This is a genomic window from Paraburkholderia strydomiana (assembly GCF_046030495.1).
GTDB classification, from domain to species: Bacteria; Pseudomonadota; Gammaproteobacteria; order Burkholderiales; family Burkholderiaceae; genus Paraburkholderia; species Paraburkholderia strydomiana_A.
This window is the reverse complement of record NZ_JAQQCJ010000001.1, coordinates 456404-571746: the sequence shown is the minus strand read 5'-3', so window position 1 is coordinate 571746 and position 115343 is coordinate 456404. Positions and strand designations below refer to the sequence as shown.

Annotated in this window: 99 protein-coding genes, 1 tRNA gene and 3 riboswitches (2 of these 103 running past the window's edge); of the genes, 29 read left to right on the top strand and 71 right to left on the bottom strand. The window is 62.4% G+C overall.

Annotated features, from left to right (window positions below; genetic code table 11):
- The 8 genes from PQQ53_RS02590 to flhD all read right to left on the bottom strand — a co-directional run.
- On the bottom strand, positions 1-515 hold the start of the coding sequence (locus tag PQQ53_RS02590; RefSeq protein WP_408323224.1) for a methyl-accepting chemotaxis protein. 1375 nt of this gene lie to the left of the window's left edge; 515 of the gene's 1890 nt are visible here — the first part of the coding sequence; it begins with the start codon at positions 513-515; its stop codon lies beyond the left edge, outside the window.
- Positions 516-577: 62 nt separating this feature from the next.
- The gene (locus PQQ53_RS02585; RefSeq protein ID WP_168662452.1) at positions 578-1114 is read right to left on the bottom strand and encodes a chemotaxis protein CheW; all 537 of its coding nucleotides are present in this window, start codon (positions 1112-1114) and stop codon (positions 578-580) included.
- Positions 1115-1201: 87 nt separating this feature from the next.
- The gene (gene cheA, locus PQQ53_RS02580; RefSeq protein WP_408140154.1) at positions 1202-3559 is read right to left on the bottom strand and encodes a chemotaxis protein CheA; all 2358 of its coding nucleotides are present in this window, start codon (positions 3557-3559) and stop codon (positions 1202-1204) included.
- Positions 3560-3646: 87 nt separating this feature from the next.
- Positions 3647-4024, bottom strand: a complete 378-nt coding sequence (locus tag PQQ53_RS02575; protein ID WP_408140151.1) for a response regulator — start codon at positions 4022-4024, stop codon at positions 3647-3649.
- Positions 4025-4109: 85 nt separating this feature from the next.
- Positions 4110-5117: a flagellar motor protein MotB gene (gene motB, locus PQQ53_RS02570; protein ID WP_408140149.1), complete on the bottom strand. Its 1008-nt coding sequence runs from the start codon at positions 5115-5117 to the stop codon at positions 4110-4112.
- 21 nt (positions 5118-5138) lie between these two features.
- Positions 5139-5999, bottom strand: coding sequence for a flagellar motor stator protein MotA (gene motA / locus PQQ53_RS02565; RefSeq protein WP_408140147.1), 861 nt, complete (start codon positions 5997-5999; stop codon positions 5139-5141).
- Positions 6000-6231: 232 nt separating this feature from the next.
- Entirely contained in the window at positions 6232-6792 is a 561-nt protein-coding gene (gene flhC, locus PQQ53_RS02560; RefSeq protein ID WP_408140144.1) for a flagellar transcriptional regulator FlhC, read from the bottom strand.
- A 51-nt stretch (positions 6793-6843) separates the two neighbouring features.
- Positions 6844-7164 (bottom strand): flagellar transcriptional regulator FlhD, encoded by a 321-nt coding sequence (flhD, locus tag PQQ53_RS02555; protein WP_013589958.1) that lies wholly within the window; start codon positions 7162-7164, stop codon positions 6844-6846.
- 731 nt (positions 7165-7895) lie between these two features.
- On the opposite strand from flhD, the gene PQQ53_RS02550 reads away from it, so the two are divergent.
- Positions 7896-8960 (top strand): glycosyltransferase family 4 protein, encoded by a 1065-nt coding sequence (locus PQQ53_RS02550; RefSeq protein ID WP_408323223.1) that lies wholly within the window; start codon positions 7896-7898, stop codon positions 8958-8960.
- 325 nt (positions 8961-9285) lie between these two features.
- On the opposite strand, the gene PQQ53_RS02545 is transcribed toward PQQ53_RS02550, so the two are convergent.
- The gene (locus PQQ53_RS02545; RefSeq protein ID WP_042327140.1) at positions 9286-9588 is read right to left on the bottom strand and encodes an H-NS histone family protein; all 303 of its coding nucleotides are present in this window, start codon (positions 9586-9588) and stop codon (positions 9286-9288) included.
- A 289-nt stretch (positions 9589-9877) separates the two neighbouring features.
- Here PQQ53_RS02545 and aqpZ point away from each other — a divergent pair, with 289 nt between their 5' ends.
- The 3 genes from aqpZ to PQQ53_RS02530 all read left to right on the top strand — a co-directional run bounded on the left by aqpZ (position 9878) and on the right by PQQ53_RS02530 (position 12059).
- Entirely contained in the window at positions 9878-10618 is a 741-nt protein-coding gene (gene aqpZ / locus PQQ53_RS02540; protein WP_408140140.1) for an aquaporin Z, read from the top strand.
- Positions 10619-10772: 154 nt separating this feature from the next.
- Positions 10773-11477 (top strand): histidine phosphatase family protein, encoded by a 705-nt coding sequence (locus tag PQQ53_RS02535; protein WP_408140407.1) that lies wholly within the window; start codon positions 10773-10775, stop codon positions 11475-11477.
- Positions 11478-11762: 285 nt separating this feature from the next.
- The gene (locus PQQ53_RS02530; protein ID WP_408140137.1) at positions 11763-12059 is read left to right on the top strand and encodes a PXPV repeat protein; all 297 of its coding nucleotides are present in this window, start codon (positions 11763-11765) and stop codon (positions 12057-12059) included.
- 127 nt (positions 12060-12186) lie between these two features.
- Here the strand turns inward: PQQ53_RS02530 and PQQ53_RS02525 are convergent, their stop codons facing one another.
- Both PQQ53_RS02525 and PQQ53_RS02520 read right to left on the bottom strand, forming a co-directional pair.
- Positions 12187-13008, bottom strand: a complete 822-nt coding sequence (locus PQQ53_RS02525) for a Cof-type HAD-IIB family hydrolase (protein ID WP_408152771.1) — start codon at positions 13006-13008, stop codon at positions 12187-12189.
- 88 nt (positions 13009-13096) lie between these two features.
- Positions 13097-13978, bottom strand: a complete 882-nt coding sequence (locus PQQ53_RS02520) for a glucosamine kinase nucleotide-binding domain-containing protein (RefSeq protein ID WP_408323222.1) — start codon at positions 13976-13978, stop codon at positions 13097-13099.
- A 138-nt stretch (positions 13979-14116) separates the two neighbouring features.
- Here PQQ53_RS02520 and PQQ53_RS02515 point away from each other — a divergent pair, with 138 nt between their 5' ends.
- Positions 14117-14713 (top strand): DNA-3-methyladenine glycosylase I, encoded by a 597-nt coding sequence (locus tag PQQ53_RS02515; protein WP_408152769.1) that lies wholly within the window; start codon positions 14117-14119, stop codon positions 14711-14713.
- Between the two features lie 430 nt (positions 14714-15143).
- Entirely contained in the window at positions 15144-15569 is a 426-nt protein-coding gene (locus PQQ53_RS02510; protein ID WP_408140129.1) for a hypothetical protein, read from the top strand.
- Between the two features lie 159 nt (positions 15570-15728).
- Here the strand turns inward: PQQ53_RS02510 and rpsU are convergent, their stop codons facing one another.
- Together rpsU and PQQ53_RS02500 are read right to left on the bottom strand one after the other, a co-directional pair.
- Positions 15729-15941, bottom strand: a complete 213-nt coding sequence (gene rpsU / locus PQQ53_RS02505; RefSeq protein ID WP_006050883.1) for a 30S ribosomal protein S21 — start codon at positions 15939-15941, stop codon at positions 15729-15731.
- 361 nt (positions 15942-16302) lie between these two features.
- Positions 16303-17244 carry an aldo/keto reductase gene (locus PQQ53_RS02500; protein ID WP_408140126.1) on the bottom strand — a complete coding sequence of 314 codons (942 nt, stop codon included), beginning with the start codon at positions 17242-17244 and terminating at the stop codon, positions 16303-16305.
- A 270-nt stretch (positions 17245-17514) separates the two neighbouring features.
- Between PQQ53_RS02500 and PQQ53_RS02495 the strand changes: the two genes are divergently transcribed.
- The 5 genes from PQQ53_RS02495 to PQQ53_RS02475 all read left to right on the top strand — a co-directional run bounded on the left by PQQ53_RS02495 (position 17515) and on the right by PQQ53_RS02475 (position 24458).
- Entirely contained in the window at positions 17515-18690 is a 1176-nt protein-coding gene (locus PQQ53_RS02495; RefSeq protein ID WP_408140124.1) for a flagellin, read from the top strand.
- Between the two features lie 136 nt (positions 18691-18826).
- Positions 18827-20353 (top strand): flagellar filament capping protein FliD, encoded by a 1527-nt coding sequence (gene fliD / locus PQQ53_RS02490; RefSeq protein ID WP_408323221.1) that lies wholly within the window; start codon positions 18827-18829, stop codon positions 20351-20353.
- A 17-nt stretch (positions 20354-20370) separates the two neighbouring features.
- Complete coding sequence (fliT, locus tag PQQ53_RS02485) at positions 20371-20679, top strand: flagellar protein FliT (protein WP_408140120.1); 309 nt, start codon at positions 20371-20373, stop codon at positions 20677-20679.
- A 211-nt stretch (positions 20680-20890) separates the two neighbouring features.
- The gene (locus PQQ53_RS02480) at positions 20891-23269 is read left to right on the top strand and encodes a tetratricopeptide repeat protein (protein ID WP_408323220.1); all 2379 of its coding nucleotides are present in this window, start codon (positions 20891-20893) and stop codon (positions 23267-23269) included.
- A gap of 43 nt (positions 23270-23312) precedes the next feature.
- A complete protein-coding gene (locus PQQ53_RS02475; RefSeq protein WP_408140117.1) occupies positions 23313-24458 on the top strand; it encodes a DegT/DnrJ/EryC1/StrS family aminotransferase in 1146 nt (381 codons plus the stop codon).
- 53 nt (positions 24459-24511) lie between these two features.
- On the opposite strand, the gene PQQ53_RS02470 is transcribed toward PQQ53_RS02475, so the two are convergent.
- The 14 genes from PQQ53_RS02470 to PQQ53_RS02405 form a co-directional block, all read right to left on the bottom strand.
- Positions 24512-25249 carry an LbetaH domain-containing protein gene (locus PQQ53_RS02470; protein WP_408140115.1) on the bottom strand — a complete coding sequence of 246 codons (738 nt, stop codon included), beginning with the start codon at positions 25247-25249 and terminating at the stop codon, positions 24512-24514.
- Between the two features lie 123 nt (positions 25250-25372).
- Complete coding sequence (locus PQQ53_RS02465; RefSeq protein ID WP_408323219.1) at positions 25373-26353, bottom strand: transketolase family protein; 981 nt, start codon at positions 26351-26353, stop codon at positions 25373-25375.
- Positions 26354-26367: 14 nt separating this feature from the next.
- Positions 26368-27189 (bottom strand): transketolase, encoded by an 822-nt coding sequence (locus tag PQQ53_RS02460; RefSeq protein WP_408140111.1) that lies wholly within the window; start codon positions 27187-27189, stop codon positions 26368-26370.
- 17 nt (positions 27190-27206) lie between these two features.
- Complete coding sequence (locus tag PQQ53_RS02455) at positions 27207-27989, bottom strand: SDR family NAD(P)-dependent oxidoreductase (RefSeq protein ID WP_408323218.1); 783 nt, start codon at positions 27987-27989, stop codon at positions 27207-27209.
- Complete coding sequence (locus PQQ53_RS02450; protein WP_408323217.1) at positions 27986-28408, bottom strand: gluconate 2-dehydrogenase subunit 3 family protein; 423 nt, start codon at positions 28406-28408, stop codon at positions 27986-27988. The genes PQQ53_RS02455 and PQQ53_RS02450 overlap by 4 nt, the downstream gene beginning before the upstream one ends.
- Before the next feature lie 2 nt (positions 28409-28410).
- Positions 28411-30015 (bottom strand): GMC family oxidoreductase, encoded by a 1605-nt coding sequence (locus PQQ53_RS02445; protein WP_408323216.1) that lies wholly within the window; start codon positions 30013-30015, stop codon positions 28411-28413.
- Complete coding sequence (fabZ, locus tag PQQ53_RS02440; RefSeq protein WP_408152761.1) at positions 30012-30482, bottom strand: 3-hydroxyacyl-ACP dehydratase FabZ; 471 nt, start codon at positions 30480-30482, stop codon at positions 30012-30014. Before fabZ ends, PQQ53_RS02445 begins: the two co-directional genes overlap by 4 nt.
- Positions 30483-30505: 23 nt before the next feature.
- Entirely contained in the window at positions 30506-31723 is a 1218-nt protein-coding gene (locus PQQ53_RS02435; RefSeq protein ID WP_408323215.1) for an acyl-CoA reductase, read from the bottom strand.
- Positions 31704-32786 (bottom strand): LuxE/PaaK family acyltransferase, encoded by a 1083-nt coding sequence (locus tag PQQ53_RS02430; protein ID WP_408323214.1) that lies wholly within the window; start codon positions 32784-32786, stop codon positions 31704-31706. Before PQQ53_RS02430 ends, PQQ53_RS02435 begins: the two co-directional genes overlap by 20 nt.
- Positions 32765-34189: an AMP-binding protein gene (locus PQQ53_RS02425; protein WP_408323213.1), complete on the bottom strand. Its 1425-nt coding sequence runs from the start codon at positions 34187-34189 to the stop codon at positions 32765-32767. The genes PQQ53_RS02430 and PQQ53_RS02425 overlap by 22 nt, the downstream gene beginning before the upstream one ends.
- Positions 34186-34425 (bottom strand): acyl carrier protein, encoded by a 240-nt coding sequence (locus tag PQQ53_RS02420; protein ID WP_408140096.1) that lies wholly within the window; start codon positions 34423-34425, stop codon positions 34186-34188. Before PQQ53_RS02420 ends, PQQ53_RS02425 begins: the two co-directional genes overlap by 4 nt.
- 13 nt (positions 34426-34438) lie before the next feature.
- Positions 34439-35083 (bottom strand): acetyltransferase, encoded by a 645-nt coding sequence (locus PQQ53_RS02415; protein ID WP_408140405.1) that lies wholly within the window; start codon positions 35081-35083, stop codon positions 34439-34441.
- Between the two features lie 427 nt (positions 35084-35510).
- Positions 35511-36521, bottom strand: coding sequence for a sodium:calcium antiporter (locus PQQ53_RS02410; RefSeq protein WP_408323212.1), 1011 nt, complete (start codon positions 36519-36521; stop codon positions 35511-35513).
- Positions 36522-36639: 118 nt separating this feature from the next.
- Positions 36640-36811: riboswitch (yybP-ykoY riboswitch) on the bottom strand.
- 471 nt (positions 36812-37282) lie between these two features.
- Positions 37283-37358, bottom strand: a tRNA-Arg gene (locus PQQ53_RS02405).
- Between the two features lie 274 nt (positions 37359-37632).
- On the opposite strand from PQQ53_RS02405, the gene PQQ53_RS02400 reads away from it, so the two are divergent.
- Complete coding sequence (locus PQQ53_RS02400; RefSeq protein WP_408323211.1) at positions 37633-38538, top strand: c-type cytochrome; 906 nt, start codon at positions 37633-37635, stop codon at positions 38536-38538.
- A 101-nt stretch (positions 38539-38639) separates the two neighbouring features.
- On the opposite strand, the gene PQQ53_RS02395 is transcribed toward PQQ53_RS02400, so the two are convergent.
- Together PQQ53_RS02395 and PQQ53_RS02390 are read right to left on the bottom strand one after the other, a co-directional pair.
- A complete protein-coding gene (locus PQQ53_RS02395) occupies positions 38640-39233 on the bottom strand; it encodes a hypothetical protein (RefSeq protein ID WP_408323210.1) in 594 nt (197 codons plus the stop codon).
- Positions 39234-39419: 186 nt separating this feature from the next.
- Positions 39420-41510, bottom strand: a complete 2091-nt coding sequence (locus PQQ53_RS02390; RefSeq protein ID WP_408323209.1) for a UvrD-helicase domain-containing protein — start codon at positions 41508-41510, stop codon at positions 39420-39422.
- Between the two features lie 370 nt (positions 41511-41880).
- Between PQQ53_RS02390 and PQQ53_RS02385 the strand changes: the two genes are divergently transcribed.
- From PQQ53_RS02385 to PQQ53_RS02350, 8 genes are all read left to right on the top strand, one after another.
- Positions 41881-42930, top strand: a complete 1050-nt coding sequence (locus PQQ53_RS02385; RefSeq protein ID WP_408323208.1) for an oxidoreductase — start codon at positions 41881-41883, stop codon at positions 42928-42930.
- 193 nt (positions 42931-43123) lie between these two features.
- Entirely contained in the window at positions 43124-43474 is a 351-nt protein-coding gene (locus PQQ53_RS02380) for a hypothetical protein (protein WP_408139960.1), read from the top strand.
- A 145-nt stretch (positions 43475-43619) separates the two neighbouring features.
- A riboswitch (glycine riboswitch) is annotated at positions 43620-43720 on the top strand.
- A gap of 35 nt (positions 43721-43755) precedes the next feature.
- Positions 43756-43910, top strand: a riboswitch (glycine riboswitch).
- Between the two features lie 80 nt (positions 43911-43990).
- Positions 43991-45109 carry a glycine cleavage system aminomethyltransferase GcvT gene (gcvT, locus tag PQQ53_RS02375; protein WP_408139959.1) on the top strand — a complete coding sequence of 373 codons (1119 nt, stop codon included), beginning with the start codon at positions 43991-43993 and terminating at the stop codon, positions 45107-45109.
- A gap of 62 nt (positions 45110-45171) precedes the next feature.
- The gene (gene gcvH, locus PQQ53_RS02370; protein WP_121316065.1) at positions 45172-45552 is read left to right on the top strand and encodes a glycine cleavage system protein GcvH; all 381 of its coding nucleotides are present in this window, start codon (positions 45172-45174) and stop codon (positions 45550-45552) included.
- An 83-nt stretch (positions 45553-45635) separates the two neighbouring features.
- A complete protein-coding gene (gene gcvP, locus PQQ53_RS02365; RefSeq protein ID WP_408323207.1) occupies positions 45636-48572 on the top strand; it encodes an aminomethyl-transferring glycine dehydrogenase in 2937 nt (978 codons plus the stop codon).
- Positions 48573-48699: 127 nt separating this feature from the next.
- On the top strand, positions 48700-49830 hold the full coding sequence (locus PQQ53_RS02360) for an alginate lyase family protein (protein WP_408323206.1): 1131 nt from the start codon (positions 48700-48702) through the stop codon (positions 49828-49830).
- Positions 49831-49857: 27 nt separating this feature from the next.
- Positions 49858-51246 carry an L-serine ammonia-lyase gene (locus tag PQQ53_RS02355; protein ID WP_408139954.1) on the top strand — a complete coding sequence of 463 codons (1389 nt, stop codon included), beginning with the start codon at positions 49858-49860 and terminating at the stop codon, positions 51244-51246.
- 235 nt (positions 51247-51481) lie between these two features.
- Positions 51482-53200 (top strand): thiamine pyrophosphate-binding protein, encoded by a 1719-nt coding sequence (locus PQQ53_RS02350; protein WP_408139952.1) that lies wholly within the window; start codon positions 51482-51484, stop codon positions 53198-53200.
- Between the two features lie 106 nt (positions 53201-53306).
- On the opposite strand, the gene PQQ53_RS02345 is transcribed toward PQQ53_RS02350, so the two are convergent.
- Together PQQ53_RS02345 and putA are read right to left on the bottom strand one after the other, a co-directional pair.
- Complete coding sequence (locus PQQ53_RS02345; protein WP_408139950.1) at positions 53307-54455, bottom strand: branched-chain amino acid ABC transporter substrate-binding protein; 1149 nt, start codon at positions 54453-54455, stop codon at positions 53307-53309.
- 195 nt (positions 54456-54650) lie between these two features.
- Positions 54651-58598: a trifunctional transcriptional regulator/proline dehydrogenase/L-glutamate gamma-semialdehyde dehydrogenase gene (putA, locus tag PQQ53_RS02340; protein WP_408323204.1), complete on the bottom strand. Its 3948-nt coding sequence runs from the start codon at positions 58596-58598 to the stop codon at positions 54651-54653.
- A gap of 305 nt (positions 58599-58903) precedes the next feature.
- Here putA and PQQ53_RS02335 point away from each other — a divergent pair, with 305 nt between their 5' ends.
- Positions 58904-59074, top strand: a complete 171-nt coding sequence (locus tag PQQ53_RS02335; protein WP_408139947.1) for a hypothetical protein — start codon at positions 58904-58906, stop codon at positions 59072-59074.
- Between the two features lie 212 nt (positions 59075-59286).
- Here PQQ53_RS02335 and PQQ53_RS02330 read toward each other — a convergent pair whose 3' ends face one another.
- From PQQ53_RS02330 to hemE, 4 genes are all read right to left on the bottom strand, one after another.
- A complete protein-coding gene (locus PQQ53_RS02330; RefSeq protein WP_408152749.1) occupies positions 59287-59535 on the bottom strand; it encodes a hypothetical protein in 249 nt (82 codons plus the stop codon).
- A gap of 5 nt (positions 59536-59540) precedes the next feature.
- On the bottom strand, positions 59541-60953 hold the full coding sequence (locus PQQ53_RS02325) for a YeiH family protein (RefSeq protein ID WP_408323203.1): 1413 nt from the start codon (positions 60951-60953) through the stop codon (positions 59541-59543).
- A 169-nt stretch (positions 60954-61122) separates the two neighbouring features.
- Positions 61123-63369, bottom strand: a complete 2247-nt coding sequence (locus tag PQQ53_RS02320; RefSeq protein ID WP_408323201.1) for a primosomal protein N' — start codon at positions 63367-63369, stop codon at positions 61123-61125.
- Between the two features lie 464 nt (positions 63370-63833).
- Positions 63834-64934 (bottom strand): uroporphyrinogen decarboxylase, encoded by a 1101-nt coding sequence (gene hemE, locus PQQ53_RS02315; RefSeq protein WP_408323199.1) that lies wholly within the window; start codon positions 64932-64934, stop codon positions 63834-63836.
- A gap of 219 nt (positions 64935-65153) precedes the next feature.
- On the opposite strand from hemE, the gene PQQ53_RS02310 reads away from it, so the two are divergent.
- A complete protein-coding gene (locus PQQ53_RS02310; protein WP_408323197.1) occupies positions 65154-65945 on the top strand; it encodes a transporter substrate-binding domain-containing protein in 792 nt (263 codons plus the stop codon).
- An 861-nt stretch (positions 65946-66806) separates the two neighbouring features.
- Here PQQ53_RS02310 and PQQ53_RS02305 read toward each other — a convergent pair.
- The 26 genes from PQQ53_RS02305 to PQQ53_RS02180 form a co-directional block, all read right to left on the bottom strand.
- Positions 66807-68537 carry an AMP-binding protein gene (locus PQQ53_RS02305; RefSeq protein ID WP_408323196.1) on the bottom strand — a complete coding sequence of 577 codons (1731 nt, stop codon included), beginning with the start codon at positions 68535-68537 and terminating at the stop codon, positions 66807-66809.
- 237 nt (positions 68538-68774) lie between these two features.
- Complete coding sequence (locus PQQ53_RS02300) at positions 68775-69200, bottom strand: F0F1 ATP synthase subunit epsilon (RefSeq protein ID WP_073427836.1); 426 nt, start codon at positions 69198-69200, stop codon at positions 68775-68777.
- A 158-nt stretch (positions 69201-69358) separates the two neighbouring features.
- Positions 69359-70753, bottom strand: coding sequence for a F0F1 ATP synthase subunit beta (gene atpD, locus PQQ53_RS02295; protein ID WP_042327173.1), 1395 nt, complete (start codon positions 70751-70753; stop codon positions 69359-69361).
- A gap of 116 nt (positions 70754-70869) precedes the next feature.
- Positions 70870-71754 carry a F0F1 ATP synthase subunit gamma gene (gene atpG / locus PQQ53_RS02290; RefSeq protein ID WP_408139935.1) on the bottom strand — a complete coding sequence of 295 codons (885 nt, stop codon included), beginning with the start codon at positions 71752-71754 and terminating at the stop codon, positions 70870-70872.
- A 139-nt stretch (positions 71755-71893) separates the two neighbouring features.
- The gene (gene atpA / locus PQQ53_RS02285) at positions 71894-73435 is read right to left on the bottom strand and encodes a F0F1 ATP synthase subunit alpha (protein ID WP_408139934.1); all 1542 of its coding nucleotides are present in this window, start codon (positions 73433-73435) and stop codon (positions 71894-71896) included.
- A gap of 58 nt (positions 73436-73493) precedes the next feature.
- Positions 73494-74033: a F0F1 ATP synthase subunit delta gene (locus tag PQQ53_RS02280; RefSeq protein ID WP_408152742.1), complete on the bottom strand. Its 540-nt coding sequence runs from the start codon at positions 74031-74033 to the stop codon at positions 73494-73496.
- 2 nt (positions 74034-74035) lie between these two features.
- Positions 74036-74506: a F0F1 ATP synthase subunit B gene (locus PQQ53_RS02275; protein WP_042327177.1), complete on the bottom strand. Its 471-nt coding sequence runs from the start codon at positions 74504-74506 to the stop codon at positions 74036-74038.
- 138 nt (positions 74507-74644) lie between these two features.
- Entirely contained in the window at positions 74645-74914 is a 270-nt protein-coding gene (atpE, locus tag PQQ53_RS02270; RefSeq protein ID WP_007180033.1) for a F0F1 ATP synthase subunit C, read from the bottom strand.
- An 82-nt stretch (positions 74915-74996) separates the two neighbouring features.
- Positions 74997-75848, bottom strand: a complete 852-nt coding sequence (atpB, locus tag PQQ53_RS02265; protein WP_408140395.1) for a F0F1 ATP synthase subunit A — start codon at positions 75846-75848, stop codon at positions 74997-74999.
- 160 nt (positions 75849-76008) lie between these two features.
- Entirely contained in the window at positions 76009-76554 is a 546-nt protein-coding gene (locus PQQ53_RS02260) for an ATP synthase subunit I (RefSeq protein ID WP_408139930.1), read from the bottom strand.
- A gap of 856 nt (positions 76555-77410) precedes the next feature.
- Positions 77411-78298, bottom strand: a complete 888-nt coding sequence (locus PQQ53_RS02255; protein ID WP_408139928.1) for a ParB/RepB/Spo0J family partition protein — start codon at positions 78296-78298, stop codon at positions 77411-77413.
- 18 nt (positions 78299-78316) lie between these two features.
- Positions 78317-79108, bottom strand: a complete 792-nt coding sequence (locus tag PQQ53_RS02250) for a ParA family protein (protein ID WP_408139927.1) — start codon at positions 79106-79108, stop codon at positions 78317-78319.
- Between the two features lie 76 nt (positions 79109-79184).
- On the bottom strand, positions 79185-79868 hold the full coding sequence (rsmG, locus tag PQQ53_RS02245; protein ID WP_408139925.1) for a 16S rRNA (guanine(527)-N(7))-methyltransferase RsmG: 684 nt from the start codon (positions 79866-79868) through the stop codon (positions 79185-79187).
- Positions 79865-81823 carry a tRNA uridine-5-carboxymethylaminomethyl(34) synthesis enzyme MnmG gene (gene mnmG / locus PQQ53_RS02240; protein WP_408323195.1) on the bottom strand — a complete coding sequence of 653 codons (1959 nt, stop codon included), beginning with the start codon at positions 81821-81823 and terminating at the stop codon, positions 79865-79867. Before mnmG ends, rsmG begins: the two co-directional genes overlap by 4 nt.
- 171 nt (positions 81824-81994) lie before the next feature.
- Positions 81995-82747, bottom strand: a complete 753-nt coding sequence (locus tag PQQ53_RS02235) for an ABC transporter ATP-binding protein (RefSeq protein WP_408323277.1) — start codon at positions 82745-82747, stop codon at positions 81995-81997.
- A gap of 11 nt (positions 82748-82758) precedes the next feature.
- Positions 82759-84543 carry a branched-chain amino acid ABC transporter ATP-binding protein/permease gene (locus PQQ53_RS02230; protein WP_408152740.1) on the bottom strand — a complete coding sequence of 595 codons (1785 nt, stop codon included), beginning with the start codon at positions 84541-84543 and terminating at the stop codon, positions 82759-82761.
- A gap of 4 nt (positions 84544-84547) precedes the next feature.
- Positions 84548-85603 (bottom strand): branched-chain amino acid ABC transporter permease, encoded by a 1056-nt coding sequence (locus tag PQQ53_RS02225; RefSeq protein ID WP_408139919.1) that lies wholly within the window; start codon positions 85601-85603, stop codon positions 84548-84550.
- A gap of 211 nt (positions 85604-85814) precedes the next feature.
- Positions 85815-86975 carry an ABC transporter substrate-binding protein gene (locus tag PQQ53_RS02220; protein ID WP_408139917.1) on the bottom strand — a complete coding sequence of 387 codons (1161 nt, stop codon included), beginning with the start codon at positions 86973-86975 and terminating at the stop codon, positions 85815-85817.
- 404 nt (positions 86976-87379) lie between these two features.
- Positions 87380-88546, bottom strand: coding sequence for an ABC transporter substrate-binding protein (locus tag PQQ53_RS02215; RefSeq protein WP_408323194.1), 1167 nt, complete (start codon positions 88544-88546; stop codon positions 87380-87382).
- Between the two features lie 534 nt (positions 88547-89080).
- Positions 89081-90052: a branched-chain amino acid ABC transporter permease gene (locus PQQ53_RS02210; protein WP_408139914.1), complete on the bottom strand. Its 972-nt coding sequence runs from the start codon at positions 90050-90052 to the stop codon at positions 89081-89083.
- Positions 90052-90936, bottom strand: coding sequence for a branched-chain amino acid ABC transporter permease (locus PQQ53_RS02205; protein WP_408323193.1), 885 nt, complete (start codon positions 90934-90936; stop codon positions 90052-90054). The genes PQQ53_RS02210 and PQQ53_RS02205 overlap by 1 nt, the downstream gene beginning before the upstream one ends.
- 201 nt (positions 90937-91137) lie before the next feature.
- Positions 91138-92352: an ABC transporter substrate-binding protein gene (locus tag PQQ53_RS02200; protein ID WP_408323192.1), complete on the bottom strand. Its 1215-nt coding sequence runs from the start codon at positions 92350-92352 to the stop codon at positions 91138-91140.
- Between the two features lie 61 nt (positions 92353-92413).
- Positions 92414-93172: an ABC transporter ATP-binding protein gene (locus PQQ53_RS02195; RefSeq protein ID WP_121316095.1), complete on the bottom strand. Its 759-nt coding sequence runs from the start codon at positions 93170-93172 to the stop codon at positions 92414-92416.
- On the bottom strand, positions 93169-93948 hold the full coding sequence (locus PQQ53_RS02190; RefSeq protein WP_408139907.1) for an ABC transporter ATP-binding protein: 780 nt from the start codon (positions 93946-93948) through the stop codon (positions 93169-93171). Before PQQ53_RS02190 ends, PQQ53_RS02195 begins: the two co-directional genes overlap by 4 nt.
- Before the next feature lie 326 nt (positions 93949-94274).
- Entirely contained in the window at positions 94275-95990 is a 1716-nt protein-coding gene (locus tag PQQ53_RS02185; protein ID WP_408139905.1) for a GMC family oxidoreductase, read from the bottom strand.
- 106 nt (positions 95991-96096) lie between these two features.
- Positions 96097-97644: a CoA-acylating methylmalonate-semialdehyde dehydrogenase gene (locus tag PQQ53_RS02180; protein ID WP_408139903.1), complete on the bottom strand. Its 1548-nt coding sequence runs from the start codon at positions 97642-97644 to the stop codon at positions 96097-96099.
- A gap of 142 nt (positions 97645-97786) precedes the next feature.
- Between PQQ53_RS02180 and PQQ53_RS02175 the strand changes: the two genes are divergently transcribed.
- Both PQQ53_RS02175 and PQQ53_RS02170 read left to right on the top strand, forming a co-directional pair.
- Complete coding sequence (locus PQQ53_RS02175) at positions 97787-98686, top strand: LysR family transcriptional regulator (RefSeq protein ID WP_408139901.1); 900 nt, start codon at positions 97787-97789, stop codon at positions 98684-98686.
- Between the two features lie 310 nt (positions 98687-98996).
- On the top strand, positions 98997-99533 hold the full coding sequence (locus PQQ53_RS02170; RefSeq protein ID WP_408139899.1) for a class IV adenylate cyclase: 537 nt from the start codon (positions 98997-98999) through the stop codon (positions 99531-99533).
- A gap of 55 nt (positions 99534-99588) precedes the next feature.
- Here the strand turns inward: PQQ53_RS02170 and PQQ53_RS02165 are convergent, their stop codons facing one another.
- Positions 99589-100080 carry an Lrp/AsnC family transcriptional regulator gene (locus tag PQQ53_RS02165; protein ID WP_149670028.1) on the bottom strand — a complete coding sequence of 164 codons (492 nt, stop codon included), beginning with the start codon at positions 100078-100080 and terminating at the stop codon, positions 99589-99591.
- A 147-nt stretch (positions 100081-100227) separates the two neighbouring features.
- On the opposite strand from PQQ53_RS02165, the gene phhA reads away from it, so the two are divergent.
- Complete coding sequence (gene phhA / locus PQQ53_RS02160) at positions 100228-101130, top strand: phenylalanine 4-monooxygenase (protein ID WP_408152736.1); 903 nt, start codon at positions 100228-100230, stop codon at positions 101128-101130.
- Positions 101131-101233: 103 nt separating this feature from the next.
- A complete protein-coding gene (locus PQQ53_RS02155; protein WP_408139895.1) occupies positions 101234-101524 on the top strand; it encodes a 4a-hydroxytetrahydrobiopterin dehydratase in 291 nt (96 codons plus the stop codon).
- A 105-nt stretch (positions 101525-101629) separates the two neighbouring features.
- Here PQQ53_RS02155 and PQQ53_RS02150 read toward each other — a convergent pair whose 3' ends face one another.
- Positions 101630-101854, bottom strand: coding sequence for a DUF3717 domain-containing protein (locus tag PQQ53_RS02150; protein WP_121319136.1), 225 nt, complete (start codon positions 101852-101854; stop codon positions 101630-101632).
- Positions 101855-102015: 161 nt separating this feature from the next.
- On the opposite strand from PQQ53_RS02150, the gene PQQ53_RS02145 reads away from it, so the two are divergent.
- Together PQQ53_RS02145 and PQQ53_RS02140 are read left to right on the top strand one after the other, a co-directional pair.
- Positions 102016-102702, top strand: a complete 687-nt coding sequence (locus PQQ53_RS02145; protein ID WP_408139893.1) for a response regulator transcription factor — start codon at positions 102016-102018, stop codon at positions 102700-102702.
- Between the two features lie 134 nt (positions 102703-102836).
- A complete protein-coding gene (locus PQQ53_RS02140) occupies positions 102837-104342 on the top strand; it encodes a sensor histidine kinase (protein WP_408139891.1) in 1506 nt (501 codons plus the stop codon).
- An 83-nt stretch (positions 104343-104425) separates the two neighbouring features.
- On the opposite strand, the gene PQQ53_RS02135 is transcribed toward PQQ53_RS02140, so the two are convergent.
- The 7 genes from PQQ53_RS02135 to mnmC all read right to left on the bottom strand — a co-directional run bounded on the left by PQQ53_RS02135 (position 104426) and on the right by mnmC (position 113690).
- A complete protein-coding gene (locus PQQ53_RS02135) occupies positions 104426-104956 on the bottom strand; it encodes an SET domain-containing protein (protein ID WP_408139889.1) in 531 nt (176 codons plus the stop codon).
- A gap of 221 nt (positions 104957-105177) precedes the next feature.
- Positions 105178-106290 (bottom strand): NADH:flavin oxidoreductase/NADH oxidase, encoded by a 1113-nt coding sequence (locus tag PQQ53_RS02130; protein ID WP_408323191.1) that lies wholly within the window; start codon positions 106288-106290, stop codon positions 105178-105180.
- Between the two features lie 72 nt (positions 106291-106362).
- A complete protein-coding gene (locus PQQ53_RS02125; RefSeq protein ID WP_408139886.1) occupies positions 106363-107076 on the bottom strand; it encodes a glutamine amidotransferase in 714 nt (237 codons plus the stop codon).
- 126 nt (positions 107077-107202) lie between these two features.
- Positions 107203-107841: a MarR family winged helix-turn-helix transcriptional regulator gene (locus tag PQQ53_RS02120; RefSeq protein ID WP_408139884.1), complete on the bottom strand. Its 639-nt coding sequence runs from the start codon at positions 107839-107841 to the stop codon at positions 107203-107205.
- 536 nt (positions 107842-108377) lie between these two features.
- A complete protein-coding gene (locus PQQ53_RS02115) occupies positions 108378-109493 on the bottom strand; it encodes a YbdK family carboxylate-amine ligase (protein WP_408152734.1) in 1116 nt (371 codons plus the stop codon).
- Positions 109494-109601: 108 nt separating this feature from the next.
- Entirely contained in the window at positions 109602-110816 is a 1215-nt protein-coding gene (locus tag PQQ53_RS02110) for a cation:proton antiporter (protein ID WP_408139882.1), read from the bottom strand.
- Between the two features lie 894 nt (positions 110817-111710).
- The gene (gene mnmC / locus PQQ53_RS02105; RefSeq protein ID WP_408323190.1) at positions 111711-113690 is read right to left on the bottom strand and encodes a bifunctional tRNA (5-methylaminomethyl-2-thiouridine)(34)-methyltransferase MnmC2/FAD-dependent 5-carboxymethylaminomethyl-2-thiouridine(34) oxidoreductase MnmC1; all 1980 of its coding nucleotides are present in this window, start codon (positions 113688-113690) and stop codon (positions 111711-111713) included.
- A 412-nt stretch (positions 113691-114102) separates the two neighbouring features.
- On the opposite strand from mnmC, the gene PQQ53_RS02100 reads away from it, so the two are divergent.
- Positions 114103-114381 (top strand): HU family DNA-binding protein, encoded by a 279-nt coding sequence (locus PQQ53_RS02100; RefSeq protein ID WP_006050811.1) that lies wholly within the window; start codon positions 114103-114105, stop codon positions 114379-114381.
- A 125-nt stretch (positions 114382-114506) separates the two neighbouring features.
- Here the strand turns inward: PQQ53_RS02100 and PQQ53_RS02095 are convergent, their stop codons facing one another.
- Positions 114507-115343: the 3' portion of a GTP-binding protein gene (locus PQQ53_RS02095; RefSeq protein WP_408139879.1), read on the bottom strand. It continues 480 nt past the right edge of the window; only the last 837 of its 1317 coding nucleotides appear in the window; its start codon lies beyond the right edge, outside the window; it ends in the stop codon at positions 114507-114509.

Here is a 115343-nt window from a genome sequence, read left to right as displayed (position 1 = left end):
GCCTTGACGACCGCCGCCGACGCCGCGTCGTACGCGATGAACATCGGACTGATCTTCGTATCGGCGATCGCGTGATATGCGGCCATGTCGTTCGCGTTCAGCGCCGCGAACTCCGGCTCGACACCCTCGTGCATCACCGCCGTGCGCTTGGCGAGCACGTCGTCGAGCAAGGCCTGATCGATGCCGGGTTTCGGTGCGTCCAGATAGGTCTGCCAGCTCTGGTTGCCCTTCGCGAGCAGTTCCTGCGCGCGGTCGATCGCTTTCTTCGCTTCGTCCGCACTGCCCGCGGCCGACAGCGTGTTGAAGCGGTCCACCGCGAGACGCGAGCGCAACAGGTACGAGGCCGCGTCGTCGAGTGCGTGAATCGCCACCAGATCGCCGCGCGCGATGCGATCGAGCGCCTCGCTCGCGCGATTCAACGCGCTTAGCCCGAGGGCGCCGACCGTCACGGTCAGCGCAACCAGAACGACCGCCACCATCGTCAGCGACGTGCGGATCGACCACCTGTTCAGCATCTTCTCGCTCCCTTACCTATCTCTCTTTTCCGCCTGGCCGTCGTGTTCGCGCTGTGTGCCGCTTAGACGCCGAGCGTTTCGATCAGCGCCATTTCGCGGCTGGTCATCAGCTTTTCGATGTCCATCAGAATCAGCATGCGGCCGTCGACGGTGCCGAGCCCCGTGAGGTACTCGGTCGTGAGCGTCGCGCCGAATTCGGGCGCCGGCATGATCTGATCGGTGGCGAGCGTCAGCACGTCTGACACGCCGTCGACCACCATCCCGACCACGCGATGCGCGACGTTCAGGATGATCACGACCGTCTGATGGTCGTACTCGACGCGGCCCAGATGGAACTTGATGCGCATGTCGACGATCGGCACGATGATGCCGCGCAGATTGATCACGCCCTTGATGAACTCGGGCGCATTGGCGATCCGCGTGACGTTGTCGTAGCCGCGGATTTCCTGCACCTTGAGGATGTCGATGCCGTACTCTTCGGCGCCGAGCGTGAAGACGAGGAATTCCTGACCGCCGGCGTCCGCCTGCTGCGCGTGGCGGCGGCTGCTCGTACCGTTCGCGTTCGCGCCGCTCGAATTGATGGATTGGACTTCTGCCACGTTAGCCCCCAAACGGTTGGGATGAAATAAGTTGAATGAGTGTTGCGAATACTGTGTGCCGTGCGCGTTCCGCGCGCGTCACGGTCATCATGCGAGGCTCATCGCGCCGTGCGCGTTGCGTGTTTCGCGGTTCAGCGCCGCCACGTCCACGATCAGCGCGACACTGCCGTCGCCGAGAATGGTCGCGGCGGAAATGCCGTGCACCTTGCGGTAGTTCGTTTCGAGATTCTTCACGACCACCTGCTGCTGTCCCACCAGCTCGTCGATCAGCATCGCGAAGCGGCGCCCCTCGGTTTGCATGATGGTGACGATGCCTTGCGTGGGCTCCTGCTTCGCGCCTTCGACGTTGAACACTTCGTGCAAGGCGACGAGCGGCAGATATTCGCCGCGCACGCGCACCACGCGCTCGCCGTTGGCCACCGTATAGATGTCCTCGGCTTGCGGCTGGAGCGACTCCATCACGAAGTTCAGCGGCAGAATGAAAATCTCGCTGCCGACCTTCACCGACATGCCGTCGAGAATCGCCAGCGTGAGCGGCAGGACGATTCGCGTGGTGCTGCCCTTGCCGGCGTGCGAGGTGATTTCGACGTGCCCCCCCATCGACTGGATGTTGCGCTTCACCACATCCATGCCGACGCCACGGCCCGAGACGTCCGTGACCTGCTCGGCCGTCGAGAAGCCCGGCAGGAAGATCAGGTTCCAGACTTCTTCGTCGGTCATGGTTTCGCTGACCTGCATGCCCTGCTTGGCCGCCTTCGCGAGAATCTTGTCGCGGCGCAGACCCGCGCCGTCGTCGCTCACTTCGATGACGATGTTGCCGCCGTGATGCGCCGCCGACAGCACCAGTTGCCCGGTCGAATCCTTGCCCGCCGCGCGCCGCGCCTCCACGGTTTCGATGCCGTGGTCGAGACTGTTGCGCACGAGGTGCGTCAACGGATCGATGATCCGTTCGATGAGGCTCTTGTCGAGTTCGGTCGCCTGACCGAAGGTGACGAGTTCGACCTCCTTGCCGAGTTTCGCCGCCAGATCGCGCACGAGACGCGGGAAGCGGCTGAACACGTAATCCATCGGCATCATGCGGATCGACATCACCGCTTCCTGCAGATCGCGCGCGTTGCGCTCGAGCTGCGCCATGCCGTTGAAGAGGCGATCGTGCAGCGCCGGGTCGAACGTGCTGGTGGTTTCCGCGAGCATTGCCTGCGTGATCACCAGTTCGCCGACCAGGTTGATCAGCTGATCGACCTTTTCGACGCCGACGCGAATCGAGCTGCCTTCGGCGCCTGCTGCCGCAGCCGCCGGACGCGCCGCTTTGCGGTCGTGTTCGGCGGGCGCGGCCGTGCCCGACGGCGCGCTTGCCGCGAGCGCCTGGTTGGACGCCGCGGCAGATTGGGCCGCGGCGGGCGCCGCGGCTGCCGATGTTGCCGATGCCGCCGGCGCGTCGAACGGCCCTTGGGCCGCCGCCCCGGCGGACGCAGCGTTGCCGCCCGCCGGTGAGGCTGCCAGGTCCGCCTGAACCGCGTGTGCTGCCGGTGTTGCCTGTGCTGCTTGCACCGGGGTCGAGGCGACAGCGTCGGGCGTTCCAGGTTCGCCTTGCTGCATCTCGTCCGCCGGTGCGGTGCCGCGGCCGATCGAGATCTGACTTTCGTCGATCACGAAACAGCACACGGCGATGATGTCGTCGGAGGGTACGTCGGTCGCGAGCCACAGCATCAGATCGCCGCCGCTCTTGACCTGCCCGACGATGTTGCCCAGGTTGCCGAGCTCTTCGGCCAGCAGTTCCTGGTCCTTCTCACCAACGCCCCGTAGCGTAATTTTCAGATGGGGACCGGCATTGTCGGCGCTGCCGCCGACAATGCCTGCCTCCGCGGCTTGCCCGGTCTGTGCCGGTTCGCCGTCAGTCCATTCACCCGCCGCCTGCACCGCCTGTTCGACGACGTGCTCGGGCGGGGTGCCGCGTTGTACTTCTGCTGCTTGTGCTTCGACTTGTGCTGTCGCCACGGCCTGAGGCACCGCGTCGGATGAGGCATGCGCCTCGGCCGGCGCGCCGCCGAAGCGGCTCTCCGCATGCAACTGTTCGAGCTTCGCGCAAATCGCGCGGGCCACTGCCGCGTCCGGTTCGGCGCTCGCGCGATAGTCGGCGAGCTGGCCGGACAGCACGTCCTTGGTTTCGAGGAACGTGTCGATCATGTCCTTGCGCAGCACGAGTTCGTTATTGCGCGCGCGATCGAGCAGCGATTCGAGAATGTGAGTCGTCTCCGTCAGCGCGGTGAAGCCGAAGGTCGCCGCGCCGCCCTTGATCGAATGCGCCGCGCGGAAAATCGCCGCGAGGTCTTCGGGGTCCGGATGGGCGATATCGAGATTGAGCAGCAGCTGCTCCATCTGCGCGAGCAGTTCGTCCGCTTCGTCGAAGAAGGTCTGATAGAACTGAGTGATGTCGAGTGTCATGCCTGGGTCACCGCGAGAGTTCCTGTCTGGGCTTGGGCTGCCATGCCGCCGCGCCGAGCGCTTTCTATAACGTGTCTAAGGGGGCGCTTACGCCGGATCCGGCTCGTCCAACGCCGCCACCAGTTCGGTCAGCAGATCGGGGTCGAGCGGCTTTTCGATCCAGCCGGTCGCGCCCGCCGCCCGCGCCGCAGCCTTGAACGGCTCGCCCGATTCCGTCGTGAGGACGAGGATGGGCGTCGCCTGGTAAGCGGGGTTGCCGCGCAGCGCGGTAATCAGGTCGAGACCGGTTTTGCCCGGCATATACTGGTCGGTCAGCACGAGGTCGAACGACATCGCGAGGGCGTTTTCCAGCCCTTCGTCGCCGTCTGCCGCGAGCGTGACTTCGTAGCCCGCTGTCGTCAGCGTCGCGGCCAGGATTTGCCGCATCGATGCCGAATCGTCGATTGCCAGGATGTGCCTGATCATTGAAACCTCGCTGCACTTAACGCTGGGGATCGCCTCGCCGTGCGCGCCATCAGGGCGCGTGCTCCGGTGGGGCGACCGCTGTCTGTTACTGGGCCGCCGGCACCACCGCCGGCAACTTCGGTGCAACCGTCACCGGCTGCGCAAGTTTTTGCAGCAGCGGCTTGGAGCCGGCTGCGTCGTCCGACAGGGTGGTCGTGGTGGAGTCGTCATGATTGAGCGCATCCTCCGACTTCCTGTTCAACACGATGATGCTGATGCGGCGGTTTTCCGGGTCCATCGGGTCCGCCTTGTTCAGGTTCTGCGTCGACGCAAGGCCGAGCACGCGCATCACCTTCGCTTCGTCCATGCCGCCGCCGATCAGCTCGCGACGCGACGCATTCGCGCGGTCCGCGGACAGTTCCCAGTTGCTGTAGCCCTTCTCGCCGCCCGCGTACTGCGCGGCGTCGGTATGCCCCTGCACGATGATGCGGTTGGGCACGTCGTTCAGCGTGTGACCGATTTCGCGCAGAATGTCGCGCATGTACGGCTCCACCTGGTCTTTCGCAGTCGCGAACATCGGCCGCTTCTGCGAGTCGACGATCTCGATGCGCAGGCCGGTCAGCGTCGAGTCGATGCGGATTTGCTGCTTGAACTGGCGCAGCACCGGATTCGCTTCGATCGCGGCCATCAGCTTGACCTGCAGATCGTGCAGGCGGACCTGCTCGCGGCGCTCCAGTTCGCCCTGCAACTGCTTCATCGAGTCTTCGTTGTTATGCGAGACAGTCCGCTCGGCGCGGCTGCTCGAGCCGTCGGTGGAGCGCGTCACGCCTTGCGCGTCGGTCGAGATGTCGCGGCCGCCGCCCTTCAGGATGCTCGAATCTTCCGCGCTGCGGTCGCCGCCCCACAGCGTGATCTTCAACGGCTGGTTGAAGTAATCGGCGATGCCCCGCAACTGCACCGTGGACGCCGAACTCAGCAGCCACATCAGCAGGAAAAACGCCATCATCGCGGTCATGAAGTCCGCGTACGCGAGCTTCCACGCGCCGCCGTGGTGGCCGGCTTTCTTCGGCGCGGAGCGCTTGACGACAATGGCGCGGTCTTTGTCCTTGCTCATCGGTTCGGTTCCCGGCGCCCTTTACTTCGCCTTGACGCGGCGCACATGCTCTTCCAGCTCGGCGAACGACGGGCGTTCGGTCGAGAAGAGCACCTTGCGGCCGAACTCGACGGCGATCGCCGGCGCGTAGCCGTTCAGACTCGCGAGAATCGTCACCTTGATGCACTGGAACATCTTGGTCGACTCGGTCACGCGCTGTTCGGCGACGCTCGCGAGCGGTCCGATCAAGCCGTACGAAAGCAGAATGCCGAGGAAGGTGCCGACCAGCGCCTGAGCGATCATCTCGCCGAGCACCGCGGGCGGCTTGTCGGCCGAGGCCATGGTGTGCACCACGCCCATCACCGCGGCGACGATCCCGAACGCCGGCATCGCGTCGCCGACCTTGTTCAGCGCATGCGCGGGCGCTTCACCTTCCTGGTGATGCGTTTCGATCTCCTCGTCCATCAGGCTTTCGATCTCGAACGCGTTCATGTTGCCGCCCACCATCAGGCGCAGGTAGTCGGTCAGGAACTCGATGATGTGCTTGTCGGCGAGGATCTTCGGGTACTGCGTGAAGATCGGACTCTTGCTCGGATCGTCGATGTCGGCTTCCAGCGTCAGCGTGCCTTCCTTGCGCGCCTTCGCCAGCAGGACGTAGAGGAGCGCCATCAGCTCCATGTAGACGTCCTTGTTGTACTTCGCACCCTTGAAGAGGGTCGGGATGACGCGCACCGTCGCCTTGATGGTCTTCATTCCGTTGCCGAGAATGAACGCGCCGAGACCGGCGCCGACGATCATCAGCACTTCAACGGGCTGCAGCAGCGCGCCGAGATGGCCGCCTTCCAGCGCGTAACCGCCGAAAACGGACAAAAGCGTCACGAGTGTTCCCACGAAAATCAGCACTGCCGAGCCCTCACAAAGAAGCGACGGTGACCGTCGTTAATCTGGTTTACGGCAACGGAGCAGAAAACTTTGACGGAAAAGCGGCTGGCCGCTGCGGTGTAAACCAGAGAGCTGCTCAACCGCCGCGGCAAGCGTGCGCGACGTACGGCGTGAACAGCGGAATGAGGCCGCCCGGCAAGCCCGCCGCACGGGGCGCCGGGCATGCGAGGCTCGCGGGCCAGCCGTTTGCGGCTCAAGCCTCGACAGCGGCGAGACTTTCGCGGGCCCGGGCGTCGGCGAATTTCTTTGTCTTACCCGCGCGCGACGGCGGCTGACACAGCCCGCACACGAATGCGTGCTGCGGATCGTGCGCATGCGCGACAAAATGCCCCCGGCAGCGGCAGCAGGTGGTCATCTGCAGCATGCCGGAATCGAAGAAGCGCACCAGCGTCCACGCACGCGTGAGGCTGAGCACGGGCTCGTCGTCGTGCAACTGGACGTGTTCCAGATAGAGCCGGTAGCTCTTCACGATCGACTGGATCGTCTGGCACCCGCCGTGGCCGGCCATGAAACGGTAGATGTTGTAGAACAGCGACGAGTGAAAGTTGGGCTGCCAGGTCATGAACCAGTCGGTCGAAAACGGCAGCATGCCCTTGGGCGGCGACACCCCTTTCAGTTCCTTGTACAGCTTGATGAGCCGGTCGCGCGACAGACTGGTTTCCGCCTCCAGCAATTGCAAACGCGCGCCAAGTTCAATCAGTTCGATGGCCAGGGTGATTTCCCTGACTTCGAGTACGACGCTTTTAGTGGCCATCCGCGTGCCATTCCCCTCGCCCGATCGCTTTGTGTGAGAAACGGATCGCCATCAGCCGAGTTGCTCGACCGGCTGGCTTGCCATCAGGATCGCGGAATGCGCCTGGGCCACGGCGCTCGATTTGCCTTTGTCCGCGAGCGCGGACAGAACGGCATGGTCGTCGAAACGGAAACGGCACAGCACCTGATTGGACGCCGCGAGCTTGACGGTCTGCGCCAACGACAGATTGGCGAGCACATCGGCTAGCTGGTCCGAAATCCCCATGCGAAACATGCCCATGGGCTTGTCTTCGCGCAACAGTCGCTGCGCAAGCAGGAGATAAGACAGGTTGACTTCTCTGATCTCATTGAGCATATCGCTTGTCGCGCTCATGATTCCCCCGGGGTATATCTGGCTGGTCAGGCCGTTTACGGAAACGTTTGCTCTAACGCGCGCGCTTAAACCGCACGAATTGGCTCGTTTCTGGTCTTGCGACCATTGTGTCGAAAGGGGGGGCGAACGAAAATCGGAGAGACACCCTGCCTGTTTGACGGATTAATCCGTCATTGTTGTAGGAATTTTTCCTACATGGGCGAGTGCGCGGGGAGATGGAATGGAATGATGCGGCGCCCAGCTTGGGATGCGTGATGCGCCTTGAATTTTTTGCTGAAAGCGACGTGAACTAACCGGTGAGTTCGTGTCGGCTCATGTCCCGCCCCTTTGCGGCGGTGGAAACCAATTATATGACGTTTTCACGGCTATGCAATGTGACTCGTTTAGAGGCGTCGCCGAAGCGTTCCGGCGCATCAGGCGCGCGAATTGCTTGGGTGCTTTCACCGCTATTCTGCGTTTGCTTATGCGGACCGGATCATACGTCCCGATTATGGGGACGGCCTGCCAGATGAGCTGTAACGCGCGATGTTTCGCGCTGTAACAACATTAAGCGTTTGAAAAATGACTCGAATTAGCGCAGCCGATCCCGATAATGGACGCTAAGGGATTACCCGATGCAGATTCGGAGCACCCCCGGGCGGCGGCATACCGCGCCCACCGTCCGTCTGGCATTCGCTCCTCGCTCTATTCGAGCGCCGCTGTGCGAAGCCGTTGTGAATAGGAGAAACCGCATGCGAATCGCACAAATTGCGCCGCTGTATGAAGCTGTCCCGCCGAAACTCTATGGCGGCACCGAACGTGTCGTGTCGTATCTGACCGAAGCCCTGGTCGACCTCGGCCACGATGTCACGCTGTTTGCGAGCGGCGACTCGGTCACGTCCGCGAATCTCGACGCGTGCTGGCCGCGTGCGCTGCGCCTCGATCCGACGATCCGCGACGCGCTGGCGCCGCACATCCTGATGATGGAAAAGGTGCGCAAGGTCGCGCATGAATTCGACGTGCTGCACTTTCACCTCGACTACATGCCGTTCCCGCTTTTCACGACGATGGACACGCCATTCGTGACCACGCTGCACGGCCGCCTCGACCTGCCGGAATTGCAGCCGGTGTTCGACGCGTTTTCGAATGTGCCGGTCGTGTCGATTTCCGATTCGCAGCGTTTGCCGCTGCCGCAGGCCAACTGGCTCAACACGATCTATCACGGCTTGCCGGAACAACTGCTGACGCCGCAAGCGCACAAGAAGCCGGAATACCTCGCGTTCCTCGGCCGTATCTGCCCGGAAAAGCGCGTCGATACAGCTATCAAGATCGCTGCGCAAAGCGGTTTGCCGCTGAAGATCGCCGCCAAGGTGGACAAGGTCGACCAGGAATATTTCAAGCGTGAAATCGAGCCGTTGCTGTCGATGGCGCACGTGGAATTCGTCGGTGAGATCAACGAAGCGCAGAAGCCGGAGTTTCTGTCCGGCGCCAAGGCGCTGTTGTTCCCGATCGACTGGTCGGAGCCGTTCGGCCTCGTGATGATCGAATCGATGGCATGCGGCACGCCGGTGATCGCGTTCAACCGGGGTTCGGTGCCGGAAGTGATCGACCATGGTGTGACGGGCTACATCGTCGAGGACGTGCAAGGGGCGGTGGCCGCGCTGCAGCGTCTCGATGAATTGTCGCGTACCGAAATCCGCGCGCAGTTCGAACGCCGCTTCAGTTCGAAAACGATGGCGCAGAATTATGTCGATGGCTATTCGGCGCTGATCGATGCAACGCGCCGCCCGGTATTGCGTCAGGTTGCCGTAGGCTAACACCCGTGTTTGAAACGGCTGATGCACTTTTGCGTTCAGCCGCTTTGACACCTGATCTGGTCACTTACCTGTTGCGTACATCGCTTTTCCGCACTTTCCGATTTGCCGGTCTTTGCAGGTCAATAGCAAGCAAGTCCGGCACGTGAATCGTTTGCGCAGGCGGAGAAATCTGCGTTATCCCGCTTCCTCCACAGAAAAGCCGCCCCTCAAGGGCGGCTTTTTTAATGCCCGGGATGGGTGCGCTTCCATCCCAAATTAGCGTTCGACAAATAAAACGGGACGCCGATCGACCTTCAATTGGCTTTCGGTCTCGCGACAGCGCGACTCAAACCGCGCCAATCAAAAAGCGCTCGCGATTCTTGCCGACAATCCACTTGGGCGGCTTGCCTCGCCCACTCCACGTATTGCCCGATTTCGGGTCCTGGTATTTCGCCGGCAGCGGCGCCTTCTTGGGCGGGCGTCCGCGCTTGGCGGCAACGGCAAAGCCGAGGTCTTGAGCGGTTAGACCGTATTCAGCGATCTTTTGGCGGATGTCAGCGACCACATTGTCAATTTCAGTACGCCGCGCTTCTTCTGCTTGTGCCTGCAATTTGGCGATCTGCGCCTTGAGGTCTGCATATTGAGACATTCGGTTCTCCCCTTTTTTAGAACTCATTCGACGGCAGACTAACTGTAATTATAAAAATTCGCAATGGCCAATAATACCGATTTAGGAAGTTTTCCTCTGATAATTATTAACCATTGGTGAATGATAAAACAGCATCTTTATCGACCAATAATCGGTAAAGCAAACGCTCGTCATTGACAATTCTTGACACCCGGTTTGGCGGTCTTTGCCTAGAATTGCGCGGTCAAGGCATGCACCGCAGTCAGCCGTGCGTGCTCCGGAAGCATCAATCTTTTTAGGATTACCAATCATGCAGTTGTCAAAGCGCGTTGTTGCGGAGTTGTTCGGCACTTTCTGGCTCGTGCTCGGGGGCTGTGGCAGCGCGGTCCTCGCCGCGAACTTCGCCGGCCCGGTCCACGGTCTGGGCATTGGATTCGTGGGCGTGTCGCTCGCATTCGGCCTGACGGTGCTGACCATGGCTTTTGCGATCGGTCATATTTCCGGCTGCCACCTGAATCCGGCCGTGAGCGTCGGGCTGACCGTCGCTGGCCGTTTTCCGGCTCGCGACCTGGTGCCGTACATCGCCGCGCAAGTGATCGGTGCGATTCTGGGCGCGCTGGTACTGTCGCTGATCGCCTCGGGCAAACCGGGCTTCGACCTCGTTGCCAGCGGTTTCGCCAGTAACGGCTATGGCGAGCGCTCGCCCGGCCACTATTCGCTTGCTGCGGCGTTCATCTGCGAAGTGGTGATGACCGCCTTCTTCCTGTTCGTGATTCTCGGCGCAACCGACAAGCGCGCGCCGGCCGGCTTCGCGCCGATCGCCATCGGCCTGTGCTTGACGCTGATCCACCTGATTTCGATTCCGGTCACCAACACGTCGGTCAATCCGGCGCGCTCCACCGGCCCAGCGCTGTTCGTCGGCGGCGCAGCGGTGGACCAGTTGTGGATGTTCTGGGTCGCGCCGATCCTCGGCGCTGTGATCGCGGGCGTGATCTATCCGTTGATCGCCGAGAGCCGAAGCGGCAATGCGCAGCAAATGGCGCTCGACTGAACGACCAGCTCGTTTATCGACCGAGTCAAAGCGGGCGCTACGGCGCCCGCTTTGTATTGGTGCAAGCGTGACGCGCTGGGCTGTCGTCCGGCAGTGGGGGGCCATGACCGCGCTGCTAGAATCGGCCACTTCCCGGCTCGTACAGGTGCTACCGATGATTCGTTCCCGCAGATTCCTGCATCGCGCCGCACTCGTCATCGGCGGTTTGTGCGCTGGCGTGCTCGCGCTACCCCCCGCGCAGGCGGCCGACGGCAACAGCAATATCGAAACGCTGGTGTTCGTGCGACACGGCGAGAAACCCGCCCAAGGCTTCGGTCAGCTCAACTGCCAGGGCCTCAACCGTGCACTGGCCTTGCCGGCGGTGATCGCCGCCAAGTTCGGCAAACCGGATGCGATCTATGCGCCCGACCCCGGCCAGCAAAAAGACGACAACGGCCATCCTTATTACTATATTCGTCCGCTGGCGACGATCGAGCCGACCGCCATTCAATTCCAGATGCCGGTACAAACGCCGTACGGCTTTGCGCAGATCGACCAGCTCGGCACTGCGCTCGTCAATCCGGCCAACCGGAACAAGCTGATCGTCGTGGCGTGGGAGCACAAACTCATCGTGAAGCTATTGCGCCAGATGGTGAGCGCACACGGCGGCAATGCCGCGGACGTTCCAAACTGGGAAAGCGGCGATTTCGACAGTATTTATGTCGTTCGCCTCGACTGGCAAAACGGCACAGCGCGCGCCAGTTTCAAGCGTGACCGCCAGGGGCTGGACGGACGCGCGACCGATTGTCCTTGCGCGGCATTGCCGGGGACGCCCTCGGCAGCGGCATCCGCTGCGGTTTCCACGAATGCGGCAGATTAAATGGGTAATACAGATGTAAGCCGCGATTACGCCTGGCTCGGCCCGAATTGAATCGAGCGCAGTACAGTTCGTAATCCGGCATGGTTCGATAAGCCGAAAACGCTTATTCGGCGGGCTGTCGGGCGACCTGCACCGCATGCGTCATCTAATCCAATGCCGCGTTTCACTCCCCTCAAACACTGCGACGATGCTTTCAGTCCGTAACATCTCGTCGCAGTCCCGTCCGGGCGGAATGCGTACATTGGTCCTGTGCGACAAACATACGTCGCTTCACAGGAGAACAACATGAAACGCATCGTCACTCATTTGCTGGTTGCTGCCGGACTCGCGGCGGGCGTATGCGGTGTCGCGCAAGCGCATACGAATCTGAATATCGGCCTGTCGCTCGGCGCACCGGTTTATGCACAGCCCGCCCGCGTCTATGCGGCGCCGCAGCCGGTGTACTACGGCGGCTGGAATCATCGGTATGACCGCGGCGACTATTATCGCGGCGACCATCGGTATGACCGCGGCTGGGGCCACGACAATCGCCACTGGGGCCACGATAACAGGGACGATCGCCGAGGCGGCTGGCGCGATTGATCTGCGCGCGAGGAACGGCTGAGCATCACTAGCCTTGATTTGGCCTGCCGCGCCGCTGGTAGACAGGCCTCACGCGCGACCCCGGCCCGCATTCACGAAGGTGAATGCGGGCCGGGGTCCATTGGAATCAGGACATCAGCTCGTCGTTGAGTGAGAAGAGCTTGCGCAAGTGGTGCGCGACGCCTGCTTCGAAGTTGTTGCCGATGCGCGGCACGTTCGGCAGACGCGCCATGAGATCGGGATTGGCGTTGTTCATCATGAACGGATGGCCGGCCGTTTCCAGCAAGTCGATGTCGTTCATGTTGTCGCCGAATGCCACGCACTGCGCCGCGTCCACGCTAAGCCGCTCGAGCACGATCTGCAACGCGCGTCCCTTCGACACGTTCGATGTCATCACTTCCAGACAGTCCGGCAGCGAGTAAGTCACGTACAGGTCGTCGCCGAATTCGCGTGCGAGATTCTCCGCGACGTGCGCGAGATCGGCAGGCTCGCCGATATAGAGCGCCTTCGCGATATCGACGCCGTCGTGTTTCGGCAGATCGGTAACTTCGTAGGTGAAGCCCGAGTCCTGATGGAATTTCAGCAGATCCGGCGCGTCGCGGTCGATCAGCCACGCCTGGTCGGCGAACAGGTTGACGATCACGCGGCCATGCGCACCGGCGATTTCCGGCTGCACCAAACGTTGGACGATGGCCGGCGGCAGGTCGTCGGCGTGGATCACGGTGTTGTCCGGCGCATGAATGCGCGCGCCGTTCGACGTGATCAGATACGGACTGATGCCCAGCAAGTCGCGGATACCCGCGACGTCACAATAATGGCGCCCCGTTGCGATCACGAACCGCAGCCCGTCGCTTTCCAGTTTGCGCACGGTGGCGACGGTGAACGGGTCCACCTGATGGTCGGCGTTGAGCAGCGTGCCGTCGAGATCAGTGGCGATGACTTTGTACATGGTATGAGCGGTCGAGGCAGCGTCGAAGTGCGTATTTTACCGTTACCTGTCGCGCATGCAGGATCGCGGCTGCCATCTCCCGCGACGCTCAGCCGGCAAGACGTACCGCTTCGCGTTGCGCCAGCTGCAATCCACCGTGCGCCGAGTCAGCCAGCGGCTCGCGCAAACGCGCCTCGTAGACCTGCGGCACATACTCGCGCAACGGCGCGCCGAGCCCGCCGCACAGTGCCACCGGCAGGGTTCCCGAGGCGTCCAGCGCGGCAATCATCTTGCCCACTTCGACGCCGGCCTCGCCGAGCCATCGCGCCGCGAACGGATGCGTGCGATGCTCGAACGCAACCGGCGCAAGCTTCGCATAAGCAGTCTGATTGGCTGCGCAGAGCCAGACGACGAGACCGTCGCGGTCCTGCGCTCCGGTGCAGGCAAGCAGCGCCCGCGCGAGGTCGTCGTTGGGCACGCGGCCGTCGAGCACCTGCTGCGCGTGTACGATGAGCCGCAGTCCAAGCCACGCGCCGCTCGCTTCGTCGCCCGATGGGTAGCCGTAACCGCTGGCGACGAGAAATTTGCCGTCGGCGGCCAGCGAAGCCGCCACGCTGCCGGTGCCAAGCGCTACGATCACGCCGGGCGAGCCTCCGTGCGCGCCGAGCAGTGTCGTATAAGAATCCTGCTCCACCGCGAGTCCGGCGACCTCCGGCGCTTGCGCACGAAACTCGGCCAGCCAGTCACGATTGTTGACGCCCGCCAACCCGCAGCCGAGCACGCAGCGCGACCAGTCCAAAGTCTTGCCCGCGCGCTTGAATGCTTCGCCGCAGGCGGCCTCGATAGCCTGCCATGCCCGCTCGATGCCGAGCCCCAAACCCGACGGCCCACTTACCGCCTGCGCGAGTTCGCGCCCCTGCGCGTCGCCGAGCACCACACGCGTACCGGTGCCGCCGCCGTCAATGCCGATCAGAAAGAAGTCCTGGTTCATCGAGTCGATTGAGTTCCGTGAGTGAATAGCGCATAGCGTGGCAGGTCATTTTCAATCCCGCAATCGGCCGAATGGCCAGCTTGCGATGCGCACCGCTTCAGCTATGCTGGCGGGCGACATCACAACGGGAGCGCGACAGTGACACAGCGATGCAACTGGGTATCGAGCGAAGCGCTCGCACACTACCACGACACCGAATGGGGCGTGCCTTCGCGTGACGATCGGCATCTGTTCGAGATGCTCGTGCTGGAAGGCGCTCAGGCGGGCTTGTCATGGTCGACCATTCTCAACAAGCGGGCCGGTTATCGCCGCGCGTTCGCCGACTTCGATATCGACGAAGTGGCGCGCTTTACGCCGAAACACGTAGATAAGCTGGTGACGGACGAAAGCATCGTGCGTCACCGCGGCAAGATAGAAGCGGCCATCAGCAACGCACGCGCCGTGCAGCAGATTCAGGTTGAGCACGGCTCGCTCGCCAACTTCGTCTGGTCGTTCGTCGACCAGACGCCGATCCAGAACGATTGGACCTCGTACCAGCATGCACCCGCGTCGACAGAAGTGTCGGACGCGCTGAGTAAGGGGCTCAAGCGCTACGGCTGCAAGTTCGTCGGCTCGACGATCTGTTACGCGTTCATGCAGGCGGTCGGCATGGTCAACGACCACGAGACGAATTGCATGTGCCGGGCGCGATGCGTCGCGCTCGGCAAGAAGGGGCGTAATCGTAAGGCGGTTTGAGCCGGCCACGGTGGACCGGTGCCATCCCCGTTGAGGTCGCGAGGGTCGCCTAGTGCCGCGGCTCTAACAAAGGAAAGCCGTTTAGGGAAACCCCCGAGCACAGCCGCGTCTCGCGCGGCGTTTGCCCCGCCGGCGCGAGGCCGCAGGGACGACGACTGCGTGCGGCACCCCGTCAGGACACCCTTCGACAACCTATCCGGCAAAGCCCGACTGCGCTTCCGACGCATCTCGACCGTTATACGGTTTATGAGCGGTGATGAGCGCTGCGGAGGTGACAGCCGCGATCCCGCGCAGGACACGTCGTGTCGAAAGCGGGAATTGAGGGCATTTCGCCGTGCTCGTCCGGACTTCGCCAACTGGCGCGCGCCGGATACTACTGCTCATGCGCCAAACAACGAATAACCGCTGCGGCACGCGCTGGAGACCAACCATGAAAACGCTTAACTTCCTGACGCACCAGGACATTTTCGATCAGGCCGTGGCCCATCTGTTCGACCAGAAACGTGCCGCGTTGCTGCCGCGCGGCGGCGGGGCTTATCGCGGTTATTGCGGCGGCTGCCCGGTCGGCAGTTTTATCAGGCCGCGCGACTACATGACCGCGATGGAAGGCGTTCCAGTGCGCTTTATCGGCAAAACGCCCAGCGAGATGCCTGCTTACATGGACGTCGGCGTCTGCGCGCTGAAAAAGGCGCTTCAGCGTGCGCGCATCAACGTGTACGACCAGGCCACCGTCGATCTGCTCAGCTGCCTGCAGAACGTGCACGATGTATTCGGCACATGGGAATGGCGCGAACGACTGAGCTCGATTGCCCGTCAGTTCAGTCTGTCCGCCGAGCGGCTGAAGAACGCCGCATAACGGGTGCGATGGCGTTGGCAAGGCGCAGGCGCGTTTGCCGCCGGACTCACGCGCCCTATCGAACGCCCAAAAGAACGCCCAAACGGCCGTCCAAAAGCAAAACGGCGATGTGGCTTCTTTCGAAGTTCACACCGCCGTTCGGCGTACGGAAAAGCGTGCTTAGTGCAGCTTTTTCGGCAGCATCTGGCTGCGCAGGCGCTTGTGCAGGCGCTTCACAGCAGCAGCCTTCTTACGCTTACGTGCCGTGGTCGGCTTTTCGTACGATTGGCGCTCACGCAGTTCAGCGATCAGGCCATTCTTTTCGATTGCGCGACGAAAGCGGCGAATTGCCACTTCGAACGGCTCGTTTTCCTTCAGAAGAATCGTCGTCATGTAATTCCTAACTCAATCACTTGATACGGGTTAATTTGCGTGGCGGGAGACCGCTCACGCGCCGGCCCTCCGGTCGTTTCGATTCATGGCCAGTAACAGGCAAACGCGGGGAAACCCCGGCCAAACCACGAATAGAACGAGAGGCAAAGCGGCCACGGAGGCCGGAAAAGAGAGGTGTGTGGAGCTCACCGCGGAACGCGGACAGACGTATAACAGAAGCCACGCCTGTTGCCGTTTCGCCAACCTTTCATCAATGAAAAACACTGACGAAACAGGCAAAGATCTCAATTCACTCCCGATGATATCAGGAAACCCCCCATCCTACCAGGGGTTTAGCGATTGCGCCAGGTCTCCTGGACGATCAGGCGCTCGCCTCGTCCAGTTCGCGGATGTCGTCGCCGGCCAGCATCAGGTGGACGGCCGCCGCGAGGCTTTTGAGCTGGTCCACCGAGGTCGCGCTAGCAATTGGGGCCGTAACACTTGGCCGCGCAATCAGCCAGGCCAGCGCGATGGCGGCCGGCGTGCTGCCGTGCCGTTCGGCGACGCGGTCGAGTGCCCCTAGAATCCGCAAGCCGCGCTCGTTCAGATACTTTTCGACCCGGCTGCCACGCGCCTTGCCGGCCAGATCGGCCTGTGAGCGGTACTTGCCGGACAGAAAGCCGCTCGCGAGGCTGTAGTACACGACCACGCCGAGCTGATTGGCAAGTGCCACCGGTTCGGTATCACGCTCATATTCCGCGCGGTCGTACAGGTTGTACTCCGGCTGTAGCAGCTGATATTCGGGCAATCCGTGCTGGCGAGCCACGGCGAGCGCCTCTTCGACGCGCGCACCGCTGTAGTTCGACGCGCCGATCACCCTCACCTTGCCCGCTTCGATCAGCTTCTGATATGCGCCGAGCGTTTCCGCGAGCGGCGTGTCGGTGTCGTCGTCGTGGGAAAAATAGACGTCGATGTAATCGGTTTGCAGGCGACGCAGCGAATCTTCGACCGCCGCCTGAATATTCGCCGCCGACAAACCCTTGCGCTGCGGATGCTTGGACACCTTGGTGGCGAGCACGATCTTCTCGCGCTTGCCGCTCCGCCGGAACCACTTGCCGAGGATCGTCTCGGACTCGCCGCCCTGATTGCCGGGCACCCAGGCCGAATAGACATCGGCGGTATCGATGAAATCGAGTCCGGCATCGACGAACGCATCGAGAATCGAAAACGAAGCGGCTTCATCGGCGGTCCAGCCAAATACATTGCCGCCGAACATAAGCGGCGCGACCTGCAATTCGGAACGGCCAATCCTACGCTTTTGCATGCTTTCTCCCAAGGTTTTTACACTAAAGAAAAGCAGAATACGCCCTCTTTTCAATACCTGCAGTGCGCCCGCCGAACAAGGCTGCGAGCGGCTTTCAGAGGCAACGCCAGTCAATGGGCTCGCAAAGCGTTTGATTCTCTACCGCACAAAGTTCCTCAAGTTTTTTTTACACGCGCCGTCAACCTTCACTGAGGCGGCCAGCAATGAACGAGTGCTTCCCGCCGATGCCAACGTGGCGTATGGGCTCAAGGCTTATTTAGGAGATTTTCCATGCTCGGAATTAATAGTAATATCAACTCGCTGGTTGCACAGCAAAACCTTACCGGCTCGCAGAGCGCCCTGTCGCAAGCCATCACGCGTCTGTCGTCGGGCAAGCGCATCAACAGCGCGGCTGACGATGCAGCAGGTCTCGCGATCTCGACGCGTATGCAAACCCAGATCAACGGTCTGGACCAAGGCGTGTCGAACGCAAACGACGGCGTGTCGCTGATTCAAACGGCATCGAGCGCACTGTCGTCGCTGACCTCCAGCCTGCAGCGTATCCGCCAACTGGCCGTGCAAGCTTCGACCGGCACGATGTCGTCGTCGGACCAGGCTGCGCTGCAAAAAGAAGTGGCACAGCAAATCCAGGAAGTGAACCGTATCGCGTCGCAAACGACGTACAACGGCACGAACATTCTGGACGGCTCGGCTGGTATCGTCGGCTTCCAGGTTGGCGCGAACGTTGGTCAGACGATCAACCTCGACCTGAGCAAGGGCATGTCGGCAGCTAGCCTGGGTAGCGGTTCCCTGGCAACCGGCCAACTGGCTGGCACGATCAGCGGCCTGAACATCGACAGCACGACCGGCGCGGTTGCAACTTCGGCAGCGTCGAGCTCCAACCTCATCACGTCGATCAACGTGCTGTCGGACGGCCACGGTGGCTTCACGTTCACGGACCAGAACGGCACGGGCATCAGCGCAACGGTCGCTGGCTCGATCTTCTCGACGGGTACGGCAACGAATGCAACGACGGGCGCGCCGATCACCACGCTGACGATGTCGACGGCTGCATACGACACGACGAACGCAGCGCTGGGTACGGCTATCACCGATGCGACGGCACAGATCGGTGCAGTCAACGCATCGAACACCACGGTGTCGAACCTCGACATCAGCACGGTTTCCGGCGCAAACGTCGCGATGGTCGCAATCGACAACGCACTGACCGCCGTCAGCAACCTGCAGGCAAGCCTCGGCGCAGCGCAAAACCGCTTCACCGCGATCGCCACCTCGCAGCAAGCTGAATCGACCGATCTGTCGTCGGCACAGTCGCAAATCACCGACGCGAACTTCGCGATGGAAACCGCGAACCTGAGCAAGGCACAAGTGCTGCAACAAGCCGGTATCTCGGTTCTGGCGCAAGCAAACTCGCAGCCGCAGCAAGTTCTGAAGCTCCTGCAGTAATAGCCAGGTAGTTCGACCGGACAGCGCGCGCCACAGCGCGTTGTCCGGTTTTTGGCTATTGGATGCAGGCTTTGCCTGACATCCTGAATTGTTGTTACGCCTATCACGCAGATTCACGAAAGCACGGAGCATTTCGATGTCCACGGTATCGTCTTCATCCGCATCGAGCGCAGCAGCCGCGAGTATCGCCGCCGACAAGACAGCACTGCAGCAGGCCATGCAGTCGGTCATCAGTGGCGCGACCGGCAACACGTCGATGGATGTCAATTCACTTGTCACGGCGCTCGTGAATTCGAAGACGGCCGGACAGGTTGCAACACTCGCGGCGCAGCAGAGCACCGACAACACCCAGATTTCGGCATATGGCGCGCTTTCAGCCGCGCTGAGTGCCTTGCAGACCGGACTGACTTCGCTGTCGAACGGCTCGCTCCAGTCCACTTTCACCGCCACGATGAGCGGAACGGGTATCACCGCGACGGCAGCCACCGGCGCAGTGGCGGGCAGCTACAGCATGTCCGTCTCGCAGGTTGCGAGCTCGCAGGCGCTTTCTTCGGCGGCCTTCACTTCGACCCAGCAGCTCGGCACCGGCACGCTGGCTATCTCGCTCGGCAGCAAGTCGTTCAACGTATCGGTCGACAGCAGCAACAACACGGTTGCCGGCATCGCCGCGGCAATCAACAGCGCAAGCGGCAACCCGGGCGTGACTGCGACGGTCGTCAACGGCACTGACGGCGCCCACCTCGTGCTTGCTTCCTCGTCGACCGGCGCGTCCAATACGATCAGCGTCGCAGTCAACAACCTGAGCGGCGACAATGGTCTGTCGAGCCTTGGCGTGACCTCGACCGCCAGCACGACGGGCGGCCAGTCGACCTTCACGTCGGCGGTCGGCACCAGCGCGTGGACGCAGAGCAGCGTGGCTCAGGACGCCGAATTCAGCATCAATGGCATTGCCGGGTCGAGCTCGACCAACTCGGTCACGAGCGCGATTTCGGGCGTGACGCTAAACCTGACCTCGGCCGCCGTCACCACGCCGGCGAGCACGCAAACGCTCACGATTGCAGCGGACACAACGTCCCAGGCCAGCGCGATCAACAACTTCGTCACGCTGTACAACACGCTCGTGACGACGATGGGCACCTTGACGCAGTACAACGCCAGCTCCACGTCGCAAGGACCGCTGCTCGGCGATTCCACGCTCAACACGATCAACAACACGCTGGCTTCGATCGTCGCGAGCGGTGTGAAAGATGGCAGTACGTCGCAAAGCCTTGCCTCGATCGGCATTTCGCTGCAAGCAAACGGCACGCTGCTGGTCGACAGCACCACGCTCACCTCGGCACTGCAGAACAATTCGTCGACGGTCGCCTCGCTGTTCAATTCGACCAACGGTATCGGCGAACAGCTCAATTCCAGCGTCACGAACTTCACGCAGACCGGCGGCATGATCGACGTGCGGACCACCGCACTCAATAGCGATCTGACGAGCATTACGACGCAGCAAACGAATCTGTCCGACTACATCGGCCAACTGACGAGCCAGTACTCGGCGCAATTCACCGCGCTCAACACGCTGATGGCGACGACCAGCAACAACTCGGCGTATCTGACGCAGCTGTTCGGCGGCACGAACAGCGCCGGCGCTCTCGCGACGAACAAGAGCTAACGCACGGAGATCCGGTCGTGGAACAAGCTACTCAAGTCGAAAAAATACTGGCGCTGACGCGCGAAATCGAGCACGCGGCGGCGCTGGCCGATTGGCCCGAAGCCGCACGCCTCGCCGAAATCCGTTCGCCGCTGATCATGTCGCTGGACGCACAGCAGGTCCAGGGTTCACTCGACACGTTCCGCTCGATCGTCGAGCGCGATGCGGTGATCTTTGCCGACGCGCAGTCCACTCAGGCGGAGTTGCAGACGGAGTTCAACAACGCGATTCGTCGCGTGAATGCAGTCGGCGAGTATCACAAGACGGCGCTGATGTCCGCGCGATGAGCGCGCCGCCCAGGTAACCAACAACAACATACGCACCGGAGTCATGGTGTGCTCGTTTCACTCCTGCCCGCCTTGCGCGGGCATTTTTTTGCTCTTACGGCGACAAGCCACATCATCAGGTGAATTGGCAGTCTTTTTGCCGTCACTTCCGCCCTTAAGGCTGCGAATTCCGACTTGATAATCCAACGTACAGCTTCCTCGTGCGAGCATCATGTCCATCCAATTCGATTTCTCGGCTCTTGAGCCCCTGTCACCTGAACAGCAGCGCGCTCAGGACATCGCACTCGTCATGCAGAGCGCCGTCGAGCAGTACCACAATGGCGAGTTCGGCGACGCTCAAGCCCTTTTCGAGGCCATTCTCGAGGCGATGCCGAACCATCCAGATGCCAACTACAACCTCGGCGTGGTCAAGGTCCAGACCGGCCATCCGGCTGAGGCGGTACCGCATTTCGAAGTCGCTTTGGGCAGCAGCCCGGCTAACGGCCAGTATTGGGTCGCCTATATCAACGCCCTGTTCCAGAGCGATCAGCTGACTGCTGGATGGATGGCCGTCGAGATGGCGCAGCAACAGGGCGTTCGGGGTCCGGCGCTCAACGGCTTGATCACCCAGCTGGCTCATCCGGAAAGGCGCCTGGATGTCACGCCGCTTGGCGGTCCAAAGACGTCTCAAGATGTCAACCTGATCATCGGCGAGCAGGTCGATGAGCCGGCCGAGGAGCCTGTCAAGGAAACGCATGCGCCGGTAAAAGCGGGCCTGATCCATCAGCCTGGCAAGGCGGAGATTCAAAAGCACAACGCGCTCTTGCACAAAGGCCAGTTTACGGAAGCGATTGCACTGGCGCGCAAGCTGGTTTCCCGCTATCCGAAAGGCAGCGAGGCCTGGCGCGCACTGTCCGTCGCACTTCACAAGGACAGCAGGTTTCAGGAGGTGATTCAGGCTTCGCGCAAGGCGATCGAGCTGGATCCGGGCGACATCATCTGCCGATTGCTGCTCTCCGATACGTTGCGCCACGCAGGCGCACTGCAAGAAGCGGAAACCCAGTCGCGCCAACTCCTCGCCATCGCTCCGGAACACGCAGAAGCGCACCGGGTTCTCGGTGTCACGCTGATCGCTCTCGGGCGCCGCGCCGAGGCGATCGCATCGTGTATGCGAGCCGCAGAACTCGCGCCCCGTTCAGCAGCCGTGCACAGTTCGCTGGGCACGCTCTACCTCGGCATCGGCGCGATGGCGGAAGCAGAAAAGGCCTTGCGCACCGCCCTCGAAATCGAGCCGGCGAACAGCAACGCGCGCAGCAATCTGTTGTTCTGTCTGACACACAGCAGCACCATCGATAAGGCGGCGCTGTTCAAGGAACACTGCGTATTTGGCGAAGTGCACGACGTTCCTGTCTCTGCCGGCGGCCGACGCTACGTGAACAAACGCGATCCTGAACGTAAGCTGCGTATCGGGTTTGTTTCCGGCGACTTGTGCAATCACGCGGTGGCCTACTATTTCCTGCCCATCGTGCAGCATCTGAGCCGGGAGCCGAATCTGTCGCTGCACTTCTACTACACCTTCGGGGTAGAAGATCACATGACAGCGCAACTGCGCAAGCTTGCGACCACCTGGAACAAGGTGGGCGACCTGAGCGATACGGCGTTGAACAAGAAAATCCGCGACGACCGTATCGATGTTCTGATCGACCTTTCGGGACATACGGCTCACACCCGGATCGTCGCCCTCGCGCACAAACCGGCGCCTGTTCAGGCGTCCTGGATCGGCTACCCGGGCACGACCGGGATGCGCGCCTTCGATTACTACATCGCGGACCGCTTTGTCGCGCCGATCGAAGAATTCGCGGAAACGTTCACCGAAAAGTTGGCGCTCCTGCCCTCGTCGACGGCCTATATGCCGCCGCCGAACTGCCCGCCAATCAATGCGCTGCCCGCGCTTCACAAAGGCTATATCACCTACGGCAGTTTCAATCGACTGAACAAGCTGAGCCCCGATGTCGTCGCGTTGTGGAGCACGATTCTGCGTGCACAGCCGACCTCGCGCATGGTCATCGGCGCGATTGGCAGCAAGCTGGACGAAGACACCTATCTGGAATGGTTCACGGCGGAAGGCATCGACACCAGCCGCCTCACGTTCTGCCCACGTGCGTCCCTGCCTGTCTACATGCAGCAGCACCACCACGTGGACATCTGCCTCGACACGTTCCCATACGTGGGCTCGACGACCACGCTCAATGCACTGTGGATGGGTGTTCCGACGGTGACCATGCCCGGCACGTCAATGCCGAGTCGATGCGGCGCCGGTTGGCTTGGGCAGGTTGGACTCGACGAGTTCGTTGCGCAAAACAAGGAAGAGTTTGTTCAGAAAAGTATCGAGCTGACGCGCGATCTGGACGCCCTGAATACGCTTCGCATCGCCATGCGTGAACGTTGCCTCGGCTCCGTGCCGTTCCACCCGGAAAAGGTGGCCGGCGGCCTCGCGATCGCGTTGCGCACGATGTGGAAACGTTGGTGCGCGGAAGAAATGCCGACCGCGTTCGAAGCGATCCTGCCGGAAGACTGGTGCCCGCCGCCCGTTGCCGAAGCAGCGGCCTGAGCGTTTCGCCCGAGCATTGTCCTTAACACACTGAAGACCGAACATGAACGCGAGCCTACCAGCTGAAGCCACTGCCGCGCTGACAGAGGAAACGCTATTTGTCACACAGCCTCTCCTGTCGCCGCTCGAGGACTTCATTCCCTATCTGCGGGAAATCTGGGACAGCAAGGTGCTGACCAACGGCGGCCCCTTTCACCAGCGGCTGGAAAAAGCGCTGGAGGCGTATCTCGGTGTCGAACACCTTGCCCTGCTCTCGAACGGAACGCTGGGTCTCGTCACCGCTTTGCAGGCGCTACGCATTACAGGCGAAGTCATCACGACACCGTATTCATTTGTGGCGACTGCGCACTCGCTTCTGTGGAACGGCATCAAGCCGGTCTTTGTCGACGTCGATCCGCACACCCTGAACATGGATCCGGCGAAGATCGAAGCCGCGATCACGCCGCAAACAACGGCCATCCTACCGGTGCACTGCTACGGTTATCCGTGCGATATCGACGCAATCCAGAAGATCGCCGACAACTACAATCTGAAGATCATCTACGACGCGGCTCACGCATTCGGCGTCAAGACCGATGGCAAAAGCATTCTGCGGCACGGTGATCTTTCCGTCCTGAGCTTTCACGCGACGAAGGTGTTCAACACCTTTGAAGGCGGCGCGATCATTTGTCCGGATGCCAAGACGAAGCAACGCGTCAACCACCTGAAAAACTTCGGGATCGTAGACGAGACCACCGTTGTCGCGCCGGGCATCAACGGCAAGATGAGTGAAATCAACGCCGCGTTCGGGCTGCTGCAACTCGAGCATATCGACGAAGCCCTGGTTCGCCGCCGTGAAATCTCCGTGCGCTATTGCGAACTGCTTTCAAGCGTCAAGGGGATCCATTGCCTGCCGGCCTGCGAGAGCCCCATCTCCAATCACGCTTACTTTCCGATCCTGGTCGGGGACGACTACCCAATCAGTCGCGACGCGTTGTACGAGAAATTCCGCGAGCGCAATGTCATCGTGCGCCGCTACTTCTATCCGCTGATCTCCGAATTCCCGATGTACCGCGGCTTGCCCACGGCTCATCGCGCGAATCTCCCTGTTGCAAGTGACGCCGCGCAGAGAGTGTTGTGTCTGCCGATCTTCCCGACGATGACAAACGAACAGATGGACCGTGTCATCGACATCGTCATGTCCTGCTGACGCCATAGCGCCGCCAGGCGGTTCATGGTCGACCGCCTGTCGGGCCGTGCTGGTCAGGCAGTCTGCGCGGAAACCGTGTCCGCAATCGCCATCGCGCTGTTTTTCAGCCGTTGCAGTTCGGCGAGCACTTCGAGCGCACGCCCCTCGTCCGCAGTGAGATCGACGAGGAAAGCGTCGTTGTTCGCCTTGATCCACTGTAGCGGCATATCCCACCACGCGAGTTCCAACAGGCGCTCGCGTACTTTTTCAGGGAAGCGGAAGCGCACCAGCCGCGCCGGCGAGCCGGCATAGATGCCATAAGGTTCGCTGCGAAAGTCGGGCGGCACCAGAGTCCGTGCGCCGATGACACACCCGCTCTCAATGACGCTGCCGCCAAGGAACAAGGCCTCGTCGCCGATCCACACGTCATTGCGAATCACCGTGTCTTCGTACTGCGGCATGAGGGCATTGTCGAGGCCGTTTCCGTAGACGCTGAACATGGTCGTCGATATGGTCTTCATCTCATGCTGACCATTCAAAAGAAATCTGAGCCGCAAACCACCGGACACATTCTTTCCGACGACCAGTTTCTGGGGAGTGCTATCGTACTTGACGATCGAGCCGACGCCCAGGCCCGAACATCGGCCGATATGAAAGGTTCCCTGCGGGGGCTCCTCGTCGAGCCAGTCCCGGAAAAACTTGTTCGGGATCGTCGAGTACGCCCCATCCTTGTAACCAATCACAATAAAGTGCTTCGAGAGAGGATGGGCCGGCAAAACGCCGATGCTGTCGTCCGATGTAACAACGTTCATGTCTGATTGATGTTCACTTAGGGTTAATCCAGCGGCGCCTCGGTGCTCGCCGCACACGCAACGCCCCGGGACTGCGCGGGGGTCTCGGCGATACGCTCGGAAGCGAGCGTGTCCAGGAACGTTTTACCCGGCGCACTCGCTCATGAAACCGGCAATACGCGAGGCTATCGTTGACGCGACCAGCCCGTTCTTTTCCAGCATGTACCGATACTCCCCCGCCTTGTCAAACCGGTCCGGCAAGCCGAGCATGAGTTGCGGCGGCGCCGCCTTTTTCGACGCCTTATATTCGGCGACAGCACTCCCCAGCCCGCCAATCACCGAATGCTCCTCAACCGTAACCAGTACCTTCGACGCCGCCATTGCCGCATCGATCGCTGCCGTGTCCAGCGGCTTGAGCGTGTGCATGTTGATCACGCCGACCGACTTGCCTTCGGCTTCCAGCAACTTCGCGGCCTCCAACGATTCGTGCACCATCGTCCCGTTGGCGATGATCGTCACATCCGAGCCGCTGCGCAGCGTGATGGCGCGGCCGATGCGGAAATCGTAGTCTTCGGTATAAACCGGCGGGTTGTTCACCGCACCCGTCAAGCGGATGTACATCGGCCCCTTGAATTCCGCCGCGGCCTGCACCGTCTTGACGATCTCCACGCAATCGGCCGGGCACACCACCGTCATATTCGGAATCGAGCGCATCACCGCCGCGTCTTCGATGCCGTAGTGCGAATTGCCGAGAAACGCCATCGACACGCCACTGCCGATCGCCACCGCCTTGACGTTCATTTCCATGTAGCCGAGGTTCATGCGGATCTGCTCGGCCGCGCGCATGGAGATGAACGGCGCGAACGAGGTCGCGAATACGTTGTAGCCTTCCTTGGCGAGGCCGGCCGCGACACCGATCATGTTCTGCTCGGCAATGCCGATGTTCAGGAATTTCTCGGGATAGGCCTTCTTGAAGCGGTCCAGCCCGGAGGAATTGCCCAGGTCCGCCGACATCACCATCAAATCGTCGTACTGCTCGCCGATCGACAGAACGGCCATACCGAACACACCGCGCGAACCGAGACGCGACCACTGACGTGCATTGCTTGCGTTGATTTCCAGCATTTTCCGGTCTCCGTTCATTCCACCGTGGCGGCCAGTTCAGCCAGCGCGAGGTCGTAATTCGCCTTCGTGAGCCGGTTGTGATGCCATTCGTTATTGTTTTCCATGAAGGAGATGCCTTTACCTTTGACGGTATGCGCGACCAGCACTCGCGGCCGGCCCGGCACCTGAGGCGCCTCGAAAGCCGCCAGCAGTTGGCCGATATCGTGACCGTCCACTTCGTGCACGTCCCACATGAAGCTGCGGAATTTCCCGGCGAGGTCTTGCAGATCCATGATCTGGGTGGCGTCGCCATCGCTTTGGAGTTTGTTGTAGTCGATCATCGCGACGAGATTGTCGAGGCGCAATTGAGCGGCGGACATCACCGCTTCCCACACCGAGCCCTCGTTGCATTCGCCGTCGCCAAGCAACACGTAGGTCTTGTGTGCCCGCTGTTTCTTCTTCGCTGCCAGCGCGATGCCGATCGCCATCGAAAGACCTTGCCCGAGGCTGCCATTCGACGACTCGATGCCGAGATCCATGTTCATGACCGGATGGGCAATCAGGTCGCTGTCGTTGGTTTGGAAACTGCTATACACCGTTTCGTCGATGATCTCCGCGGCCCGCAGGGCCGAGAAATAGCCGAGCACGCCATGCCCCTTGCTGAGGATAAAGCGATCCCGTTCGGGCCAATGCGGGTTCGTCCTGTCATAGCGCAATTGCCTCGCGTACAGCGTGGCCATGATCTCGACCATGGACAACCCGCCGCCCAGGTGCGTGCTCAGATTGCAGTGATGGCTGACTTCAAGGATCTTCTGGCGCATGAGGTGGGCCATATTCTCGATGTCGGAATAATTCATTGTGTCGTGTCCTTGATTCAAACCATGCCTCCGTCCACCCGCATGATCTGTCCAGTCACGAAGGAGGACAGATCGGAAGCGAGAAACAGCGCCATGTTGGCAATATCCTGAGGTTCGGCCGCACGCTTGAGCGCGGACGAATCGATCAACTTGTCGCGCGCCGCCTCCGTCATCTGGTCGAACATGTCGGTGCGGGTGACGCCGGGCGCGATCGCGTTGACGCGAATACCCGATGCGCCGAGTTCCGTCGCCATGCTTTGCGTCGCACGCGCGAAAGCGGCCTTGCTCGAGCCATAACCCAAGGTGCCGGAGTCGGCGACCATCGCGGCGGTCGATGCGATATTGATGATGGAGCCTGTCTTGTGGCGCGTCATCGAGCGGGCAAGACCCTGCGTCAGCAGAATCTGACTGAAGAAGTTGATCTCGAAGAGACGTCGCAACTCCGTCATCGAGGTCATTTGAAAGATCGCTCCGCTCGCTACGCCCGCGTTGTTCACCAGTACGTCCACGCGCGGCGCCGCGGCCATGATTTGCCGCACGGCCGCCTTGACCGACGCCTCATCAGCGAGGTCCACACTGACGGCCTGCGCGGCGATGCCGTGCTCCTTGGCGAGCGAGCCCAACCATTCGAGCGTCTCGGGCTTCGCTTCGCGCACACATGCGATCACGTTCGCGCCGTGCGCCGCGAACGTCTGGGTAATCGCCCGGCCAATGCCCCGGTTCGCGCCGGTAATCACGGCCACCTTGTCTTTTAACAACATCTGCAATCCCTGCTTGTCATGCGGCTGATCCGCTTTCACAGCGAATCGGTACTGCGCCAGATCGTGCCGCGCATATAGACCGGTTCGAGGATGGTCCAGTCGTCGGTATCGAGTTCGTTGCCGGCGGGAAACGGCGGCACCGCCCCCGCGGACGCCTGCGTCAATACCCGCCGGTCCGTGTAGTAGGCACGCATGACGTGCGTCAGAAAACTCGAGAAGAGACGCACGTCCACGAGCTTGCAACCGTTGATCGCGGCAAGCCGCTGGCTTGCATCGAGCTGTTCAAACGGCTGACCGAACCTTTCGCGAGCCACACCATCGATCATCGCCACGAACGCGTCCACCTGGTCGAATACGCGATGACGAAGCTGGTAGGCCTCGAAATCCAGCATCGACGCCGGCGGCATGCCCAGCGCGGCATCGCCCGGGAGTATCGTGTCCAGAATGAGTTCGATCATGATCAGCTCACCAGTTGACCCAGGTTGCGGCGCAGGTAGTCACAGGCCATCAGCGTCAGCGCCTGGGCTGTCGCCACGGGATTGACCGCCCCTGCCGTGACAAAAATGCTGCTGTCGACGATGAACAGATTTTTCACCGCATGCGCCTGGCCGTATTTGTTGACGACCGAATTGGCCGGGTCGTCGCCCATTCGGGCGGTGCCCATCAGGTGCCAGCCGGTATGTTTCACCGGAGCGAACGAGGCCGTCACCTTTGCGCCAGCGGCGGCGAATACCTGCTTGCTCATTTCCAGACCGTGCTTGAGCATGCGGCTGGTATTCTCGCCGAGCTTGTAGAACACCTTGACGCCCGGCATGCCGCTCGAATCGCAATGCTCGGTGTCGAGTTCGACGCGGTTCTCCCACTCCGGCAAATCTTCGGAGATCACGGCGATACCCGCGGTCCGGTTGTACAGCCGGTTGAATTTCTGATGATGATCCGCACCGATCGACACTTGACGCATGAAATAGCCGGAAACCGCGGTCTCGACCGGGGGCGCGCCGCGCAATACCTGCAAGGTGTAGCCACGCACGAAATCGCGCTCGGCGGCCGTCTCGTAGAACTGCTGGCTCAGGATGCAGCAGCCATGCGGTCCGATACTGGAGCGCAAGTCGTGATCGAACACGCCTTCGGTATAGGCGAGCGGATGCAGCATCAGGTTACGGCCAACCAGACCGTGATCGTTCAGCAGGCCATCGGGGAAGGCGCTCGACTGCGAGTTCAGCAGTAGCCGTGGCGTGCCGATGCCGCTGCACGCGACGACGACGATGCGTGCAGCGAGACGATGCTCCACCCCTTTGGCATCCCTATAGAGCACGCCGTCAGTAAGACCGCGGGCGTCGAGTGTGATCTCGCGTACGCGGCACTCGGTCCTGACTTCGACACCTTGCTGACGCGCGACGGGCCAGTAGGTGACATCCACACTGGCCTTTGCGCTTTGCGCGCAGCCCGTATTGCATGGGCCGAGATTGATACACGCGCCACGGTTGCCATGCTTGTGTGTATTGATGGCGCTATACGAAGGCCACCAGTGCCATCCTAACTCGTTGAATGCCGCGGCCATGGTTCGTCCCATCGGGCCGAGCGGGACCGGCGGCAGCAAGCTTTCGTAGTCGGGATTGGCAGGATCGCCGACCAGACCGGCGACGCCCATCATGCGTTCGTTCTCGGCGAAAAAGGGCTTCAGTTCGTTGTAGCTGAGCGGCCAGTCATCGCCCACGCCGTCCAGGCTCCGGGTGCGGAAATCCGACGGGTGAAAGCGCGGAAAGTGCGCCGAATACAGAATGGTGCTGCCGCCAAAGCCGTTGAAGTTGGCAATGGAAATCGGCGAGGCCGAGTCGTCGATCGGATAGTCGGCCGCGTTTCGCCGCACGGACGGATTGGAGCTATAGGCTCCGGAACGGCTCAGTTCCCAGTCGACGGACGTCGACGGGTAATCGGACGGTTGCGCGACCGAGCCCTGCTCCAGGCACACAATGCGCAGCGAGCGGTCGAGGCTCAGGCTCCACGCGGCGGCAGCACCGCTCGCGCCGGAACCAATGATCACAATGTCCGCGACTTCTTTCATGCCAGCGCTTTCTTCGGCAGATATTGTTCGAGAATTTGCGGAATGGTGATCAGCATGTCGGCTTCGCAGGCAATCTCGCCGTCAACCCTGGCGACGCCACGCCCTTTGCAGATGCCGCGTTTCCACGACAACACCTCCGTGTCGATTTCAAACTTCTTGCCGGGCAACACTTCCTTGCGATAGCGAACGGTGTGCTGCAATGCGTGCGTCACCATGCCTTTCAGACCCGGCAGCGTGGTGATGGCGACGGTCAGCATCTGCGCGAGCGCCTCGAGCTGCAGCGCGCCCGGCATATTGGGGCCGCCCGGAAAATGAACCGGAAAGTACCACTCGTTCATCGTCAGGTTCTTGTAGCCGCGCGCGTACTTTCCCGGGCTCACTTCATCGACATGATCGATCATCAGGAAGGGGTAGCGATTCGGCTGGTAAGCCTGCAGTTCGATGCAATTGAGACTGAACGTGTCCATCTATTCCTCAGGTAACCGGTGCGTCAATGAACCGCGACGACGCGCGAGAGGCTCGCAACGACATCGTAGCCATCCCACACGACATTCATATCCAGCGCGCGCCCGACCGGGACCACCCGGTCGATGCCGCGCAGCCGCTGTGAGACGACGAAATCCTGCAACTGCTCTTTATCCACGCCGAAGTAGGTGAGCGTCTGATAGCGCTCAGTCACGATCGGCGCGAGCTGATCCAGCGAAGCGATCGTGACTTCGTGAAGCGTGCCGAAATAGCCACGGCGTTCATCCTGATCCTGCACAACCGCCGAGAGCTCGACCCGGTACAGCAGATTGCCGTGCTGCCGGATCGCGACGACCTGCTCGTTGTCGTACGCATGGCGGCAAGCCTGGACGTATTTGTCCATGACGTGCACCGGTTCCGGCGCATAGCGCGGCGTCACATACTCGACCAGAGCCGGCCACAGACGCTCCTTCGCGGCTTCGACATCGCGCGGCTTGCCGATCCACGCCAACAGTTGCGGCGACGAGCAAGCCGCCTGATCCATCAGGTACAGGTCGTTGAAAAGGTGGTTGCAGAGCGTCCGCAAGCCTTCGGTGTCGAGTGCGAGTACCGCCTGCGGCTCCATGACCGACAAGGAATAGCGGTCGCAAAAGGCCACCTCGCGCGATCGCGGCCGGCAGGGCAGGCTACGCATATACTCGACGGTCTTGTCGCCGCCCCACACCAGACGCGCATCGGCAACGGAGAGCCAGAAGCGGTTGAGCCGATCGTCGCGCTCAAAGCGAGTCAACACGATACAGTCGGCCAGCGCCGCGTGGCGCTCCTGTTTCAGCAGTTCCGCGATCACGTCGACGATGAGTTGCGCCGTGGCCGAATCCCGCGACGGCAAGCGCAAAACGCACGTATTGCCCGATAGCAAGCCGAACGCGAGCGAGAACGCGAAGTTCACCGGCACGTTAGATGGGCAAATGTGAAACGACAGGCCGAGGCCCATGCGGACTTCGTCGCGCGAACCCTGCCGGTTGGCCAACTGCGTCAGATTCGAGCGCCGGCACCAGTAGGCAAAACTCACGACGTCCGGCAACGCGCGCGATTCGGGCCGCGCCAGTAAAGCGCGCGACAGGTCGGCGAGAAAGTCGATGCGCATGGCGTCGAACACCGGCGCAGGCCGGTTGGACACCCGCTCCGGATGCCCCGCGAGGATCTCGGTCCTGCGCTGGATGTCATCGGGAATACGTATCACTGCAACCCCTTGTCTCTGCATTCTGAATGCGGCCGTGCACCTTGAAATACGTGCCCTTGCGCCCGCACGCACAATCGTCGACACCGACGATTTCGCCCTGGTCCTCGCTCAGTAGCGAGTGTCCCGGATAGCTGTGCGGGATCACCGACAGCAACTGGATCAGCCCGGGCTTGCCTGGCGGCAGCGGACTGAAATCCAGCGGATCGCGAATGATCACGTCCGACCATGAGGACGCGTGCTGATGACCCTGTTCACATTCGACGAAGATCGAGCCTGTTTGCTCCACCATGCCGTAGTAGTTGTGCACGCGCTTCACGCCCGCAGCGTGTTCCAGCCGGCGCTTGAATTCCTCTGTGCTCACGGCCTGCGACTGGAGCTGCTTCCAGCCGCCGCCGTGAATCAGAATCCCGTGTTCGAGTGTTAGCGTGTCGCCACTTGCCTCGAGCGCCTGAACGAGGTGTTGCCAGACGATGAACGTGAAGCCGAACAGCAGAATCGGCTGATCGGGATACTTATCGAGAAAGCGGCGCACGCCTTCGAGATTGAGCGACATGTCGTCGTTCAAGGCGAATTCGACGTCACGCCCGAAGATCGAAAATCCGAGGATGCCCGCCGTGCGCGCCGAGAAGCGATAGCGGTCGGCCACTGTGGCACGGCAGTCGATCACCAGCATGGGCAACCGCTTCGGGCCGATAAAGTCGCCTACGATGCGCGACAGCACTTTGACCTGCAACGCCGAGGTCCGCTTGTCCAGAAAGATCTGCGAGACGCTTTGACCGCTGGTGCCGGACGACGTCATCGTCTTGATGACGTCGGCTCTCGGCACACTCAGCAATTGCTCGTGTTTGAAGAGCCGGACCGGCAGGAACGGCAACGCCTGCAAGCCGGAGGCTTCGCGTGGGCTGCCGAATTTGTCCACGATGGCGCGGTACTGAGGACAGGCGCCGTAGTGCCAGTCCGTCAGACGCTGAAGCTCACCGAGCAGCATGCGGTCCTTGTCCGCCTTCGAGAAGCCGAAGACGGGCCATTGCGGGACCTCGCTCAGGACAGTTGGCTCAGACATTGATAGTCCACCTTTCCTGTGGGTAGGCGTGGCAATTCGCGCATCAGGTTCACCGCGACGACCGACGGATGAAGCCCAAGCGACCTCGCCATGTCCTGGCGTAGTTCGTCGGAGGCGAGCTCCGGCGCATTGCCCACGTGAATGACCAGCTTGTCGTCGCTGCCGTGGGCCGCGCAAGCGAGGCCTTTGTCCGCGGCGAGCCGCTCGACGGCGTCGAGCGAGATGCGAATGCCGAGAATTTTCAGAAAGCGGTGGCGCCGCCCTTCGATGAAGAAGCAACCGTCTTCGTCGACGCGTGCGAGGTCGCCGGTGCGCAGTTGCCCCTTGTTCACGTCGCCGAGCTTCAGGTCAGCGGCGCTTTCGGCATAACCCATCGAAACATTCGGGCCTGCGTAAATCAGCTCGCCCACGATGCCAGGTTCGGTGACCACGCGCCCGTCGTCGCTCTCGAGCCACAGGCGTCCGCCGGGAATCGCACGGCCAATGCTGCCCGCTTTGCTCGCCATTTCTGCGGAAGCAAGATAGGCGATGCGCGCGGTCGCTTCCGTCTGACCGTACATCGAGAAAAACCGGATGCCCTTCTCGCGGCAGATGTCGGCAACCTGCTGCACCTTGGACGGATCCATGCGACCGCCCGCTTGAGTCAGCGTACGCACCGACGGCATATTGATGCGGCCAAGACGCAGCTTGAGCAGGATGTCGTAGCTGTACGGCACCCCGGCGAAGCTCGTTACCTGGTGCTCATTGACCTGCTTCCAGAAAGCAGGCGCCATGAGCGAATGGTCCGACAGGACCAGCGATGCGCCAGCGAGCAAGTGGCTATTGATGACCGACAGGCCGTACGAATAGTGAAACGGCAACGACGTGATGGCGCGCTCTTGCGGTGCGATCGCGAGGTACTCGGCGATCGACGCGGCATTGGCGGCAAGATTGTGCGCGCTCAGCCGCACCAGCTTCGGTGAGCCCGTGGAGCCCGACGTCGCCATCAGCAATGCAAGCTCCGGATGCAGTTCATGAGATACCGCATCGAGGCGGCGATATAAACCGTACGCGCCTTCCTCGTGCACCAGGGTGCCGTAGGGATGTGCTCCCGCCGCTTCCGCCGCTTCGGTCGCGGTGAAGATGTACGCCGGATCGTAGCTGCGAATCAAACGGTTCAGTTGCGCTTCATCGAGTCCCCGGCCAAGCAGGAGCGGCACGGCTCCCCGTGCCTGTGAAGCCAGATAACACAGCAGCGTCGGAAGATCGTTGCCGCCCACGATGAAGATCAGCTGCCGCGCTGGCAATTGGGCCGCGAGCCGGTCGATAGCCTGGTGCAGGTCCGCATAGGTGAGCGTGACCCCGCCCTCGGCAATGAGAGCCGTGCGTTCAGGATATTGCCGGCTGACGAACCCGGATTTCATAGCTCGACGCCGTACTTCTTGAGCTTTTCGATGCCGATCGTGTAGGAACCGAATTCGATGATGTCGTCGGTCTCCATCATGATCTGGAAGGCGTCTTCGAGCGCCGCGATCATGCCCATATGGCCGACCGAGTCCCACGCAGGAACGCACTGATAGACAAATTCCGCATTGAGGGCGTCGCGCGGAACCGAGAAGGAATCCATGAAGACCTTGTCGTACGTATCTTTGTTCGTCATTTCTTTACCAATCTCACTTGAAGACCTTGCGGTCATTGTTAGGGCGGGCGACGCGTGCTGGATTGCCCAAGGCGATCACATCGTCGGGGATGTCGCCGTACACGACCGACCCCATGCCAATGATCGAATTGGAGCCGATGCGCACGCCCTCCTTGATCAGCGCCCCCATGCCGAGGTAGCTGTTGGCGCCGATTACGCAGGCGCCGCCGATGTTGACCATCGACGATATGACGGTGTGGTCGCCGACCTGAACGTCGTGACCCACGATCGACATGGTGTTCACGCAAGCATGGCGGCCGAGTCTTGCGTCGCTTGAAATCGAGCAAAGCGGCGTGATGACCACGCCTTCGCCGAGCGTCGCGCTCTCCACCACCAGCGAGCTCGTGTCGACCACGCGCCCGAGCCGGGCGTTGGCCTCGCGCAGCTTTTCGCCGAGCTTTTCGCGCGCGGAGGGTTCACCCAGCGCGATCACGAACTCGGCCTCGTCCAGGTGCTGCTGAACCTCGAGGGCGTCGAAGCGATAGACGTCGGCGCCGTAGTGCGTGCGCTCGGTCCGAATATCATCGACGAAGCAGATCTGCTCCCAACGCTTCGTCACCGCGTTCTGGCGCCGCGCGACATCCATGACCTCTTTACCGAAGCCACCTGCGCCATACACAAAAAGTTTCAAAGTCACGATATAAACCGCACCAAGGGATGGGCCAACGTCGGGTTTCCAGGCGAAACGACCGGCCGGTCGGGCATCGGCCCATCACCCTTCGGCAGATCGCCGCCGCTCACGTCCGCACGGACAGACACCGACGCCCCGAGCAACATTTTCTGAAATTATGCCGTTGGCTCGCTGGGGTCGATCTTGGGAGATAGCACGGGAATAGCCGCCAATTTGAGGCATGGCGCGGCCGGGCGGCGGCGGCCTTGGCGGTTTTTTGTTCGTTGTGGGGCGGCTCGCTGGACAGGGCCCGCCAGGAAGATTTCCGTTGCGGAGACCTTTTGCGCGCCATGCGGCCGCCCCGCTTACCGCGCACCTTGCAGTGCGCGCGGCAGGCCGGTCAGCGAACCAGCCTGCGAGAGATCGCGCCGACCACTCAGCGCGTCAGCGTAATCGCAAGATACGCGGCATATAGCACCCCGGACACCAGCAGCGCCCACACCGGCACACCGCGCTCGCGCACATTGACACGCAGCCAGGCGGCGGAAGCCAGCGTGATGACGATGCCGGTCACGACTTCGACACGCGGCACCCACGGTGTCAGCAGAATCCCGATGGCGGGAAGCAGGGTGCCCTGGAATACCATCGCGCCGGTGATGTTGCCGAACGCGAGCGTGTCCTTGCCGCGGCGAATCCACAGAATGCTGTTGACCTTCTCCGGCAATTCGGTCGCAATCGGAATGATCAGCAACGAGAGCAGCAGCGGCGAAATGCCAAGCACCTGGGACACACCGCGCACACCATGGATAAACCCTTCCGCGCCCCATACCAGCAATGCAACGGCTAGCGCCAGTTGCAGCACGATGGTCGCGAGATTGGTCGGCACACCGAGGCGCGAGAGCAGCATCTTGCCTGGCGCTTCCGTGCCATGGCCCGCGTCGACGAGCTGACTCGATGCACGGAACGTCATCACCACGTACGTGACGTAGACGCCCACCAGCGCCACGCTGAACAGCGCGCGCACGATCATCTGCTCGTGCGGCACGTACATCGCAGCGGCCGCCAGCACGAAAGCGCACAGGAAATAGTTGATATCTCGTGTGAAGCCCGTGCGCTCGGGCGCGACCCAGCCTTTGACTCCGCGGGCGCGAAGAATGGCGAGCGTCATCAGAAAGGTGGACAGGGTGGAGAGCATGAGCGGCGCGCCGAGAATCGCGCCGACGCCGATTTCCTGGTTGACCGCGCTATCGGTGGTGCCGCCTGCAATGGCGAGCAGCGGCACGAGCGTTTCGGGCAGCGCGGTGCCGACCGCCGCAAACAGCGAGCCCGTCACACCTTCCGAGATTTTCAGACGTTCGCCGAGATGTTCCAGCGCATTGGTGAAGAGTTCGGCCGCCACCAGAATGACGACCAGCATGATCGCGAGTTCGAAGAGCAGACCGGTCATGCACGGCTCCCGGCGCACAAGCGGAAAGCATGGCCACTCGCCGTATGGCGGGCCAACGCAAACACACGCGGGGGGACGGATAGGGCACTACAGTGTTTCACAGGACAACTCCGCGGTCGGACGTAAGTGACGAACCAATGACGCACCGCCACCCGTCCGACCAGAACGAGGTAGTGCGTCAATGGTCTCGCCAAACCGACCCGGTCGAACGCGCCATGACCCGCAGATCAAGTATGTTGACGCGCTCTCCTTCAAGGAATGAAGGAAGGCTACTCCCCAGTGACCGGGGGATTCTAATGGCATGCGAGGCTTTCAACAAGCTTCTATAGCGCCACTCGTCGGATCGGCAATCGGCGCGCGCATATCTTGGGCATGATGTGCGGGAAGATCGCGCTATACAGCGGCGGCCTTGACGCCCCGGACCTTGCACTGTGCGTCTTGCAGACAGGCTGTTCCAGCGCGTCACAATTCGGCAAACTCAGATCTTTGACCTCACACACAGCCTGGATGATGTACTCGAGACTGTCTCCCTCGTGCATGAAAAACAGCGTAAGCGCGTACGGAGAAATCCCAGGATGGTGGTTTCGAGACGCTGCCAAACGCTCTCGATATTCTGATCAAGGAAATGGCAGGTGCGACATTGAAGCTGCGTTGAGGCAACGCGGCAGCGGTCGTTACCATGCCCGGCGCTTGCAGCAATGCGAAAGACGATTGAAGGGTAAAACTGGCTGGGGAAAATCGCGCTGAAACCTGACCAGATTTGGTGCGCCCGGCTGGGATCGAACCAGCAACCCCTGCCTTCGGAGGGCAGTACTCTATCCATTGAGCTACGGGCGCTTCAACACGAAAGCGCGGCAACCAGAACGGATGCGACGCCAAAGCGAGACCGCAAGGATACCCGGTTTCGGCCACACCGTCCACCGGACGGCCGATATGGCAGGCTCCGGGCCCTTCCGGCCGCTCCTTGCGCTCCGGGTAAACGCCTGCTGAACAGCCCGCCGCCGCCCTCGCCGCCGTCGAAATCTTGCGTCTATAATCGTCCGTGGCTGATATAGAACAAGAAGTTGCCGTCACGCTGTACCGCTCACATACCCACGGAGACGAGACAAGCATGAGCGAAGCACCACACGGAGCCCCGATCAAAACCCCAGCGCAACTTGTCGCCGCGATCATCGCCGGGTTTGCTGTGCCGATCGTCATCATCGTTCTGCTGGCGGTTTATGTCGATAATTCGACACGTACCGGCGCCGGCACCGACTCTCTCTCCGAAGCCGAAGTCACCGCCCGCATCAAGCCGCTAGCCCAGGTCGAAATTCGCGACGCCAATGCGCCGCGCGTCTACAGGAGCGGCGAAGAAGTCTATAAAGCCGTTTGCTCCGCATGTCACGCGGCGGGCACGGCAGGCGCGCCGAAATTCACCAATACCGCCGACTGGGCGCCGCGCATCGCGCAGGGCTTCGACACGCTCTGGCACACGGCGCTCGCGGGCAAGGGCGCGATGCCCCCGCGCGGCGGCACCAGCCCGGATGACTACAGCGACTTCGAAATCGCCCGCGCGGTGGCCTACATGGCGAACAATTCCGGCGCGAGCTTCCCCGAACCGGCGCAGCCGGCCGCAGGCGCGGCGGCGGCCTCTGGTGCGGCCGCGGCAGCCGCGCCGGCGGGCGCTTCGGACGCGGGTGCGGCCCAGGCTCAAGCCGCCGCGGCCATGGCCGCGATGGCGAGCGTCCCGCAAGCCGCGGCACCGGCAGCCGGCGCCGCCCAAAGCGCGGATGCGTCGCAAGCCGGCAAGGCGTTGTATCAGCAGGTCTGCCAGGCGTGTCACGCAGCGGGCGTGCTGAACGCACCGAAATTCGGCGACAAGGAAGCCTGGGCACCGCGCCTGAAGGAGCCGATGGACACGGTCTACAACTACGCGCTGCATGGCAAAGGCGCGATGCCGCCGAAGGGCGGGTCGAGCGCGTCGGATGCCGACGTCAAGGCCGCCGTCGACTACATGGTCAGCGCGGTGAAGTAAGGCTTTCGAGACGCCGCTCGCGGCGTTGGCCGCTAAACAAAAAATCCCTGCACGCGCGGTGATGCGATGCAGGGATTTTTTTATGCGCGATGCGTTTATGCCTATGTCAGGCACCGATGGCGCGGGTCCGGCGCCCACGCGGGACGGCTGAACGCGTCGGCAAAGGCCAATGCCGGCGTGCTGCGAGCGAGGGCCGTGAAACCCGCGTGCAACGCAGCGGGCGCGAGCCAAGGATAGTCCAGGCTCGCCTGCAATGCGTCGAGCAATGCGCCGTCGGCATCCGGCACCACGTCCATGCGGGCGATATGGATGTCGAAAGAGGTGACGACCGGCGTCTCGTCGAAGGTCCATCGATACACGCCGTGGCCGACGCGCAATGCCCCGCTCGCCGTCTCACGCATCACCACCAGCCAGGGCAGCGCGTCGATCACGCCGGCTTGCACGTCAAGCGAATCGCACACGTAGTAAGTCCGGCATCGCGAGTATTGCGCGCCGAAATCGGTGACGAGCGTTTTCGCGATCGCGTCGCTGCCGACGGTGCGAGCCGGAAACGCGATCGCCGATGTCGCCAGTGAAATGGTAAGCACCGCGTCCGCCGCGAACGCTTCGGCGATGCGTTGGGCGCGGGTGTTGTCTTTCGCGTCGATATAAATGTCGAGTGCGCGGCGATACGGTGCGAGCGGCGGCAAGGTCATGCGGGCGATCTCCCATTCACGCCCGCCGACATTCGGCCGACGAGCCGCGCCACTCTAGCTCAAGCGCTCGGAAAACTGCCGAAGCACTTGCCATGCACAGGGTCTTACGAACCGACGAACGCGACGAATGCGATAAAGCAGCGCGAAGCAGCACAGCACGCACCGCGCCAGGCTACGCGTGCTTCCTCAAGGCTTCTGCAACAGCGCCTTCAAACTCGCGAGCCGGTCTTTCGGCGACATCGGCGCTTCTTCGGGCGTCGGCGGCGGCGCATCGTCGAGCAGCATTTCTGGGATAAAGCGAGACGGCTCGCACACCACCGTCTCTCGCGCGCGCTTGCGCTTCTTGCACCAGTTCAGATGCAAACTGCGCTGCGCCCGCGTGATCGCGACGTACATCAGCCGGCGCTCTTCTTCGATGCGGGCGTCGTCGATCGGTTCGTCGTCGGGGCCGCCGCGATGCGGCATGATGCCTTCCTCGACGCCCACCAGAAACACGTGCGGATACTCCAGCCCCTTCGACGCATGCACAGTCGAAAGCCGCACCGCATCCGGATCTTCCTCGCGGCCTTCGAGCATCGACATCAACGCGACGGTCTGGATCAGGCCGAGAAGATTCTTGCCGGTGTCGCCGAAACCGTCGGCGGTGTCGTAGCCGGTCGCTTCACTGTTGGCGGCGCCCTCCGGCTCGGCCTTGGTGCCCTTGCGCTTGAGCCACTCCATGAACTCCAGCACGTTCTGCCATTTGGCCTGCGCCTGACGTTCGTCGAACGCGTCGTACAGATACGCTTCGTAGTGGATCGCGTCCATCAGTTCGTCGAGCAGCGTGCCGGCCGCGTCCTTCTCGGCGCGATCGGTGAGGCGCTGCATGAAGTCGCAGAACACGCGCATCGGTTCGATCTGACGCGGCGACAAGCGCGCCTCGATGCCGCCCATGTACACCGCCTCGAACAGCGACACCTTCGCCTGGCCGGCAAACGAGCCGAGCGCTTCGAGCGTCGTATTGCCGACGCCGCGGCGCGGCGTGGTGATCGCGCGGATGAACGCGGGGTCGTCATTGGCGTTGGCGATCAGACGCAGATACGCGCAGATGTCCTTGATCTCGGCCTTGTCGAAGAACGACTGGCCGCCGGACAGCACATACGGAATCCGCTCGCGACGCAGCACCTGTTCGAAAATGCGCGCCTGGAAATTACCGCGATACAGGATGGCGTAGTCGCGGAAATTCGCGCGCCGCTCGAACTTGTGCGCGGACAGGCGGAACACCACGGACTCCGCCTCGTGCTCTTCGTCGTTGCAGCCCGTGACGGTGATCGTGTCGCCCATGCCGTGTTCGGACCACAGCTTCTTCTCGAACAGCTTCGGATTGTTCGCGATCACGTTGTTCGCGGCGGTCAGAATACGCACCGTCGAGCGGTAATTCTGTTCCAGCTTGATCAGATGCAGCTTCGGAAAATCCTTGCTGAGCTGGCCGAGATTTTCGAGCGTCGCGCCGCGCCAGCCGTAGATCGCCTGGTCGTCGTCGCCGACTGCCGTGAACGCCGCGCGCTTGCCCGCGAGGAGCTTCACCAGTTCGTACTGGCACGCGTTGGTGTCCTGGTACTCGTCGATCAGCAGGTAACGCAGCTTGTTCTGCCAGCGCTCGCGCACCTGCTCGTTCTTCGCGAACAGTTCGGCGGGCAGGCGGATCAGGTCGTCGAAATCGACCGCCTGATACGCGTGCAGCGTCGCCACGTAGTTGCGGTAGACGATCGCGGCCTGATGCTCGTCCTCGTTCGCGGCGATCGCAATCGCCTCCTCGGGCATGATCAGGCCGTTCTTCCACAGCGAGATGATCGACTGGATCTTGCGGATGAAGCCCTTGTCCGTCGAACCGACCTGCTCCTGGATCATGCCGAAGCAGTCGTCCGAATCCATGATCGAGAACTGCGGCTTCAGGCCGACGTGTTCCGCTTCCTGCCGCAGGATCTGCACGCCGAGCGAGTGGAACGTGCACACCGTCAACTGATTGACGGGCACCTTGCGGCCTTCCTTGCCGGGCGTCGTGAGCGTCTTGCCTTCGAGCAGCTTGCCGACGCGCTCGCGCATTTCGGCCGCGGCCTTGTTCGTGAACGTGACGGCGGCGATGTGGCGCGGCTCGAAGCCTTTCGCTTCGATCAGGTGCGCGATTTTCTGCGTGATCACGCGCGTCTTGCCGCTGCCTGCGCCGGCGAGCACGAGACACGGACCGTCAAGATAGCGGACCGCTTCATTTTGAGCGGGGTTCAGGCCTGCGGACATCGTCTGTGGATGGGTGATGCGGTTAGGAGCGGTGGTCGAGGGCACGCCGGCGTGAAATCGCCGGCGGGAGGCCCGGGGGCATGCTGCGCGGTAGCGTCGGCTGGAACGGGCGCCCGCAGGGGTGCGAGGGTATCCCGGTCCGGCGCGGTTTCGCGCGAGAGGAGCGATGTTAACACGGATGTCTGCCATGGACGCCGCGACGGATGCCCCGGCGGTTAGCCGCGACCGGCACCCGGGCCGGCCCAAAGCGCCCCCCGACAATTCACCGCGACGACGCTGACGGTGCGCCTTCAGGACATGCCACAATTACGGTGTTGCGCGCCGTCGCCGCGGTGGCAAAGCGGCGCGCCGTTTTTGCAGGAAGACACGCATGCCCGGATCGCTAAATATTGGATTGATGGGTTACGGTTTTGCTGGCGCGACCTTTCATGCGCCGGTGATCGCACATTGCGGACGCGCAAGCGTCGCCGCCATCGCGACGAGCCAGCCCGAACGCGCGCAGGCCGACTATCCGCACGCGAAAGTCGTGGCCGACCTCGACGCGCTGCTGGCGCTCGACGACATCGATTGCGTCGTGATCGCCACGCCCAACGACACGCACTTCGACCTCGCACGCCGCACCCTGGAAGCCGGCAAGCACGTGGTGGTCGACAAGCCGGTCACGCTGAGCGCCGCCGACGCCCACACGCTTGCCAACATCGCGCTCGCGCGGGGCAAGCTGTTCATGCCGTTCCACAACCGCCGCTGGGACGGCGATTTTCTGACCGTGCGCGATCTGCTCGCCCGCGTGGAACTGGGGCGCGTCACGCAGTACGAATCGCATTTCGACCGCTTCCGGCCGGAAGTGCGGCAGCGCTGGCGCGAAGAGGCGTCGCGCGGCGGCGGCCTGCTGTTCGACCTCGGGCCGCATCTGATCGACCAGGCGTTGGCGCTCTTCGGCGCCCCGCAGACGGTCTCGGCGACGCTGCGCACGCATCGCGACCAGGCGAGCGCGCCGGACTACGTGCACATCCAGCTCGGCTACGGCGAGTTCGAGGTGGTGCTGCACGCGAGCGCGCTGACCGCGCTGGTCGCGCCGCGCTTTGCGATCCACGGCACGCGCGGCAGCTATGTGAAACACGGGCTCGACACGCAGGAAGACCAGCTGAAAGCAGGCCTGCGGCCCGGCGACGAAGGCTTCGGCGCCGGCAATACCACAGGCTTGCTGCGCGTGCAGGAAGGCGGCCAGGAAGTCGAGCGCGAAGTGCCGACGCGCAATGGCGACTACGCCGGGTTCTATATCGCGGTGGCGGACGCCATCCAGCACGGCGTCGCATTTCCTGTCACGGCTCAGGATGCGGTCGACGTGATGACCATCATCGAGCTCGCGGCGCGCAGCTCGGAAGAAGGCTTGCGCTTGCCGTTCGAGCGCATTCGCTGAGCCATTCGAGCGCGCGGCGCGACGGCTTGTGTACCTAAAACCGCACGAGCCGCCGGGCTCGCGCGGGCAGAAACCCGACGTCTCCGAAAGGAACATAACGTTACAACTCTGCCCGCTCCCCGGTCAGCGCACGGCCGCGCTCATTCGTTGCTACCTGAGTAGCATCTTCACGACAACGACTTCCGGAGAGTCTATGCCTCGTATCACCCGCGCCATTGCAGCAGGCGCCCTGCTCAGTTCTCTCGCCGCCTGCGTGGTGACTCCGCCGCCCGCGCCGACGCCACACCCCACCCAGCAGCAGATCGCGGATCAGCGTCTGCGTCAGGTCGAAGGCCGGATCGACAATCTCGGCCGCCGCATCGACAAACGGGTGAATCAGGGCGACTACCCGCCGCCGCAAGGCGCATCCCTGCATCATCGGCTGGACGTGATCCGCCAGGAAGCGCACGACATGGCCGCGCAACACGGCGGCGGCCTCACCGCCGACGAACAGCGCGTGCTGAATCAGGAGCTGGACAACGCGGCTCACGCGATCGGCGAGTAAGCCGGTTCCGTCATCGAAGCAGCACCGGTGCGCGGCCCAGCGCGGGCAACCTGGCCCGCGTTTTTTTCGCCGACGCGTACCGCAGCCGCCCCCCTACAGGCCGCCAGCCTCTATTTGACAAGCCCCCGGCCGTCGCGTACATTCGCCGCACGCGTCGGGAGAGCGCGCTGGCCGCCGAATATCGCAGGCCGCGCCGCCGAAGGGGCACACCCGCAAACTCTCAGGCAAAAGGACCGACCGCGTCGAAAAACCCTCGCCAGAAGCAACCTCAAGGCAGCGGTTTTTCGCACTCTGGAGAGCGGCAGTAGCCATCTGCGTTTTGGCAACATCACGCAGATTCGGGCAGGCTGCCCACCGAAGGGGCGCGCGTGTCATCGTGGCGGAGCAACGTTCACGGTCGCGCAATCTCTCAGGTATCGAGGACAGAGGGGTCATGCAGAACCACGCTCGCAGGCACCTTGCCGCGAGGCGTAGCGCCGCATGGCCTTTTTTGTTTCGCGAGACGCCCGAGGCCCCATGACCGAACTCAAACACACCCCGCTCAACGCCACCCATCGTGCGCTCAATGCCCGCATGGTCGATTTCGGCGGCTGGGACATGCCCGTCAACTACGGCTCGCAGATCGACGAACACCGCGCCGTGCGCACCGACGCCGGCATGTTCGATGTCTCGCACATGTGCGTGGTCGACTTCACCGGCGAGCGCGTGCGCGCTTTCTTCGAATACGCGCTGGCCAATAACGTCGGCAAGCTGCAAACGCCCGGCCGCGCGCTCTATTCCTGTCTGCTGAACCCGAACGGCGGCGTGATCGACGATCTGATCGTCTATTACTTCAGCGAAGACCACTTCCGCGTGGTCGTCAACGCCGGCACCGCCGAGAAAGACATCGCCTGGTTCGGCCAGCTCAACGCCGACGGCGGCTTCGGCCTGACCATCACGCCGCGCCGCGACTTCGCGATTGTCGCCGTGCAAGGCCCGAATGCGCGCGAGAAAGTCTGGCAAACGGTGCCCGCCGCACGCGCCGCCACCGAAGCTCTGAAGCCGTTCAACGCGGCGCGCGTCGAAGGCACGCCGTTCGGCGAACTGACCGTCGCGCGCACCGGCTACACCGGCGAAGACGGTTTCGAGATCATCGTGCCGGCGGACCACGTAGAGGCGCTATGGAACGCGCTGCACGCGCAAGGCGTGCGCCCGGCCGGCCTCGGCGCGCGCGACACGCTGCGCCTGGAAGCCGGCATGAACCTGTACGGCCAGGATATGGACGACAACGTCTCGCCGCTCGACGCCGGCCTCGCCTGGACCGTCGATCTGACCTCGCCGCGCGACTTCGTCGGCAAGGGCAAGCTCGAAGCCGACGGTTCGAAGGCAGCGTTCGTCGGCCTGATCCTGCTGAAGGAAAACGGCAAGGCGGCAGGTGTGCTGCGCGCGCATCAGAAAGTCCTCACGCCGCAGGGCGAAGGCGAAATCACCAGCGGCACTTTTTCCCCGACGATGCAGGAATCGATCGCCTTCGCGCGCGTGCCCAAGGGCGTGCAGCCGGGCGACACCGTTCACGTCCAGATTCGAGACAAGGCCGTTCCCGCAAGCGTGGTAAAAATGCCATTCGTGCGCAACGGCAAGGTGCTGGCCGTTTAAGCAGCCGCGCGCACGCCCCTCTTTTTAAGCCAATACCGAATCACACCGCACAGGAGCATCCGATGAGCATCCCGGCCGACCTCAAATACACCGAATCGCACGAATGGGTCCGCACCGAAGCGGACGGCACGCTGACGGTCGGCATCACCGACCACGCGCAGGAAGCGCTCGGCGACATCGTCTTCTTCGAAGTCCAGCAACTGGGTAAGACCGTGACGGCGGGCGACACCGTTGCCGTGATCGAATCGGTGAAGGCCGCTTCCGACATCTACGCGCCGGTCTCGGGCGAGATCATCGAAGCGAACTCGGCCGTGGCCGACTCGCCCGACTCGGTCAACAGCACGCCGTACGAAAGCTGGCTCTTCAAGATCAAGCCGGCCGCCGACGCGACGCAAGATCGCCTGATCGACGCCGACGCGTACACGAAGTCGATCGGCGCCTGATCTGATTCACCTTTACGTTTAACCCGCCAGGTGCGGCGCGTCCCTCTCGAAGCCCAGGGATAGCCGCACCGCCAGGAACACCCATGAAGCTCGAACACCCGGATCGTCTGATGAACCGCACTCCTCTCTCGCTCGCCGCGCTCGAAGTGCATGACGCCTTCGCCGAACGGCATATCGGCCCGGATTCCGCCGACCAGGAAGCGCTGCTCGAAGCCCTCGGCTTCGCCTCGCGCGCCGCGCTGATCGACGCCGTGATTCCGAAGACGATCCGCCGCACCGAAACGCTGCCGCTCGGTCCCTTCGCGCAACCGAAGAGCGAGGCCGAAGCGCTCGCCGCGCTGCGCGAACTCGCGGACAAGAACCAGGTGTTCCGCTCGTATATCGGGCAGGGCTATTACAACGCGCACACCCCGACGGTGATCCTGCGCAACGTGCTGGAAAATCCGGCGTGGTACACCGCGTACACGCCGTATCAGCCGGAAATTTCGCAAGGCCGTCTGGAAGCGCTGTTGAACTTCCAGCAGATGATCGTCGACCTGACGGGTCTCGCGATCTCGAACGCGTCGCTGCTCGACGAAGCCACCGCCGCCGCCGAAGCGATGACGCTGCTGCAACGTGTGGGCAAGCCGAAGTCGAACGTGTTCTTCGTCGCCGACGACGTGCTGCCGCAAACCATCGAAGTGGTGAAGACGCGCGCCACGCCGGTCGGCATCGAAGTGAAAGTCGGACCCGCCGCTGAAGCCGCGAACTCGAACGCATTCGGCGTGCTGCTGCAATACCCGGGCGTGAACGGCGACGTGCGCGACTACCGCGCGCTGACCGAAGCGATCCACGCAGCGGGCGGCCACGTGGTGGTCGCCGCCGACCTGCTCGCACTGACCGTGCTTACGCCGCCGGGCGAATGGGGCGCGGACGTGGCCGTCGGCAATACGCAGCGCTTCGGCGTGCCGATCGGTTTTGGCGGCCCGCATGCCGCTTATCTCGCGGTGCGCGACGAATTCAAGCGTCAGATGCCGGGGCGTCTCGTCGGCGTGACCGTCGATGCGCAAGGCAACCCCGCGCTGCGTCTCGCGCTGCAAACGCGCGAACAACATATCCGCCGCGAGAAGGCCACCTCGAACGTGTGTACCGCGCAAGCGCTGCTCGCGATCATGGCCAGCATGTACGCGGTCTATCACGGCCCGCACGGTCTGAAGACCATCGCGCTGCGCGTGAACCGCATCGCCGCGCTGCTCGCCGAAGGCGCGAAGCAGCTCGGCTACACGCTCGTCAACGAAACCTTCTTCGACACGCTCACGTTCGACACCGGCGCGCGCACGCAAGCGCTGCTCGACGCCGCCACCGCGAGGCGCATCAACCTGCGCCGCGTGAGCGCGACGCAAGTGGGCCTGTCGATCGACGAAACCACGACGCGCCACGATCTGACCGATCTGCTCGCGGTCTTCGCGCAAGCCGCCTTCGCGAGCGAGGTGCCGCAAGTCGACGCGCTCGACGCCGCGATGGCTGCTTCGAACACCGCCTCGGTACCGGCTGCGCTCGAGCGCACCAGCACGTACCTCACGCACCACGTGTTCAACCGTCATCATTCGGAAACCGAAATGCTGCGCTATCTGCGCAGTCTGTCGGACAAGGACCTCGCGCTCGACCGCTCGATGATCCCGCTCGGCTCGTGCACGATGAAGCTGAACGCGACCTCGGAAATGCTGCCGGTCACGTGGCCCGAATTCGGCCAGATCCATCCGTTCGCGCCGGCCGAGCAAACCGTCGGCTACCGCGAAATGATCGATCAGCTCGAAGAGATGCTGGTCGCCGCAACCGGTTATGCCGCCGTTTCGCTGCAACCGAATGCCGGCTCGCAAGGCGAGTACGCGGGTCTCCTGATCATCCACGCGTATCACGCGTCGCGCGGCGAAGCGCATCGCAACGTCTGCCTGATTCCCGCTTCGGCGCACGGCACGAACCCGGCATCGGCGCAGATGGCCGGTATGCAGGTCGTGGTGGTCGCCTGCGACGCGCAAGGCAATGTCGATATCGAAGACCTGAAGAAGAAGGCCGCTCAGCACGCCGACAAGCTCGCGGCGATCATGATCACGTATCCGTCCACGCACGGCGTGTTCGAAGCGAACGTGCGCGAAATCTGCGAGATCGTGCATGCGCACGGCGGCCAGGTGTACGTGGACGGCGCGAACATGAACGCGATGGTCGGTCTGTGCGCGCCGGGCCAGTTCGGCGGCGACGTCTCGCACCTGAACCTGCACAAGACCTTCTGCATTCCGCACGGCGGCGGCGGACCAGGCGTCGGTCCGGTCGCGGTCGGGGCGCACCTCGCGCAGTTCCTGCCGAACCAGATCTCGTCGGGCTATGAGCGCGCGCCGAACGGTATCGGCGCGGTGTCGGGCACACCGTACGGCTCCGCATCGATCCTGCCGATCTCGTGGATGTACATCGCGATGATGGGCGCGAAGAACCTGACCGCCGCCACCGAAACCGCGATCCTCAACGCGAACTACCTCGCGAACAAACTCGCGCCGCACTATCCGGTGCTGTATTCGGGCCCGGGCGGACTGGTCGCGCACGAGTGCATTCTCGATCTGCGTCCGTTGAAGGAAACCAGCGGCATCACCGTGGACGACGTCGCCAAGCGCCTCGCCGACTACGGTTTCCACGCGCCGACGATGAGCTTCCCGGTGCCGGGTACGTTGATGGTCGAGCCGACCGAATCGGAATCGAAGGAAGAACTCGACCGCTTCATCGAAGCGATGATCGCGATCCGCGACGAAATTCGCGCGGTCGAAGAAGGCCGCTCGGATCGTGAGGACAATCCGCTGAAGCACGCGCCGCACACCGCTGCCGTGGTGATCGCCGACGACTGGAAGCATGCGTATGCACGCGAAACCGCCGCGTATCCGCTGCCCACGTTGATCGCGAAGAAGTACTGGCCGCCGGTCGGCCGTGCGGACAACGTGTACGGCGACCGCAATCTGTTCTGCTCCTGCGTGCCGATCGCCGACTACGAGTAAGCGCGCGGCGCATCGCCCTCTGTCCGAACGGGCGGCAGGGCGGTGCGCGGTTCTACCCGGGCTTCTGTCGCTCGTGGCCGCAAACGGCTAACATCACACACCGAATCAGCCTAACGAGGAGTTTCGCATGGCGCGAAAGGTGCGATCGATGCAAAGCGGGGCCGCAGCGACGCGAGCCCGCCCGTGGCGGCAAACGTGCGTCTTGATGCTGGCCGGCGCGGCGGCGCTGCTGCCGCTGCGGCAAGCGCAGGCCGCGATGAATTTCTGTGCGGCGCCCGCGTTGCAGACCAGCGAGCGCACCAACGCCGATCCCGGCGTGAAGGCGCTCGTGAGCAACGTGCAAACGCATCTGAACGCGCAGCCGCATGCGCTCGCGAAGCTGCATACCGAGGGCACGCTGCCGCACGAGGGCATCTACGATCAGAGCGTCGAAGCGGAGAAGGATCTCGATCTGCTGCGCGACGCCGCGCTCGCCTGGCGTGCGACCAGCGACGACCGGTTTCTGAAGCTCGTCGACCGCCTGCTGTACGCGTGGGTCACGACTTATCAGCCGAGTTTCAATCCGATCGACGAAACCCATTTCGAAGGGCTGATCCTCGCGTACGACATGACCGCGAGCGCGTTGCCCGTGAAGACGCGCAACGCGGCAATGGCGTTCCTGACGAAGCTCGCGAACGGTTACATCGCGCAGATCGACGCCCAGCCGCGGCCGCTGAAAGGCACGTTCCGCAACAATTGGCAGAGCCACCGGATCAAGCTGATCGCGATGGCGGCGTTCACGCTCGACAACCGCAAGATGATCACCGCGGCGCAGCGTCTGTTCGGCGAGCATATCGGCGACAACATCGCGCCGGACGGTGCGACCGTCGACTTCAGCGAACGCGACGCGCTGCACTACGTCACCTACGATTTGCAGCCGCTCGTGATGGCCGCGCTTGCCGCGCGCCGCCACAACCGCAACTGGCTGCAGGAGAAAGGCGCCAACGGCGCCACGCTGCTGGCCGCGCTCAACTGGCTGGCGCCGTTCGCGTCCGGCAGTCAGAAGCATGAAGAATTCGTGCATTCGAGCGTCCCGTTCGATGCAAAACGTCGCGAGGCCGGCTTGCCTGGCTACTCGGGTCCATGGGACCCGAAGAACGCAACGGAACTGTTTCACCTGGCCGCGCGTCTCGACGGACGCTTTACACCAATCGCGCTACAGCTCGCACCGACGCCACCCGCGTGGCTCGCCGTGTGCTTGCCGCTGCCGGCGCGCTAACATCTACTTATCAGCAGGGAGCAGTCAATGGCAGTCAGCGTGTTCGATCTCTTCAAAATCGGCATTGGTCCGTCCAGTTCGCATACGGTCGGGCCGATGCGCGCGGCGCTGATGTTCGTTCAAGGGCTCGAGCGCGACGGACTGCTGGACGCAACCGCGTCGGTGAAGGTAGATCTGTACGGATCGCTCGGCGCGACCGGCAAGGGCCACGGCACGGATCGCGGCGTGATGCTCGGCCTGATGGGCGACGCGCCCGACACCGTCGACCCGGACACTATCGCGCAACGTCTCGACGCGGTGCGGGTGTCGCGCAAGCTGCCGCTGCTCGGCACACACGAAGTGCCGTTCGTGCAGAAGGATCACATTTCGTTTTATCGCCAGGCGTTGGCCGAGCATCCGAACGGGCTGAAGTTGCACGCGTTCGATGCACAAGGCGAGACGCTACGCGCGTCGACCTATCTGTCGGTGGGCGGCGGCTTCGTGGTGACGGCCGGCGCGCCGAACACGAAAGTGCTGAGCGCCGTCGATCAATTGCCGCACTCGTTTCGCACCGGCAATGAATTGCTCGCGCTGTGCGCGTCGACCGGCAAGAGCATCGCTCAGTTGATGTGGGACAACGAGCGCGTGTGGCATACCGAAGAAGAAACGCGCGCCGGCTTGCTGAAAATCTGGGACGTGATGCAATCGTGCGTCGCGCGCGGCTGCGGCATCAACAACCCCGACGCCGATGGCAACTTGCCCGGGCCCTTTCAGGTGAAGCGTCGCGCGCCGCAGCTGTATCGCGCGCTGTCCGGCAATCCTGAACTCGCGCTGCGTGATCCGTTGTCGATGATCGACTGGATCAATCTCTACGCAATCGCGGTCAACGAAGAAAACGCCGCGGGCGGCCGCGTCGTCACCGCGCCGACCAACGGCGCCGCCGGCATCATTCCGGCCGTGCTGCATTACTACACGCGCTTCATGCCGGGCTCGAACCAGCAGGGCGTGATCGACTTCCTGATGACGGCAGCGGCCATCGGCATTCTGTACAAGCTGAACGCCTCGATTTCCGGCGCGGAAGTGGGCTGCCAGGGCGAGGTGGGCGTGGCCTGCTCGATGGCGGCAGGCGCGCTTGCCGCCGTGATGGGCGGCACGCCGAAGCAGGTCGAGAACGCCGCGGAAATCGGCATGGAACATAACCTTGGACTGACCTGCGATCCGGTCGGCGGGATGGTGCAGATTCCGTGCATCGAACGCAACGCGATGGCGTCGGTGAAAGCGGTCAACGCGGCACGCATGGCATTGCGCGGCGACGGCAGCCACTATGTGTCACTCGACTCGGTCATCAAGACCATGCGCGAAACCGGCGCGGATATGAAGACCAAATACAAGGAAACCTCGCGGGGCGGGCTGGCGGTGAATATCGTCGAGTGTTGATCACACGCATTCATTGCACATGACGACGCGGGCCACGGCCCGCGTTTTTCATTTGCGTGCTCACGCTCTTTGCGCTTCAGGTTCGCGCTTCGTCGGACAGGACAGTTGCGCTGCGCCATGACAGCGCACGCGCGCTCGGCGTAAGCTGTCGAAGCGCCCACCGGCCCGCACCTCACGCGGCGTCGATGCGGCACTATCCGATCGCACTCACGTACTGCCTGGAGGCTTCTTCGCAATGTCGCAGCCGAATGCTCCCGTTTCAGATTCCAACCTTGCTCGCACGACCGGTGCGCGTCTCGTCGTCGATGCTTTGCTCACGCATGGCGTCGAACGCGTTTTCTGCGTTCCCGGGGAAAGTTTTCTCGCTGTGCTCGATTCGCTGCACGACGAGACCGGGCGCATCCAGACCATTGTGTGCCGCCACGAAGCCGCCGCGGCGAACATGGCGGAGGCGGTCGGCAAACTGACCGGCCGCCCGGGCGTCGCGCTCGTCACGCGCGGGCCGGGCGCGACGCACGCGTCGATCGGCGTGCATACCGCGTTTCAGGATTCCACACCGATGATCCTGCTGATCGGTCAATGCGCACGCGAGCATCTCGACCGCGAGGCTTTCCAGGAAATCGACTATCGGCGCATGTTCGGCCAGATGGCGAAGTGGGTCGCGCAAATCGACGACCCGAAACGCATTCCCGAATATCTGAGCCACGCGTTTCACACGGCGACCTCAGGTCGGCCGGGGCCCGTCGTGCTGTCGTTGCCGGAAGACGTGTTGAGCGATGCATGCGATGCCGTGGCCGGCGTGCCGGCTTATCAACGCGTGGCGGCGTCGCCGTCGGCCGCGCAGATCGACAAGCTGCGTGAGTTGCTCGAAGGCGCGCAGCGGCCCATGGTGATCGCGGGCGGCAGCGGCTGGACGCCGGCCGCATGTGCGGACTTGCGGCGCTTCGTCGAGAACTGGCAGCTGCCGATCGGCCTCGCGTTCCGCTTTCAGGACACGCTCGACAACGAACATCCGAACTACGCGGGCGACGTCGGCCTCGGCATCAATCCGGCGCTGGCGCAGCGTATCCGCGATGCCGATCTGTTGCTCGTGCTTGGCCCGCGCATGGGCGAAGCGACGACGAACGGCTACACGCTGCTCGACATTCCGAAGACGAAGCAGACGCTCGTGCACGTGCATCAGGGCGCGGAAGAGTTGGGGCGTGTGTACGTCGCGGATCTGCCGATCGTCTCCGGCATGCCGGAACTGGCTGCGGCGCTGGCGGCGTTGCAGCCATCGTCGGGCCAGCCGGCGTGGGCCGGTGCGGCCGAGGATGCGCATCGCGCGTATCTCGAGTGGCGCAAGCCGCGCCCGATTCCCGGCGACGTGCAAATGGGCGAAGTGATTCAGCAGTTGCGCGCGCATCTGCCGGAGGACGCGATCCTCACGAACGGCGCGGGCAATTACGCGACGTGGCTGCATCGGCACTTTTCATATCGGCACTATCGCTCGCAACTCGCGCCGACGAGTGGTGCGATGGGCTACGGCGTGCCGGCGGCAATCGCGGCGAAGTCGCTGTATCCGCAGCGGGCGGTCGTCGCGCTCGCCGGCGACGGCTGCTTCATGATGGCCGCGCAGGAACTCGCGACGGCGATGCAGTATGACCTTCATGTGCTTTTCATTGTCGTGAACAACAGCCACTTCGGCACGATCCGGATGCACCAGGAGCGGCACTATCCGAACCGCGTGCACGGCACCGGGCTCACGAATCCGGACTTTGCAGCGTTCGCGCGGTCGTTCGGCGCACATGGCGAAACGGTGGAGCGGACGGAGGATTTTCTGCCGGCCTTGCAACGCGCGATGAACGCGCAGCGCGCGGCGGTGATCGAGATTCGCATGCCGCAGGAAGCGAGCACGCCGGGCGCGACGTTGGAGCAGATTCGCGAGCAGGGGAGGAAGATGCGGGGGGAGTAGGGGGGCTTGTGTGAAGAGCAGGTTCGGAACAACTGCCCCATAAAAAAACCCCGCCGAAGCGGGGTTTCTTCCGACGTCCGACGTCAAAGCAAGCAGCAACCTCCGCTTACTTCCCGCCCACGCTTTGCAGCGTGGTCCACTTGCCGTCGACCACCTTGTACAGCGTGATGCCGCCGTTCTTCAGATCGCCGCGGCTGTCATACGCGAGGTTCGACGACGTCACCGCCGGCATCGAGGTCTTCGCGAGCACCGGCAGGTACTTGGCCGGATCGGTCGAGTTTGCAGTCTTCATCGCGGCAAACATCGCCATTGCGCCGTCGTAAGCGTACGGCGAGTACGTTTGCACGTCTTCGTTGAAACGCTTCTTGTACTTCGCGACGTAGTCCTTGCCGCCCGGCATTTCTTCCAGCGGCAGGCCGGCAAGCGACGCCACCGTGCCGTTCGCCGCGTCGCCCGCGAGCTTGATGAAGGTCGGCGTGTGAACCATCTCCCCACCCATCAGCGGCGCCTTCACGCCAAGCTGCTTCATCTGCTTGGCCATCGGTGCCGCTTGCGAATCCGCACCGCCGTAGTAGATCAGATCCGGGTTCGTCGACTTGAGCTTGGTCAGGATCGACTTGAAATCGACGGCCTTGTCGTTCGTGTATTCACGATCGACGATCGTCGCGCCCGCCGCCTTCGCCGCCTTTTCGAACTGATCTGCCAGACCCTGGCCGTAAGCCGTGCGGTCGTCGACGATCGCGATCTTCTTCATGCCCAGATTCTTGACCGCGAACGCGCCGGCGACCGAACCTTGCTGCGTGTCGGACGTCATCATGCGGAACGTGGTCTTGAAGCCTTGCTGCGTGTATTCCGGCGCCGTCGCCATCGCGATCTGCGGGATGCCTGCGTTCGCGTAGATGCGCGAAGCCGGGATCGTGGTGCCCGAATTGAAGTGACCGAGCATGCCCTTGATGCCGTCGTCCACCAGCTTTTGCGCGACGGTCGTGCCGGTGCGCGGGTCAGCCTGGTCGTCGGCCGAATCCAACACGAAGCGAACCTGCTTGCCGCCGATCACCGGCTTGGTCGCGTTCATCTCTTCCACTGCCAGCGTGATGCCGTTCTGGAAGTCCTTGCCGTAGTGAGCCTGTGCGCCCGTCATCGGACCGGCGAAACCCACCTTCACGTCTTCCGTCGATTGCGCGTTGGCCGTCCCCGCCAGCGACATTGCCGCAACCAGCGCTGCGCCTGCCAGCTGTTTCATCTTGTGTTGCATAGCTTCTCCTTGGTACCAGGTGTAGATGGAGCGATATCGGGGTCGCCGTACCGCTTCCGTTTTTGCTGAGCGCCCCCAAACCTGACGCTTCGCGCCAGGCCCCCCCGAGGGGGCAATCCCCAAGGGGACTTCCTTCGGGGCGGAAAACTTGGGAGCGGCCCGGCGTTTTCTTGTGAAGGGATCGATGAGGTTCGCTCAACCGATCGTCATCAAATTCGCATTGCCGCCTGCTGCTGCCGTATTCACGCTGACCGAGCGTTCCGTCAACAGACGCTCGAGCGCGTAATCCTCTTCACCGCTCTCGAGCGCCCGCGCCGCGACGCCCTGCACCGAGACGATCGGCCCCGGACGTTTCGCGACTTCCTTCACCAGCGCCAGCAGTTCGTCGCTGTCGCCTTCGAACAGCACGGCATCGAACGGCGTGTCGGCGCTCTTCTTGACGCTCGCGTACGACTTCAGCGACGCGGGCAGTTGCGACACCAATTGTTCACCCGCCGCGCCTTCGAACAGCGCACGATTTCCCGTAGCCAGCGCGGCGGCAAACTGCACGCGCGCACCGCTCGCCGTCGACGCGACACACAGCACCGTGCCGCGCGCGCCCAACGTGTAAGTATTGCGCTCGCCGGTGGGCCCCGACAACACTGCGGTCGCGCCCGCCGGCACATGCGACAGATAACCATCGCAGCGCGCGGCCAGTTGCGGCTGGCGTTCTGCGATCAGCCAGTCACGCAGCGCGGTCAATGCAGCGGACGGATTGTCGCCGTTTGCGGCGGCTTGCGGTACCTCCGCGACCAACGCCTTCGCGAGCGACTTCGGCAAACCCGCCGGACGCGTGGCGAGCAATCGCTGCAGATACAGCGCGCCCCCCGCTTTCGGACCCGTGCCCGACAGACCTTCACCGCCGAACGGCTGCACACCCACCACCGCACCGATCACGTTGCGGTTCACGTAGATGTTGCCGACGTGCGCGCGGCTGATCACATGAGCGATCGTTTCATCGATCCGCGTATGGATGCCGAGCGTCAGGCCATAGCCGGTCGTGCGGATCTGTTCGAGTAGCTTGTCGAGCTGGCTGCGGCGATAACGCACCACGTGCAGCACCGGGCCGAACACTTCGCGCTTCAGTTCGTCGATGCTATCGAGTTCGATCAGCGTCGGCGGCACGAAGGTGCCTTGTGCGCAACCTTCCGGCATCGGCAGTTGTTCGACCCTGCGGCCTTTCTCACGCATCGCCGCGACGTGCGCATCGATGCCGCGTTTCGCGTCGAGGTCGATCACAGGGCCAACGTCGATCGACAGGCGATCCGGATTGCCCACCGCCAGTTCACGCATCGCACCCGTCAGCATTTCGAGCGTGCGATCCGCGACGTCGTCCTGCAGACAAAGAACGCGCAGCGCGGAACACCGTTGACCGGCGGAGTCGAATGACGATTGCAGCACGTCCGCGACCACCTGTTCGGCGAGCGCCGACGAGTCGACAATCATCGCATTCTGGCCGCCGGTTTCGGCGATCAGCGGAATCGGTTTGCCGTCCGGATCGAGCCGGTTCGACAGCGTCTTGTTGATCAGGCGCGCGACTTCGGTCGAGCCGGTGAACATCACCGCACGAGTGCGTGGGTCGGCCACCAACGCCGCGCCGACCGTTTCGCCATCGCCCGGCAGCAGTTGCACCGCGCCCGCCGGCACGCCGGCTTCGCGCAGAATCCGCACGGCTTGCGCGGCGATCAGCGGCGTTTGTTCAGCAGGTTTCGCGAGCACGGTGTTGCCGGCTGCGAGCGCCGCCGCCACCTGGCCCATGAAAATCGCCAGCGGGAAATTCCACGGGCTGATACAGACCACAGGCCCCAGCGGACGGTGCGTGTCGTTCGAGAACTCGTCGCGGATCTGCGTGGAGTAGTAGCGCAGGAAGTCGATCGCCTCGCGGATTTCCGCGACCGCGTTCGCCAGCGACTTGCCGGCTTCACGCACCACCAGGCCCATCAGCGTGTGCATCTGCGCTTCGAGCAGATCGGCGGCACGCGCGAGGCAATCGGCCCGTGCGTCGACCGGAGTGGCTTGCCAGATCGGCGCCGCGGCCACTGCATGCGCGAGCGCGGCGCTCACGTGCTCCCGCGTCGCTTCGACGACCGTGCCGACCAGGTCGCGCTGGTCCGCCGGGTTGCGCACGTCGCGTGCCACACCACCGGTAGCCACGGCGATCTCGTTGTCTTCGAGCATCGGCGCGGCGCGCCACGGATGATGCGCGCTCGCCAGCAACGCCGACGACAACGACGCGAGGCGATGCTCGTTCGACAGATCGAGGCCCATCGAATTGAGGCGCTCGGCGCCGTACAGATTGCGCGGCAGCGGAATCTTCACGTGCGGCGCGCCGAGCGGCACGATCTTCGACGCTTCGTCGACCGGGTCGGCGATCAGATCCTTGATCGCGACGTTTTCATCGGCGATGCGGTTCACGAACGACGTGTTCGCGCCGTTTTCCAGCAGACGGCGCACGAGGTACGCGAGCAGCGTCTCATGCGTGCCGACCGGCGCGTAGACGCGGCACGGACGGTTCAACTTGCCAGCGGACAGCGGGCCGGTCACTTCCTCGTACAGCGGCTCGCCCATGCCGTGCAAGCACTGGAACTCGTACTGGCCGGGGTAATAGTTGTTGCCCGCGAGGTGATAGATCGCCGACAGCGTGTGCGCGTTGTGCGTGGCGAATTGCGGATAGACCGCGTCGGGCGCGCCGAGCAGCTTCTTCGCGCACGCGAGATACGACACGTCCGTGTAGATCTTGCGCGTGTAGACCGGATAGCCTTCGAGACCGTCCACTTGCGCGCGCTTGATTTCGGTGTCCCAGTACGCGCCCTTCACGAGGCGCACCATGATGCGGTGACGGCTGCGGCGCGCCAGATCGATGATGTATTCGATCACGAACGGGCAGCGCTTCTGGTAGGCCTGCACCACGAAGCCGATACCGTTCCAGCCGGCCAGCTCCGGATCGAAGCACAGCGCTTCGAGCAGATCCAGCGAGATTTCGAGGCGGTCGGCTTCTTCGGCGTCGATGTTCAGGCCGATGTCGTAGCGGCGCGCGAGGATCGCGAGCGAGCGCACGCGCGGCAGCAGTTCGCTCATCGTGCGTTCCTGCTGCGAGCGCGAGTAGCGTGCATGCAGCGCCGAGAGCTTGATCGAGATGCCCGGGCCTTCGTAGATGCCACGGCCGCCGGCGGCCTTGCCGATCGCGTGGATCGCCTGTTCGTACGATGCGTAGTAACGCTGCGCGTCGGCTTCGGTGGTGGCCGCTTCGCCAAGCATGTCGTACGAGTAGCGGAAGCCGCGCGCTTCGTATTTGCGGCTGTTGGCAAGCGCCTCGGAGATGTTCTCGCCGGTGACGAACTGCTCGCCCATCAGGCGCATCGCCATGTCGACGCCCTTGCGGATCAGCGGCTCGCCGCCCTTGCCGATCAAACGCGTCAGCGCCGACGACAGACTCGTTTCGCTATTGGTCGTCACCAGCTTGCCGGTGATCATCAAGCCCCAGGTGGCGGCATTGACGAACAGCGACGGCGCCTGGCCGACGTGCGATTTCCAGTCGCCCTTGCTGATCTTGTCGCGGATCAGCGCGTCGCGGGTTGCGCGATCGGGAATACGCAGCAGCGCTTCGGCGAGGCACATCAGTGCCACGCCTTCCTGGCTCGACAGCGAGAATTCGTGGATCAGTCCTTCGACGCCGCCGCCCTTGCTCTTGGTGCGCAGCGTTTCGACCAGTTTGCCGGCCATCGCCTGCACGTCGCCCGCGAGATTGGCCGGCAAGCGCGCCTGACCGAGCAGGAACGGCACGCACTCCGGCTCCGGACGACGGTATGCGGCCGTGATCGCCGCGCGCAGCACCGATTGCGGTTGCACGTTTTGCGCGAATTCGAGGAACGGATGCGACGCACCGTCTTCCTCCTGTTCGACCGCCGCGCCGTCGGCCAGATCGGCCGAACCGCTAGCGCCCGACAATTCAGGCGGCAGCTGGCCGTGCTCGATTTTCTCGAGATACGCGAAGATCGCCTGCTTGATCAGCCAGTGCGGAGTGCGTTCGAGGCGGGTGGCGGCATCTTTCAGCCGGGAACGCAGGAGGTCGTCGACCTTGACGCCAAGGGTGGTGCTAGCCATGTTTCCTTCTTCGGATACCAGATGAATGCCTGGTGAAAGACTAAAAGTTGGGCGAATCGTACGCCTCCAAATAAAAAGGTGCAACCAATTCCACAGAAAGGTTGCACCCTAATGAAAGCCTTATGTGACAGGGGTTTCCGGCCGACGGTGCCACTCGCGCCGACCCCGGTTGCGCTCAGTACTTTCCCTGGCGTGATTCTTTTTGCATTTGCCCTTATCAAATGATCCGGCGCGCCGTTATAGAGACATAGCGCGCGGCCTGAGGGCACGCAAAAAACGATACGGGGTTTTTGAGGACTGGCGAAATGGAAAAGTGGCTGGTGGTATTGGGCATCTGGGCGATGTGCGCGGCCTGCGCGGTGCTGTTCATTCGTGGCGCGACGGCGGGGTCGAGCAAACGCGTCGCCTCGAAGGCAGGCGCGCGCGCGGCATCGCACGCACCTTCGGGAGATACGCGAGCCGCTTTGAACGACTGAGTCGCACGCGCGGCGTGCCGGGCTACTGAGTGGAAAAGCGGTGCTTGCCGCCGCTGAACGTGGATTGGCGAGCTTGCGTCGCAGAGGATCGAGCTGAAGACGAGTTCGACTCGTGCGTCAGGCGGTTGAGGAAGTGCCGCGGGTCGCCACGAGCGTGGGTCGGCGAGCATGCGTCGCCGGGTTCAATCTCGACAACGAGGTCGACGCACGCGTCAGCGCGACGGGTGCGGCTCGAACTGCGCGCAGACATCGCCCGGCGAAACCAGCTGGTCATGAAGGCGGCACAGGCGGCTATCCGCGACGCTCGCGCCGAACCCCGAACTGAACACCGCGAGTCCCGGAATGCTTTGCTCGAGCGAATGCCGATCCTCGGCGCGGTGCCGACAGTCGGCGCAGCGCGGCGCGCACGCCGGCTGGTGCGCGTCCGCGGTCCTGTCGATGCGCTCGCCCCGGTGTGTCACGAGCCTCACCCGAGACTGTTCCAGTACGCCGCGAACATATGCGCGGACAGCACGTAGCCGATGACGATATTGACCACTACTCCCGCACTGAACGCGAGGAACGGCTTCAGGCCGGTCGCCGAGAGCGAACGCAGGCGCGTCGTCAGGCCGATGCTGAGGAAACAGAACGTGAACGCCCAGGTGCGCAATATGGTGATCGGCGCGACGAACTCGGGTGTGACGATCTTGCGGTAATCGGCCAGCGAATAGTGACTGGCGATCCACGTCACCAACGCGGACGCGATGACAAAGCCAATCACGAATTTCGGAAAACGCGCCCAGATCTCGCCCGCATTCGGCTTCGCTTTGACACCGCTATCCTGCGACTCCCAGCGCGTCGTCGCGACGATCGCCAGCACGAACGCCCAGATGCCGATCCAGATATCGCGGCCCACCACCTTCATCAGCGTGAACGCCTGCAGCGACGCCTCCGGCGCGCCGGCAATCGCGCCGCCCGCGTGCTTCGCGAAGTCGCCGTAGGCCTGTGCGGCGGCGATGCCGGCGGCGTCGGCGAATTCGGAGGTGCCGATCCACGCACCCGCGACCGCGGTGGATAGCCCGAGCGAGCGCGACGCGAACGGCAACACGAAGATCATCACGATCGCCCACAGCACCACCAGCGTAATCGCCACCGACGCCTGTTCGCGCTTGGCCCGCACCGCGCCGGCAATCGCGATCGCCGCCGACACGCCGCACACCGCGCCGCCCACGCCGAGCACCGCGGCGAAGCGCCGGTCGAGTCCGAACGCTCTGGCGGCAAAGAAGATTACGAAGAACGTCACGAGCGACACGATGGTCGCCTGCGCGACCGCCACCGGTCCGGCCCACACCAGAAGCGTGAACGGCAGCGTCGCGCCGAGCAGCACGATGCCGACCTTGATGTAGAACTCGACCCGCAAGCCCGCCGAAAACCAGTCGGGCAAGGTGAACAGATTCGAAATCAGCAATCCGAGCGCGAGCGCCACCAACGGCGGCTCCAGGTTGTACTTCGACGCGTTGACCCACGCGCCCAGCGTAAAGATCAGCGCCGAGGCGATGAAGAGAATCAGGAACGCCGCAAGGAATGCGCCGATACGCTGCTTCAGCAGCGCGAGACTTGCGCCGAACAGCAGCGCGAACACGATGAACAACGCGACGTAGTTCGGCAGATGCGTGCCGAGGTCCTGCGCCGCCTGGCCGATGCTCGACCATTTGGCCGGCGCGACCGCCAGCCACTTGATGCTGCTGCCCGACGCGAACAGCGCCCAGGCAATCACGATCACGAGCAGGCCGACCCACACGGCCAGCCAGTCTTCTGTCAGCAGGAGTCCGCCGCCGTGCGTGCCCTGGCGCCTGGCTGGCGTCGCGCCGCTCGGCACGGTCTGGTTGGTGTCGCTCATCACAATGCCCCGAGGAAGTTGAGGTGCATCGGCGCGGGAATATTGGAGTTTTGCCTGAATGTGCGCCGATTCGGCGAATATAGGCGAGCGGCGTCCCAAAACGAAACGACCATTCGCTCTATGAATATGACCTGAAGAAGTAATGCGGGCCGCCGGCTGGCGGCCGGCGTCAGATGTCGAGGGGATCGACTTCGAGATTCCAGCGCAGCACCCCTTTCAGGCCGCGCAGCAGCGGTTGCCACGCGCGCAGCGTGGCCTGCAGTGCGGCGCGCGACGCGCTTTCGATCAACAGTTGCGCGCGATGCACGTGCATCACCTTGACGATGGTCAGCGGCACGGCGTCGTACACGGTCACGCGCTCGGCGGCCGGGATGCCGGTCAGCTCCGCGGCGGCCTGCTGCAGAAAGGCGAGCGCGGCCTCCAGCGTACGACCCTCGGCGCGCAGCAACGCCTGATAGACGAACGGCGGCAGGTGCGCGTCGCGCCGCTCGGCCAGCGTCGAGTTGGCGAAACCGACGTAGTCGTGGCGGCCCAGCGCGTGGTACAGCGCGTGGCGCGGATAGCGCGTCTGCACGAGCACTTCGCCGGGCAGACCGGCTCGCCCCGCCCGGCCGCTCACCTGTATCAATTGCGCGAACAGGCGCTCACTCGCGCGGAAATCGTGGGAGAACAGCGCGGTGTCGGCATTGAGCACGCCGACCAGCGACACGCGCTGGAAGTCGTGCCCCTTCGCGATCATCTGCGTGCCGACGAGAATGTCGACCTCGCCCGCGTGGACATCGGAGAACAGCGCCTGCGCGCTGCCTTTGCGGCGCGTGCTGTCCGCATCGATGCGCAGCACGCGGGCGCCGGGCACCGCGCTCGCCAGCGTTTCCTCGACGCGCTGCGTGCCGCGCCCCATCGGCGCGATGTCGACGTTGCCGCACTCCGGACAGGAGCGCGGAATGCGCGACTCCCAACCGCAGTGGTGACAGCGCAGCGCGCGCTCCGGCTTGTGCAGGACGACGTAGGCGCTGCAGCGCGGACAGCCCGCCACCCAGCCGCACGCATCGCAGGCGAGTTGGGGCGCGTAGCCACGGCGGTTCAGGAACACGAGGCTCTGCTCGCCACGCTCGAGCCGCGCCCTGAGCGCGGCAATCAGCGGGCCCGACAAGCCTTCCACCGACGCTCGCCCGCGCCGGCGCTCCTCTTCGAGATCGATCAGCCTGACGGTGGGCAACACGGCGTCGGCTACGGCCCGGCGCGACAAGGTGAGCCGTTTGTAGCGCCCCTGATCGGCCTGCCACCAGCTTTCGAGCGACGGCGTCGCCGAACCGAGCACGACCGGCAGGCCCAGTTGCTTCGCCCGATAAATCGCCAGATCGCGCGCCGAATAGCGCAAACCTTCCTGCTGCTTGTAGGCCGGATCGTGCTCCTCATCGACGACGATGATCGCGAGCTTCGGCAGCGACGCCAGCACCGCGAGGCGCGTACCGAGCACGATGCGCGCGCGCCCGGTATGCGCGGCGAACCAGTGGCGGGCGCGTTCACCTTCCGCGAGGCCGCTGTGCAGCGTCACGATCGACGTGCCGTTTAGCGCGGCGAAGCGCGCGCGGAAAGCCGCCTCGAATTGCGGCGTCAGATTGATTTCCGGCACGAGGACAAGCGCCTGGGCGTCAGGCTTCGCGGCAAGAATCTCGGCGAGCGCGCGTAGATACACCTCGGTCTTGCCACTGCCCGTCACGCCGTGGAGGAGGAACGGAGCAAAGCCGTCCGCGTCACGAATCGCTTCGACGGCGGCCGTCTGCTCGTTCGTGAGCGTGGGGAGCACGGGCGCAGGCGCGGCGGGCGACGCCGGCGCGGCCTGCACTTCGGCGGCCTCGATGATGTCGAGCGCCACCCAACCCTGCGCTTGCCACGCTTCGAGGTTCGCAAGCGCTTTGGGGTGGAGCGCGCGAGCGTCGGCGCTCAGCAGGAAGTCGGCGTGGGCGAGCGACTGCGCGAGTTTTCGCAAGGCGCTCGCGCGAGCAGGCAGAGCGTCGGGCAGTGCGGCCCGGCCTTCAGGCGTGAGGCTGTAGCGCGCCTCCGGTGCGAACAGGCGCGACCAGCGCGACGCATCGCGTAACGCTTGCGGCAACGCGGGCAACGCTACCTCCCCTAGACCGCGCTGGTAGTAGTCCGCGGCGAAGGCGCTCAGCTTCAACCATTCCGCCGACACCGGCGGGCACGCGGTGCATGTGCTGCTGACCGAGCGCAGCCGGTTCGCCGGCACGTCGCTGTGAGTGGTCACTTCGCAGACGAGCCCGACCACATGCCGCTTGCCGAATGGCACGCTGACCAGCATGCCCGGCGCGACGGCTTCAGATGCGTCGTAACGGTAGTCGAACAGGGTCGGCAGCGGATGGTCCAGCGCGACGCGGACGAAGACCTCGCTCACGCGGCAGCACGGCGTGGGAGTGCTGCCGCGACGTGATGCCACCTCGCCACGCACATTGGACAAGCAGAGAGCCGATCGAAGTTAAAGTAAAACTTCAATAACAGCGCTAAGTTTTGGATTCCGCTGAACAATTGCAATCGAGCCGCTGGCCTGTGGATAACTTTGTTGAGAACTTCGCCCGGATGGGCCGCGAGCCGCGCTGCTAGGGCCTTCTGTGGGGTACCGCACATTTCGTCGAAAACCCGTCAAAGCCTTGCCTGACAAGGGTTAGATCAAACGCGCAGGCACTGTGCAAGGGTCAGGACACGACGAAAGCTTCTACTGCGCCGCAGCGTGGCAAATGTGCATAAGTCAAGTCTTGACAATCACGAGACCGCCATGCGACGGCCCATGGACAGCAATTTCCCCCTTAGGCCCAGAGCCCACTTCGCTGCATCGCAACAAAAATGGTAACGATTACGGCCTCACGTTAGTGCATGTGCGCCGCCGCGAATCGCGCGGCTGTGACGATGCACTTCGTCGACCAGTTCGGCGACGTTTTCCGGCGGCGTGAACTGCGAGATACCGTGCCCCAGATTGAAGACGTGGCCCGGATGATTGCCAAAACTGTCGAGCACCGCACGCGCTTCCATGCGAATCGCAGCCGGCGGCGCAAACAGCACCGAAGGGTCGATATTGCCTTGGAGCGCGACCTTGCCGCCCACGCGCTCGCGGGCTTTGCTCAGGTTCACGGTCCAGTCGAGACCGACTGCATCCACACCGGTCTCGGCGATCTCATCGAGCCACAGACCGCCGCCCTTCGTGAAGGTGATGACCGGCACTTTCTCGCCGTCGTGGTCGCGCTTCAAGCGGCTCACCACCTGCTGGATGTATTGCAGCGAAAAGCGTTGATACACGCCGTCCGCCAGCGCCCCGCCCCACGTGTCGAAAATCATCACGGCTTGCGCGCCGGCTTCGATCTGCGCGTTCAGGTAGGCGGCGACCGAGCGTGCGTTGACGTCGAGAATCCGATGCATCAGATCCGGACGTGCGTAAAGCATCGACTTGACGGTGCGGAAGTCCGCCGACCCGCCGCCTTCGACCATGTAGCAGGCCAGAGTCCACGGGCTGCCCGAAAAACCGATCAGCGGCACGCGCTGGCGGCCTTGCGCGTCCGTGAGCGCGGTCCGAATTTCGCGAACGGCGTCGGTCACATAGCGCAGCGTGGCGTCGATGTCCGGTACCGCGAGGCGAGCGACGTCGTCTTCCGTGCGCACCGGGTGGGCGAATTTCGGCCCCTCGCCGGTGACGAACTCCAGTCCGAGACCCATGGCGTCGGGCACGGTCAGGATGTCGGAGAACAGGATCGCGGCGTCGAGCGGATAACGATCGAGCGGCTGAAGGGTGACTTCCGTCGCGAACGCCGGACTTTTTGCAAGCCCAAGGAAACTGCCCGCGCGACCCCGCGTGGCGTTGTATTCCGGCAGGTAGCGACCAGCCTGCCGCATCAGCCAGATCGGCGTGTAGTCGGTCGGCTGGCGCAGCAGCGCGCGCAGGAAGGTGTCGTTCAGGAGTTTATGGGCCACGTTTCGTACGACTGAGGGCAAAGGGGCATTTTACCGGAGCGCGCTCGCGCCATCGCGCCCGATGCGACCAATAACTGTCCGGCCGCACAGTGGCGACAGTTTTCCGTAGCAGCCTGCCGCATGTCACCCTGGCTGAATGGCCGATGTTCAAGCCAGCTTCGCCGAGCTACTATCGGACCGTCTTACCAGACAATTACATACATAAAACCAGGAGACTCGATGAACAAGCTAGTACTTGCCGTCCTCGGCGCCGTCGCCGGTATTTTGATGCACGCAGGTGTGGCCGGCGCGCAAACCAGTAGCGCTGCGCCGTCCCGGCTCGACGAGATTGTCAGCCGCGGCACGTTGCGCGCCTGCACGACCGGTGACTACAAACCCTATTCGTTCTACAAAGGGGACGGCCAGTTCGAAGGCATCGACATCGACATGACGGAGTCGCTCGCCAAATCGCTCGGCGTGAAGGCGGAGTTCGTCAAAACGACATGGTCGAACCTGATGAACGACTTTGTCGCGAAATGCGATATCGGTGTGGGTGGGGTGTCGCCAACGCTCGAGCGGCAAAAGCGCGCGTTCTTCACGCAGGCTTACATGATCGACGGCAAGACGCCCATCGTGCGCTGCGACGACGTCAGCAAGTATCAGACTGTCGCGCAAATCGACCAGCCGTCGACCCGCGTGATCGTCAATCCGGGCGGCACCAACGAGCGTTTCGCGAAGCAGTACTTTGCGCATGCGAACCTGACCGTCTATCCGGACAACGTGACGATTTTCAAGCAGATCCTCGCGGGGAAGGCCGACGTGATGGTGACGGACGCGTCGGAAACCTTGTTGCAGCAGAAGCTGAATCCCGGTCTTTGCTCCGTGCATCCGGACAAACCGTTCCAGTATGGTGAGAAAGCCTGGCTGCTGCCGCGCGGCGATGTAGCTGTCCAGCAGTACGTCGACCAGTGGCTGCACCTTGCGCGGGCGACTGGCGAATATCAGGCCATTTCGGATAAATGGTTGAAATGAAGCAGCACTCGGCCCCGCTTTGATGCGTGAATCAGCAATATAGGCGACCAGCCAGTACCAATTGGTTCTGGTGGCGGCCACGATCGTGTAACGAAGTTGGCCCGGTTTAAGCAAATTCTTAACAACGACGCGAAATTCTTAATTTCGTGTATTGGCCCCTTAGGACCGATTCAAAAAGACTGAAGTGTTGCAAAGCAACACTTCAGTCCCGGTTTTATGTACTAAATTTCCTGCGTCCTGAGACCACCTGTAACACGGGAGATTTTTCCCATAAAAGGTGCGCATGCAACCATTTCATGCGGAATCGACTGAACATTTACGCCGCAATATGCGACACGAATAGCATCAATCATGCGTATGAAATTGCGAGCCAGTCATCAGTAAAAATTACGTTTCGAACGCTCCGAACTGGCAATTAATCCCGTAGCGCCTTATCTGGCGGGCGTTACAACCTGAAACACTTTGTTACCGCGCCGCTAGAGTAATTCGCCCACAATGCCTCAACGGTTTCAACACGGATGTGGCTGGGTGCATGGTGTGAGCGGATACGATGCACTTGCCGGTCGGCCTATGCCGAAGCCCTGAGAAGGGGCATCCCTGCTGGAGTCGTAGCCGGCGCAGGGTCGCCGTCTCCGTTGCTCCAACTTTGGTCTCCTCGCGCTAACCCCGTAGCGTGTGGTTTTTAGCGGGCTCCAGGCCCGCTTTTTTTTCGTCTGGCCAAACGTTTGCGCGTAATTCATTCCTCCGGCTTTGCTTCTATTGGAGAGGGGTTCGCGAATCTCATCAAACGGTTCTTCTGGCTTTTCTTCGCGCCGCACGGGGTTTGCTGTCAACAGTTGCCAGCGCGGCTCTGCCCAGGCGTTATGCTGTCTTGTCTTCCCGCAACTTCAATTCGCTGATCATCCGTTCGCGCATGATGAATTTCTGCACTTTGCCGGTCACCGTCATGGGCAGTTCGTCGACGAAACGGATGTACTTCGGCACTTTGTAGTGCGCAATTTGCCCCTGGCAAAATTGCTGAATCTCTTCCGCGCTCGCCTGTTCGCCCGAGCGCAGCACGACCCACGCGCAGACTTCCTCGCCGTACTTCGCGTCGGGTACGCCGAACACCTGCACGCTCTGTATTTTCGGGTGGCGGAACAGAAATTCTTCGATCTCACGCGGATAGATGTTTTCCCCTCCACGAATCAGCATGTCCTTCAATCGGCCCACGATGTTGCAGTAGCCCTCGGCATCGAGCGTTGCCAGATCGCCGGTATGCATCCAGCCGTCGATCACGCTTTCGCGCGTCTTCGCCTCGTCGCCCCAGTAGCCCCGCATCACCGAGTAGCCCCGCGTGCACAGCTCGCCGGTCTCGCCCACCAGCACGATCTCACCGAGCGGATCGACGATCTTTACCTCCAGATGCGGCTGAATGCGGCCCACCGTGGTGGTGCGTTTGTCGAGCGGGTCGGTCGTCGAACTCTGGAACGACACCGGGCTGGTTTCCGTCATGCCGTACGCAATCGTGATCTCGCTCAGATGCATTTTCGAGACGACCTTCTTCATCGTTTCGATCGGGCACGGCGAGCCCGCCATGATGCCGGTGCGCAGTTGCGAGAAGTCGTAGCTGGCGAAGTCAGGGTGATCGAGTTCTGCGATGAACATGGTCGGCACGCCATGCAAGGCGGTGCACTTTTCTTCGGCCACGGCGACGAGGGTCGCGGCGGGGTCGAAGCCCTCGCCTGGAAACACCATATTCGCGCCAACCGACACGCACGCCAGCACCGACAGCACCATCCCAAAACAGTGGTACAGCGGGACGGGTATGCATAAGGCGTCCTGCTCCGTCAGCCGCATCGCCATCGCGATGTAGCGCGCGTTGTTGACCACATTGCTATGGGTTAGCGTTGCGCCTTTCGGATTCCCCGTCGTGCCGCTCGTGAACTGAATATTGATCGGCTCATGGCATGTCAGCGTTGCGCCAAGGGCTTCGAGCTGCGCCGTGTCGAGCGTCGCGCGTCCCTGTTCAATCAGTTCGGAAAAGCACATCATGCCAGGCGTTTCGGTGTCGCACATGCGAATCACGTAGCGCAACTCCGGCAACCGTGCGGCGTGAAGTTCGCCCGGCACCTGCGTCGCCAGCTCGGGGGCAAGCTCCTGCAACATCTCGAGGTACATCGACGTCTTGAAACGCTCGGCGGCAATGACCGCCTTGCAACCGACCTTGTTCAACGCGTATTCGAGTTCCGCGAGTCGATAGGCCGGATTGATGTTGACCAGCACCGCGCCGATCCGCGCGGTCGCGAATTGGGTGAGCAGCCACTCCACGCGGTTCGGCGACCAGATGCCGACGCGGTCGCCCTTCGCGATGCCGAGTGTGAGAAGGCCGGCCGCCAGCACGTCCACTTCGTCTGCAAATTCCTTCCACGTCCAGCGAATACGCTGCTCGCGAAACACCACGGCCGGGCGGTCGGCGAAGCGCTGGGCCGTGTCGCGAAGAAACTGGCCGACGGTCGCTTCGCTCAACGGAATTTCGGTCGACCCGCGCACATACGAAAGTCCGTCTTTGGGTTCGATGAGTGCCCCTTCGCCTGACACGTGCGTTGCCATGGTGTTGTCTCCGTGAGCGGAAGCTCGCCCGATTGAAATGAATTTGAAATCGATTGTGCCACCGGCATGCGCTCTTACGGCATCAAGTCTTACCCGCAGCGCATCGCGCAGACTTTTGTGCGACAAGGCCTGCAGTCGATTCGATCACGTGATTTTGTTGACCTTTCCGTAAACGTCAACCAGTACTCAAAAAAAAGCAGCCACGAAGGCTGCTTTCTCTCTGATACGTGTACTGCCTTAGTTCTGACCACGCAGCTTGCGCAGACGCTGAATCGCAGCGAGCTGAGCCGTCGCGTACGCCAGTTCCGCTTGCGCGGTGGCGTATTCGAGGTTCGAACCCGTGTTTTGCAGCGCTTCTTCCGCACGCTTGCGAGCATCTTCAGCCTTGGCTTCGTCGAGATCCTTGCCACGGATCGCGGTGTCGGCGAGAACCGTCACCGCGCCCGGCTGGACTTCGAGGATGCCGCCGGCGACGAACACAAACTCTTCTTCGCCGTTCTCAGCTTCGATGCGCACTGCACCCGGACGAATCCGCGTGATGAGCGGCGTGTGGCCCGGCAAAATGCCGAGTTCACCCGCTTCGCCCGGCAGCGCGACGAACTTCGCCTGGCCCGAGAAGATCTGCTCTTCCGCGCTGACGACGTCTACTTTAATGGTTGCCATAACTGTCGACTCCTGTCGACGAGGGTTAGCGCTTTAGCGCCGACTCTCGTCCCATGCAAGGCTGAGGTGAGCGTAGTGAGAGGCGCCCGCTTTGCGTTCCGATACAGCAACCATATCGACACGCACGAGGCCGGCGCCCGCTTCGTTACACCCGACCCTTACTGGATCTTCTTGGCCTTTTCGAAGGCTTCGTCGATCGTGCCGACCATGTAGAACGCTTGTTCCGGCAGGTGGTCGCATTCGCCTTCAACGATCATCTTGAAGCCACGGATCGTTTCCTTCAGCGGCACGTACTTACCCGGCGAACCCGTGAACACTTCAGCGACGTGGAACGGCTGCGACAGGAAACGTTGGATCTTACGAGCGCGCGCAACCGCGAGCTTGTCTTCCGGCGCAAGTTCGTCCATGCCCAGAATCGCGATAATGTCGCGCAATTCCTTGTAGCGCTGCAGCGTTTGCTGCACGCCACGCGTGATCGAGTAGTGCTCTTCGCCGATCACGTTCGGGTCGATCTGACGCGAGGTCGAATCAAGCGGGTCGACTGCCGGGTAGATACCCAGCGAAGCGATGTCACGCGACAACACGACGGTCGCGTCCAGGTGGCCGAAGGTCGTAGCCGGCGACGGGTCGGTCAAGTCATCCGCAGGGACGTACACGGCCTGCACCGACGTAATCGAGCCGGTCTTGGTCGACGTAATACGCTCTTGCAGCTTGCCCATTTCTTCAGCCAGCGTCGGCTGATAGCCCACTGCCGACGGCATACGGCCGAGCAGTGCCGACACTTCCGTGCCTGCCAGCGTGAAACGGTAGATGTTGTCGACGAAGAACAGCACGTCGAGGCCTTCGTCACGGAAGTGCTCAGCCATCGTCAGACCGGTCAGCGCGACGCGCAGACGGTTGCCCGGCGGCTCGTTCATCTGGCCATACACCAGCGCGACCTTGTCGAGAACGTTCGAGTCCTTCATTTCGTGATAGAAGTCGTTCCCTTCACGGGTACGCTCGCCAACACCGGCGAACACGGAGTAACCACCGTGTTCCTTGGCGATGTTGTTGATCAGTTCCATCATGTTCACGGTCTTGCCCACGCCGGCGCCACCGAACAGACCCACCTTACCGCCCTTAGCGAACGGGCAGATCAGGTCGATAACCTTGATGCCGGTTTCGAGCAGCTCGGTCGACGGCGACAGTTCGTCGAACGCCGGAGCCTTCTGGTGAATACCGCGAACCACGTCCGAGTTGATCGGGCCGGCTTCGTCGATCGGGCGACCCAGCACGTCCATGATCCGGCCGAGAGTCGGCTTGCCGACCGGCACGCTGATCGGCTTGCCCGTGTTCTTCACGACCGTGCCGCGGCGCAGACCGTCCGATGCACCCAGACAGATGGTACGGACGACGCCGTCGCCCAGCTGTTGCTGGACTTCGAGGGTCAGTTCCGAACCTTCGAGAATGAGCGCGTCGTAAATCTTCGGCATGTCCGAACGCGGGAATTCCACGTCGATCACCGCGCCGATGCACTGTACGATCTTGCCTTCTACCAAAGCAGTAGTACTCATCGCTTTTCCTTTAGATACTCAATTCTTCACTCGCGCAAAGGCGCAATTTCGATGGGGCCGCCAAGGTGGGATGCGCCTCACGGGCGCACACGAAGCGGCGTGACTGACCGTCAAGGTCAGACTGCCGCCGCGCCACCGACGATTTCCGACAGTTCTTTCGTGATCGCGGCCTGACGGCTCTTGTTGTACACGAGCTGCAGTTCGTTGATGACCGTCTTCGCGTTGTCCGAAGCGGCCTTCATCGCGACCATCCGGGCCGACTGCTCCGATGCCATGTTTTCCGCGACGGCCTGATAGACCAGCGCTTCGACATAACGCACCAGCAGTTCGTCCACCACTGCCTGCGCATCCGGCTCGTAGATGTAGTCCCACTGCGTGCTCGGCGTCGTGCCGTCTTCTTCCTTGCGCTCGAACTGGTCTGCCGACAGCGGCAGCAGTTGCTCGATCACCGGCTCCTGCTTCATCGTGTTGACGAAGCGCGTGTACGCCAGGTACACGGCCGAAACCTTGCCTTCCGAGTACAGGTCGAGCTGCACCTTCACCGCGCCGATCAGCTTTTCCAGATGCGGCGTGTCGCCCAGATGCACGACGTTCGACACCACCTTGGCACGCAAACGGTTCAGGAAACCCAGACCCTTGGTGCCGATTGCAGTTGCTTCGAACGTCTTGCCCTGGCCTTCCAGTTCCTTGAACTTCTGCATCGACGCGCGCAGCACGTTGGTGTTCATCCCGCCGCACAGACCCTTGTCGGTCGTGACGAGGATGATGCCGGCCGCTTTCGCGCCTTCGTTCGACACCATGAACGGGTGACGATACTCGGGGTTCGCACGGCTCATGTGCGCAGCGATGTCGCGGACCTTGTCGGCATACGGGCGAGCAGCGCGCATGCGCTCCTGAGCGCGGCGCATCTTCGATGCGGCCACCATCTCCATCGCTTTCGTGATCTTGCGCGTGTTTTGCACGCTCTTGATCTTGCCGCGAATTTCCTTCATTCCAGCCATTGCTTGCTCCTTGTCGGCCCGAGTTAGCGCTTTAGCACTTACTCGGGTCCCATGCAAAGCGATCGAAGCGGCGCGGGGGCATTCACATACGGCCCGCTCCGCTTCAAGGTCCGTTTATGCCTTGCGGATCACTCGCGGATCAATAAGCGCCGGACTTCTTGAAGTCTTTGAGGACCGTGTGCAGCAGGCCTTCGTCGTCCTTCGAGAGTTCCTTGGTATCTTCGATGCGCTTGACCAGGTCAGCGTGGCTCGACTTCAGGTGTTCGCGCAGGCCCTTTTCGAACGGCAGGACTTGCGAGACTTCGAGGTCGTCGAGGTAGCCGTTGTTCGCTGCGAACAGCGAAACAGCCAGTTCCCACACTTGCAGCGGCTGATACTGCGGCTGCTTCAGCAGTTCCGTCACGCGGCGGCCGCGCTCCAGCTGCTTACGGGTCGCTTCGTCGAGGTCCGAGGCGAACTGCGCGAATGCTGCGAGTTCACGGTACTGCGCGAGGTCGGTACGGATACCGCCCGACAGCTTCTTCACGACCTTCGTCTGAGCCGCACCACCCACGCGCGACACCGACACGCCGGCGTTAATTGCCGGGCGGATACCTGCGTTGAAGAGGTCGGTTTCCAGGAAGATCTGGCCGTCGGTAATCGAGATCACGTTCGTCGGAACGAATGCGGTCACGTCGCCTGCTTGCGTTTCGATGACCGGCAGTGCCGTCAGCGAACCGCTCTTGCCCTTCACTTCGCCGTTCGTGAACTTCTCGACGTATTCTTCCGAGACGCGAGCAGCACGCTCCAGCAGACGCGAGTGCAGATAGAACACGTCACCCGGGTACGCTTCGCGGCCCGGCGGGCGGCGCAGCAGCAGCGAGATCTGACGGTATGCCCAAGCCTGCTTGGTCAAATCGTCATAAACGATCAGCGCGTCTTGACCGCGGTCGCGGAAGTATTCGCCCATCGAGCAGCCCGCGTACGGCGCGAGGTACTGCATCGCAGCCGATTCCGAAGCCGAAGCGGCCACGACGATCGTGTATTCCAGCGCGCCGGTTTCTTCCAGCTTACGCACCACGTTCATGATCGACGAAGCCTTCTGGCCGATCGCGACGTAGATACAGAAGAGGTTCTTGCCCTTCTGGTTGATGATCGCGTCGACTGCGACTGCGGTCTTGCCGCACTGGCGGTCGCCAATGATCAGCTCACGCTGGCCACGGCCAACCGGCACCATCGCGTCGATCGACTTCAGACCGGTCTGGACCGGTTCCGACACCGACTTACGCCAGATCACGCCCGGCGCAATCTTTTCGATTGCGTCGGTCTTCTTCGCGTTGATCGGGCCCTTGCCGTCGATCGGGTTGCCGAGTGCGTCGACCACGCGGCCGAGCAGTTCCGGACCCACCGGCACTTCGAGAATGCGGCCCGTCGTCTTGACGATATCGCCTTCCGAAATGTGTTCGTACTCACCCAGAATCACGGCGCCGACCGAGTCGCGCTCGAGGTTCAGTGCGAGACCGAAGGTGTTGCCCGGGAATTCGAGCATTTCGCCCTGCATCACTTCCGACAGGCCGTGAATACGCACGATACCGTCGGTCACGGAGATCACGGTGCCCTGGTTGCGAACGTCTGCGCTCGCTTCAAGGCCCTGGATCCGGCTCTTGATCAGCTCGCTGATCTCAGAGGGATTGAGTTGCATTATTCGCTCCTGATAGTCAATTCTGTTGCGTGCCAGCCGCTTCAGCGCCTTGAGCGCTTCAGGCCGTCAGAGCCGTCTGCATGCTGGCAAGCCGCGCGCGGACCGAGGTATCGAGCACTTCGTCGCCGACCGTCACGCGCACGCCGCCGATCAACGACGAGTCGACTTCGACCGTCGGCTTCAGCTTGCGTTTGAACTTGCGTTCGAGACTTGCGACGAGTTCGTTCAACTGCGCGCCTTCGAGCGGGAATGCGCTGACGATCAGCACATCGGCCGCCCCTTCGCGGGCGTTCTTCAACTCTTCGAACTGCACGGCGATTTCCGGCAGCAATTGCAGGCGATGGTTGTCCACCAGCATTTGCACCAGATTCTTCGCTTGCGCGTTGTCCCTGAGCGGCGACTTGACCGCGGCCAGCAGCAGTTCGCTGACCTGAGCGCGGCTTACTTTCGGGCTCGAGGAGATCGACAGCACTTCGGGCAGACGCGCAACCTGTGCCAGCTCCTGCACGAGGGTGGACCAGGCGGCGATGTCACCAGCTTCGGCCACGCCAAACAGCGCTTCTGCGTACGGACGGGCGATGGTTGCAAGTTCGGCCATGATCAGAGCTCGGCTTTCAGTTGATTCAGCAGGTCAGCGTGAGCTGCCTGGTCGACTTCGCGCTTCAGGATCTGCTCGGCACCCTTCACAGCGAGTGCAGCAACTTCGCCGCGCAGCGTTTCGCGCGCCTTGACGACTTGCTGGTCCGCGTCGGCCTTCGCTTGCGCGATGATGCGAGCGGCTTCAGCTTGTGCCTGAGCCTTGATTTCGTCAGCGACTGCCACCGCGCGCTTTTCCGCGTCGGCGATACGTTGCTGACCGTCGTTGCGTGCCTGGGCGAGTTCCTGGTCGACGCGCTTGTGGGCAGCTTCAAGTTCTTGCTTGCCCTTTTCAGCAGCCGACAAACCGTCAGCAATCTTCTTCGAGCGCTCGTCGAGGGCGTTGATCAACGGCGGCCACACGAACTTCATCGTGAACCACGCGAGGATCAGGAACACGACCATTTGCGCAAACAGGGTTGCGTTGAGATTCACGGTGTTTCCTTAAACGTTGCTAGTTCGGAAAGTGAAACGGCAAGGCGCTCATCGATTCTGTATTCGATCAGCGCCCCAGTGCCCGTTCCGCCCTGCGCCTTTACCAGTTATAGCTCAGGCGCAAACTTCCGAGGAACCTCAGCCTGCCAGCTTCGACAGCAGCGGGTTCGCGAACGCAAACAGCATTGCCACACCAACGCCAATCAGGAACGCCGCATCGATCAGACCAGCCAGCAGGAACATCTTGGTTTGCAGCGGGTTCATCAATTCCGGCTGACGAGCACATGCTTCGATGTACTTGCCGCCCATCAGGCCGATACCGATACAGGCGCCGATTGCACCCAGGCCGATGATGATGCCGATACCGATGGCGGTCAGACCCTGGATGTTGGCGATGAAAGCTTGCATGATCACTCCTTTGTGAAAAGTCTTTTAGAACTGGTTGGAACTGGGATTTAAAAACTAAAGCGATTCTTTTTGACGGCGCAGGTTAGTGCGTGTCGTGTGCCTGGCCGATGTACACCAGCGTCAGCATCATGAAAATGAACGCCTGCAGCAGAACGATCAGGATGTGGAAGATTGACCACACTGTGCCGGCGATCACGTGGCCGATGAAGCCAAGCACCGTCGTGTCCGCGCCGAAGCTCCAGATGCTGCCGAGCAGGGCAATCAGCAGGAACAACAGTTCGCCCGCGTACATGTTGCCGAACAGCCGCATGCCGAGCGAGACCGTCTTCGCGACGAACTCGATGATGTTCAGTGCAAGGTTCGGGATCCACAGCAGCGGATGCGCGCCGAACGGAGCGGACAGCAGTTCATGCACGAAGCCGCCTGCGCCCTTGATCTTGAAGTTGTAGTAAATCATCAGCGCGAACACACCGAGGGCGATGCCGAGCGTGCCGTTCAGGTCGGCGGTCGGCACGAGGCGGTGGTGCGGGATGGCTTCGGACAGACCCAGCCAGCCAATCACATGGCCCGGCAGGTCGACAGGGATAAAGTCGAGCGAGTTCATCAGCGCGACCCAGACGAACACGGTCAGGGCCAGCGGCGCGATGAAGGTGCGCGTGCCGTGGATCATCGACTTCGATTGATCCTCGACCATTTCGACCAGCATTTCGATCGCGCACTGGAAGCGGCCGGGCACACCGGACGTCGCCTTGCGGGCAGCGAGATGCAGAATGAAGATAGTGGCCAGACCGCAAACGATCGACCAGAAAAGGGTGTCCAGATTCCACACATGAATGTCGAAAATCGACGTCTGGTGCGCGGTGGAAAAGTTCTGCAAGTGGTGCGCGATGTACTCGGACGGATCCATTGCGCGCGTGCCTTCGCTAGCTGCCATATCGTTAAAGCCACCCAAATTGTCGAAAATCGTCTTAGCCGTACCCGCAGCAATGCTGTATTGCGGGAACACGCCGGGTGCGGACCGTGTCATATCCGCACACCTGGTGCCGGCGCTGCGCGCCAGCCTGAATTTTTTGCTGCTAACTGTTTCTGCTACCTTAGCGCCACGCCAAGGCGATCCAGTAAGTCTTGAGCGCGATGAGGTAGGTCACGAGCAGCGGCACCCAGCGTACGTCGTGATACCAGAAAGCGATGGCTACAAACATCGCAATCGTTGTCCCCATCTTGAGCGCTTCGCCGATCATCCAGCTCATCACTGTCTCGGCGCCGCTCAGCGTTCTAAGGCGTGCCGCGAACAGCGCGCCAGGGATCCAGCAAATCGCCCCCCCGAGGAACGCGGACAGCGCAGCAGCGCCCGGCGGCTTGTAGAACAGCCACCACACCAGCGTAGCACCCAGGGACAAAACCATTTGCGCCACCACAACCTTGAAAGGCGTGACGCGCGATGGACGACTCACGTTAGGACCAAACAGCTTTTCAGCCTCGGCCCGCGTGAGCGGAACGATATTGTTATCTTCTTGCTCGACGCCCCATGGCTCGTCATGCGTAACTTGTTGGCCGGTGGACGAATCGGAAACGGAGCGTTCAGCGCGGTGTCCGTCGGGCCCATTCTTCGGCGCTTGATTCGACGTTTTGACCGCCATCGCAGTGTTCCGAAAGTCTTGTTCAGCTCGCGAGCTTTCGCTGCGCTTACGGGGTTGCCGTGCAATTAAATCCGGGCGATTGTAAGCGATAGTTGCAGGCAATTCAAGACTTTAGGCCGTTCAATAACCGGCATCAAAAGCGCCCTCGTCGCCCGCGAACGGCATTCTGCCACGGGAAAACACGCCAAATGTAAGGCAGCTGGGGGATGGCAAAACGGCGAGTTGGAATCGCGCAGGTTTGCGCCAGATCATAGGTCGCGCAGACGTTATGGCGGACGTGTCGAAAACACAACAAACGTCAATTTTTGCGTGCGGGATTGCACACCGACGGGTAGAGACAAGCAGCGTGGCGGTGCGAGAGGTTCGCGATGCAAGTTAATGGTTAACTGCGGACAATTGGCCGCACGGTACCAGGCGAATTCGATGTCGTACCGGTGCAGTGCCCTGCCCTGCCCTGCCCTCCACGCGACGCCGAGCCGTGTGAGGACATCACTCCACCCGCTTGCGGTGGCGCAGGCCTAATGCGATGCCGGAATCCTACGCACCGCGTAGGATGTCGCCGAAAGCCGGCCCACGCCCCCACCCGCGTCGCAGCCTCACGGCCTCGCCGACGCGCACAGGATTCGTGCGACACATTGATATATCCGGATTCCTTATTATCTGACGGTCACTTTTGTTTAGGAATCCGACTAAATTTGACGTGGAGTGCGAATCAACCAAACAGGCCGATCAGGCGTACGCACCGCGTCGACACCGCGCTCGCCACGGCACGCAGCTGAAGTGCGCCAAATAGCTTACGTACGACCGTCGAATCCGCCGCAAGCCTATTCAGCACCCTTCGTACGCAATCCACCCTTCACGCAGTGGCATTACCACGCAATCGAACGAGAATACCTTCCAGCGCATCCAGATCGCCGAAGTCCACCAGCACCTGTCCCCGGCCGCGTCGACCGAGCTTGATCTTGACCGTGGCCGACAGCAGATCCGACAGCTCTTCCTCAAGCCGTCGCGTATCGCGTCCGCCATCCGGATTCGCGCGCGCCTTGACGGCTGGGGCGGCCTTGGTCGTCGTCGTCACCAGTTTTTCGGTTTCACGCACGGACATGCGCTTGTTGACCACCTGATTGGCCAATGTGATCTGCGTGGCGCCATCGACTGCCAGCAGCGCGCGGGCGTGCCCCATGTCCAGATCGCCGGCCAGCAGCATCGTCTGCACCGGCGACGCGAGGTTGAGCAAGCGCAATAAGTTCGATACGGCGCTGCGCGAACGGCCCACCGACTCTGCCGCCTGCTCGTGCGTGAAATTGAATTCGTCGAGCAAGCGCTGGATACCCTGCGCTTCTTCCAGCGGATTCAGATCCTCGCGCTGAATATTTTCGATCAGCGCCATTGCGGCGGCGGCCTGGTCTGGCACATCCCTCACCAATACCGGCACCTCTTCGAGACCCGCGAGACGCGCGGCACGAAAACGCCGCTCCCCCGCAATGATCTCGTATCTGTCCGCCGACACAGGACGCACGAGGATCGGTTGCATCAGCCCCTGCGCGCGGATGCTGGCCGCCAGTTCCTGCAACGCGCCTTCGTCCATTCGCGTGCGTGGCTGGTACTTGCCCGCCTGCATCTTGCTGAGCGGCAGCACATTGGGCGCACCGTCGATCGTCACCGCTTCCGTGATGTCGGCGGTGCCGCCGAGCAATGCCTCAAGACCGCGGCCCAATCCCTTCTTTCTTGCTACTGCGTTCATCGTGCTTCCTCGGTCCACTTAGGATGCCTGGGGGGCGTCATTCAACGCGCGCACCCGCTCAATCATTTCCGCGCCGAACTGCACATACGCCTGCGCGCCGCGCGATGCCCGGTCGAATACCACGCCGGGCAAGCCGTAGCTCGGCGCCTCGGCCAGACGTACGTTGCGTGGGATGACCGCGTCGAACACCTTGTCGCCGAAATGCTCTTTCAGTTGATCTGAAACTTGCTGTTGCAACGTGATGCGCGGATCGAACATCACGCGCAGCAGGCCGATCACCTTCAAGTCCCGGTTCAGGTTGGCATGCACCTGTTTGATCGTGTTGACCAGATCGGACAGGCCTTCGAGCGCGAAATACTCGCACTGCATGGGAATCACGACGCCATGTGCGGCGCACAGGCCGTTGAGTGTCAGCAGCGATAAAGCCGGCGGGCAGTCGATCAGCACAAAATCGTATTCGCTCTCGACCGCCGCAAGTGCGGCCTTCAACTGACGTTCACGGTTTTGCACGCTGACGAGTTCCACCTCCGCGCCCGCGAGTTCGCGGTTCGCGGGCAGGACGTCGTAGCTGACTGCTTCCGGACGGATTCGCGCATCGGCCACCGATACGTTATCGACGAGCACTTCGTAGACGGTATTCGCGCATGCGGCCTTGTCGATGCCACTGCCCATCGTGGCGTTGCCTTGCGGGTCCAGGTCGATGAGAAGGACTCGCTGTCCCTGCGCTGCCAAGCTCGCCGCCAGATTGACTGCGGTGGTCGTCTTGCCGACGCCACCCTTCTGGTTCGCAACGCAGAAGATTTTTGCCATCGTTGGTGTGTCCCTTTTGCTGCTGGATGAAGAAAAAATCACTGGTGATACTGGAGCCGACCCGAGGCTGGCAGCCTCAATTGTCGGCATCCACCAGAACCTTGATCAGGTGCCGCTCGGCGTCGAGTGACGGTACTTTCAGCCGGATGATCTGTTCCGCGTGGGCACCCGCCGGCAAACGTTCGATTTCGCCCTCCGGCCTCACGCCTTTCATCGCCCAGATCGCCCCCTGGTCCGCAACGAGGTGACGGGCCAGTGTAACGAAATCCGCGAGCTCTGCGAATGCGCGCGAGACGATTACGTCGAACTTTGCCGGTACTTCGGCGCCCGGCCGCAAAGACTCGACGCGGCCAGTCACAACCGACAGGTTCGCAAGGCCGAGTTCGGCCTTCGCCTGCGCCTGGAAGGCCGTCTTCTTATGAACGATATCGTTCACAGTGACGGTCCAATCAGACAGAACGATCGCCAGCACGATACCGGGCAGGCCGCCGCCCGAACCCACGTCGAGCACCGACGACGGGCCGCGCGGCGCGAGATGCGGCACGATCGACAGCGAATCGAGGATGTGCTGGATCAGCATTTGCCGCGGATCGCGGATCGCCGTCAGGTTATAGACGGTATTCCATTTCGACAGCAGCGCGACGTAGTCAAGCAGCTTGCCGAGTTGCGCGTCGCTCAAATCGAGGCCGAGTTCGCGCACACCGTCCACCAGCAGTGGCGCCAACGCTTGCTGAGTACTGCCCTTCTGGCTCACCGTCATTGCGTCACCGGCGCGTTATCGGTGCCGGGTTCGGCGGGTTTCGTCGAACGACGGCCCAAGCCGCGCTTCAGATGAACCATCAGCAAGGAGATGGCGGCCGGCGTGATGCCGGATATGCGCGATGCTTGGCCGATAGTTTCAGGACGGAATTGCGTCAGCTTCTGACGCGCTTCGAACGAAAGGCCTCGGACTTCCGCGTAGTCCAGCCCTTCGGGCAGGCGCGTGCTTTCGTGGGCTTCGTTCCGCTCGATCTCACCAGCTTGACGGTCGATATAGCCCTGATATTTGATACCAATTTCGATCTGTTCCTTGATCTGCGCGAGTAGCACATCGTCTTCCGCGAGAATCTCGGGCGCGCCGCATGCGCCGGCGCGCAACCCGCAAACGCCATCGTAGGTCACACCCGGGCGACGCAGCAGATCCGCAAGGCTGTATTCATGGTCGATCGGCTTGCCGAGCAAGGTTGTCGCTTCGTCAGCAGGCAACGTCTTGGGATTGACCCACGTCGTGCGAAGTCGCTCTGTTTCACGTGAAACAGCGTCACGTTTGCGGCTAAAGGCGTCCCAACGAATGTCGCCGACTACCCCAAGCCCCCGCCCGATCTCGGTCAGACGCATATCGGCATTGTCTTCGCGCAGGCTCAGGCGATATTCGGCGCGGCTAGTGAACATCCGGTACGGCTCGGACACGCCGCGCGTCACCAGATCGTCGACCAGTACGCCGAGGTAAGCCTGGTCTCGACGCGGACACCACGCTTCCTTGCCCTGCACGTACAAACCGGCGTTGATGCCCGCCAGCAGGCCCTGCGCAGCCGCCTCTTCATAGCCGGTCGTGCCGTTGATCTGGCCGGCGAAGAAGAGTCCGTTAATCACCTTGGTTTCCAGCGAAGCCTTCAACCCGCGTGGATCGAAATAATCGTACTCAATCGCATAGCCCGGCCGGAGGATATGGGCGTGCTCCAGACCGCGCATCGAACGCACCAATTCCAGCTGCACGTCGAACGGCAGGCTCGTAGAAATCCCGTTCGGATAGAACTCGTTGGTGGTCAGCCCCTCCGGTTCCAAGAAAATCTGGTGCGATTCCTTTGATGCAAAGCGGTGGATCTTATCCTCGATAGACGGACAGTAGCGCGGCCCCACGCCCTCGATGACGCCCGTATACATCGGCGACCGGTCGAGCCCGCCACGGATGATGTCGTGCGTCCGCTCGTTCGTATGCGTCACCCAGCACGGCACTTGCCGCGGGTGCTGCTCGACGCGCCCGAGAAACGAGAACACCGGCACCGGGTCCAGATCGCCCGGCTGCTCTTCGAGTTGTGAAAAGTCGATCGTGCGACCGTCGATCCGCGGGGGCGTACCGGTCTTGAGCCGGCCTTGCGGCAGTTTCAGCTCCTTCAGACGTGCGGAAAGCGAAACCGCAGCCGGATCGCCTGCGCGACCGCCGGTGTAGTTGTTCAAACCCACGTGAATCTTGCCGTCGAGGAACGTCCCCGCCGTCAACACCACCGCCCGCGCGCGGAAACGAATCCCCACCTGCGTCACGGCGCCGACGACACGATCACCCTCCACCATCAGATCGTCGACAGCCTGCTGGAACAGCCACAGGTTCGGCTGGTTCTCCAGCCGGTGCCGGATTGCCTGTTTGTACAGCAAACGGTCGGCCTGAGCGCGCGTCGCCCGAACTGCGGGGCCCTTCGACGAATTCAGGATGCGGAACTGAATTCCGCCCTCGTCCGTCGCGGCTGCCATGGCGCCGCCGAGCGCATCGACTTCCTTGACCAGGTGGCCCTTACCAATGCCGCCGATGGACGGATTGCAGCTCATCTGGCCGAGGGTTTCGATGTTATGGGTCAGCAGGAGCGTCGTATTGCCCATGCGCGCCGAGGCCAACGCGGCTTCTGTGCCGGCATGACCGCCGCCAACGACGATGACGTCAAATTCTGTGGGAAAGAGCATTGCGGATCTCACGCCAGATCATCGCGTGAGCCTTAAAGGAAAAGTATGGGCGAATTATAACGGGTTCGGTTTCGGCCCGAATTTCGTCCGAATGGCCATGCATAAAAAAGCGGTGTGTTTCACGTGAAACACACCGCTTGGATCTGTTGCAACTAGCTAAAAAATACGCGCCTACGCTACTTTCTTAGCCAACCCCAGATAGGTTTCGATTACGCGTGGATTTTGCGCCAAATCCGCCGCAGGCCCTTCCAGCGCCAACTCTCCAGTCTCCAGAACATAGCCGTAGTCGGAAATCTGCAAAGCGGCTCGCGCATTCTGCTCGATCAGCAGCGTCGCCACGCCGGTCTGCCGTAACGCGCTAATGATGTGGAAAATTTCTTTTACGATCAGCGGCGCAAGACCCAGACTCGGTTCATCGAGCATCAACAGATCGGGCTTTCCCATCAGCGCACGCCCCACCGCCAGCATCTGCCGCTCACCGCCGGACAATGTACCGGCAGCCTGCTGGCGGCGCTCCTTCAGTCGGGGAAACAGCTTGAAAACCGGCTCGAGCTGGTCAAGAAAATTGCGCTCCCCCGCGCGCTTGCGCCGATAAGCCCCGAGGACAAGGTTGTCCTCCACCGTCATCGATGCAAAAAGCTCGCGCTTTTCGGGCACCAGACACATGCCGCGAGCGACCCGCTTCTCGACCGGCACCGCGCTCACGTCTTCGCCCTGATAGACGACAGCGCCCTTCGCATGGCCTGTCGTCGGCAACGCGCCCATGATCGCGTTCAGCAACGTGGATTTGCCCGCGCCGTTTGGGCCGATCACCGAGACAATCTGCCCGGCCCGCACCTTGATCGCCGCGCCGTGCAGCGCTTCGACCTTACCGTATCGGACCGACAGACCGTCCACGTCGAGAATCGGTGCAGCAGCATTCATCGTGTTCTCCATCATTCCACCCCGCCCAGGTACGCTTCGAGCACCGCCGGGTCTTGTTGCACATCCAACGGCAAACCTTCCGCGATCCGCGTCCCGAACTCCATGACGACTAGCCGATCAGTGAGATTCATCACGAAGTCCATGTCGTGTTCCACCAGCAGCACGCTCATGCCTTCCGCTTTGAGGCGACGCAACAAATCAGCGAGCTGCAGCTTCTCCTGATACCGCAAACCGGCTGCGGGCTCATCCAACAGCAACAACGTCGGGTCGCAGCACAAAGCGCGAGCAATTTCGAGAATCCGCTGCTGGCCCAACGCGAGACTGCCAGCCTCATCGTACATATGCTGTTCGAGCCCAACGCGACGAATCTGGCGAGCCGCCTCCGCCATCAAGCGCGCTTCTTCCGCACCGTTCAGGCGTGCGACACTGCGCCAGACACCGGCCTGACCGCGCAAATGCGCGCCGATCGCGACATTCTCGAGCACCGTCATCCCCGGCAGGAGCTTGACGTGCTGGAAGGTTCGGCCGATCCCACGTTTAACGATTTCACGTGAACTCAGCGAATCGATACGCTCACCGCGGAATGTGATCTCGCCACTGGTCGCCTGTAGTACACCCGTGACCAGATTGAAGGTCGTCGACTTACCGGCGCCGTTCGGCCCGATCAGCCCGATGATTTGCCCCGCTTTCACCTCGAAGCTGACATCGTTGACCGCGACAAGACCGCCGAACTGTTTGCGCGCCTTGTTCACGGTCAGCAGATCTTCGCCGGCTTGCGGCTTGCTGCGCTGCGGCAACGGTTCCGCATGATCCGCCAGATGCGCGCGCGGACCGCGCGGGAAAAAGCGCGCGACGAATGGCCAGACCCCTTGGCGGGCGTACTGCAGCAGCAACACCATCAGGATGCCGAACACGATCACTTCGAAGTTGCCGTTTTCTCCCAGCAACTTCGGCAGCAGCGTTTGCAGATAGTCCTGGAGCAACGTCAGGATCGCCGCGCCGAGGACCGCGCCCCACACGTGCGACACGCCCCCCACTACCGCCATGAATAGAAACTCGATGCCGTGGTTCAGGCCGAACGGCGTCGGATTCACCGCGCGTTGCAGATGGGCGTACAGGAAGCCCGAAACAGACGCCAGCACGGCCGCGTAGACGAAGATCACGACGCGCATCCATGCAGTATTCACGCCCATCGCCTCGGCCATCATGCCACCGCCACGCAATGCGCGAATCGCCCGCCCCGGCCGGCTATTAAGCAGATTCTGAACAGAAATCACCGCACCGAGCACAACCAGCCAGATCAGGTAATAGATATGGCGGCCGGACTCCAGGTTGATGCCGAAAACATTCAGCACCGGAATTCCGTTGATGCCGTCGTACTTGCCGAGCATTTCAAGATTGCCGAACAGATAGAACAGCGCGAGCCCCCAGGCGATCGTGCCGAGTGGCAGAAAGTGGCCGGACAGACGCATCGTTACGAGCCCCAGCATCAGCGCGATCAATGCCGTCACGACGACACCCGCGATCAAAGCAAGCCACGGCGACACGCCATACGTGGTCGTCAAATACGCGGTCGCGTAGGCACCGATCCCGACGAACGCCGCCTGCCCGAAGCTCGTCATCCCGCCGATGCCTGTCAGCAGCACGAGCCCGATCGCGACGATCGAATACAGGCCGATGTAGTTGAGCAGCGTCACCCAGTATTCGGGCACGTGAATCGGCTGCGGCAACACCGGCAGCGCGAACAGCACCACGAGGAACAACCAGAAGAACTTGTTTTGCATGATCCGTTTCATCGTGTCACTCCTCTTCCTCTTCGGCGTGCGGGCTGGCCAGACTTCGCCAGAGCAGCACGGGGATGATCAGCGTGAACACGATCACTTCTTTATAAGCGCTTGCCCAGAACGACGAATATGACTCCAGCAGGCCCACCAGGATAGAGCCCGCTGCCGCCAGCGGATAGCTGACCAGACCGCCGATAATCGCCCCCACAAAGCCCTTCAGACCGATCAGGAAGCCCGAGTCGTAGTAGATGGTGGTGAGGGGTGCCACGAGGATCCCGCACAGCGCGCCGAGCCCGGCTGCCAGCGTGAACGCGAGACGCCCCGCCTGCGTGGTGCCGATGCCGACGAGCCGCGCGCCGAGTCGGTTCACCGACGTTGCGCGCAACGCCTTGCCCGAGATCGAGCGATCGAAGTACAGATACAGCGCACCGATCAGTACGACCGCGGTGCCGACCACCCACAGACTTTGCCCGGAGATCGACAGGCTGCCGACGTTGAACGTCGCATCCGAGAACGCGGTCGTGCGTGAGCCTTCCGCGCCGAACATCACGAGCCCTAGCCCAACCATCGCGAAGTGCACCGCGACTGCCACGATCAGCAGCAACAGCGTGGTCGCTTCCGCGATCGGCTCATAGGCAAGCCGGTAGACGAACGGGCCCATCGGAATCACGATCAGAAGCGTCAGTGCGATCTGCACGATCATCGGCAGGGGCTGTAGGAAAACACCCCGCGTGAGCGCGTAGACTGCGATCGGAAACAGCAGGTATTTCCCCGCCAGCATGACCAGCGTGCGCGCCGCATGGCGGCGTCGCTCGGCATGCCGCACCAGCCCCGCCACCTCGACGACGAAGCAGGCCGCGCCCATCGCCATCAGTAGCCAGCACGTGGCCGGAAACTTTTGTGTCTGCAGTGCGGCGAGCGTCAATGCGCCGTACGAAACAAACTCCCCCTGCGGGATGAAGATCACCCGCGTCACGGAGAACACCAGCACCAGCGCGAGCGCGAGCAGCGCGTAGATCGCGCCGGTGGTGATGCCGTCCTGCGCGAGGATCGCCGCAATTGATAGATCCATACTTCCTCGTCCTGAAGCGTCGAAATCGAAATCGGGAAACGGTCACGGCGTGGCGGCAGAGCCCGCGGCCGGCCATCGACCTGCAATGCCTGAAAAGGCAACCGCCGCACCGTGTTCCGGCGCGGCGGTCGATGCCATTGTCATCGAACACAATGGCAATGCGGCGTCGGATGCCGCAGATTGCGCGAGAGGCGCGTACCGCTTTTTATTGTTAGTCGTTCTGCAGCTTCCACTTGCCGTCGACGATCTGCACGATCACGCGTGCACGCTTGTCGAGGCCGTTGTGGTCGGTCGTCGTGGTGTTCATGATGCCGTGCGACACCGGCAATTCCTTGATGTTTTCGAGCGCGCCGCGCAGCGCCACGCGGAATGCCTCCGTGCCCGGCTGAGCTGTCTTCAGCGCGACCGGAATCGCTGCCTGCAGCATCTGGCCGGCATCCCATGCGTGACCGCCGAAGGTCGCCACCGAGCCCACGCCATACGCTTTCTCGTACGCCGTCTTATACGCTTGCGACGACTTCTTCACCGGGTTCGAATCCGGCAACTGGTCCGTCACGAGGATCGGGCCAGCCGGCAGGAATTCGCCCTCGCAATCCTTGCCGCACACGCGCAGGAAGTCGTTGTTCGCGACGCCGTGTGTCTGGTAGACCTTGCCCTTGTAGCCGCGCTCCTTGAGCGTTTTGGCCGGCAGTGCCGACGGCGTACCCGCGCCGGCGATCAACACGGCGTCGGGATTCGCGCCCATCGTCTTGAGCACCTGACCGGTCACCGATGCGTCGGTGCGGTTAAAGCGCTCGTTGGAAACGATCTTCAGGTTGTGCGCGGCGGCCGCAGCGGTGAAGACGTTGTTCCACCCGTCGCCATACGCGTCCGCGAAACCGATGAAGCCCACCGTCTTCACGCCGTGATGCTCCATGTAGTCGGCGATCGCGTCGGCCATCAGGCTGTCGTTCTGCGGCGGTTTGAAGGCCCATGCGCGCTTCGCGTCCATCGGCGAGATGATCGCCGCCGATGCCGCCAGCGAGATCACCGGCGTCTTGCCTTCGGCGGCGGCGTCGAGCATCGCGAGTGAATTCGGCGTGACGGTCGAACCGATGATCGCGTCGACGTGGTCCTCGTCGATCAGCTTGCGCGTATTCTGCACGGCCTTGCCGGTATCCGATCCGTCGTCGAGCACGATGTACTGCACCGTCTTCCCGCCGATCTCTTTCGGCAACAACGCGATCGTGTTCTTCTCAGGAATCCCGAGCGATGCGGCCGGCCCCGTCGTCGACAACGTCACGCCGATCTTCACCTGGGCAAACGCCGCACCCGCACCGCACATCAACGCCATCGCGATGCCGGTGCGTACCCATTGCCTTGTCTTGTTCATTGCGAGTCTCCAAACGCTTTGAAGCGCGTATCTGTAATCCGGCTTGACGACCGGGTGTCTGAATCTAGTTATAGGGTTCAGGTGTGCCAAGCATGGTTTTCCCTGCTCGGCGCGAATACCTTCACCGTTTTGTTGGGTGCCGCTCCCCTCTCTCACCACTACGACAAACCGCCGCGATTCCCTGCGACCGTCGCCTCACTTCTCTACTTCGAATTCAATTCAACAAAACACTAACATGTTAGTAGTATTGCGTTCTGCATCATTCACGGTCAATAGACCGCTAGGCAAATGCGGGTTTGTCCTGAAGCGACGGAAACACACTTTTCACGTGACACGGGCAATAAAAAAGACGCGTCAACTGCACGCGTCATTTTCAATGAGGTTCCTTATCGCTGCGCCTTCGCTCAGTCGCCGGCCAGCTTCCACTTGCCGCCGACGATCTCCACCATCACGCGCGCCCGCTGGTCGAGGCCAGCGTGGTCGTTCGCGCTCATGTTGAAGATGCCGTGCGACGCGGGCAGGTCTTTGGTGTTCTCCAGTGCTGCACGCAGCGCCTCGCGGAACGCTGGCGTGCCCGGTTGGCCCTTCTTCAGCGCGAGCGGAATCGCGTGTTGCAGCAGCAAGCCCGCATCCCATGCGTGACCGCCGAAGGTCGACACCGAGCCGGCGCCATACGCGGCTTCGTACGCATGCTTGTAGGCAAGCGCGGTCTTCTTCACCGGATTCGAATCGGGCAGTTGATCGGCGACCAGCAGCGGACCAGCCGGCAGCCAGGTGCCTTCGCAGTCCTTGCCGCACACGCGCAGGAAGTCGTTATTCGCGACGCCGTGCGTCTGGTAGACCTTGCCCTTGTAGCCACGCTCCTTGAGCGTCTTCTGCGGCAGCGCGGCCGGCGTGCCTGCCCCCGCGATCAGCACCGCGTCCGGGTTCTGCGACATCATCTTCAGCACCTGGCCTGTGACCGACGCATCATTACGCGCGAAGCGCTCGTTCGCGACGACCTTAATCTTCGCGAGATCAGCGGCCTTGCCGAACTCCTTGAACCAGCTCTCGCCGTACGCGTCCGAAAAGCCGATGAATGCGACCGTCTTCACGCCGTGATTCGCCATATGCTGGGCGATCGCGGTGGCCATCAGAATGTCGTTTTGCGGCGTCTTGAAGACCCATGCGCGCTTCGCGTCCATCGGCTCGACGATGCTCGCCGCGGCGGCCATCGAGATCATCGGCGTGCCGCTTTCGCTGGCGACGTCGATCATTGCGAGCGAGTTCGGCACGACGGTCGAGCCGATCAATGCATCCACGTGATCTTCGCTGGTGAGCTTGCGTGCGTTTTTGACCGCCTGAGTGGAATCGGTCGCATCGTCGAGTACGATGTAGTCGATTTTCTGACCCGCCACCTCTTTGGGCAGCAACGCAACGGTGTTTTTTTCCGGAATGCCGAGCGATGCGGCCGGCCCCGTTGCCGACACGGTGACGCCGATTTTCACGTCCGCGAATGCATGACCGCTCCATGCTGCGGATACCCCGGTGGCGACCAATGCCGCGCTAATCCAACGCAATGCCGACTTCATCCCGCTCCTCTATCAACACCGTTATTCATTTGAATTTAAATCCGCGGATTTAAATACCGACCCAGCGGTCGGTGAATAGCGAGTTTAGCGGACGAAAGCCCCACGCGGCAAGCGTTTTGCAGGGCTAGACAGTGCGACGTCGCGAGCGCTTCGGTGAATAAAAAAGGGCCACCGAATTAGCGAAAGAATGGAATGGCGCTTTAGCAAAAGCACAAATAAAAAGCGCTGTTGGATATCAATCCAACAGCGCTTTCGTCTGGGCACTGAGTGCCTCATTGTCTCCTCGTTCTCCACCTGCAAATTTCGTGGTGCATCAGAACTGCATGAAGATTAAACGACCACCCCCTCTGCTACAACTAGCAATTACCCTAGTGGTGCAGTGCCGCACCGAATTGGGGCGCGTTGGCACGGCCTTGCCGGCGCGCCAACAAGCGCAGTCCGGCTGCGCGCTTCACACGCTTCGTGCATCGAGGACCACCCAATTAGATCGGATACCGAATCAATTTCGCATCTCGCCACGCGGCTCACCGCGCATCAGGCCCGCAACGGACGCACCCGCGCAACGATCTCACCGACGATGCCGCGCCGGAACGCCAGCACACACGCGATGAAAATCACACCGGTCACGATCGTCACCGACTCGCCCAGCGAACGGAACCAGTCGATGCCGGTCGTCGTCGCGAGCGCCCCGCCGATGTCGCCGAGCCGGTCTTCCAGCGCGACAATCAACGCGGCGCCGAGCAAAGGCCCGAACAGCGTGCCCATACCGCCGACGAGCGTCATCAGGATCACCAGGCCGGACATGGTCCAGTAAGCGTCGCCGAGCGTCTCGAAGCCTTGCACCAGCACTTTGAGCGACCCCGCGAGACCGGCGAGCCCCGCCGACAGAATGAACGCGAGCAGCTTGAAGCGATCCGTATCGTAGCCGAGCGACACGGCCCGTGGCTCGTTTTCCTTGATCGCCACCAGCACCTGGCCGAACGGCGAATGCACGATCCGCACGATTAGCAGGAACGCGAGCACCATCACGATCAGAATGACAAAGTACAGCGCGACATCCGAGGACAGATCCAGCAGACCGAACAGCTTCCCGCGCGGCACGCCTTGCAAGCCGTCTTCTCCATGCGTGAACGGCGCTTGCAGGAACACGAAGTAGACCATCTGCGCGAGCGCCAGCGTCACCATCGCGAAGTAGATGCCTTGACGGCGAATCGCGAAGAATCCGACGATCAAGCCGAGCAAGGTCGCCACCGCGGTGCCGGCAATTACGCCCAATTCGGGTGAAAAGCCGAGCGTCTGCATCGCATAACCCGTGACGTAACCGGCCGACGCCAGAAACATCGCGTGTCCGAACGACAGCAAGCCCGTATAGCCGATCAGCAGATTGAACGCCGCCGCAAACAGCGCGAAGCACAGCACCTTCATCACGAAGAGCGGATAGATGCCGAGCACAGGCACCGCAATGAGCCCGATCAGCAGCAGACCGTAGAGCACTTTTCTCTGCATCATTTTTCCTTGCCGAAGAGGCCCGCCGGGCGCACCAGCAACACGAGCGCCATGATCACGAAGACGACGGTGGCCGACGCTTCCGGATAGAACACGCGCGTGAGCCCCTCGATCACGCCGAGCATGAGACCGGTGAGTATCGAGCCCATGATCGAACCCATCCCGCCGATCACGACCACGGCGAACACGGTGATGATCATCGGCTGGCCCATCAGCGGCGACACCTGAATGACCGGCGCGGCCAGCACGCCGGCGAACGCCGCCAGCGCGACGCCGAAGCCGTAGGTCAGCGTGATCATCAGCGGGACGTTGACGCCGAATGCCTCCACCAGTTTCGGATTCTCAGTGCCGGCGCGCAAATAGGCGCCAAGGCGCGTCTTCTCGATCACGAACCATGTCGCGAAGCAGACCACCAGCGACGCGACGACCACCCACGCACGATAGTTCGGAAGGAACATGAAGCCGAGATTGGTCGCGCCCGAGAGCGCCGACGGTACGTCGTACGGCTGGCCGGACGAACCATAGATCGAACGGAATACGCCTTCGACGACCAGCGTGAGCCCGAACGTCAGCAGCAAGCCATACAGATGATCGAGCTTGTACAGCCAGCGCAGCATCGAGCGCTCGATCGCCATGCCGAACAGCCCCACGAGCAGCGGCGCCAGCACCAGCATCACCCAGTACGGCAAACCGAAATACGACAGCCCCATCCACGCGAGCATCGCGCCGAGCATGAACAACGCGCCGTGCGCGAAGTTGATCACGTTGAGCAAGCCGAAGATGATCGCCAGCCCGAGACTCAGAATCGCGTAGAACGAGCCGTTCACGAGCCCCAGCAGAAGCTGGCTCAGCATCGCCGGTAGCGGAACGCCAAAGATGTCCATTGAAGCCCTTAACCCCTGAAGCCATCGCCAAGGTGAGATCGCTCACGCACGATCCGGCCTGCGCGCGACAGGCGGCAACAGCGCCCATCGTGCGCGGCATGTGAAACGGTTTGCCTTCTGCCTGCCGCCCGCGCCGCGCACCTGCCAACGCGCGCGGCCAACCTTCGACAGGCAGACGGCCTCAAGACCCTCGATTCACGCTTACTTCCACGCCGCGCAGCGCGTTTCCGCCTTGGTCGTGAACGCCTGCTCGCCGGGGATCGTCGCGACGATCTTGTAGTAGTCCCACGGCTCTTTGGATTCGGCCGGCGTCTTCACCTGCATCAGGTACATGTCGTGGATCATGCTGCCGTCCTGACGCACGTAGCCCTTCGCGTAGAAGTCGTCGATCTTGGTCTTCTTCAGCTGCGCCATCACCTTATCGGAGTCGGTCGAGCCGACTGCCTGCACGGCCTTCAGGTAGTTCATCGTCGCCGAGTAGTCGGCGGCCTGCAGGCTCGACGGCATCTTCTTCATCTTGTCGAAATAGCGCTGTGCCCACTTGCGCGTATTGGCGTCCTTATTCCAGTACCAGCTGTCCGTCAGCACCAGACCTTGCGTAGTCTCCAGCCCGAGGCTGTGGATATCGTTGATGAACACCAGCAGCGCGGCAATCTTCATCGTCTTGTTGATGCCGAATTCCTTGGCCGCCTTGATCGAATTGACCGTGTCGCCACCGGCATTGGCGAGGCCGAGGATCTGCGCCTTCGACGCCTGCGCTTGCAGCAGGAACGACGAGAAGTCCGACGCGGACAGCGGATGACGCACCGCGCCCAGCACCTGGCCGCCGTTCGCTTTCACCACGTCGGACGTGTTCTTTTCGAGCGCCTTGCCGAACGCGTAGTCAGCCGTCAGGAAGTACCACGTCTTGCCGCCCTGCTTCGTCACCGCCGAACCCGTGCCCTTGGCGAGCGCGGTCGTGTCGTACGCATAGTGGATCGTGTACGGCGTGCACTGCTCGTTGGTCAGCGTATCGGCGCCCGCGCCGATGCTGATGTAGACCTTGTGCTTCTCGCCCGCCACCGTGTTCATCGACAGACCCGTCGCCGAGTTCGTGCCGCCGATCAGCATGTCCACGCCATCCCGGTCGAACCACTCGCGGGCCCGCGATGCGGCGATGTCCGCCTTGTTCTGGTGATCCGCGTAGACCAGCGTGATCGGCTTGCCGTTGACCTTGCCGCCGAAGTCGGCGATCGCCATGCGAATCGCTTCGAGGCCGCCCTGCCCGTCGATGTCCGCATACAGCCCCGACAGATCGGTGATGAAGCCGATCTTCACCGCATCGTCAGCCGCTTGCGCGCTGCCCATCGTGAGAGCGGCGCCGGCCGCGACCGCGAAACAAACTGAGGCAAGCCGCGCGAGTGGGTTCTTTTTCATTCGTGTCTCCTGGGTTCTTCGCTTGTGGTTATCAGAGGCAATCGGGCGCGTGGCTATCGGTTCATACGCCCAGTAAATCGTGCAGGACCGGCATCTTGCCTTCGAGCTCGTTCGCCTCGAAGTGCTCGACGATCGAACCGTGCTCCATCACGTAGAAGCGATCGGCAAGCGGCGCGGCAAAGCGGAAATTCTGTTCGACCATCACGACGGTATACCCGCGCGCCTTGAGTGTGACGATCATCCGGGCGAGCGCTTGCACGATCACGGGCGCAAGTCCTTCCGAGATTTCGTCGAGCAGAAGCAGGCTCGCGCCGGTACGCAGAATCCGCGCGACCGCCAGCATCTGCTGTTCGCCGCCCGAGAGGCGCGTGCCCTGGCTCATGCGGCGTTCCTGCAGATTCGGAAACATCGAATAGATTTCTTCGAGCGACATCATGTGCGCCTTGTCGCCGACCGGCGGCGGCAGCAGCAGATTTTCCTCACACGAGAGGCTCGAAAAAATGCCGCGCTCTTCCGGGCAATAACCGATGCCGCAATGCGCGATGCGATGCGTGGGCAAGTTGATCGTTTCGCGTCCGCCGATGCGGATCGAACCGGTGCGCCGCCCGGTCAGTCCCATGATCGCGCGCAGCGTGGTGGTGCGGCCCGCGCCGTTGCGGCCGAGCAGCGTGACCACTTCGCCGCGGTGCACCGTCAGGTCGACGCCATGCAGGATGTGGGACTCCCCGTACCACGCCTGCAATCCCGCGATCTCCAGCGCGGGCGCGGCATCGCCCGTGCCGCTCACTTCGAGGCCTTCGCGCTCGACAATCGTATTCATGCGTGGGCTCCGGCGAGCGCCGCGTCGGCGCTGCCCATATAGGCTTGCATCACGAGCGGATTCTTCGACACTTCGGCGTAGCTGCCTTCAGCGAGCACCTCGCCCCGTTGCAGCACGGTGATCGTGTCGGAGATGCCGGCGATCACGTTCATGTTGTGCTCGACCATCAGGATCGTGCGGCCGCTCGATACTTTTTTGATCAACGCCGTGACGCGGTCCACGTCTTCATGCCCCATGCCTTGAGTCGGTTCGTCGAGCAGCATCAGTTCAGGTTCCATCGAGAGCGTGGTGGCGATTTCCAGCGCGCGCTTGCGGCCATATGACAGTTCGACGGTCGGCACATCGGCGAAATCGGTCAAGCCAACCTGGGTGAGCAGGTCCATTGCGCGGTCGTCGAGCTGGCGCAGCGTGCGCTCGCTCTTCCAGAAGTGGAACGACGTGCCGAGCGAGCGCTGCAAACCGATGCGCACGTTCTGCAATGCTGTCAGATGCGGAAATACTGCGGAAATCTGGAACGAACGGATGATGCCGCGCCGCGCGATTTGCGCCGGACGTTCATTCGTGATGTCGACGCCGTTGAACACGATCTGACCCGCAGTCGGTTCGAGAAATTTGGTGAGCAGGTTGAAGCAGGTGGTCTTGCCTGCCCCATTAGGGCCGATCAGCGCATGGATCGAGCCACGGCGCACGCGCAGGTTCACCCCGTTCACGGCGATGAAGCCTTTGAACTCGCGAGTCAGGCCGCGCGTTTCGAGAATCGTATCGCCGAGAATCATGTTCCCTTCCATACGGAGTAAGGCGAAGCATTACGATCTTCCGCGCAAAGCTCTGCGCGACTTGTTATGACGGCGGCACCCCTTGCCGCTCGTTGGCGTGCTGCACCAATCCGGACGGTAATCCATGGCGCGGCACGCAGCATGGCTGCCATTGTCGCGCCAATGATGCAGCGCATTCATTGGGATTTGCACTTAGTGAAGCGTGTCCGTCGTGTGCGTGGCCAGCGGCGCGGCCTCGCGCGTGGGAACGGTCGTGAGTCGCCGGTTCGGCAAACATGACCGATGTCTCACGTCGTAGACGGCGCTGACGCCCCGTCGCCGTTTTGTCACACGGTGAACATCGAAGGCGCCGCGCTAGTTTGCTGCCCAACGCTGCCGTTCACGCGCGCGCGGCGATCTTCACGGATCATGTCGCTCGCACGTTCGGCGATCATCAGTGTGGGCGAGTTGGTGTTGCCCGACGTGATGTTCGGCATCACCGACGCGTCGACCACGCGCAGTCCGTCAACGCCGATCACGCGCAGCCGGTTGTCGACCACCGCGGCCGGATCATCGCTCGTGCCCATGCGGCAGGTCCCGACCGGATGGAAGATGGTCGTGCCGACCGCGCCGGCCGCCTGCTGCAGTTCCTCCTCGGTCTGGTACTGGATGCCCGGCAGGATCTCCTGCGGCCGATAACGCGCGAGCGCCGGCGCCGACGCGATACGGCGCGTGAGACGCAACGCGTTGGCCGCGACGTGGCGATCGTAATCGGTGGACAGATAGTTCGGTGCAATCAACGGCGGCGCCGATGCATCAGCCGATTCGATGTGGATGCTGCCGCGCGAAGTCGGCCGCAACTGACACACCGACGCCGTGAAAGCATTGAAGCGATGCAGCGGTTCGCCAAAGCGATCGAGCGAAAGCGGCTGCACGTGATACTCGAGATCGGGCCGCGTGAGGGAACGGTCGGCGGGATCGGATTTGGCGAACGCGCCGAGCTGCGACGGCGACATCGACATCGGCCCGCTTTGCAGCAGCGCATATTGCACGCCGATCATCAGCTTGCCCCACCAATGCGCGGACGCCGTGTTGAGCGTGCGCACGCCGTCGACTTGATAGGCCATGCGCAGTTGCAAATGATCCTGCAGATTTTCGCCGACGCCACGCAGATCCTTGACGACCTCGATGCCCAGATTCTGCAAACGCGCCCCGTTGCCGATGCCGGAGAGTTCGAGCAGTTGCGGCGAGTTCACCGCGCCCGAGCTGAGGATGACTTCGCAGCGTGCCTTCGCGAGATAGTCGGTGTTGTCGCCGCGATATTCGACGCCGCAGCAACGGCGTCCTTCGAACACGACACGCTGGGTATGCGCACCGGTGATAATCGTCAGATTCGGACGCTTGAGTGCGGGGCGCAGAAACGCTTTCGACGCGTTCCAGCGAATGCCGCGTTTCTGATTGACGTCGAAGTAGCCGACGCCAGTGTTGTCGCCGCGATTGAAGTCATCCGTGGCAGGAATGCCGCTCTGCTGCGCGGCCTTCGAGAACTCTTCGAGAATCTTCCATTTCAGGCGTTGTTTTTCGACGCGCCACGGTCCGCCCGCGCCGTGCGATTCGCTGGCGCCGCCATGATGGTCTTCGCTACGTTTGAAGACCGGCAGCACCGCGTTCCACGACCACGATGCATCATTGGTCACGCGGGCCCACTCGTCGTAGTCTTCGCGCTGGCCGCGCATGTAGATCATGCCGTTGATCGACGAACTGCCGCCTAGCACGCGTCCACGTGGATACGACAGCGCGCGTCCGTTCAGACCGGCTTCCGGCTGCGTTTTATAAAGCCAGTCGGTGCGCGGATTGCCGATGCAGTACAAGTAGCCGACCGGCACGTGAATCCAGTGGTAATCGTCTTTGCCGCCGGCTTCCAGCAACAGGACGTTCACGTCCGGATCTTCGGTCAGCCGATTGGCGAGCACGCAACCGGCCGTTCCCGCGCCGACAATGATGTAATCGAATTCGCCTTCCAGCCGCCGGGCGGCCGCATGCGTGCTGTCGGTGTGACTCATCGCTTCAGTCTCCTAAGCTTTTTTCCGCGCGCCGCATTGTACGCATGCGACCGCGGTGTCAGGCTCTTTTTGTGTTTTCTGTGCGTGCGAACGCAATCGGTCCAAGCTATTTGGCGACCGGCATCGTAAACTCGGCGCCCTTCGCGATACTGTCGGGCCAGCGCTGCATGATGCTCTTATAGCGCGTATAAAAACGCACGCCTTCTTCGCCGTACGCATGATGGTCGCCGAACAGCGACTTCTTCCATCCGCCGAACGAATGCCATGCCATCGGCACCGGAATCGGTACGTTGATCCCCACCATGCCGATCTCGATCTGGCGCGAGAATGCCCGCGCCACACCGCCATCGGAAGTAAACAACGACACGCCGTTGGCGAACTGGTTGGCGTTGATGAGTTCGACCGCGGAAGCGAAATCCGGCACGCGTACCACGCACAGCACGGGCCCGAAAATCTCTTCGCGATAAATCTTCATGTCGGTCGACACGTCGTCGAACAATGTGCCGCCGAGGAAGAAGCCCTTCTCGTGGCCCGCAACCTGATGACCGCGCCCGTCGACCACCAGCTTCGCACCCGCCTCGATACCCGCATCGATATAGCCGACCACCTTCTCGCGATGCGTCGCCGTCACCAACGGCCCCATCTCGGCTGCGGACTCCATGCCGTTGAGGATCTTCAGGCTCTTCACACGCGGCGTCAGCCGCTCGATCAGTTCATCGGCGATATGCCCCACCGCGACCGCGACCGAAATCGCCATGCAGCGCTCCCCTGCCGAACCATACGCCGCGCCGATCAGCGCATCGACCGCCTGATCGAGATCGGCGTCCGGCATCACGACGAGGTGATTCTTCGCTCCACCCAAGGCCTGCACACGCTTGCCGTGTTTCGTGCCTTCCGTGTAGATGTATTCGGCGATCGGTGTCGAGCCGACGAACGACAACGCGCTCACTTCCGGATGCACGAGCAGCGCGTCGACCGCGACCTTGTCGCCATGCACGACGTTGAACACACCATCGGGCAAGCCCGCTTCCTTCAGCAATTCGGCGAGCCGGTTCGACGCCGACGGGTCGCGCTCCGACGGCTTCAGCACGAACGTATTGCCGCAGGCGATCGCAACGGGGAACATCCAGCACGGCACCATCATCGGGAAGTTGAACGGCGTGATGCCCGCGACCACGCCGAGCGGCTGGCGCAGATTCCAGTTGTCGATGCCGCCGCCGATCTGATCGGTAAAGTCGGTCTTCAACAGATTCGGAATGCCGCACGCGAACTCGACAATCTCGATGCCACGCATGACTTCGCCCTTCGCATCCGAAAACACCTTGCCGTGCTCGCGCGTGATCAGTTCCGCCAGTTCGTCGTGATGGCGGTCGAGCAACTCCTTGAACTTGAACAGCACGCGCGCCCGTTTGATCGGCGCGGTTTCGCTCCACGCGGGAAAGGCGGCTCGGGCTGCAGCGACCGCGGCGTCCACTTCCGCGACGCTCGCAAGCGGCACGCGCGCGCTCACGCTGCCGAGCGCAGGATTGAAGACGTCGCCGAAACGGCCGCTCGTGCCGTCGATCGGCTTGCCGTTGATGAAATGGGTCAGCGCGCGGGCGCCGCCGGCGGTGCTTGCGCTGTGGGTAGTCTCGCCCTGAAGTGTCTCGCTCATGTCTTTCCTCTACCTGTGAAGTCTTCCGCCTGCCGCGCGAGGCGCGTCAAAGGCGTGCTGAACGCCAAGCGTACGGCGCTTCGGGGCGACAAATCCAATGAGTAATGCTCAACTGCGCTATAAGCCGCGCTAATATCAGCCTATGGATCTCACTCTGCTTCGGGCCTTCATCACCGTGGCGCGGGAGGGCAACCTCACGCGTGCCGCGGTGCAGCTTCACCTGACCCAACCCGCCGTCAGCCTGCAGATCAAGCATTTGCAGGAGACGCTCGGCGTGACGCTGTTCACGCGGACTTCGCACGGCCTCTCGCTCACGCGCGACGGTCAGGCGCTGCTGCCCCACGCCGAACGCGCGCTCGGCGCGGCGGCCGATGTGCAGCGGGCTGCGCAGTCGCTGCGTCACGAGGTCCGGGGCCGCTTGCGGATCGGCACGATACTCGACCCGGCGTTCCTGCGCCTCGGCGGCTTTCTGAAGCAGCTGGTGGAGACCTGGCCGCATATCGAAACGGCCTTGCGGCATGGGATGTCGGGCTGGGTGCTGGAGCAGATTCGCGCCGGCGAACTGGATGTCGGCTACTACATCGGCCTGCCGTCCGACGACGAACCGCGCGACGGCCCCGCGTTCCATGCGCTCACGCTCACCCACTTCCAGTATCGCGTGCTGGCACCGGCGGGCTGGAAAGACCGCGTCAAGGGCGCGCGCGACTGGCGCTCGCTCGCCGCGCTGCCGTGGATCTGGACGCCGCCCGCGTCCGCGCACAATCGCCTGCTGTCGCGCTGCTTCGGCGAGGCCGGCGTGAAGCCGGTCAAGGTGGCGGAGGTGGATCAGGAGCCGTCGATGCTCGATCTCGTGAAGTCAGGCGTCGGGCTCACGCTCGCACGCGACGCCACAGCGATCGCCGAAGCGCATGCGCACGCACTGACCATCATCGACGGGATTACGGTGCCGACCCAGCTCAGCTTTGTCACGCTCGCGGAACGCAAGGACGAGCCGGCGATTGCCGCGGCGTTGAAGTTGATCGAGCAGCAATGGGCGACGTGAGTGCTGGCGTGCGCGTGCCTCGCGTGCGGCAATGCGATATGAGTTGCGCTAATGCCAGACTGACGCGGGACGCTCCGTGTGTGCGTCCACGAGAGATCGTGGTCATGACCTCTGGCGCCCGGCACTCGCTCAACGACTTCTCCCCTCCCGAAACGACACCGTCACGCAGTTTTTGTTAGATTGGCGGTTCGCGCTCACAAGCCGGCTCCGCATCGTTTTCTGTTCCGCATGACTTTGTCCTTCCCGGCAGCTTCCCCCGGCAACACCGGAAGCCGCCGCCGACCACTCCATCCTTCGACAGGAGCCTGACATGGCACGCAACATTGAAATCAAAGCCCGCGCCCAGCATTTCGAGCAACTGCGCGAGCGCGCGGCGCAGCTCGCGACGGATGCGCCGCTGATCTTCCGCCAGCAGGACTTTTTCTACGACGTGCCGCGCGGCCGTCTGAAACTGCGCCAGTTCGACGACGGCACGCCGGCCGAACTGATTTTCTATCAGCGCGACGATCGCGACGGCCCGAAAGCGTCGTATTACACGCGCAGCCCTGTGACCAATCCCGAAGCGATGCACGCGCTGCTCGCCACCGCGCTGACAACGCGCGGCATCGTCACCAAGGAGCGGCACGTGTATCTGACCGGGCGGACGCGGATTCATCTGGACCGCGTCGACGGTCTGGGCGACTTCGTCGAACTGGAGGTGCTGCTCGCCCAGGACGACGACGAAGAAGGCGGTCATGCCGAAGCCCACGCGATGTTCGAGCGCCTGGGCGTCGCGGATTCGGATCTGGTGGCGGTGGCGTACGTCGATTTGCTGAACCCGGAGGGCGAGTCGAAGCAGGCCGCGTAAATTTCAAGCAGCTGGGGCTGCGTCGAACCCCACCTGGCTCTGCGTGCCGCCCACCTCAGCCGGCGGCCGCGCCCGGCGATAGATGGCCGAGCGGCAGCGGCCCGTTGCGCTTGAACGTGGTCAGCACGATATTCGAGCGCACGCTGTCCACGCCCGGCACACGCATCAATTTCTTCATCACGAAGGTCGAGAGATAATTCAGATCGGGCGCGACGATGCGCAACAGGTAATCGGCGTCCCCCACCACCGCATGACATTCGAGCACTTCGGGCAACACGTCGATCTGTTGCTGGAATTGTTCGATGATCGAGTCGCCGTGGTGTTTCAACTTCAAACTCGTAAAAGCGGTGACGCCGAGCCCGAGTTTCTCCGGCCGCAACACGACGCGATAACCGTCCACCACGCCCACCTGTTCCAGCCGTTGCAAGCGCCGTCCGATCTGCGACGGTGACAGCGGCACCTGCTCGGCCAACTGCTGATGCGTCGCCCGGCCGAAGCGCTGCAACACGTCGAGTAGCGCGAGATCGAAGTGATCGAGTTCCAACATGTCAATTATCCGCATCTAATCGTCATTTAATGCACGATTATTGCATATATATGGCTTATCACGCCAACATTGCGCCCTTCCCGCGCGCTTGCCGCTCTACACTCGCATCATCGATTTCACCGTCATCGCCGCCGGGCGTAGCATTCCATGTCAACAGCAACAAGCACCGCCAACACCGCCAGGCTGAAAGAGCAATTCGACGCCGGACTTGAAACCCGCGCCGATTTCACCATCGATCAACCGACCGAACGATACGGCGCGGTAGACCACGCGGTATGGAAACAGCTCTACGCGCGCCAGATCGCGCTACTGGAAGGCCGGGTCTGCGACGCGTTCCTCGCGGGCGTCGAACGCATCGGCATGCCGGCCGACCGCGTGCCTTCCTTCGGCGAAATCAACGCAAAGCTGACACCGGCCACGGGCTGGCAAATCGTCGCCGTGCCCGGCCTCGTGCCGGATCAGGTGTTCTTCGAGCACCTGGCGAATCGCCGTTTTCCCGTGACGTGGTGGATGCGTCGTCCCGACCAGCTCGATTATCTGCAGGAACCGGACTGTTTCCACGATCTGTTCGGCCACGTGCCGCTGCTGATCAACCCCGTATTCGCCGACTATATGCACGCGTACGGCCGCGCGGCACTCGCGGCCAACGATGCGGGCGCGCTGCCCCTGCTTGCGCGACTTTATTGGTACACAGTGGAGTTCGGGCTGATCCGCGACGCGGCAAGTCCGAACGGTGTGAAGATCTACGGCGCGGGCATCGTGTCGAGCAAGGGCGAGACGCTTTACAGCCAGCAGAGCGCGGCGCCGAACCGGTTGCGCTTCGATCTGGAGCGCGTGATGCGCACGCGCTATCGCATCGACACGTTTCAGAAAACCTACTTCGTGATCGATGACTTCGAGCAACTGTTCAGCGTCGCGCAAACCGATTTCGCTGCGCTGCTCACGCGGCTTGCCACCGAACCGGCCTTGCTGGCCGGCGACGTCCTCGAGAACGACCGCATCATCACGCGCGGTTCGCAGGAAGGCTGGCATGCCGACGGCGATGTTTGACGCCGCCAGTGCGGTTGCATCGGCAGCGGACTTACCGCATCCATGAAAAAATAGTGAAGGCGCTCGCCCGCCGGTGCGCGCGTTCCAATCGACGAGGTAATGCATGATTCAGAAACTGACTTCCGAAGCGCGCGCTGCGCAGCTGGCCCGACTGCACGGCTGGCAAACCGTCGCGGAGCGCGACGCGATCCAGCGCAAGTTCGAGTTCGCCGATTTCAACGAAGCGTTCGGCTTCATGACGCGCGTGGCGATCAAGGCGCAGGAAATGGATCACCACCCGGAGTGGTTCAACGTGTACAACAAGGTGGATGTCACGCTGTCCACGCATGAAGCCGATGGCGTCACCGCGCGCGACATCGAATTGGCTTCGTTCATCGACAGTATTACCGCGTAATACAAAAAATCTACGGCGTTTCGCGCGTGTTTATCTGCCGTGGGTTGAACAATCCCGCGAAAATGAAAGGACAATGCAGGCAACCGCGCGTTCAATCCTTCAGTTCTACAGGCTATTATTAAGGCGCACGTAAGTTTCCCAGGCTTGCCTCGCAATCCCGTCCAAACGATCCGGTGATAGCGTCTGTTGACGCTGTACAATCAGCAGCGCATACGGCTTGGAGAGCGCGCTTGCCTCCTTGCACAGAACGAGTTCGTCGCCGCTCGAAGGTGAGCGGGCGCGCCAGAAGTTGATCGCGGCTTCCAGTTCGTGAATGGATATATCGGACATGACTTCGTGATCGCTCAGAGGCGCTTGAGGGCGGCTCGATGGCTGCTTCGTGGCCCGTTCCCGCCTATCCGGCATGGCCACGCCGCACGCTGCCTGTGCAGCAGGCGCCCCGGCGAACCGCTTGCCCAGACGCCTAAACCCATTGTACTTGAGCGAATTCCATGCGACTCCTTCTGATCGAAGATGACCGCCCCATCGCACGCGGCATCCAAAGCAGTCTCGAACAAGCCGGCTTCACCGTCGATATGGTGCACGACGGCATTTTCGCCGAACAGGCCCTCACGCAAAACCGCCACGAGCTGGTGATCCTCGATCTGGGTCTGCCCGGCATTGACGGCATGACGCTGCTCGCGCGCTTTCGCCAGAGCAATCGCCACACGCCGGTGATCATTCTCACCGCGCGCGACGAATTGCACGACCGCGTGCAAGGCCTGAATTCCGGCGCGGACGACTACATGCTGAAGCCGTTCGAACCCGCCGAACTCGAAGCGCGCATCCGCGCGGTGATGCGCCGCAGCGGCCCGCACGGCGACATGCCGCGCCCGGAAGTGTCGTTGGGCGGTGTGCGCCTGTCGGGCGTCGATCGCCGCATCTTCAACGACGACAAGCCGCTCGAACTGTCACCGCGTGAATTCGCGGTGCTCGAAATGCTGCTGCTGCGTCATGGCCGCGTGGTCAGCAAGGCGCAACTGCAAGACCATCTGACGCATTTCGGCGGTGATCTCGGCGACACCGCGATCGAAGTCTATGTGCACCGGGTGCGCAAGAAGCTTGAGAACTGCCGTGTCGAAATCGTCACCGTGCGCGGTTTTGGTTACCTGTTGCAGGAAATCCGCCAGGCCGCATAATCGTCATGAAGGCCGCAAGTTCGACTGCGGCCTGACGGCGCCGGGCCGGCGCCGCGCACTCCGTGCGCAGTTCGCCGGCATCCGGCGAATTTCACGGCGCACAGCGCCGTTGCCACTTTCCCACGCGTTCGATCATGCCCCAGCCGGCCGCCAATAGTCTGCGCCGCACGCTGCTGCGGCGCCTCGCTGCACCTCTTTCGCTGCTCGCGCTGATGAGCGGCCTGATCGCTTACTGGCTGGCCTGGCAGTACACGCAGCATGTCGTCGACCGCTCGCTCGCCGACCTCGCCACCGCGATCTCCAAACAGATCCAGATTGCCGGCCCGGATGCACCCATTACGGTGCCGCCGCTCGCTCAGGCGATGTTCTCCGACCCGGTCGAACAACTCGTCTACCGGATCAGTAACGGCGAGACTGAAATCGCCGGCGATCACAACCTGCCCCTGCAAGGCACCAGCGTGCGCCGCATGCATTACGCGTACGTATTCGAAACACAGCACGAAGGCGTGACGGTGCGCGTCGCGCAGGTGCGCGTCGATCAGCCGACCGGCAATCCAATCGTCGTCGAAGTGGGTCAGCCGGTGCATCACCGGTTTCGCATCGCCGCCGAGTTTCTCGTCGCGATCATGATGCCGCTGCTGTTGCTGCTGCTGGCGGGCTGGGTGATCGTGTGGCGCGTGGTCAACCAACAGCTCAATCCGCTCACCGATCTCGCGGACTCGCTGAACCGGCAGACTCACACGTCGCTCGAACCGGTCGACGAAACCTATGTGCCGGTCGAAATCCGGCCGCTGACCGGCGCGCTGAACGCGCTGCTCGGCCGTCTGAAAACCGCGCTCGACAGCCAGCGCAAGTTCATCGCCGATGCCGCGCATCAGTTGCGCACGCCGCTTACCGCCGTGAAACTGCATGCGGAACAGGCGGCGGTCGCGCGTGATCCGCAGCAGACACTCGCCGCCGTGCGCGAGCTGCGCGCCGCGGCCGACCGCGCGGTGCGGCTGTCGAACCAGTTGCTTTCGCTGGCGCGCGCGGAGCCGGGCGAACAGGCGGCCCGCTTCGTCAATGTGGATATGGCCGCGCTCGCGTTCGATACCGGCGCGGAGTGGGTGCCGCGCGCGCTGACGTTCCACGTCGACCTCGGCTTCCAGCGCCTCGATGACCCGGACAATGATCATCCGTTGATCGCGCGCGGCAATCCGGTGCTGCTGCACGAAGTGATCGCCAATCTGCTGGATAACGCACTCAAGTACGTGCCGCCGTCGCGCTTCGATGGCGGCCGCATCACGGTGACGGTGTCGCAAACGATGATCGACGATCTGCGCATGGCGGAGATCGTGGTCGAAGACAATGGGCCGGGCGTGCCGCGTACACAGCAGGCCGATCTGTTCAAACGGTTCTTCCGCGGCGACGGTCAGAGCGACGCCGGTGTCGATAGCGGGGCGGGGCTCGGTCTCGCGATCGTCCACGACATCATGGTGCTGCATCGCGGCAGCGTGCATTACGAGGACGCGCCGGAAGGCGGCGCACGTTTTATCGTGCGGATTCCGCTCGTGCCGATCGTCGTTCAGAGCGACCCCACCGACGCCGCGCCACGGCGCCAGGCAAAAAAATCGGCGCACTCGGCGCCGATCGACGTGTAACGGTGTTGATGCTCAACGGGCTGCTCTAGCGGACTGCTTTGAATTCTCAGCGATCCGAGCGAGCAGCCCAGGCAGCCCCTGCGTCACTTCTTCTTCGCTTTTTTCTCCGACGCCCTCACCTCTGCCTTCTTCGCCGATTTCCCGGCTTTGCCCGCGCCCTTCTCTTTTTCCGGGGGCGCCAGCATCGTGCCGCGGCACTTGCGCGCGCCGCAACGGCATTCGTATTCCTTCTTGAGCTTCTTGGTCTGACGCGCGTCGATCACGAGGCCGTAGTCGTAAAAGACCTCCTCGCCTTCCGCGATATCGCGCAACGCGTGCACGTAAACGTGACCGTCGATTTCCTCGGCTTCGCAGTTCGGCGCGCAGGAGTGATTGATCCAGCGCGCGCTGTTGCCGTTCACCTTGCCGTCGATCACCTTGCCGCTGTCGAGCGCGAAATAGAACGTGTGATTCGGTTCGGCCGGATTATGTGGATGACGGCGCAATGCTTCTTTCCAGGAGATCCGCTCGCCCTTGTATTCGATCAACCGCTCGCCGGCCGCAATCGGTTCGACGGCAAACACGCCTTTGCCGTGCACACCCGAACGGCGCACGGCGATCCTGCGTGAACTCATTGAATGAATCCTTGTGAAGAACTGGGGGTGAAGTCCGGCAGCCGCTTGAATTGCCCGCGTCTGACGCGCTGCTTTTTTCTGACGCGGATAGCAAACGCGGCGCCTTGCGAGCGCCGCGTCGACTTGCGACGCGCAATGCGCCACATCCGGCATCCTACACGCTCAAGACGGCTTCGTTCAACCGTCAAAGAAACGCGTTCGTGCAAACTGCGCTGACAGCTTCACCGTTGTCCGAAGGAAATATCGCCGAACAGCGCTTTCTGCTCGCGCGGTTGTGAACGCCAGTATTGCGGCGGCGCTTCGACCGTCGCACCGAGTTGCGCCGCGGCGTGCCACGGCCAGCGCGGGTTGTACAACAATGCGCGAGCCAGCGCGATCAGATCGGCGTCGCCGGCTTCGATCAGTTGCTCGGCGTGCAGCGGATCGGTGATCAAACCGACGCCGATGGTGGTCAGCCCGGTGGCCTGCTTGACCGCCTTCGCGAACGGAATCTGATAGCCCGGTTCGAGCGGAATCTTCTGCAACGGCGACACGCCACCGGAGGACACGTCGATCCAGTCGCAACCACGCTTTTTCAACTCGTGCGCGAAAGCAACCGTGTCCGCGAGCGTCCAGCCGCCTTCGACCCAATCGGTCGCCGAAACACGCACGCCGACCGGTTTGTCCGCGGGAAATGCGGCGCGCACGATATCGAAGATTTCGAGCGGAAAGCGCATGCGGTTTTCGAGCGAACCGCCGTAATCGTCGTCGCGCTGATTGGCGATTGGCGAGAGGAATTGATGCAACAGATAACCGTGCGCCGCGTGCACTTCCAATGCGTCGATGCCAAGACGCGCGGCACGTCGCGCAGAGGCCGCGAACGCTTCGCGAATCCGGTTCAGCCCGGCCGTATCGAGCGCGAGCGGCGGTTCTTCGCCCGCCTTGTGCGGCAACGCGGAAGGCGCGTGCGGCAGCCACCCGCCTTGCGCCACCGGAATCAGCTGGCCGCCTTCCCATGGCACATGGCTCGACGCCTTGCGCCCGGCGTGCGACAACTGCATCGTCACCTTGATATGCGAATGCTTGCGGATCGCGGCCAGCACGGGCGCGAGCGCGGCTTCGGTGGCGTCGTCCCACAAGCCGAGATCGCCCGGCGTGATGCGGCCGTCCGGTTCGACGGAGGTGGCCTCGATGAACAGCATGCCGGCGCCCGACAACGCAAGACTGCCGAGGTGCAGCATATGCCACGCGCTCGCCTCGCCACGTTCGGCGGAATACTGGCACATCGGGGACACGACGATACGATTGGGAAGCGTCACGCTACGCAGCGTGAGCGGAGAAAAAAGCGCGCTCATGGATTACGCCCAGTGAAAGCCCGAGAGCGATCGAGCATAGCACTGTGAGCGGTTTACTGCATATTTCGTCGGTCAGGCTTTGGCTTCCACCTGATCGAGCCATTCGCTGAACATCCGGCACGTGGCGGCTTCGAGTGCGGGACCGAATTGCGCGGTGTCGGCGCGCAAGCGGCGCGCGTCGATGCCATGACCGGCAAGCTCGCCCGCGTTGCCGATCAGCCAGGGCTCGAAGCGGTCGGCGCGAATCTCCGGATGACACTGCAAAGCCAGCACGTGGTCGCCCCAGGCGAACGCCTGGTTTTCGCAGGCGGGCGTCGATGCGAGACGCGTTGCTTTGTCGGGCAGATCGAAGGTGTCGCCGTGCCAATGCAGCATTGACGTATGCGCGCCATCCAGATGACGCAGCGGCGATGCGCGGCCGGCTTCGGTCAGCGTGAGCGGCGTCCAGCCGAGTTCGGTATGCCCTGCGGGATAGACACGGGCTCCGAGCGCACGCGCGATCAGTTGAGCGCCCAGGCAGATGCCGAGTGTCGGCAATCCGGCCGTGATGCGTTTTTCGATCAGCGACAGCAAGGGGACAAGCGTTGGATAAAGCGCGTCGTCGGTGGCGCTGATCGGGCCGCCGAGCACCACCATCAGTGATGCGGCAACCGGGTTCGGCGCCTCGATACGGGCGAAGCCCACGTCGAGATAACGGACCGGGCGCCCGCGCTCGCCGAGCACTCGCTCAAGACTGCCCAGATCCTCGAAGTGCACATGACGAATGGCCAGTACTTCGCGATTCATCGGCCTGCCCCACCTTCAGGTTGACTAAAGACTTACCGCTACGCGGCGCCAGACGGCTGACCGGCGGTGAATACCGCCCGCCGAAGCCGGCTTGGCAGTGTAGCGGATTGTCCTGGACGAACGCGCTTACTGCGCGAAGATCTTCCAGGTCTTCTTCTGGGTGGCGACGTCGGCGGTCTCATGCACCGAGCAATCGAGACGCAGATCCGTATCGGACATCTTCATGTCGAGCAGCGCGCAGTGATGCGGCGTCTTCTTCGGATTCTTGCTCGGCTCGAAGTGCGTGCAGCTCAGGCACATGCGGTGCGGCGGAATCGTGCCGTGCGCCTCGAGCTGATAGATCGTCTTGAGCAGCGTGCGATAGAAAACGGCCTGCTCCTCGTCACGCAACGTGCCGACCGCCTTGCCCAGAAAGTCCGGCCATTGCGCGGCGCGCTTCGCAGCCGTGCGGCCACGCGCCGTCAGGCGAACTGCTAGTGCGCGGCCGTCGTCGAGCGCGCGGCGCTTTTCGACCAGGCCTTTGGTTTCAAGCGTGCTGACCGCGTCGCTGGTGGTGGCGGCGGTCAGGGCCGTTTCACGGGCGATTTCGCCAAGGCGCATCGGGCCTTTGCGTTGCATCAACAAGACCAGGATTTCGCCCTGAGTCGGCGTAAGACCCGCGCCTTCGGCCCATTCCCAAGCCTGGCTTCGCATCGCCGTGCTCAATCGCAATAGGCTATGGGTCACTCGCCCGGTTGCCTGTTCTCCGTATACGCCTTCGCTCATAATCTTCGATTCGTTTATTTACAGCTTTAGTACGCGGCCGGTGAACTGCTTGCCGACTTCGCCCGTAGCTTGTGTGGGGTAGCTTCGTCCAAGCCTGGACGAAACCGTTTCTCTACTATCTCAAAAATTTACCGCCTAGCAATCCCGAGGCAGTGAAACAACATTCTATGCGAGAGCAGCGAATCGTACAGCTAACTTATCCAATGCTGTCTGTGGATAACCCTGGGAAAACACGTGGACAGCGTGTGCATCAATTCCTGAAGCGCATTCGGGCGGGGCTGGACGGTGCCAAAATCGCCCTAGTTCAACGAAGCCGATGCGCGCCCGGCCGGTCTGGTTATGCTTTTCGCAGCACGTTGACTTTGCAGGGAATTATTCAGTTGTCCACAGGCATCATACGATGCACGCGCACAGCTACTACGTTGGTATACGTAAACTTTGGAAAAACCTGAAGGCCGCGAGCTCAAATAAATTTTGAAAAAAACCCGCGCGAAGCGGGTTTTTTCGATGGCAGACCTGCGCAACGCAGTCCGGAGCTAGGCTCGCCATTGCAAACACTGCTGCCGAACCGCTTCGTGCAGGGACTTTTCCTGCGCAAATACACCGCGCAACCAGGTCGCATCGTTCACCTGCCCGCGCGCGATTGCGCCGATCTCGGCAAGTGCATTGCTCGAACCGAGCGCCTGCGCATGCGGTGCGATAAGGTCGAGCGTTTCGAGGATGTCCTCTGAAATCGTCTTGCGTTCGCCCGTTTGCGGATTGATGCAGGTGCCGGCCAGACCGAAACGGCATGCTTCGAAACGGTTGAATGTGTAGACGAGATAGTCGTCTTCCTTCGGCGCGATCGGCTTGTCGAGCAACAGATGGCGGGCAAGCGTCTGGATGTAGCAGGCAATCGCCGCGGCACGGTCGACCGAAAACGGCGTATCCATCACGCGTACTTCGATCGTGCCGAAGCCCGGCTTCGGCCGGATGTCCCAGTAAAAATCCTTCATGCTGTTGACCACGCCGGTGTGGACCATCTTCGAGAAATATTCCTCGAAGCTGTCCCACGTCAGCACGAACGGCGCGCGGCCCGACAACGGGAACGCGAACACGGAATTCAGGCGTGCCGAATGAAATCCGGTATCGACGCCTTGCACGAACGGCGACGATGCGGACAACGCGATGAAATGCGGGATGAATCGCGACATCGAATGCAGCAGATACAGCGCGCTGTTCGGATCCGGGCAGCCGATGTGCACGTGCTGGCCGAACACCGTGAATTGCTTCGCGAGGTAGCCGTACAGTTCGGAGAGGTACTGGAAGCGCGGTGTATCGACGATCTGCCGTTCGCTCCATTGCTGGAATGCGTGCGTACCGCCGCCACACAAGCCGACGTTCAGATGATCCGCCGCGGACACCAGCGTGTCGCGAATCTTGCGCAAATCGGTGACGGCCTGCTCGTGCGTCGTGCAGATGCCGGTCGACAACTCGATCATGCTCTCGGTGATTTCCGGCGTGATGTTGCCGGGGATCTTTTCGTCCTTGATGAGACGCAGCAGATCCGTGCCGGCTTTGGTCAGATCATAGTCATGCGTATTGACGATCTGCATCTCGAGTTCGACACCGAACGTGAACGGTTTCGAATCGATGAAGGGTTCGAGTGACATGGCGTCCCCTGAGTCAGGTCGGCCGGGTAGCTGTCATTTGCCCGGCCGTTTTGAATCGAATGAGTTGAATGAAACGGCGCCAACCGCGAGCGAGCGAGCGGCGCGCGCTTACCGCGTTGACTCTTCGCGCCGTTCAGCCACCAGCGCGAGGCTGCGATAGACGAGCCACGGCCCGAGAATCTGCAGCACGAAAATCGAACACATCACGATTGCCCGCAATTGCGGATCGAAATTCGGATAAAGATTGTAGGTATCGTCGACCAGCAGATAAGCGAGCGCCGACATCGGCGATAACGACAGACCGAGCGCCGCCCCCTGCTTCCAGTTCAGGCCGCTGGGTTTGGCGAACGCCATGACGCCGATCAGTTTCGCGATCAGACGCGCAACGATCAGACCCAGCGCCGCGACACCGCCGAGCGCGATGTGCCGCCATTCGAACGAAGTCAGCGTGAGCACGAACAGAATCACGGTCAACAGCCAGCCGGCGGTGCCGAAATGCTGCGGCCACAATTGCGGGCGCGCCTCATGATTTTTCACGATGATGCCGGCGGCCAGCAGCGCAAGAATCGTCGACAGCTTGAACAGATGCGAGACGGCGATCGCCAGCAACACCAGGCCGAACAGCGCGACGAACGAATGCTCGTCCTGCATGTTGAGCCGGCGATAGAAAAACGTGCAGGTGCGCGCGAGCAGATACGCGAGCACGAGCGAGCCGATCAGCAGGTAAAGCGGTTGCAGGATGGTCGCGAAAACATTGCCGTAAACCTCCTGATGCAGCCAGCTCGACACGAGCTTTTCGATCACGACCGCATACATGCTGTTCAGCGCGGTCAAGGTCAGCAGACGCTGGGTCACCTGGCCTTCCGCGCGCAATTCCGTTTTGAGCTGGATCACCATCGCGGGCGACGTCGCCATGGCAATCGCGGCGAGCACCATCGCCACCATCAGCGGCACGTTCAGGAACAGCAACACCGGCAGCACGAAGGCGAAAGTGAGCGTGGCTTCGGCGAGGCTCGACAGGATCAGCCACGGATTGCGGCGGATCCAGCGCAGATCGAGCCGGCTTCCGAGTTCGAACAGCAACAACCCAAGCGCGACGTCGAGCAACGGACGCGCGGCCATTGCGGAATCCGCGTCGATCACGCCGAAGCCGGCCGCACCGGCAATCAGGCCGATGACCGCATAGCCGGAAATGCGCGGTAAACGCCAGGCGCGATAGCAAAGCTCACCGCACAGACCCGCGGCAAGCAAGGCGAGACCAGCCCAAAAAATGGCGTCGGGTGAAAGCGGCCAGGCTGGAAAAAATGAAAACGCCGAATTCATCGTGATGGGTTCTCCTTTGCAGCAACGGCGGACGACACGAACCGGCGCAAACACCGGCGAACCGGTGAGCGCGTGAGGCGCTCACCGTCACAATCGCTTCGCATGGCCAGCGTTGCGAGTTTTCATTGATCGGATGATCTGAATCTGAATGCGCTGCAGCCGCGAAAGAGGCAGGCACATTCAAGGATGAGGCTGTAGCAAACGGAACGGCGAAAGAGCGCCGTCGACTTTGAATCAGATTCTGATTGAGCGGCACCGTTCCGTTGCCGCGCGTGCCGCCAGAGACGAGGCACGACGCGAAAAGAACGGCGATTGTGCCATAGCTTTTTCAGCCTTGACCGAAAACACACGAACATGCTGGCAAAACGGTAAAAACGTACGTTATCTCCGTGAGTCCGGGGAAAAGCGACTTTTTTACCGCAGCAGAATGCCGAGTTAACCGCCAGATTGGACTTCTCGTATGTGCTTTTGAGGACACTGCCGCAGAACTTTTCGCGTGGGTTCGAAGGGGATTGCTACGCCGATGACCGCGTCTCCAGCTTCGGCTTTGCTGTTTACAGGTTTACTGTATGTATACGTAGTAACAGTTAACAAGGTGCCTCGGTTTCTGTGGATAACTTATGTTTACCGAAACGAATCATTGGTTTGCCGACGGCATAACCGGATGCACAGCATGTGCGGGAGCAGCGCGTATACGCGAGTAACTTTTTGCGTTTTTTGGCGCGGACAAAGTTACCCCGTTTACGTCCACAACGGTTCCACACGACTTGCGCCCGTTAACGGCATGGTTATCCACACGTTTCGGTGGATAACTCTGTCGGCGCGTATACGTGCCGCGTATGCGTGCGTATACCGCTGGTTAACGGGTGGACTGAGCGCGCCGCACTCAACAATTTAACCGGCCGTTCCCTGGCGCAATGCGCGCAGCAGGAAACGGGCGGGATCGATGTCTTCGGCCAGATCGCGTTCGAGCGGCCAAGGCTCGCCCTCTATCTGCGATGCGATCAGTTCGGCGCCTAGCGCTGCCCAGACCAGTCCGCGCGAACCATATGCGAACGCACCGTACAAGCCTTCCATGCGCGGCAGATCGAGCGGCCATGCACCCCGCAGCCGCTGCGCGTCGCGGGCGGCCTCGCTCTCGTTGGCGAGTTGGCCGATCATCGGCATGCGGTCGCTCGTGACGCAGCGAAACGCGACGCGTCCGGCCAGCGCCGCCGACCGTGCGGGATCGACCGCGGAGGCGGCAAGGGAGGCATACGCCGGCAGCATCTGCGCGACGCGCTCGAGGTTTTCCAGATGACCGCCCACGCGCAGCGACGTGTCGGGGTCGTCGAGTTCATAGGTGGCGCCCGTCAACGTGACGCCGTCGGCAAGCGGCACCGCATAGCCTTCACCGATCACCGGCAACGCGAGCGATGGCGCAGTGCCCGAGGGCAGCAGCGTCAACTGGCCACGAATGCTGCGAGTCGGCGCATGCTGCAGCCCGGCGATGCGCGCTGCATCGTGCGCACTCGCGACGATCACGACCGGCGCGCGCGCGACGGCCTGGCCCGCCGTGTCGAAGACGGTCCACTGAGCGCCCGACCGTTCGAGCCGGGCGACCTCGACGCCGAAGCGGCGTTCGAGCAGGCCGCCCGCTGCGGCGAACTGCGCGGCGCACAGCGACGCCGGATCGATCCAGCCACCCTGCGGGAAAAACCAGCCGCCGCGCGCGAGCGGCGTGCCGGCGAGTTGTCGAGCGTCTTGTGCCGAGACGGGCGTCACGTACGTGAACGGATAGCGGAATGCAGCAATCGCGTCGCCGATTGCGCGGGCTTCGTCGTCGTCCGCGGCGATCTGCAGCAAGCCTGGGACACCGCGCACGAGCCGATGACCGCGCCTTTCGAGCTCGGCCCAGCGCCGCAATGCATACAGAAAACCAGCGCGCGTGATGCGCGAGGCGACGCTATCGTCGCGTGAAATCATGGGGTGGAACACGCCGGCCGGATTGCCCGACGCGTCCTGCGCGACCGACGCATGCCGTTCCAGCGACGTCACGCGCCAGCCGCGCGCCGCAAGCCGTTCGATCACCGCGCTGCCGGCCAGCCCTGCGCCGATCACTACTGCATGCCGTTCGTCGAGCGCGAGCGGCGCGGGCGGCTCATAGCGGCGCACGCGCCAGCGCGGCGCGAAATGGCCGACCAGCATCGCCCGTTTCCAGCCGAAGCCGTCGATCTTGCGATACTCGAAGCCGCATTGCGTCAAGGCGCGTTTGATCTCGCCGGCGCTGCTGTAGGTGGCGAATGTGGCACCCTCGCCCGCCAGCCGCGCGAGCGCCTTGAAAATCGCCAGGGACCAGAGTTCGGGGTTCCTGGCCGGCGCGAAGCCGTCGAGATAGAACGCATCGGCGCGCAGTCGCAAGGCCGGCAAGCTGTCGGCCGCGTCGGCCAGCACCAGCGTGAGCACGACGCACCCCTCTTCGAATTCGAGCCGGTGCGTGCCGGGCACGAGCATTGGCCATGCGTTCGCCAGCGTGTCGGCCAGCTCGGCCACCGCCGGATCGGACAGGGTCGCCGCATAGACGCTGCGTAAATCGGCGACGGTAAACGGATGCTTCTCGGTCGACACGAAATGCAGCCGCTCGCATCGCGCCGGATCGGCGCGCCACGCGGCCCACGTCACGAGGAAGTTGATGCCCATGCCGAAGCCGGTTTCGAGCACGGTGAACGTGCGGCGGCCTTGCCAACGTTCGGGCAGCGCATTGCCGTTCAGGAAAACGTAGCGAGCCTGGTCAAGACCGCCCACTGCGCTGTGATAGATATCGTCGTAGAACGGTGAGAACGGGGTGCCGTTGTCGCGAAAAGCGAGGACGGCGGGGATCAGCGGATCGGTCATGCGTCGGGAAATGACGCTCGCAAGAGCGGTTCTAACGTTACCGCCAGCGCGCGCAGCTCGCCGGACGGCGAAAAAGACGCGCCAAACGTTGGCAAAAACCAACGCCAAGCCCCGTCCCTACTGGGTTTCAGCCCTCCGAAGGAGGTCGTGGAATGCAAAATCGCGTTTTCCTTGCCATATCGACGGTGGAACCTCGCAATTCTTCGAAACCCTTATCCTGATTGGGTTTGCGCTGCGCTATCATAGCAAGCGCCGCGAATCGAGCGGGAGCACGGCCAATGGACAGCCATCTGTCCTGTGCTGCCGGTCCGGAGGGGATCCGGAGCCGCAGCTGCTCGACGGCGCGGCCCGCGCACGTATAATCGGCGCGTTCGCGCTGTTCGTATCAACCTAAACTCAGAAAGGAACCTTAATGAACAAACAGGAACTGATCGACGCCGTCGCAGGACAGACGGGCGCCAGCAAGGCTCAAACCGGTGAAACGCTGGACACGTTGCTTGAAGTGATCAAGAAGTCTGTGTCGAAGGGCGATGCGGTCCAGTTGATTGGCTTCGGTAGCTTTGGTTCGGGCAAGCGCGCAGCGCGTACGGGGCGTAACCCCAAGACCGGCGAAACCATCAAGATTCCGGCAGCCAAGACCGTCAAGTTCACGGCAGGCAAGGCGTTCAAGGACGCGGTCAACAAGCGCTAAGCAGCTTGCTGCCAGGCAGTTGACACCCGCCAACGGCGGGTTTTTTTTCGCCCGCGCGTTGTAGGCGGGATAAGCCGCGACACACGTCGCGGCTTTTTTGATGCATCGACGCGGGGTGACGCCGTTCAGTGGTGACGGTGGCCGTGATCATGCCTGTGACCATCGTGATCATGATGGTGATGATCGTGGTCCTGATGATCATGATCGTCTTCGTCGAAGTCCCATGCGGGGAACGGATCGGCGAACTGAAGCCAGCCTTGCGGCCCCAGTGCGTATTCGTCGTCGCTCAGCAGACACGCGTCGAACTTCGCCGTCCACTCCGTCGGGTCGATGCCAACCCCGATCAGCACCAGCTCCTGGCGGCGATCACCAATGCTCAGATCGTCCGGATCGCCGTACCAGTCGCTGGCGATTTCGGCCGCCAGCTCTTCGTCGCCGTCCGGCCACTCGCTACGGTCCTGCGCGGCCCACCACATGCCCGCTGGGCCATGCCGGCAAGCGCCGCCTGCCTGCGACAGCGAACCGGCGATGTCGTTGCGCGTCGCGAGCCAGAAGAAGCCCTTGCTGCGCAAGACGCCCTTCCACTCCTGATGCAGCAGCGCCCACAGCCGCTCCGGATGAAACGGCCGGCGTGCCCGATAGATGAAATTGCCGATGCCGAACTCGTCTGCTTCTCCGTGAGGCGCATGGCCGTGCCCGTGCTCATGATTGAGCGACGCGAGCCAGCCCGGCGCACTCGCCGCGGCGTCGAAATCAAACCGGCCGGTGTTCAGCACTTGCGCGAGCGGCACCGCGCCGAAGCGGCTAACCACCTGCTCCGCGCGCGGGTTGATGCGCGCGAGGATGCGTTGCAAACGCGTGAGTTCGTCTGTGCTGACGAGGTCGGCCTTGTTCACCACCAGCACGTCGCAGAATTCGATCTGCTCGATCAGCAATTCGACGATGGTGCGGTCGTCTTCGTC

What these genes read in the sequence shown, in the direction of transcription:
- cheA (WP_408140154.1), bottom strand. Translation starts at nt 3,559, where the DNA reads ATGACACTCGACATCACTCAGTTCTATCAGACCTTCTTCGACGAAGCG.
- PQQ53_RS02575 (WP_408140151.1), bottom strand. Translation starts at nt 4,024, where the DNA reads ATGATCAGGCACATCCTGGCAATCGACGATTCGGCATCGATGCGGCAA.
- motB (WP_408140149.1), bottom strand. Translation starts at nt 5,117, where the DNA reads ATGAGCAAGGACAAAGACCGCGCCATTGTCGTCAAGCGCTCCGCGCCG.
- flhC (WP_408140144.1), bottom strand. Translation starts at nt 6,792, where the DNA reads ATGGCCACTAAAAGCGTCGTACTCGAAGTCAGGGAAATCACCCTGGCC.
- flhD (WP_013589958.1), bottom strand. Translation starts at nt 7,164, where the DNA reads ATGAGCGCGACAAGCGATATGCTCAATGAGATCAGAGAAGTCAACCTG.
- PQQ53_RS02550 (WP_408323223.1), top strand. Translation starts at nt 7,896, where the DNA reads ATGCGAATCGCACAAATTGCGCCGCTGTATGAAGCTGTCCCGCCGAAA.
- PQQ53_RS02545 (WP_042327140.1), bottom strand. Translation starts at nt 9,588, where the DNA reads ATGTCTCAATATGCAGACCTCAAGGCGCAGATCGCCAAATTGCAGGCA.
- aqpZ (WP_408140140.1), top strand. Translation starts at nt 9,878, where the DNA reads ATGCAGTTGTCAAAGCGCGTTGTTGCGGAGTTGTTCGGCACTTTCTGG.
- PQQ53_RS02535 (WP_408140407.1), top strand. Translation starts at nt 10,773, where the DNA reads ATGATTCGTTCCCGCAGATTCCTGCATCGCGCCGCACTCGTCATCGGC.
- PQQ53_RS02530 (WP_408140137.1), top strand. Translation starts at nt 11,763, where the DNA reads ATGAAACGCATCGTCACTCATTTGCTGGTTGCTGCCGGACTCGCGGCG.
- PQQ53_RS02525 (WP_408152771.1), bottom strand. Translation starts at nt 13,008, where the DNA reads ATGTACAAAGTCATCGCCACTGATCTCGACGGCACGCTGCTCAACGCC.
- PQQ53_RS02520 (WP_408323222.1), bottom strand. Translation starts at nt 13,978, where the DNA reads ATGAACCAGGACTTCTTTCTGATCGGCATTGACGGCGGCGGCACCGGT.
- PQQ53_RS02510 (WP_408140129.1), top strand. Translation starts at nt 15,144, where the DNA reads ATGAAAACGCTTAACTTCCTGACGCACCAGGACATTTTCGATCAGGCC.
- rpsU (WP_006050883.1), bottom strand. Translation starts at nt 15,941, where the DNA reads ATGACGACGATTCTTCTGAAGGAAAACGAGCCGTTCGAAGTGGCAATT.
- PQQ53_RS02500 (WP_408140126.1), bottom strand. Translation starts at nt 17,244, where the DNA reads ATGCAAAAGCGTAGGATTGGCCGTTCCGAATTGCAGGTCGCGCCGCTT.
- PQQ53_RS02495 (WP_408140124.1), top strand. Translation starts at nt 17,515, where the DNA reads ATGCTCGGAATTAATAGTAATATCAACTCGCTGGTTGCACAGCAAAAC.
- fliD (WP_408323221.1), top strand. Translation starts at nt 18,827, where the DNA reads ATGTCCACGGTATCGTCTTCATCCGCATCGAGCGCAGCAGCCGCGAGT.
- PQQ53_RS02480 (WP_408323220.1), top strand. Translation starts at nt 20,891, where the DNA reads ATGTCCATCCAATTCGATTTCTCGGCTCTTGAGCCCCTGTCACCTGAA.
- PQQ53_RS02475 (WP_408140117.1), top strand. Translation starts at nt 23,313, where the DNA reads ATGAACGCGAGCCTACCAGCTGAAGCCACTGCCGCGCTGACAGAGGAA.
- PQQ53_RS02470 (WP_408140115.1), bottom strand. Translation starts at nt 25,249, where the DNA reads ATGAACGTTGTTACATCGGACGACAGCATCGGCGTTTTGCCGGCCCAT.
- PQQ53_RS02465 (WP_408323219.1), bottom strand. Translation starts at nt 26,353, where the DNA reads ATGCTGGAAATCAACGCAAGCAATGCACGTCAGTGGTCGCGTCTCGGT.
- PQQ53_RS02460 (WP_408140111.1), bottom strand. Translation starts at nt 27,189, where the DNA reads ATGAATTATTCCGACATCGAGAATATGGCCCACCTCATGCGCCAGAAG.
- PQQ53_RS02450 (WP_408323217.1), bottom strand. Translation starts at nt 28,408, where the DNA reads ATGATCGAACTCATTCTGGACACGATACTCCCGGGCGATGCCGCGCTG.
- PQQ53_RS02445 (WP_408323216.1), bottom strand. Translation starts at nt 30,015, where the DNA reads ATGAAAGAAGTCGCGGACATTGTGATCATTGGTTCCGGCGCGAGCGGT.
- fabZ (WP_408152761.1), bottom strand. Translation starts at nt 30,482, where the DNA reads ATGGACACGTTCAGTCTCAATTGCATCGAACTGCAGGCTTACCAGCCG.
- PQQ53_RS02430 (WP_408323214.1), bottom strand. Translation starts at nt 32,786, where the DNA reads ATGTCTGAGCCAACTGTCCTGAGCGAGGTCCCGCAATGGCCCGTCTTC.
- PQQ53_RS02425 (WP_408323213.1), bottom strand. Translation starts at nt 34,189, where the DNA reads ATGAAATCCGGGTTCGTCAGCCGGCAATATCCTGAACGCACGGCTCTC.
- PQQ53_RS02420 (WP_408140096.1), bottom strand. Translation starts at nt 34,425, where the DNA reads ATGACGAACAAAGATACGTACGACAAGGTCTTCATGGATTCCTTCTCG.
- PQQ53_RS02410 (WP_408323212.1), bottom strand. Translation starts at nt 36,521, where the DNA reads ATGACCGGTCTGCTCTTCGAACTCGCGATCATGCTGGTCGTCATTCTG.
- PQQ53_RS02400 (WP_408323211.1), top strand. Translation starts at nt 37,633, where the DNA reads ATGAGCGAAGCACCACACGGAGCCCCGATCAAAACCCCAGCGCAACTT.
- PQQ53_RS02395 (WP_408323210.1), bottom strand. Translation starts at nt 39,233, where the DNA reads ATGACCTTGCCGCCGCTCGCACCGTATCGCCGCGCACTCGACATTTAT.
- PQQ53_RS02390 (WP_408323209.1), bottom strand. Translation starts at nt 41,510, where the DNA reads ATGTCCGCAGGCCTGAACCCCGCTCAAAATGAAGCGGTCCGCTATCTT.
- PQQ53_RS02385 (WP_408323208.1), top strand. Translation starts at nt 41,881, where the DNA reads ATGCCCGGATCGCTAAATATTGGATTGATGGGTTACGGTTTTGCTGGC.
- PQQ53_RS02380 (WP_408139960.1), top strand. Translation starts at nt 43,124, where the DNA reads ATGCCTCGTATCACCCGCGCCATTGCAGCAGGCGCCCTGCTCAGTTCT.
- gcvT (WP_408139959.1), top strand. Translation starts at nt 43,991, where the DNA reads ATGACCGAACTCAAACACACCCCGCTCAACGCCACCCATCGTGCGCTC.
- gcvH (WP_121316065.1), top strand. Translation starts at nt 45,172, where the DNA reads ATGAGCATCCCGGCCGACCTCAAATACACCGAATCGCACGAATGGGTC.
- gcvP (WP_408323207.1), top strand. Translation starts at nt 45,636, where the DNA reads ATGAAGCTCGAACACCCGGATCGTCTGATGAACCGCACTCCTCTCTCG.
- PQQ53_RS02360 (WP_408323206.1), top strand. Translation starts at nt 48,700, where the DNA reads ATGGCGCGAAAGGTGCGATCGATGCAAAGCGGGGCCGCAGCGACGCGA.
- PQQ53_RS02355 (WP_408139954.1), top strand. Translation starts at nt 49,858, where the DNA reads ATGGCAGTCAGCGTGTTCGATCTCTTCAAAATCGGCATTGGTCCGTCC.
- PQQ53_RS02350 (WP_408139952.1), top strand. Translation starts at nt 51,482, where the DNA reads ATGTCGCAGCCGAATGCTCCCGTTTCAGATTCCAACCTTGCTCGCACG.
- PQQ53_RS02345 (WP_408139950.1), bottom strand. Translation starts at nt 54,455, where the DNA reads ATGCAACACAAGATGAAACAGCTGGCAGGCGCAGCGCTGGTTGCGGCA.
- putA (WP_408323204.1), bottom strand. Translation starts at nt 58,598, where the DNA reads ATGGCTAGCACCACCCTTGGCGTCAAGGTCGACGACCTCCTGCGTTCC.
- PQQ53_RS02335 (WP_408139947.1), top strand. Translation starts at nt 58,904, where the DNA reads ATGGAAAAGTGGCTGGTGGTATTGGGCATCTGGGCGATGTGCGCGGCC.
- PQQ53_RS02325 (WP_408323203.1), bottom strand. Translation starts at nt 60,953, where the DNA reads ATGAGCGACACCAACCAGACCGTGCCGAGCGGCGCGACGCCAGCCAGG.
- PQQ53_RS02310 (WP_408323197.1), top strand. Translation starts at nt 65,154, where the DNA reads ATGAACAAGCTAGTACTTGCCGTCCTCGGCGCCGTCGCCGGTATTTTG.
- PQQ53_RS02305 (WP_408323196.1), bottom strand. Translation starts at nt 68,537, where the DNA reads ATGGCAACGCACGTGTCAGGCGAAGGGGCACTCATCGAACCCAAAGAC.
- PQQ53_RS02300 (WP_073427836.1), bottom strand. Translation starts at nt 69,200, where the DNA reads ATGGCAACCATTAAAGTAGACGTCGTCAGCGCGGAAGAGCAGATCTTC.
- atpD (WP_042327173.1), bottom strand. Translation starts at nt 70,753, where the DNA reads ATGAGTACTACTGCTTTGGTAGAAGGCAAGATCGTACAGTGCATCGGC.
- atpG (WP_408139935.1), bottom strand. Translation starts at nt 71,754, where the DNA reads ATGGCTGGAATGAAGGAAATTCGCGGCAAGATCAAGAGCGTGCAAAAC.
- atpA (WP_408139934.1), bottom strand. Translation starts at nt 73,435, where the DNA reads ATGCAACTCAATCCCTCTGAGATCAGCGAGCTGATCAAGAGCCGGATC.
- PQQ53_RS02280 (WP_408152742.1), bottom strand. Translation starts at nt 74,033, where the DNA reads ATGGCCGAACTTGCAACCATCGCCCGTCCGTACGCAGAAGCGCTGTTT.
- atpE (WP_007180033.1), bottom strand. Translation starts at nt 74,914, where the DNA reads ATGCAAGCTTTCATCGCCAACATCCAGGGTCTGACCGCCATCGGTATC.
- atpB (WP_408140395.1), bottom strand. Translation starts at nt 75,848, where the DNA reads ATGGCAGCTAGCGAAGGCACGCGCGCAATGGATCCGTCCGAGTACATC.
- PQQ53_RS02260 (WP_408139930.1), bottom strand. Translation starts at nt 76,554, where the DNA reads ATGGCGGTCAAAACGTCGAATCAAGCGCCGAAGAATGGGCCCGACGGA.
- PQQ53_RS02255 (WP_408139928.1), bottom strand. Translation starts at nt 78,298, where the DNA reads ATGAACGCAGTAGCAAGAAAGAAGGGATTGGGCCGCGGTCTTGAGGCA.
- PQQ53_RS02250 (WP_408139927.1), bottom strand. Translation starts at nt 79,108, where the DNA reads ATGGCAAAAATCTTCTGCGTTGCGAACCAGAAGGGTGGCGTCGGCAAG.
- rsmG (WP_408139925.1), bottom strand. Translation starts at nt 79,868, where the DNA reads ATGACGGTGAGCCAGAAGGGCAGTACTCAGCAAGCGTTGGCGCCACTG.
- mnmG (WP_408323195.1), bottom strand. Translation starts at nt 81,823, where the DNA reads ATGCTCTTTCCCACAGAATTTGACGTCATCGTCGTTGGCGGCGGTCAT.
- PQQ53_RS02235 (WP_408323277.1), bottom strand. Translation starts at nt 82,747, where the DNA reads ATGAATGCTGCTGCACCGATTCTCGACGTGGACGGTCTGTCGGTCCGA.
- PQQ53_RS02230 (WP_408152740.1), bottom strand. Translation starts at nt 84,543, where the DNA reads ATGAAACGGATCATGCAAAACAAGTTCTTCTGGTTGTTCCTCGTGGTG.
- PQQ53_RS02225 (WP_408139919.1), bottom strand. Translation starts at nt 85,603, where the DNA reads ATGGATCTATCAATTGCGGCGATCCTCGCGCAGGACGGCATCACCACC.
- PQQ53_RS02220 (WP_408139917.1), bottom strand. Translation starts at nt 86,975, where the DNA reads ATGAACAAGACAAGGCAATGGGTACGCACCGGCATCGCGATGGCGTTG.
- PQQ53_RS02215 (WP_408323194.1), bottom strand. Translation starts at nt 88,546, where the DNA reads ATGAAGTCGGCATTGCGTTGGATTAGCGCGGCATTGGTCGCCACCGGG.
- PQQ53_RS02210 (WP_408139914.1), bottom strand. Translation starts at nt 90,052, where the DNA reads ATGCAGAGAAAAGTGCTCTACGGTCTGCTGCTGATCGGGCTCATTGCG.
- PQQ53_RS02205 (WP_408323193.1), bottom strand. Translation starts at nt 90,936, where the DNA reads ATGGACATCTTTGGCGTTCCGCTACCGGCGATGCTGAGCCAGCTTCTG.
- PQQ53_RS02200 (WP_408323192.1), bottom strand. Translation starts at nt 92,352, where the DNA reads ATGAAAAAGAACCCACTCGCGCGGCTTGCCTCAGTTTGTTTCGCGGTC.
- PQQ53_RS02195 (WP_121316095.1), bottom strand. Translation starts at nt 93,172, where the DNA reads ATGAATACGATTGTCGAGCGCGAAGGCCTCGAAGTGAGCGGCACGGGC.
- PQQ53_RS02190 (WP_408139907.1), bottom strand. Translation starts at nt 93,948, where the DNA reads ATGATTCTCGGCGATACGATTCTCGAAACGCGCGGCCTGACTCGCGAG.
- PQQ53_RS02185 (WP_408139905.1), bottom strand. Translation starts at nt 95,990, where the DNA reads ATGAGTCACACCGACAGCACGCATGCGGCCGCCCGGCGGCTGGAAGGC.
- PQQ53_RS02180 (WP_408139903.1), bottom strand. Translation starts at nt 97,644, where the DNA reads ATGAGCGAGACACTTCAGGGCGAGACTACCCACAGCGCAAGCACCGCC.
- PQQ53_RS02175 (WP_408139901.1), top strand. Translation starts at nt 97,787, where the DNA reads ATGGATCTCACTCTGCTTCGGGCCTTCATCACCGTGGCGCGGGAGGGC.
- PQQ53_RS02170 (WP_408139899.1), top strand. Translation starts at nt 98,997, where the DNA reads ATGGCACGCAACATTGAAATCAAAGCCCGCGCCCAGCATTTCGAGCAA.
- PQQ53_RS02165 (WP_149670028.1), bottom strand. Translation starts at nt 100,080, where the DNA reads ATGTTGGAACTCGATCACTTCGATCTCGCGCTACTCGACGTGTTGCAG.
- phhA (WP_408152736.1), top strand. Translation starts at nt 100,228, where the DNA reads ATGTCAACAGCAACAAGCACCGCCAACACCGCCAGGCTGAAAGAGCAA.
- PQQ53_RS02155 (WP_408139895.1), top strand. Translation starts at nt 101,234, where the DNA reads ATGATTCAGAAACTGACTTCCGAAGCGCGCGCTGCGCAGCTGGCCCGA.
- PQQ53_RS02150 (WP_121319136.1), bottom strand. Translation starts at nt 101,854, where the DNA reads ATGTCCGATATATCCATTCACGAACTGGAAGCCGCGATCAACTTCTGG.
- PQQ53_RS02145 (WP_408139893.1), top strand. Translation starts at nt 102,016, where the DNA reads ATGCGACTCCTTCTGATCGAAGATGACCGCCCCATCGCACGCGGCATC.
- PQQ53_RS02140 (WP_408139891.1), top strand. Translation starts at nt 102,837, where the DNA reads ATGCCCCAGCCGGCCGCCAATAGTCTGCGCCGCACGCTGCTGCGGCGC.
- PQQ53_RS02135 (WP_408139889.1), bottom strand. Translation starts at nt 104,956, where the DNA reads ATGAGTTCACGCAGGATCGCCGTGCGCCGTTCGGGTGTGCACGGCAAA.
- PQQ53_RS02130 (WP_408323191.1), bottom strand. Translation starts at nt 106,290, where the DNA reads ATGAGCGCGCTTTTTTCTCCGCTCACGCTGCGTAGCGTGACGCTTCCC.
- PQQ53_RS02125 (WP_408139886.1), bottom strand. Translation starts at nt 107,076, where the DNA reads ATGAATCGCGAAGTACTGGCCATTCGTCATGTGCACTTCGAGGATCTG.
- PQQ53_RS02120 (WP_408139884.1), bottom strand. Translation starts at nt 107,841, where the DNA reads ATGAGCGAAGGCGTATACGGAGAACAGGCAACCGGGCGAGTGACCCAT.
- PQQ53_RS02115 (WP_408152734.1), bottom strand. Translation starts at nt 109,493, where the DNA reads ATGTCACTCGAACCCTTCATCGATTCGAAACCGTTCACGTTCGGTGTC.
- PQQ53_RS02110 (WP_408139882.1), bottom strand. Translation starts at nt 110,816, where the DNA reads ATGAATTCGGCGTTTTCATTTTTTCCAGCCTGGCCGCTTTCACCCGAC.
- mnmC (WP_408323190.1), bottom strand. Translation starts at nt 113,690, where the DNA reads ATGACCGATCCGCTGATCCCCGCCGTCCTCGCTTTTCGCGACAACGGC.
- PQQ53_RS02100 (WP_006050811.1), top strand. Translation starts at nt 114,103, where the DNA reads ATGAACAAACAGGAACTGATCGACGCCGTCGCAGGACAGACGGGCGCC.